This is a genomic window from Brucella gallinifaecis, assembly GCF_006476605.1.
GTDB classification, from domain to species: Bacteria; Pseudomonadota; Alphaproteobacteria; order Rhizobiales; family Rhizobiaceae; genus Brucella; species Brucella gallinifaecis.
In genome coordinates, this window is record NZ_ML636800.1 from 230,685 (window position 1) to 346,027 (window position 115,343).

The following is a 115,343-nucleotide window of genomic DNA, read 5'->3' on the forward strand; positions in this document are numbered from 1 at the left end:
TTGAGAGGGACAATCATTTTGATTTGAACTAACCGGAGGCGAAGCCTCCGGTAGCAAACAGATTGAAAGCCTCATAGAAACTGGTGCCCGTCCAGAAGGCACCGTTATTTGTATAAATTTAATCAGGCTTCAGGTGAATAACCAAATGTCACTGCCGGATTTTCCGCAGTTTCGACCCAAATGCTTTTTGCTTGGGTGTAAGCCATCAGCGCATCCTTGCCACTGGAACGACCATAGCCACTACGGCCAAAGCCGCCAAACGGAGACATGACAGAAATTGTCTTGTAACCGTTAATCCAGAAGGTGCCAGCCCGCACGTTAGCGGCAACCCGGTGTGCACGCGCAACATTTTCAGTCCAGACAGCACCTGCAAGGCCATAAGGATTATCATTGGCAAGCGCTACCGCTTCGGCTTCATCATCAAATGGCATAACCGCAACAACAGGGCCGAAGACTTCTTCCCTTGCAATGTTCATGGTCGGTTTGACCTGATCAAGAATTGTCGGCGCATAATAATAACCGCCAGTTTCCTCTAGAAATTCTGGCTTTTTTCCGCCTGCCGCCAACATCGCGCCATCTGCGATCCCTTCACGCACCATCTGATCAATTTTTGACCATTGCCGCGCATTGTTGATTGGGCCGATATGCGAGTTATCATCATAAGGATTTCCAACCACTATATGGTTCGCAGCATCGGCGTAGCGTTCAACAAACTCCTGGTGGATTGAACGATGCACCAGCAATCGTGAACCAGAAACGCAACTCTGTCCGGCTCCGCTAAAAATAGCCGATTGGGCACCAATGATCGCCCGATCAATATTGGCATCCGGAAACACAATGTTGCCTGACTTGCCACCAAGTTCCAATATACAAGGCACAACATTTCTGGCAGCGGTGGCAGCAATTGCTGACCCAGCCTGAGCCGATCCGACAAAGACCACAAGTCCGGTAAGCGGATGTGAAACCGCAGCTTGCCCCGCAGTCAGTCCCTGCCCCGCAATAACATTGACGAGGCCGCGTGGAGCGCCGCCCTGCTCGCACATCAACCCCAGGATCAACGTGGAAAGAGGCGTCAATTCTGATGGCTTGATAACCACGGCATTGCCTGCACAGATTGCCGGCGCAATCTGCCAGCCGCCTGTAAACAAAGGCGCATTCCATGGGGTAATCTGCGTCACGACACCAATTGGCTCATGACGGGTATAATTGAGGTGACTGCTCGGGACAGGAATGACATCGCCATAGAGTTTATCACACCAACCCGCATAATATTCAAACATCTCAGCCACACGAACGGCTTCGCCACGAATGTCACGAATAGGTCGCCCAGCCGAACGGCTCTCGATTTCGGCTATAAGAGGAGCATGTTCTCGGATGCGTCGGGCAATTTCATTCATCACGCGTCCGCGTGCGGAAGCTGTTAGCCCCATCCATTCCTTTTGGGCGCGTGAAGCACTATCCATCGCTGCATCGATAACGGACTGATCCGCATCATTGAAGGATGCAAATACTTTACCAGTTGCCGGATCCGTCAGCTTCTGTTCGGAACCGCCACCGATAAGAATTTCACCATTCACAAAGCTGCCTATTTCGCCTTTTGGAAAGAAGCTTTGGAATATTTCAGCAATACGTGCCGACTGTGCGTTTGTTTCAATTTTTTGCGTCATGATATGGCTCATTATTTAGATGAATCGGATTGAAAAGCGCCCATCCGGGTAAAGTCATCGCTATCATCGAGATGCGTTGAACCAGCCCAAAGCTTTGCAACAACAGATGTGAGCGGGTTTTCTGCACCCGTACGTTGCGCCATTTCCTGCGCCAGACGCACATCTTTGCGCATCAGTCCCATTGAAAAGCCGCTGTCAAAACGATCATTCATAATCCATGTCGGAAAATGAACTTCGCTGATCATGGATTTCCCGGATGCTGCATTCAAAACACGCAGCGCTGCCTCTGGGCTTATTCCCGCAGCCAGTGCCAGCTTCAGCCCCTCGCTGGTCGTAATCATATGCGCTGCAGCCAGAAGATTATTAACAAGCTTTGCAACATTACCGGCACCGCTCGGCCCCACATGCAATGCTTTTGCAGCCATGGCTTCAATCACAGGTTGAGCAAGCGCCAGATCTGTGTCACTTCCACCAATCATCATCGTCAGCTTGCCTGAAGCCGCCCCAGCGGGTCCGCCACTCACTGGCGCATCAAGAAATCCGTGCCCGAGTGCAGCAAGTTTCTGCGCCAATTCCCGACTAACATCCGGCTCGGACGTAGAGGTATCGATGATTACAACACGCCCGTGATCTCTGGCCAATTTATCCAGATGCGCATTCACGACAGTTTCAACATCGCGGGCTGTCGGCAGAGAGAAAACCAGAAAATCAGCTTTTTCAAAAAGGAGATCAAGGGTTTCGGCTGGAGTTACATTTACATTTTCAGCCAATGCTTTGCGTTCTGCCGACAAATCAAAACCAAGCGTAGAGAAGCCTTTCGCAGCAAGTGTCTGCGCCATGCCAAGTCCCATACTTCCAAGGCCAACAACGCCAATTATTGGCTTATCATGTTGCGACATTCCACATCTCCATTTTTCGTGTGCAGCCATAAAGCTCACCACATTTCGAATGAAGAAAAGCTCGCACCAAACCGGTCAAGCGCATAGCCATTTTAGAAACAACGCAGTGTCCCACACAGTGCAACGGTGTGTGGTATATCTACTTGAATGCTGCCATGTTATTGGCAAGAAAACCGCTTAGCCTTTCGACTGAAAGTGGCAATCTGCGGCGCGCGCGCACCATGAGATGAGCGCTTGCCTCAGCAAGTAACGGATCTGACAATTCTCTCACTGCAACTGCATGTCGCGCCAACTCAGTTGAGACAGCAAAACGTGGCAAAAATGATATGCCAAGGCCCGCGATCACAAAACGCCGCAAAACATCAATGGATGTCGTTTCGACCAGCGGAGCCATAGCAAAACCGCCATCCGCGGCAACACGCGTGACCAGTTGTGTAATCCCATGCCCGGGCCCCAACAAGGCATTTGGCAAGCCGGCACAATCAGCCAGCTCAGGCTTGTCTTTCTCAAGCAAAGGATGGTGTGGAGGCGTAATAACACAAAGCGATTGTTTCGAAATCGCCAGCGAACGAACGCGGGCATCCATCAATGGATTATAAGCAATTCCTATATCAGCATCGCCATTGGCTATGCCATCCAGCACGCTTTGTGTTCCGCCAAGCTGCAAGTCATATTGAATATCTGGATAAATCTTGACGAAAGAGCCAAGGCCATATTGCAAAACATCTGCAAGGAACCCTTCGCCGCACAGAATTCGTACACGTTTTTGCTGAACACTTTTTAGAAATCCAAGTTGCTCGGTCAACAGACTATGCTCTTCAAGCACACGCCTGCTGTGCTCAAGCACCAGATCACCTGCCTCAGTCAATGTCATGCCACGTGCATTTCGTTCAAACAGAGATAGACCTATATTGCGCTCTGTTTCGGCAATCTGTCGACTAACCACGGATGGTGCAACATTCACATGCTCGGCTGCAGCACGGATCGAACCAAACCGTACCACTGCCATAAACAAGCGTAATTCTTTAGCGTCCAGTGTGTCCATGACTCTTTGTTGCCGAGAAACCATCTTTAATCAAGACACGTTGCGAAATTTGCAACACCAAATCAAGCAGCAGCCAGTTCACTCTGCACAAGCTTGATCCAGAAATTCGCCCCAATCGGTAAAAGAGCATCATTGAAGTCGTAATAGGGTGAATGAAGCCCCGGATTTACGCCTTCACGCTTGCTGCCCAGCCAAAAATAACATCCTGGCTTTTCCTGTAGCATGAATGCAAAATCTTCAGCCGCCATGCTTGGGGCCACATCTAAAACCTTGAGGTCAAGGTCCGCAGATTTCGCAAGCTCACGAACTTTACGTGCGTTTTCGGCCGTGTTGATCGTCGATGGATATCTTTCTTCATAATCAACCCGCGCTGTACAACCGAACCCTTGCGCAATCGATGCAGATAAAACCTGCATACGATGGGCTATCATCTTGCCAATTTCAGGCAAGAACCAACGGGTTGTACCACGAATAACCATGGTTTCCGGTATAATATTCCACGCATCACCGCCATGCATTTGCGTGACCGAAACAACGGCAGATTCCAATGGTGATACATTGCGGCTTGCTATTGTCTGAAGTGCTGTAACCAGTTGTGATGCAGCGACAACTGGATCCGCTCCTTCATGGGGCATGGCCCCATGAGCGCCTTTACCCGTCAGCTCGATTTCAAATGTTCCAAAAGCCGCCATCATCGCATCATCACGTGCGACACATGTGCCTAATTCAAGCGCAGGCCAGTTATGCAGCCCATAGACCGCATCCATCGGAAAGTCTTTAAAAAGACCCTCTTTCACCATGTCGCGGCCGCCACCCTCGTTTTCCTCAGCTGGCTGGAAAATCAAGTTCACGGTCCCGTCAAAATCAAGCTTGCTGATCGCTTTCGCTGCGGCCAGAGCCATTGTCACATGCCCATCATGTCCGCAGGCATGCATTTTGCCCGGTGTCCTGGATAGATAAGCGACGCCCGTTTTTTCAGTGATAGGCAACGCATCCATATCTGCGCGAATACCGATAGAACGGCGTGATGTTCCACGGCTTAGATGACCGATCACGCCCGTTTTTGCATAACCAGTCGTAACATCATAACCCCATAAGCGAAGTTTCTCCGCTATGAATGTCGCAGTCCGATTTTCCTCAAAAGCGAGTTCTGGATGCCTATGCAGATCGTGCCGCCACGCTGTTGCTTCAGCTATATCGGCCTCATTAAGAAATATAGACATGTTGAACCCTTCCGGTAGATTTGGTGAGACTGATTATACCCAGTCTCACCAAAATATCTTATCCCGTGATACGCAGCGTAAGGTCGGCAATCACAACCGATCCAAGATAAGTGCCAATCATCACGCATATAGCTACAATAACAATTTTCCAACCCGAGCGGCGAGCAATCTCAAACTCATTTCGTGTGAGCGCCAAGCCGCCATAGGCAAGCGCTGGTGTTGCCAGTGCAAGGAAGTTCAACTCGCCTACTTTCGACAGAACAAATTCTGAAATCGGAACACCAGGAATTGTAATGACAATAGCGATAAACGAAACCCACGCGACACTTGGAAGATAAAACGGCATATAACGCGCCATAATCAAACCACCCAGAGATGCGCCATAAAGGACCGCCATTCCTGGCAAAGCCTGCACTGGCGTAACACCCGTTCCCACCCAATTGGATACCAGGCCGAGGAAGCAGGCGATTATGAGCAGCAGCGCATTTTCAACAATATCGATCTTGCGTTCATCTGTGCTTTCGACAGACAAAGTGAGATTATCGACTGTATTTTTCACTGATTTCGAAGTCATCTGCCTCTCCCCTTATTTCGCGTCACGATATAAATCAGGACGGCACTTTTTAAAAAGCCACTCAGTAAGCGGCAGCGCCACAAACAAACCTACATAAAGTCCGGTGGCATAAGTTAGAATATTGCTGGCTGCTGCGAGAGCGAGAATGAGGTCTTGCTGATCAGGTAAAACGCTGACCAAACCGCCAGTACAAGCGGCAAGCATACTACCGGAGCCAACACCACACGACATCGCCAAAGCGCGTACATCGAACACGCCAAGGCTATGCACCAGCGGCGGCATGATAGCGAATACGAAAGTCCCGATAAGCGTTCCTGTTGCATAAACGCCCATGACGCCGGCACCTTCAGGACTATCGAGACCATATTTATCAGCAATCAGTGCAAGATTAGGCTCACGATCAATCGAATAGGTAGCGCCAATTGTTTCACGTCCCATACGCAAAAGAAAAACAGCTATAGGGAAAGCGATTGCAATCGTTCCGAGATTACCGATCTCCTGCAAAATGAGAGCAGGACCGGCAGCAATGATATTGTCAATCTGCGGGCCGACAGTTGTGCCGAATTTGGCAATAAACGGCATAATTGCAATGGTAATCATCGTTCCCGAAAGCTTTACCGAATCTGACTTCAGCACTTTTCCTGCTGCCTTCAGGATATGCGGGTTCAGAATGATCCCCATGGCGAATGCATAAAGCATCGGCAGAAAAATAACAGAGCCAATACCTATGGGTATTTTACGAATTCCAATCAATTCTGAAATGCAGATGATAACCAGAACGAATGCATGCAACCAGATGTGATGCATTGCGAATACTTTATTCCCCTTCACGCGGGCCTCCTTGATTTTATTTTACCGCTATACATCAGTATGATCAGTTTAAAAATGAGGTCCAGCCTGATATCCGGGAACGGAGCGTTGCTTGCACAGCAACAGAAGGCACGACTGTGTATCAGTGAGTTAATAAACCTGCTTAATTGATCCTCTTTTTAAAAAGGACTATTCTTCGATTTCAGGGCTTTAATTACTATATTCCCCTTCGAATGATGGACCAAAAGGCACAATGTCATTATCAACGTCCAAAGGCTGGACTGTTCCATTAACACACAGCGTTTCCAGATTTATGCCGACGCGTTTTAAGCTACCGCTCCGAATTATTATATCGTACTCGCCAGTCGCTTCAACTAACGTCATTTTCCAGCTTCTGGGATTCCTACGACATGAAGGATATTTATTTTAACACTACATCTTAACGTGCTCTGGCATGACCTTTTTTCCTGTGGCTCCGTGCTAGTGAACTCGGACACAGGTGCTATCGATCATCACGATATCGCCATCATAGGCCTCAGAGAAGGCTGCTAGCACCGGTTCCAGATACCAGAATGCCACGAGGTTTGCGCGGTAACAAAGGGGCAATAATCTAACATTCGCGTTCTGTCAGTTCATCGCGACGACGCGACATCAAGTACCTTCAGTTCAGAGGTCATTTGAATCACTAATTCATTCAAATAAATAGACTATTTATGAGTGCATGACCTAAAATGCCTCTTTTGGCCTAACGCAGAATGGCAAGTTTCTATAGTTCAAAAAATCGTGTCATTCTCATTGAAAACTATTTGATCATGATGCCAAGAAATTCTTCTCATAAACCCAGCTAATTGCCGCGAAGATTATCAGGCAACCCAACAGCATCGGGCAGTCACATAAACGTGCAACTGCCCGATGCGCAAGGCATATAATCAGATAAGAAAAGAAACAGCATATATTCTTACTATTGTATTTTCTTAAGATAAGAAAATATAAATTCGTAATGAAAACCGCTATTTAACTGGGGCGATGAAGCTACATATAAAACACTGGCTTCCAATGTAAAAATAACTTCATCGCCGGCCCCCACAAAACATAATCTATTTAATCCAAATATAGAGACAAGCGGGTAGCGTCTCAATTTAATATGGTTTTTGTCTCAAAATTGAAGATTCACTGTCGATCAAACGAGACATACCTGAATATATCGGGGCAAATAAGTGCGCATGAGCGTAAGACGAAAAAACATCCTCTTCTGGAAAGCAAAGATCAATATCTGATCCTTTAACCTCACAGATTGGAAAATGTTTCCCGGATCGCTGACTGCACCAGAGGACACAATATATTCCATCATCATCGCGAAAAGGATGAAACAGTTAGTTATCGAAAAATTATGCGTTAAAAATAAATAATTAAAGTGCCTGAATATGGCAGAATAATCAGAATATTTACTTCAATAACAAAAGCGCCGGGACTGGAGCACCGACGCTTTGTTACATTATCTCTGTTTCACTTACGAGGCGATCAACTATCAGTCGCATCATCAGTGTTTACTTACCGAAAACTGCGCTCTGGATCTGTGAACGTGATACGCCAATATCGGCAAGAAGATGATCGTCCATTGCACCGAGTTCACGGATTGCGCGACGACGTGAAACATACTGCTGGAATTTCTGACGAATGTTCATTTCTATCTCCTCATTATGTGCCCTATAAATAATCGTTTGCACAAATTTCCACCACGGATATGATTGCAAATGAGGCATGCGTTTTCGCTGGAGCTCACTTCTTGAAAACGCCACAATCGCCTATGGTATAGTGAGTAAAGGCCGTATATTTTTTTGATTTTCAGAACATTTGCCTTTTGCAAAACCGGTCTTAATCGATTAATCCGCTCCTTGGAGGAATTTACTTCCAGCCTTTTTCGGACACCACTATGCTTTACGGTATTTTACTCGCGTTTGCGTCCTATGCTGCATTCGCTATCAGCGACGCCTGCGTCAAGTTTCTTGACGGTACATTGTCACCCTATGAAATTGCTTTTTATGGTGCCGTATTAGGATTACTTGCCATTCCTTTTATCAAGAAGCCCGAAGACCAGTGGCTTGATATGTTTCGAACCACAAATATAAAACTCTGGTTGCTTCGCACACTCACCGCTGCAATGGGTGTAATTGGGAGTGTTGTCGCCTTTACGCATCTTTCAATGGCTGAAGCTTTTGCATTGATCTTCCTGCTTCCTGCCTTCGTGACGATCCTGTCTGTTCTCTTTCTTAAAGAACAGGTCGGTTGGCGCCGCTGGTCGGCAGTCGTCATTGGTTTTATTGGTGTACTTGTTGTACTGCGCCCCGGCTTTCGTGAACTGTCAATCGGTCATCTCGGTGCACTTGCCGGCGGGCTTGGCGGCGCCTTCAGCATCGTAATTTTTCGTGCAATGGGTAAGAAAGAAAAGCGTATTTCACTTTATACTGCTGGCCTTATCGGGCCAATCATTATTTGTGGCACCCTGATGATCCCCGGCTATCAGACACCTTCTGTAATTCAATGGGGTTATCTTGCAGGCTATGGCCTGCTAGCAGCATTGGCAAATATTCTGCTCATGCTCGCCGCACAACGAGCACCGGCCAGCGCTATTGCATCCCCGCAATATAGCCAGATGCTCTGGGCAATTCTGTTTGGCTATTTCATTTTCCATGATCACATAGATCTGCCAATGCTGATTGGCATTGTTCTCATCACGATTTCCGGCCTCTTCACTTTTGTGCGCGAACGTCAGCGCGGTGTAACCGGACCGGTATCTGTTGTGACTTCAGATCCATCATCTGCTCTGGCCGAAGAAAAATAAGACCTTTCTTACGCATGTTTGATTTTTATACGACTATATTGAAGCTGAAACCGGTTTTCAATTTCAGGCCGGTACTATAAAGATCCCGGTGCATATCCCGCCCACACTTTTACCAATAATTATCTTGAAAGATTGAAAGCGCTTTGCGTGGGATCAGGCACGAAAACAGAATTGATCGAGGATGAGATAATGGCTGAGAAGCGAGCAATGTGGACCTATTACAAGGGAGAATGGCATGAGGGTGATGTGCGTATTCTGGGCGCAGCATCGCATGCGACCTGGCTTGGCTCTCTTGTGTTCGATGGTGCCCGTCTTTTTGAAGGTGTGACGCCTGATCTTGATCGTCATTCTGCACGTGCCAATGCTTCTGCCAGCGCTCTGGGACTTGCACCAATGCTCAGCGGAAGCGACATTGAGGCACTGGCTCGTGAGGGATTGAAAAAGTTTGCACCCGGCACAGATGTATATATTCGTCCAATGTATTGGGCGGAAGAAGGTGACAGCACTACAGTTGCCGCAACACCGGAATCGACGGATTTTGCACTTTGTCTTGAAGCAATCCCTATGGTTGAGCCAAAAGGGTTTACCGTCACGACCACTTCTTTCCGCCGTCCATATCTTGAAGTCATGCCGGTCAATGCAAAAGCTGCCTGCCTTTATCCAAACAGTAGCCGCATGTTACGCGAAGCCCAGGCCAAAGGCTTTCATAATGCACTGGTTACAGACGTTCTCGGCAATGTTGCAGAGACTGCAACATCGAATGTTTTTCTGGTCCGTGGGGGAGAAGTGTTTACCCCGGTTCCAAATGGTACATTTCTGAACGGGATTACACGTCAGAGGGTTATTGGACTTCTGCGCCAGGCTGGTGTCAGTGTTCATGAAACAACCCTGACAATTCAGGATTTCCGTGAAGCGGACGAAATCTTCTCAACGGGCAATATGAGTAAAGTTGTGCCGATTATTGGCTTTGATGAAAGAAAACTGGAATATGGCGCTGTTACCAAGCGTGCACGTTCACTTTACTGGGAATGGGCGCATAGCTGACCCGCGCTCTCACCCCCCTTCGATTAATCGTATAATGATTGCTGTCTAAATGCTTGAACATACCCCGCTGTTTATGACAGTAGCCATTATTGCAGCTTTTTTTGTCGGCCTGTCCAAAGGCGGGCTTCCATCTGTTGGTACTTTGTCGGTGCCACTTATGGCCCTGGTGATTTCACCCGTAACGGCAGCAGCTCTTCTGCTGCCGATCTATGTCATAAGCGACATGTTTGGCCTTTATCTCTATCGCCGTCACTTCTCAGCGCGAAATCTGACTATTCTTACCCCGACAGCGATTGTGGGTATAGGCTTGGGCTGGTTTTTCAGCTCTCACCTTTCAAGCACTTTTATCGGAATGATGGTGGGGCTGGTAGGATTGCTCTTCTGTTTCAATGTATGGTTTGGCAGCAAATATCGCAGCCAGGCACGCAAAGCTGATATTCCACGTGGAGCCTTCTGGGGTATTATTACAGGCCTGACCAGCTTTGTCTCTCATTCCGGTGCGCCACCGTTTCAGATGTATGTCCTGCCACAACATCTCGAAAAGCTGATCTTCGCAGGTACGTCGACTATTCTTTTTGCAATCGTCAATGCGGTTAAACTTATACCCTATTGGCAATTAGAGCAGTTTTCCAACCTCGACTGGTCGCTTGGTTTGTGGCTTTTGCCAGCCGCAATCATAGGTACATTTGTTGGTGCAAAGCTCACCCGCATCATGCCGGATGGGCCATTTTTCCTATTGGTACAACTCACACTTCTAGGTCTGTCAATCAAGCTGATTGCAGATTGGGTAATCCCGTTTTTGTGGCCTTAAATACATTCTGAAAATGGAGAACCTGCTATAATGAATAATAAAAATTGATGTTGCCATTCATCCTTCTGTTTTGACGACATCATAGTCAGCAAGTAGTCTGGGCCACAACATGGGAAACAGAAATCAAATCAATGGAGGATTTCATAGTGCTTCAGAAAAATCTGGATCAAAAAACGAATTTCTATATCGACGGCGCATGGCGCTCTCCGCTTGAAGCAAAGACAATTGAAGTTATTAATCCAGCCAATGAAAAGCCCTATGCGGTAATTTCTGCTGGCTCGGCTGCTGACATTGATCTGGCTGTTGCCGCAGCACGAAAAGCTTTCCCTTTATGGAGCGAAACGCCTGCTGAAGAACGCATTGGCTATTTGCGTCGCCTTGTTGAAATCTACGAGCGTCGTCTTGAAGAAATGGCACAAGCTATTTCCAGGGAAATGGGCGCACCTATCAAGCTGGCACGTGAATCTCAGGCCGCAGCTGGCTTGTCGCACACAAGGGCATTCATTGCTGCTTTCGAGAATTTTGAGTTTGAAGAAATTCTGTCTCCAAAGCATCCCGAGCAGGCAATCATCTATGAACCAATTGGTGTTTGTGGACTGATCACGCCCTGGAACTGGCCAATGAACCAGATCGCACTCAAGGTTATCCCGGCTCTTGCTGTGGGGTGCACAGTTGTGCTCAAGCCATCTGAAATTGCTCCTATGTCAGCAATGCTCTTTGCTGAATTTATCGATGAGGCCGGTTTTCCCAAGGGTGTATTCAATCTTGTTAATGGCGAAGGTCCGGTTGTAGGCGAAGCCATGTCGCAGCATCCGGACATCGATATGATGTCGTTTACCGGTTCAACCCGTGCTGGCACGGCTGTTTCTCGTGCTTCTGCGGCAACGGTTAAACGTGTTTCATTGGAACTGGGCGGTAAATCACCCAATATTGTGTTTGCGGACAGCGATCTGGAAAAAGCCATCGAACGCAGTGTAAATCATTGTTTCGAGAATACGGGCCAGTCCTGCAACTCCCCTACCCGTATGCTGGTTGAACGCTCCGTCTATGAACAGGCAGTCGAGTTTGCAAGAAAAGCTGCCCTAAATACGAAAGTCGATGATCCCGCGAAAGATGGTGAGCATATCGGCCCCCTTTCTTCCTCCATCCAGTTCGAGAAGGTGCAGGCGCTGATCCAGAAGGGTATTGATGAAGGTGCACGTCTGGTTGCTGGCGGAACTGGACGCCCTGACGGTCTTTCAGAAGGCGATTATGTCAAACCGACCATCTTTGCTGATGTGAATAATAGCATGACCATCGCACGTGAAGAGATATTCGGCCCTGTGCTGGCAATGATCCCTTTCGATACGGAAGAAGAAGCCATCACAATCGCCAATGACACACCATACGGGCTTGCGGCCTATATACAGACCGGCAACCCCGAACGCGCAAAGCGTGTTGCCCGCAAGCTACGCGCTGGCATGATCCAGATCAATGGTACACCACGGGCACCTGGAAGCCCGTTTGGTGGCTATAAGCAATCCGGTAATGGCCGTGAAGGGGGTAAATGGGGACTGGAAGATTTCATGGAAGTGAAACTCATCAGCGGCTGAATTTATCTCGACTACCAAAACGAAACAGCGCCGGTAAAACGGCGCTGTTTCATTATAATTCCATGCCCGCATATCTGTTTCTGAGCGAACAGAAAGATAATACGAGAAACAATTTCCTACCCAAAAATGATAATATGAAAGCAGTTTTCGGAGCGTTCAAACGCTGCTTTATGATATAATAGCTCTATGAATGATCTGTTTTCTCAATTTAAAACTCAGGAAAATATCGCGGATGGCGCGGTTCTTTTACGCGGATTTGCGCTCGCAACTGATGACGAGATGATAAATGCCATACACGCCATCGAGACTGAAGCCCCTTTTCGGAACATGAAAATACCGGGCGGTTTTGTCATGTCAGTCGCTATGACAAATTGTGGTAATTACGGCTGGGTGACAGACCATAATGGCTATCGCTATAGCGCTGTGGATCCAGAGACAGAAAAGCCATGGCCCGTAATGCCTCAAACATTTCGTGATCTTGCAGAACAAGCTGCAAAAGCCGCAGGCTATTGTGATTTTTCACCGGATGCGTGTCTGATCAATCGTTATGAACCCGGTGCAAAAATGTCTTTGCATCAAGATAAGGACGAGAAGGATTTCACCAATCCGATTGTGTCTGTCTCGCTTGGACTTTCCGCGACATTTCAATTTGGTGGATTAAAACGCAGTGACCCCGTGCGCAAATATGTGCTTCATCATGGTGATGTTATTGTCTGGGGCGGCCCATCCCGAATGTTTTATCATGGCGTTCTGCCATTGAAGGATGGAGACCATTTAAAACTCGGTCGAAAACGTTATAATCTCACCTTCCGAAAAGCCCGGTAATTTAAAAAAATCATGCAGACCGTCACATTAATATATTGTGTAGCCGGGTCTCTTCATTGGCACGAACAGGATATTTTTATCCATCAGAAACATAATTAAAACAGTGATTTAATATATTTTCTTAATAAAGAAATTCATATAGAGCAACACCCGGAATTCACTGATTGAAATCCGGGTATTTCTATCTTCATCAGTTCAGTGCTTTATCGCGTGTTTCCACATTGATAAAGAAGGCAATAACACCGGCTAATGCCAGAAGAGCAGCAAAAACAGCAACGGCCATATTGAAGCTCTGCGTTACCACAATTGCCAGGGCCGATGGAGCAAGCAAACCACCCAGTCGCGCCATTGCACCTGCCGCCCCCATGCCGCTTGCACGCAAGGCAGTCGGATAAAGCTCAGGCGTAAATGCATAAAGTGCGCCCCATGTGCCAAGCAAGGCAAAGCTCATAATGAGGATCGACGCACCAATGAGAGCAGAGCTTCCTGCAACCGTAAAGAGCGCACAGGCAGCCGCACTGATAAACAAAAAGCCGATGAGCGTTTTGCGGCGTCCCCATGCTTCAACACCATAGGCTGCGAGTGCATAGCCCGGTAATTGCGCCAGAGCGACAATAACCAGAAAACCATAACCGCGGACGAAGCCAAAACCGTCACTGGCAAGCTTGGCCGGTATCCAGGTGAAAATACCGTAATAGGATACCGAAACAAGGAACCATATTGCCAGAGTGGTCAGCGTACGTTGGCGCAGATTTGGTGAAAGAAGCTTTTCATGTGTCACCAGAAGCGGTGCTTCAAGGATAGCCTTTGGCGGCAATTCTGACTTGCCATTGCGGCGTAAAACGCGATTCATCACGCTTTTTGCTTCTTCTACCTGCCCGATTTTAAGCAAATGCATCGGAGATTCAGGAACCCAGAAACGCAACCAGATGCCAATAAGCGCTGGTGCCGCTGTGACGATGAAAATATAACGCCAGGCATCCTCCACACCTGCAAGGCTGGCAGCCCATGCAGCAAGCGCAATAATCACTGTGCCTACAGCCCAGAAACCTTCAAGCATGACCAGCCAGCGACCACGATTTTTAGACGGTAGAAACTCAGCCATCATTGCATAATCAACAGGCAAGGTGCCGCCTACTGCAATACCCGTTAAAAAACGAAGACCAAGCAGAATACCAAAGCTTGGCGAAAAGGCAGAAAGCAGACCAAATACGGCATCACAAGCAACCGTGATAAGAAGAATACGGCGGCGGCCATATTTATCAGCCAGCCTACCAAAGAGTGCAGCGCCAATAAGCATGCCGAAGAAAAACAATGTTCCTGTCTGTAAAGCTTGCGGCACAGTGAGATCAAATGTCATGGCAATTGATGCAGCAGTAAAACCCACGGCCAAAACCTGCATCGCATCCGCGGCCCAGACCAGGCCGAATACGCCAAGCAGATGACGCTGGAAGGGGCCAGCCCCAGCCTGATCAAGCGTTTGTTCGATAGTAATTTTCATGCCAGCCAGATCCCCTTTTGATCAGAATTTCTCAATGACGCTTTTGCTGCGCTTTGAAAGCATGGGTGTCAATATGAGGAGACTGGATCAGCGGATACTTTTGCTTAAGTTGAGCATAAGTATCCGACACTGTGGTTTTTGTGTCACTTTTACAGACTGTTTTCTCGCACAGAAAATGCATCTATGACCATTGGTATGAGGTAAAGGATATTGATATGAGTCGCACAGCACGCAGCTTCGGTATTGTTTGCGGTCACATGCCAACCGGTGAACAAAATGATATTACTGACGTTCCAGGGGTGCTTGTCGGGCATCATACATTACGTGACGGCAATATAAATACCGGCGTGACGGCCATCCTGCCCCATTCAGGCAATCTCTACCGGCAGAAGGTGCTCGGTGCCTGCGATGTCATCAATGGCTTTGGCAAAAGCATTGGTCTGATGCAAATTGAGGAGTTGGGAAATATCGAAACTCCAATCTTGCTCACCAACACATTTGGTGTTGGAACCTGTGCTAATGCACTTATTCGCGAAGCTGTGAAAGCTAACCCGGATATTGGACGCACAACCGCCACCGTTAATCCAGTTGTGCTGGAATGCAATGATGGTCCCTTCAATGATATTCAGGCCATGGCCATTACAGAAGAACATGCACAGCTGGCCCTGCAAAATGCTGGCAAGGGCTTCGAGCAAGGCAATGTTGGTGCCGGCACGGGCATGACATGTTTTGGCTTCAAAGGCGGCATAGGCAGCGCTTCACGACGTATCACACTTGATGGTACCGATTATCATTTGGGAATTCTGACGCTCACAAATTTTGGACGCACAAATGATCTTGTACTTCCAGATGGGCGCAGACCATCGCCAAGAATGCCCGCACAACCTGAAAGAGGTTCGGTCATCATCATATTGGCAACAGATGTTCCATTAGAGCATCGACAACTAAAGCGGATTTCAAAACGCTGTGGCGCGGGGCTGGCCCGTCTTGGTGCTTTCTGGGGCAATGGCAGTGGAGATATTGCCCTTGGCTTCTCCACGGCAATAGATTTCAACCATGATGAAACATCTGACCTCATCCCGATGAGAATCCTGAACGAAAACCGGATCGATATGCTTTTTCGTGCTGCGGCTGAAGCAACTCAGGAGGCAGTTCTCAACTCAATGTGCGCGGCTGAAACCTTCGTTGGTCGTGACGGAAACCGGCGCATTTCCCTGGCTGATTGGCTGGTTCAGTCTGAGTCTTGCCGAAACTCGCATTGATCCTGTTTTCTATGATGTCCCGGACCATCTCGCGATAAACATTATATGAGGAAATCCTTATATTTTAAATCAAAAAACATATTTATCTATTTGTAATATATAATTAATTTACATTAATGATACCTTTATTTCCTTTGACTTAGAAATATTCTGTTATCGAATTTTGTCAGTTTTGAGCAAATTATGAAGGGGGTTGTTAACCTTCATTTTTTATTACTAAGGCTCATTCGGGCGACATATCTATGGTTCAGGTATCATGCGTAATTTGAGAAACAATCTTCCCTACAACAACGGCAATCGTGCTGAATCTGCTCCAGAGCAGAAGCCACAGCAGCGCGACCCGTTAGGAGCGCATTCACCAGACTCTGACGGTGCATGGAAATCCTATTTTTCATTGGGAGAGAATGTGCGCTTTACACGTACGCCGGAGATTGATCTGGTTCGTCGTCGTGGTGAGGATTTGCCTGATATAAATACGCGCTCTAAGCCCGCTCTGGTAGAGACAGCTTCAGAAGAAATTGCAAAAGTTGCAGAAACACAGCCAATGGCTGTTGCAACGCTCCAGAAAACTGTCTCGCATAATATGGTCCGAACTCCCGTAGCGCCTATTGCTCCCGTTCTCAACACCAGTGCCGTCACCCGGCCTGAGGAATCTGTTCCGGTTCAGCCGACTTCATCGACCGAAGCTACGTCCGTTCCAGATGTTTCCACTGCGGTATCCACATTTGCATATTTGTCGGACTTTGCTTTTTGGGAAAGTTTTGATTTTGATTCAGCTCCGGTTCAGCCGGCTGTAGCTGTTACAGAAGTTGCAGAACCAAAACCTGCTGTGCCGAGTGTTGAATCGATTATTGCGCAATTCCGCACGGTTGAATGGGTCAAAAACAAGCAACAGGAAGTCGCCGTTACAGAACAGCCTGCTCCGATTGCTGAAGTTGCTCAGCCTGCTGAGGTTGCAGCTGTCCAGGAAGCTCTGGCAACTCCGGTTATGCAAGTGAAGACTGAAGCAGCTTCTGCCCCTGTTGACGCCGTTGAACCTCAGGCGCTTGTAGAAACTGTCCTTGATGCAGCTGCCGAAGCAACTGAAGATGAGATAACACTTACAGTTTCGAAAGCAGAAGAACATGCGGCGGAAGAAATTCCAGTGCCTGCCCCTGCACCAGTTGCAGAAACACCGAAGGTCGAGGCGTCTGTAAAAGCAGCCCCGTCAATTGCGCTTTATCAGCCGCAACCCCTCCCCCGCACAGAAACGGTTGCCATGCATGGCGATTATGTTTTCCCGCCATGCAATCTGCTGCAGGAGCCACCTTCGCTCGAAGGCAATGTGATTACACAGGAAATGCTTGAGCGCAGTGCTGGCCTGCTTGAAAGTGTGCTTGAAGATTTTGGTGTTCGTGGCGAGATTATTCATGTTCGTCCAGGGCCTGTCGTAACACTTTATGAATTTGAACCAGCACCCGGCGTGAAATCGTCACGTGTTATCGGACTTGCTGATGACATTGCCCGCTCCATGTCGGCATTGTCTGCGCGTGTTGCAGTGGTGCCGGGTCGTAATGTCATTGGCATTGAACTGCCAAATGCCAATCGCGAAACGGTCTATCTGCGCGAAATGATCGACTCCCGTACGTTTGAATCATCGACGTATCATCTGCCTCTTTGTCTTGGCAAAGGTATCGGCGGCGAGCCTATCATTGCAGAACTTGCAAAAATGCCGCATTTGCTCGTTGCAGGCACCACAGGTTCCGGTAAGTCAGTTGCAATCAATACCATGATCCTGTCGCTGCTCTATCGTTTCAAACCGGAAGAATGCCGCCTGATCATGGTCGATCCCAAGATGCTGGAACTTTCCATTTATGATGGTATTCCGCATTTGCTGACCCCTGTTGTGACCGATCCGAAAAAGGCCGTTGTTGCGCTCAAATGGGCTGTGCGTGAAATGGAAGACCGCTATCGCAAGATGGCACGTCTTGGCGTACGCAACATTGAGGGGTTCAATCAGCGTGCAGCATCAGCCAAGGGTAAGGGCGAAACCGTGATGTGCACGGTACAGTCCGGTTTTGACAAGGAAACCGGCGAGCCGACTTATGTTCAGGAAGAACTGGACCTGACACCAATGCCCTATATCGTCGTCATCATCGACGAAATGGCTGACTTGATGATGGTTGCCGGTAAGGACATCGAAGGTGCTGTCCAGCGTCTTGCACAGATGGCGCGAGCCGCAGGTATCCATCTTATAATGGCAACACAACGCCCTTCGGTTGACGTTATCACAGGTACGATCAAGGCCAACTTCCCGACCCGTATCTCGTTCCAGGTTACATCGAAAATCGACAGCCGTACTATTCTTGGTGAAATGGGTGCAGAACAGCTGCTTGGTCAGGGTGATATGCTGCATATGGCCGGTGGTGGCCGTATCGTGCGTGTCCATGGACCATTTGTATCGGATGATGAGGTTGAAAAGGTCGTCAACCATCTGAAGGAACAGGGACGCCCGGATTATCTGGCAACCGTCACTGAAGATGAAGAGGAAGAAGACAGTGCCGCTGATACAGCTGTATTCGATGCCTCTTCAATGGGATCTGAAGATGGCGATGATGTCTATGAACAGGCAGTGAAGGTTGTTATGCGCGATAAGAAGTGCTCAACCTCTTACATTCAGCGCCGCCTTGGCATCGGCTACAACCGTGCCGCTTCTCTTGTGGAGCGCATGGAACAGGAAGGTCTTGTAGGTGCCGCTAATCACGTTGGAAAGCGTGAAATCCTGACCGGAAATCGCGATTGATTATCATCCTGTAAATTTGAAAAAGCCGGAGCATATGAATGCCCCGGCTTTTTCATATGCATACACAAGGGCTTACGCAGAGTTGTATTTGACGCTTGCCAATTCCCTTAATAAGGTTAATAATTGGTTTATTCGCACATTCTTAACCACCGGACGGAGTAGCCTTTCAGGCGACTGCCGTACCCAAAACAGGGAGAATGATCGATGAAAAGCATTATTATTGGCCCAAGTGTAAAGCACACACCTGTAACGCCACAAATATTGCAAAATGCCAAAACGCAGATGCCGAATCCTTCGGAAGATAAAACACAAATCTGTAACGTTTTGCGTCTTTCCAAAGGCGGTTACTCGCATACCAGACGCAGAGTTCAAAAAAGTGCATAATTAAATATCATGCTATTCAGGCGCCGCATCCTGTCACAGGGATGTCGGTGCTGTTTCTTATTTATCAATCACATTCTTTTTCTGTTTCCGCCCTTTATAACAAGGCATATCTGAAGTATTCCAGACAGCAATCTCCCCCGGTTCTCAGGAATAATCATGGCAATGCCCGCTCAAACCAGTTCTACAGCACCAAAAAAGAAATCCGCTTTTTTCCTTGGTTTCATGGCTGTGCTGGGCGCATTGTTTTTCGCACTGTTTTTGAGCCTCGGCATCTGGCAGGTGGAGCGTTTGCAGTGGAAGCTCGACCTGATAGCTCGTATTGATGCACGCATTCATGCCCAACCAGTTGCTGCTCCCGGTAAAGACGACTGGGCCAATGTCAATCAGGCTGATGACGAGTATAAGCGGGTTACATTGACTGGCTATTATCTCAATGACAAGGAAGTGCTGGTCCGGGCACTGACCGAACGCGGATCAGGCTTTTGGGTGCTGACGCCTTTGCGTTCAGATGATGATACAATAACCTTCATCAATCGCGGCTTCATACCGGACACCAAACGTGACCCTTCTTCACGTGCACAAATGCACATTACGGGCCAAACAACGGTCACAGGTCTGCTGCGCATGCCGGAACCGGATGGCTTCTTCCTGCGGCCCAACGACCCTTCCCGCAATGAATGGAATTCACGCGATGTCAAAGCTTTTGCTGAAAAAGAAGGTTTGGGAACCGTAGCGCCATATTTTATTGATGCTGACGCAACATCCAATCCCGGCAATGTTCCCATTGGCGGCCTGACAGTCGTGACCTTCCGTAACAACCATCTATCCTATGCAATCACATGGTTTGCTCTTGCTGCCATGATTGCCGGTGCTGCCATTTTCGTCTGGCGGCATGAGCGTAAATCAAAAAACTAAAGCGCATTCCGAAAAATGCGAAGCGGTTTTCGGAATGCGCTGCCATATGGCAGATTTAGCTGTATCTATTTTGTCAGTGCTGCGCGTTGCCTTCACGTGCAAGCTCTGCTGTTGGATCTCCGGCAAGACGTTTGCGCGCCCTGTCATCCATCAACTCATACCACATAGCGTTCAATACAGCGAAAGCGGCTGCAAGCGGCAGACCAAGAAGCCACGAAAAATACCACATCTTGCTCTCCTTTTCAGATTTGGCCAGAATTTGGCCAGAGTTAGCCCGAGTTAGTTTGAGGCAGGCATAAAATGCCTGCCTTGTTTATTCAGTAGGCGTGATTGCTTTCGTCTTCGATATCACTCTTCTCAACCTTGCCCCACAGGACCTTGTAGACCCATGACGTATAGGCCAGGATAAGCGGCAGGAAGATCAGTGTAACCACCAGCATGATGAACAGTGTCATATGGCTTGATGATGCATCCCAAACCGTCAGACTCGAGCGTAAATCAATCGACGATGGCAGAATGAACGGGAACATTGAGACGCCAACCGACGAAATAATTCCGAAGATTGAAACCGCACCAAACAATATTGGCGCAATCTCTCTTTTCATCCGCAGCGTGAGAAGCACAAGCAATGGGCCCAGAATACCAAGTGCAGGCGCAATCAGCAGAACAGGATAGTTCATATAATTGTCGAACCATGCTGCATGATCCAGTTCCACGACCTTGCGCAGCGGATTTGACGGACCATTTGGCGCAATCGTGCTCGTGATCTTATAACCCGAAACCCACATCCAGCTGATAATACCAGCCAGAACATAGAGAACAGTGGTTAGGACAGCTGCCACGCTACCATAGGAACGCGCGCGTGCCTGAACATCACCAGTCGTTTTAAGTACCAGCCAGGCTGCCCCATGCATAACCAGCATGGCAACGGAAAGCAGTCCGCAAAGTAATGCAAACGGATTTAGCAGACCAAAGAATGTTCCATCATAGAATATCTGAAGATCGCCATTGAACCGGAACGGCACGCCCTGCAGGACATTGCCCACGGCCACACCAAAGATCAGCGATGGCACAAAGCCGCCAATGAACAGTGCCCAGTCCCAGCCCGTACGCCACGCATCACTATCGCGTTTTGAACGATATTTGAAACCGACCGGACGCAGGATAAGAGCGAATAATATGGCAAACATTGCCAGATAAAAGCCCGAGAAGGACACTGCGTAAAGGGGTGGCCATGCAGCAAAGATAGCGCCACCGCCAAGGATCAACCAGACCTGATTGCCCTCCCATACCGGCCCGATCGTATTGATGACAACCCTTCGTTCAATGTCGGTTTTGCAAACAAACGGCAGAAGCGTGCCAACGCCAAGGTCAAAACCATCCATTGCGGCAAAGCCGATCAGCAATACGCCGAGCAGCACCCACCAGATGACGCGTAGTGTTTGATAGTCCAACAAATCGCTGAGTATCATATTCTTTACTCCGCCGGTGCAATGCTGGCAGGTGCGAGCATTGCTTCCGGTTTGCTGTCTGGTTCAGGTCCAGCCTTGATTGCACGCAACATCAGGCCCATTTCGATAATAAACAGGACCGTATAAATTGCGACAAAACCGGCAATCGTCATCAGAACCGTCGAAGCGCCAAGATTGGAAACGGCAACAGCCGTTGGCAGAATTCCTTCAATAATCCATGGCTGGCGTCCAAATTCAGCGACAATCCACCCCATTTCTGCTGCAATCCACGGAAGCGGGATTGAGAAAACGGCTATTTTCAACAGAAACGGATAGTGGTCCAGCTTGCGACGAGCAGACAATACAAAGAAGGTTCCGGTAAGCAGGATCAGGAAGAAACCAATGCCAACCATGATGCGGAAGGACCAGAACAGTGGCAATACACCCGGCACCGTATCATTTGCAGCCTGTGTGATCTGCGCATCGGTTGCCTGCCGTGGATCATCAACATAGCGCTTGAGAAGAAGCGCATAGCCCATCCACTGGCTGTTATCGGCAAATGCGTCTTTCACATCCTGCGGCACAGCGCTGGTATCCTGAGCGGCACGAATTTTCTGCAAGGCATCGTAAGCAATCAGGCCCTTGCGGATATGGCCCTGCGCATTTTCAACCAATTGCTCAATGCCTTCAATCGGCGTTGTCAGCGAGCGCGTGCCAATCAATCCCATGACCCAGGGGATATGAACTGCATAATGGGTTTCGCGTGATTCCTGATCAGGAAAGCCAAATACGGTAAACGAAGCCGGAGCTGGCTCTGTTTCCCACATGGCTTCAATTGCCGCGATTTTCATCTTCTGATGTTCATTGGCGAGATAACCACTCTCATCGCCCAGAACAACAACAGAAAGAGATGCAGCAAGACCAAAAGAGGCGGCCACAGTCATTGAGCGCTTGGCGAGTTCTGTCGAACGGCCTTTGAGCACATACCAGGCTGAAACGCCGAGCACAAAAATCGAAGCCGTTACATAGCCCGCTGAAACCGTATGAACGAATTTTGCCTGCGCAACCGGGTTCATCAGAACGGCAAAGAAATCAGTAATTTCCATGCGCATGGTTTCAGGATTGAAAGCCGAGCCGACAGGATTTTGCATCCAGCCATTGGCGATCAATATCCATAGTGCAGAAAAATTCGAGCCGGCAGCGACCGCATAGGTGGCCATCAAATGCCCGACCTTGGACAGTCGATCCCAGCCAAAGAAAAACAGACCGACAAAGGTCGCCTCAAGGAAAAAGGCCATCAGACCTTCAATTGCAAGCGGCGCCCCGAAAATATCACCGACATAATGGCTGTAATAGCTCCAGTTCATGCCGAACTGAAACTCCATCACGATGCCCGTCGCGACACCCATAACAAAGTTGATACCAAACAGCGTACCCCAGAACTTGGTCATCTGCCGCCAGATAAGCCGTCCGGTCATAACATAGACTGTTTCCATGATGGCCAGCAGCACGGAAAGACCTAATGTCAAGGGTACGAAAAGGAAGTGATAAAGTGCCGTGATTGCAAATTGCAATCGCGACAGGGAGACAATATCGAATTCCATCTCTTTAGCCGGGGAACCGGCCCTCCTGATGTTATGAGCTGCTAGCGGCATATGCCGAAAACAGCCCCCTACTCATTCTTTACCTCAGGGAATTGAGGATTCTGCCAAAAGACGCTTCTTCTTTGGACATCATTTGAACAAAAGCGCCTTGATTCAAAACAATGGCTCGCTCACAAATGCGTGCTTCACGCTGAATATGTGTTGCAATCAGCAATGTACGGCCTTTGGCCTGTTCACTCAGGCATGTAAGCACATCTTCAGCCGTCACCTGATCAAGCCCTTCTGTCGGCTCATCAAGTAGCCACAGGGGTGCATCGGTCAAAAACAGACGCGCCAAAGCAAGCCGTCTGGCCTGACCGCCAGACAGGCCCAAACCGCCCTCGCCCAGAAGTGTATCCAAACCTTCTGGCTGAGATTTCATGAATTCGCCAAGTCCCGCAGCTTGTAATGCGGCATGAATATCCGCATCGTCCGCGTCCGGTTTTGCAATTTTAAGATTGTTGCGAAGACTGTCTTTGAACAGTTCAGTGCGTTGTGTCAGAAGCCGCGCAGGAAGAGCATAAACTTCACCACTCTGAGCATGAACCTCTCCCGCGAGAACATTAAACAGCGTCGATTTACCCGCACCACTTACGCCAACAACAGCAACATGCTCACCTTGTTTTATAGTGAGATCACCGACTGTCAATGCGGCTGCCAGTGCCCCTTCATGCCGGACAATAACGCCCTTAAGCTCGACAGCATTGCCTTTCGCCGGCAAAGGCAGGCTGTGGATCATATCCGAAGCTGCAAGTGCAGGATTAATGCGTCGCGCTGCCAGCACAGTGCGACCAAGTTCCATTGCTCCGCGCCTTAGGGCTGCAAAAGGCTCCATAGAACCAAGAATGATCAAAAGTCCCAATGCCGCAACTGGCGCATTAATAAGCTCTGCCTGCATAAGAAGACCCACACCAACAAGCCCTCCAGCCAGAAGAGCAGCATGAAGGATGCCGAGTTTTACTCCGGTTGACGCTTCGATCCGGTTCAAGATGCGGTCGCTTGTTGCAATATAGCTGTCCGCACGCATTATGCTGGTCTTTTGATTGACCAAGCGTCCTGCCATAATGAGTTCTGTCTGGCCTGCGACCAGATCAATGGTACGTGCACGTAAGGCTTCAGTCCCTTTGGCACGCTGACGCATTGGTTTTTCAGAATGTCTCGCAGCGCGCAGCGGCAGGCCAAGTCCAAAGCCAAGAAGGATCAGCGCGAATATCAATCCGAACGCCGGATGCATTAACCCCAGTGCAAAACCTGCAATGACAGCTGTTGCTAAGGCTGCACCAGCTGGCACGACTACGCGCAGATAAAGAGAGTCGAGCGCGTCAATGTCGGCAGTCAGCCGGAACAAAAGCCGTGCAGGCCGTTTCAATAATGCATTCGCCGCCGCAGGCCGCGCCCAGGCACGAAACAACTTTTCACGAAGAGCCGCCAGAATAGCCAATGTAGCTTCATGTGTTACCAACCGTTCCAGATAGCGGCTTCCCGTGCGTAGCAATGCAAAGAAGCGGATACCTGCCGCAGGCATAAATACATCAAAGATGATCGCAGTCGAAACACTCAAACCCGCAATTGCTGTTGCCGTAATGAACCAGCCAGAAAGTCCCAGCAGGGCAATACCTGCCAGCACAGTCATGGTTGCACAGATGATACCTGCGTAGAGAAGCTTGCCTTTGCTACGGAAGAAAAGGTGCAAAATGGGTCGTAGTGCCTGAAGACCATTCATTCAGCAGCCCTCTTTTGCCAGATTTCCGTTGCTACGCTCATCTTATCAAGGCGAATGATACGATCCATGCGGTTTGCAAGCATCTCATCATGCGTGGAGATTATCAGCGTTTTGCCCTTGGCAAGATTGATCAGGCTTGTGCCAATACGATTGGCTGTTTCATGATCAAGATGAGCTGTCGGTTCATCAGCGAGAATAATATCAGCACTCTGATCGACAGCAACACGTGCCAAAGCAAGTCTGAGGGCTTCACCACCGGAAAGTCCGGCTCCATTTTCACCAATAATGCCTGTTCCCGTAATACCGGCAACATGGTCAAGTGCCATCTGATCAATGATAGAATGCGTTTTATTTGCATCGATATCCCGGCCAAGCGTAATATTAAATCGGGCGCTTCCAGCAAAAATATGCGGTTTTTGCCCAACCCAGCGCATTCGTGAACGAAGCATTGCCGCTGTTTCAGCTTGCAGCACAACGTTACCAATACGGATTTCGCCAGACTGTGGTTGTGTAAGTCCCGCAATCAGGGCCAGCAAAGTGGACTTGCCATAGCCACTTGGCGCGAGAAGAGCAACATGCTCACCCGCTTCAATATCAAGGTTGAAATCTTTGAAAACATCCGGCCCATCTGCATAATGAAAGCTAATATCACGCAAGATGATTGAAGGTTCAGTCCCGGCCATTTTGTTGGACTGCAGTGCTCCCAGAACAGGCATCTCATGAATGGCCAGATTTTCCAGCGCATCTATTGCAGCCTCGCCTGAGGCCCGGTCATGCCAGACGGTAGAGAGGTCACGCAAAGGTTCGAAAAAAGCAGGCGCAAGCAAAAGGATAAATAGCCCTTCTGCGAGGGTGAGCTTGTGCCCCCATGCGCCATAATCAAGCGTTCCAAGAAGATGAAAGCCTATATATACCGCAACCATGGCAACGCCGATTGCTGCAAAAAGTTCCAGAACTGCTGATGAGAGAAATGCAATGCGCAAGACAATCATCGTCTTTTTACGCAAGGCTTCAGCATTATCCCGCAAGCGCGTTGCAGTCATATCCACGGCATGAAAGCTGCGAATAGTTGCCAGTCCGCGCAGCCGATCCAGCAGAAATCCATTCATGTCACCCAGGGCAACAAGTTGTTTTTCACTGGCTGCTTTTGCGCGCCAGCCAATCAAGGCCATGAAAATCGGTATTAAAGGCGCTGCTATCAACAAGGTCAGCGCAGCAATCCATGAGAACCACAGAACCACCAGCAAGATTGCCAATGGCACCAGCATGACGCGAATACGCACTGGTACAAAACGTGACAGATATGGAACCACCATCTCTGCCTGCTCTGCAAGAATGCTGGCGGCCTCACCCGAAGAAGATCGTGACGTATCAAGCGGTGAGCGTTGCGAGAGTGCTGTGACCGCTTTTTCACGCAGTTTTGCCAGTTCCGATCGTGCAGCATCGAAAGCCATAGTTGCGCCACGCGCATCAAGAATGCTGCGGATGCAGCCAAGAAGGAATAAGGCAATAGCTAGATAGTAGATTGTTGCATCAAAGCCGGTACTGGCAAGTAAACCGACACCATAAGCGATAATTGCAGCTTGCGGCAGCCATATGAGCGCGGCCATGGCCTGAAGCCGCGCAGCTTTTTTAAGGAGATGTGGAACAGGACGACGCCGCGAACGACGTTTATCGCCCGGCTTTTCGCTCTCCTGTTGCTCCACTTCTTCCGTATGGGCATGCGCGATTGTCACTCTCGCTTAGGCTCCTTTTTGGCCGCTGTTCTGCCGCGTCCCAGAGCGACAATCCTGTCGGTCGTTTCCAGAAAACGCGTAACCTTGGCACCAAGCGCCAGAAGGCTTGTTAATCGGTCTGTATCGAGCTTTTTAACGTCATCATACCAGTTGGTGAGCCGTTCAATGAGCGCATACATGTCCTTCATGCGCTCCTGCGCGAATTTGTCACCATCATCCTGTGGCTGCTCCATCAGCACTTCACGCAGTACTGAAAGGGTCGGGTCAATTTCCCGCTTTTTGCGCTCCTCGGCGAGCGTGCGCAGAATCACCCAAACATCACCGGGCGTGGTAAAAAAGTCGCGGCGGTCCCCGGGTATGTGCTTGAGCAAGACAAGGTTCCAGCCTTGCAGCTCGCGGATACCCATTGACACATTGGAGCGCGATACACCGAGCGCTTCAACAATATCGTCTGCGCATAGAGGTTCAGACGACAGATAAAGCAGCGCATAAATCTGACCAACCGTACGGTTGATACCCCAGCGGCTGCCCATCTCTCCAAAGTGGAGTACAAACGACTGAACAATTGGCGATAATTCCAAATCTTCTCTCCCGTAAATTCTGAAATTTCAGAAATTACTGAAATCCAGATAATTTAAATTGGCCGATCCTTCAATCCTCATGTCTGGATGCAAGGCGCATATGGACAATTGGCCGCAGCCCTCAGCACTCCTCCAAATGCCTCAGGCCAATGCTTCCAACCATCAATTCTGGTCGGAAGTAGAAGGAAGCTCTTTGCTATCCTGCGTTTGATCACGATGAATCACTGCACGACTTAACAACATGAGCGTTACCGGGGTTGTGACGACCACAAACACGGTAATTAATACTTCATGCAAAATTGGTCTGGATTGCAAGATGGAGAAAAACATGATGGATGCGATCAAGATTCCACCTGCACCGAACGAAGAACCGATAGTTGGTGCGTGAATGCGTTCATAAAAGCTTTTGAAACGCACAAGACCAATACATCCAACTAGCGTCAAAAATGCGCCGGCGATGAGAAAAAAAGCAATGACAATTGCCGCCCAGACGGGCAGATCGGCAGCTCCGATCATTCGATCACCTCCCCGCGCATCAGAAATTTAGCGAGCGCAACCGTAGCAACAAAGCCGAGTATTGAAATGATCAGTGCAGCTTCAAAATAGATTTCGCTACCGGTGCGCATGCCAAATGTCAGCAGCAACAAAAGCGCATTAAGATAAAGAGCATCCGTTGCCAGCACACGATCTTGCGCCCGTGGGCCAATCAGCAGGCGATAAACCACGCAGCCCATTGCAGCGACAAGCATCAACTGTGCTGCCAGAAGCGACCAGAAAAGAATAACTGCACTCATGCTGATTGCTCCTCTTTTAAGATGTCCCTCGCACCGAATATGCGAATAAGCGGCTGTTCATAGCGTTGTTTGATTGTCGTCCGCCACGCCTTGGCATCTTCGAGATCCAGAACATGAATTGTCAGTGCCTTTCGGGCAACATTATAATCCACCCATGCAGTTCCCGGCGTTGTTGTTATGATACAGGCAAGAATTGCCAATGCCGTACGGTTCTCAAGTTCCAGCGGAATGACTACAAAACCGGGATGACGCTGTTTTCGAGGTGACAATATAAGCTTCACAACAGCCACATTTGATGTGAGAATGTCGATACTCACCGCACCAAACAGCCATATCATTGTCGGAATTGAACGCAGATGATTTTTTTGCGGTTCCAGCGCCGTCATTGCATAGCAAGCGAGCAGCGAAATCGGAATCGACAAAAGCAGCTGTGCCCGTGTGAAGCCATTGAGCAAAAGCCAGAATATAATCAAAGCGACGAAGAGCAGTGGGAAAGGCAGAATTTTTCTCATTTTACCTCCACTGTTTCTGCGCCAACACGCGGCGCTTTCAACACACTATTGATATAATCCTGCGGCGAATGCAGCGAACGAGCAGTTGCATCCATATAGCGCATGGCCGGGCCAGCACCGATTGTCAGGGCCAGACACACACCCAGAAGACCGGCAATCGGCACCACTTCCCGCACCAGAACACGAGGAACATTGCCTTCCAGCGAAGCCCAGAATGTACGAATACCGGTACGTGTCATGGCAATGAGGGCAGAGAGTCCGGACAACAATATAAGCGCAATTAACACCCAGCTTGCCGGACTGACAGGCATTGCCAATGTTGGTGCCGGGCCATCACCATTAAACACCGCAGCAAGGATCAGAAATTTAGCGATAAAACCTGAAAACGGAGGGAGACCAATAAGCAAAATTACAACAATTGCAAAACAGGTGCCAAGAATAGCAAGGGTTGCGGGCAAAACAACGCCAACTTCCTCTTCCTCTTCTTCCTCCTCATCATCACCATAGGCTTCTATTGTAACAGCAAGAACGTTAGCCGCCGCATCCTGCCCGCGCTCAACCAGTTCTATCAGCAAGAAGAAGGCGGCAATCGTCAAGGTCGAACTGACCATATAAAACAGGGCAGCGCCGGTCATGGCCGTATTGCCGCTGCCAATGGCTGCAAGCAATGTGCCGGAAGAGACCAGAATGCTGTAGCTGGCAACGCGCCCCATGGCCTGTGATGCGACCACGCCAATCAGCCCGAAGGCCAGCGTCACCATCCCCCCGTAATAGAGCCAGTCATTACCGAACCCATAAGATTCACCCGCTCCTATACCAAACATGAGTGGCGACAAGCGTAGCAGGACATAAATGCCAACCTTGCTCATAATCGCAAAAATAGCAGCAATTGGCGCTGCTGCGGCCGTATAGGTAGGCACAAGCCAGAAGTTTAGCGGCCACATGCCCGCTTTAACAAGAAAGGCAACGGCAAGAATAGCAGCACCCGCTTCAAGCAGCATGCGATCTTCGGCAGCAACCTGAGAAATCTTTTGCGCAAGATCTGCCATGTTCAGAGTGCCTGTAACACCATAGATCAGACTGACACCAATCAGAAAAAGCGATGATGCAACAAGATTGACGGCAATGTAATGCATGCCCGCCTTGACCCGCGCCGGTCCTGAACCATGCAGTGCCAATCCATAGGATGCTGCCAGCATCACTTCAAAGAAAACGAACAGGTTAAACAAATCGCCAGTCAGAAATGCGCCGTTCAGCCCCATCAGCAAAAGCTGAAAGATTGTATGGAAATTCGGACTGGCTTTATACCAGTGCGCCAGTGCAAAGCTCAATGCTGCCAGTGCAAGCACGCTTGTGAGCACAAGCATCAATGCCGCAAGACGGTCCAGAACCAGCACGATACCAAAAGGCGCAGGCCAGTTACCAATCAGATAGACATCAGCCGCAGGGGCTATATCACTGGCAACACCAAGCAATGTGAAAGCGATGACAATCAGGCCAATAATGGAGATCGTGTTGATCGCCATCTTGAGCTTGCGTTTGCGCTCATCAAACAGCAGCAAAAACGCCGCCGTTACAAGCGGCAACAGAATTGGCGCAACAATGAGATGTGACTTCCAATCCAAAATCAATTCTCCTTGCCGTCGACGTGGTCGGTGCGCGTCATACCGCGCGATGCAAGCAGAACAACCAGGAAAAGAGCCGTCATTGCAAATCCGATAACAATAGCAGTCAGAACCAGTGCCTGCGGCACAGGGTCGGTATATTGCGCCGCCTGAACATTGATACCTGAATCAAGCACCGGTGGCGCATTGGTGCGCAGACGCCCCATCGAAAAGATGAACAGATTGACCGCATACGAAACAAGCGCAAGGCCAATCGCAACCTGAAACGTACGTGGACGCAAGATCAGCCACACACCGGACGACATCAAAACACCGATTGCCACAGCGAGAACGAGTTCCATCAGATGTCCTCCTTCGCAGCGGCAAGTTTTTCGACACGGTGTTTACGGATCGACTGATGCGCCAATGCGATCAACATGAGAACCGTTGCACCAACAACGAGTGCGAAAACGCCAATATCAAACAGAAGTGCGCTTGCGACAGGCATTTTTCCGACATGCGGTATATCCGCATACTGAAAATAGGTTGTCAGGAAAGGATAGCCGAAAAGCCAGGCGCCGGCACCGGTCGCAGCCGCAATCAGCAAGCCAAAACCAATCCAGCGAACAGGCAGAATACGCAAGTGATCCTCTACCCAGCGCGTACCAGCCGCGAGATATTGCAAAATGAATGCAATCGCCAGAGTTATACCTGCCGCAAAGCCGCCGCCCGGCAAATCATGACCGCGAAGGATCAAATGCACAGCAAGCACGATAATGACCGGGAACAGCCATTTCATGATGACAGATGGCACCGCCAGATAATCGGTCAGGGTCTCACCCTTTTCACGATCTTCCATCGCTTCATCGTAAGCATCCTGAATTTTCTGCTGCGCAGTTGAACCTGTGCTGTCAGGTGCCGGGCGGAAACGGCGTAACAATGCGTAAACAGTCAGGCCAACAATGCCGAGAACCGCAATTTCTCCGAATGTATCAAAGGCACGGAAATCAACAAGTGTGACGTTCACAACGTTTTTGCCGCCCCCTCCTGTGTAGGAATTCTGGAGGAAATAATCACCAATGCTTTCCGGAGATGGTCTCGTCATCATCGCGTAGGAAATGATGAAAACACCAACACCGCTGCCAATTGCCAGTATGAAATCGCGATAACGGCGGATTCTCGGGCCAAACTTTACAGGAACAGGATCGGGATCTTCAAAGCGTTTCGGCAGCCAGCGCAGACCAAGAAGCAGCAGAACTGTTGTTACAATTTCAACCAGCAACTGGGTCACGGCAAGATCAGGAGCAGAGAGCCAGACAAAGGTTATACAGGTAATAAGTCCGGCCCCTCCCAGCAATATCAAAGCTGCGAGACGGTGATATTTTGCCTGATACGCGGCTCCGATGGCGCAGGCGCCACCCAAAATCCACAGACCCGCAAAGATTGGATCAATTGGTTGCACACCGAGCATACCGGCCTGAATACCGTCCTCAAAAATTGGCCATGCAGCAGCGATAAACGCCAGGACAACCACAATACGAAGCTGCGGCTGAAGGCGTCTTGTACTGAGGAAACTCTCAGCCTTACGTGCCCAGTTCCATGAAACGGTAACAAGCACACGTTCAAAAATACGCTGCCCCTGCAAATGGCGGAACAATGGCGGACCATCTTCACTGGTTGCAAGATAATTTTTAAGTGCCCAGAAAACAATGATACCGCCAATCATGGCAACAATACTCATCACCAGCGGCAGGTTGAACCCATGCCAGACGGAGAGACTATATTGTGGTGTTGCATCGCCCAGAACAGAAGTTACCGCTGAATGCAAAAACGGACCAATGGCAATATTGGGTATGATACCGATCAACAGGCAGAGAAAAACCAGAAGTTCAATTGGTCGGCGCATCCAGTGTGGCGGTTCATGCGGTGTTTTTGGCAAATCATGGGGTGCAGGGCCAAAAAACGTCGAATAGATAAACCGCAACGAATAAGCGACTGTGAAAACACCAGCCACGGTCGCAATATAAGGTGTGAGCGTATCAAGGCTGGATGCCATATGGGTTTCGACGGCTTCGGCAAAGAACATTTCCTTTGAAAGAAAACCGTTGAGCAGTGGCACACCGGCCATCGACGCGCTTGCCACCATGGCAAGGGTCGCGGTGTAGGGCATCGCTCGCGCAAGCCCGCTCAGTTTGCGCATATCGCGCGTGCCGGTTTCATGGTCGATAATACCGGCCGCCATAAACAGCGATGCTTTAAAGATAGCATGATTGACCATGTGAAAAATGGCAGCAACAGCCGCAAGTGGACTGCCAAGACTTAAAAGCGCGGTAACAAGACCGAGATTGCTGATGGTGGAATAAGCAAGCAACCCCTTGAGATCCTGCTGGAACACGGCAAAAAAACTGCCGATCAGCAATGTTGTCAGACCTGCCAATCCGAGAAGCCAGAACCATTCTTCAGTTCCGGAGAAAACAGGCCATAAGCGCGCCAGCAAAAACACACCCGCCTTCACCATCGTTGCGGAGTGTAAATAGGCTGAAACCGGCGTAGGTGCTGCCATCGCGTTCGGCAACCAGAAATGAAACGGAAACTGTGCAGACTTAGTGAAAGCTGCCATCAGAATAAGAACAAGAGCCACCGTATAAAGCGGATGCGCACGAATAATGTTGCCTGATTCAAGAACTTTGTCGAGATCGTAACTGCCAACGATATGGCCAAGCAGCAACACACCAGCCAACAAACAGAAGCCGCCAATGCCGGTTACAGTCAGCGCCATACGTGCGCCATCACGCGCACTGGCATTATGATACCAGTAGCCGATCAGCAGGAAAGAGAAGATACTGGTCAGTTCCCAGAAAACCGCAAGCAACACGATATTGCCCGACAGAACCACACCAAGCATTGCCCCCATAAATGCCAAAAGAAAGGAGAAAAAGCGCGGAACCGGATCTTCAGGCGACATATAGTAGCGTGCATAGATCACAACCAGCAAACCAATGCCGGTAATCAGCATGGCAAAAAGCCACGCAAAACCATCCATGCGAAAAGTTACATTCAGACCATAATTCGGAAGCCAGTCGATCGATCCCCGAATAACCCCGCCATCCGAAACGATCGGATAAAGGCTTGCAGTAATTACAAAGGCAACAAGCGCAATCGCAGCCGTGAACCAGGCAGAGCCGCTTCTGTCAACTCCACGAAACAGACCTGTTACAGCGCTGCCAAGAAATGGAAGAAGGACCAGCAAAAAAAGCATCCTGCCGTCCATCGTCATGCGCCCAAGGCCTCCTGTCCGTAATCAAGGTTGATCCGAAGCAGGCACCGCTCATGAAAAACAGTAACAGAAACGCTCCGGTAAGGTGTCGAGAGGAATCATATGTTCCGATGTCTTTATTATGACCGGCTAGTCACTTTTATGGCAATAGCTTTCAATGGCTTATCGCGTTATTTTGAATCATTTTATTCTGGAAACAACCAGAAAAAACAGCATTCACGATAAGAGCTTAGGGTCAGGCCCCATTAATTTGATGAAAATGGCATCTGAAATGACAAGATATGCCCAAGTATTCAAAGCGAGAGACGTGAGGACCGGGGTGGTTCCCCCGGTTGAGCGGCTCGACGCAGCAGATCGCTCAAATCGCATACTTGGCATTTCGATGTCCGAAGGATGTGGTCCATCCGCCCGCCTACTTCGTCGAAAAGTCTTGAAAATGAACCACATTTCCTTCGCCTTTTCTTATCAAATCCGAACGGATGGCCTCACACCATTCCCGTCAAATTAATGAGTCCTGACCCTAGCAACCGTCCGCTTTCGTCAGACATATTGACGCGGAAATTTTGCAGACAAATGACAATGCTTCGATTTCTCGAATTAGTGATTCCTAACTTTCTATCAGCTTTTTCGACAGCTCTGCTGCCTGAATGCGTATATCGGGTACAGCCGTCACTTCCCAAAACAAGCCCTTTGTGACAGGGCCAATCGCAAATATCGGTCCGGACAGCTCTCCGCGACTATTCACGAGTTGCAAGTCAGCCGTTACATCAAGACCGAGATCCAAAGCATCCGGCTTTCCTAAACCTTGCTCCATCAGGCTGATCAAGGCGGCATTGCGTGTCGTTGAAAAACGCGAGCTGCCTCCACGACAATCGATAATCGACTGAACATCCAGTTCAGCAATATTCACCGCATGGCGCTCACGATAACGTACCGCAATATGTTCGCCTTTGTTTTTCACCGACAACAGATGTGCAGCTCTGACAGTTAACTGGCCTGATTGCCGTGCAGCCTCTATCCGTCTGGCAATTGCAGGAGCCATGCGGTGACGATGAACATCCCACCAGGGTCGCAAATGACGCAGAAAACTCTGACGTTGACTTAAAGGCAATCGATTCCAGATATTTTTACTATGCGGACGAAGCCCATCAATGACACTGCGCCAATCATTACCCTCGGCTTCACATTGCGAAATCAGCATGCGCACCGTACGAATTAGTGCGGTCAAGCCATCAGCGACTGGTAAAGCACTTGCTTCAATCGACAATGCGGCAGACGGGGCATGTGCAGCCGGAAGCAATCCCCGCCGTGATATTGCATGAATTTCTCCTTTATGCCCTCTATCGAGCAGTGAAACCACACTATCCACCATGGACAACCCAGTCCCAAAAATAGCAACTGAATGTTCCGGGGGAATATTAAAATAGCCGTTACTCGACCAGTATTCTCTCACCAAGCGACCCGATGTGGCTATTGCGGTCTCATTGCCGGTCGCAATAATAATTGCATCGGCTGAAAAATTTCTTCCATCACCAGTCTGAACGTTCGGCTGTTTATCAACAAAACTAATGTCCGTAACCTCAGCATTTTCTATAAGAACGCGCGGCTTGTCAGCTTCATGATATGGCTTGAGAAGACTGTTGAGATAGTGGTGGTAGAGGCAGCGGGGCGCAAAAGAATGAGCCTCCCATATCTCATTTGGTGCAGCCTCGGAACTGGTTTGAAGCCATTTCAAAAAATGGTCAGGCTCATCCGCATATGCACTCATATTGCTGGCACGGACATTAAGAAGATGATTGGGATTTTGCGTAGAGTAAGCAATCCCCGCTCCAATAATGCCTGAACGTTCAAAAATTCGTATCTGTATTTGACAAGACTGTTTGAGCAATTGCGCAGCCATCAATATGCCGCTCGCGCCACCACCAATGATAATAAATGATTTCAAATCTTAAACCCCATTTGCCTTATGCAGGTAACGAAACATAATCTCGCACCGGCTTTTTCTGGCTCTCTTTATTTGCTATAAATTTTGTCAGATTTTATAATAAGATAAAAGTCGAAAGCGTTTTTTTCCTGACTAAGCGCTTCAATCAGCTTGAAAAAAGAAACCACTGAAATCAATAGACGTCACCTCTGTTGACAGTGTGTTTCAGAAACATGGGCTGGCTTCTCCTTTGAAAATCACAATATTTTGCAACAGAGTTTTCACCATGCTGCATTAGGCTCGCAGCGTAGAATCGCCGTAACAACAGGAAATGCACGATGAGCAATAGCTATATTGACGCCCTCAAAAAACGCCGCACGCAATATGCACTTGGTAAAAACCTCCCAATATCCAAGGATGCCGTTGCAGAACTGATCCGCGAAGCAGTCAAAAACTCCCCATCTTCCTTTAACTCGCAGAGTTCACGCGCTGTTATCCTGTTTGGTGCTGAAAGTGACAAGCTTTGGAACATTGCAAAAGAAGAACTTCGCAAAATCGTTCCTGCTGATGCATTTGCTCAGACGGAAGCCAAGCTGGACAGCTTTGCGGCAGGTGCAGGTACTGTTCTGTTCTATGAAGATCAGGACGTTGTGAAAGGTCTTCAGGAACAGTTTGCACTTTATGCAGATAACTTCCCTGTCTGGTCGGAACAAGCTGGCGGCATGGCCCAGCTTTCGGTCTGGTCAGCACTTGCCAATGAAAATATCGGTGCCAGCCTTCAGCACTACAATCCATTGATCGATGCTGAAGTTGCCAAGACCTGGGGCGTGCCATCGTCCTGGAAGCTGCGCGCCCAGATGCCCTTCGGATCGAATGAACAGCCATTTGGTGACAAAGAGTTCATGGACGACGCTCAGCGTTTTAAAGTCTTTGGATAATCCATTGCAAATCAATATGAAAAGCGGCCAGGATTTCTGGCCGCTTTTTTATTTGTAGCTAAATCTCTCTCACTATTGTGCCCCCTGCAAAATCAGAATCTATTATGATTGCGCTCATGAGAGTCGGCGTCCAGAAAAACGCACTCGAAACGCAATAAATATCGATGATCACAGGCTTGCAAAACCTGTGATCTCCAGAGGGAAGAAGCATGAAGATTACCGCTACAACACGCCTGACATGTTTAACTATTCCTGCTGCACTCGCATTGGCCCTGTGTCTTTCGGCATCACCTAAAGCCGTGGAAGCTGCAACACCGGCTGACACACTGGTGATCGCGATGAGCATTGATGACATTATTTCGCTCGATCCGGCAGAGATTTTTGAAATCACCACATCGGAAATGCTGACCAGCACTTATGAGCGACTGGTCACGACCGATATAAAAGACCCAACAAAGATTATCCCGCAAATCGCCGAAAGCTGGACATTTTCAGACGATGGCAAATCGATCACATTCAAAATCCGTGACGGTTTGAAATTTGCATCGGGCAATCCGATTACAGCCCAGGATGCCGCCTATTCCATTCAGCGTGCGATCAAGCTCGATAAAAGCCCTGCATTCATTCTGAGCCAGTTTGGAATTACACCCGATAATGTCGAGCAAAATGCTGTAGCCCTTGACGATAAAACATTTGTTTTCACGACCGGCAAGCCGTTTGCACCAAGCTTTGTCATGAACTGCCTGACATCCAGTGTTGCATCTATCGTTGACAGCAAGCTGGTCAAGGAACACGAGCAGAAAACGGAAAAAACCGATACCTATCCATATGAAACTGACTTTGGCTATGAATGGCTGAAAAACAATTATGCAGGGTCCGGCCCGTTCGCACTCAAGCAATGGCGTGCCAATGAAGTGTTGTTGCTTGAACGCAATGATAATTATTCCGACCCCAAGCCTGCGATGAAGCGTGTGATTTATCGTCATGTGAAGGAAGGCATGTCGCAACGGCTTTTGCTTGAAGCGGGCGACATTGATATCGCACGCAATCTGGAACCCGGTGACATTGAACAACTGGCAAAAGACAGCAAATTCAGCGTTATCAATGCTCCCAAGGGGCGTGTCTATTATCTGTCGATGAACCAGAATGTGCCAGAACTGGCAAAGCCGGAAGTGCGTCAGGCGCTGAAATATCTCATTGATTATGACACGATTGAAAACACCCTGATCAAGGGAATTGGCCGTAAACACCAGTCATTCCTGCCCGTTGGCATGTTTGGTGCCACAGATGACAAGCCATTCGACTACAATGTTGAAAAAGCCAAGGAACTGCTTGAAAAAGCAGGATTAAAGGACGGTATCAGTGTCACACTCGACGTCCGCAACAATCAGCCTTATGTCGGTATTGCTGAAAGCATTCAGCAGACAATGGCCAAGGCTGGTGTCAACATTGAAATTTTACAGGGCGACGGCAAATTGACAACCACGAAAGTGCGTGCACGCAAGCATCAGCTTGCTCTGGGCATCTGGGGTCCGGACTATTGGGATCCGCACACAAATGCCGTTACTTTCACCAATAATCCAAACAATGGTGATGAAGTTAATCTGCGCACAACCGCCTGGCAGGCTTCTTGGGATATCCCCGAGCTGACCGCCGAGACTATGGCAGCGGCCGAAGAGCGCGACACCATCAAGCGCGAGGCCATGTATAAGGATATTCAGAAGAAGTTTCAGGAGACAAGCCCGATTGCTGTTATCTTTCAGCAAATCGAAACAGCTGTAACCGGTGCCAATGTGCACAACTTCGACATGGTGGCAGATGCAAACTACATTGCCACAGTAACAAAGGACTAAAAATAATGGCCGGGTAATTTACAACCCGGCCATTTTCATTTCTCAAAACTGAACGAAGGTAGTTGCTCTAGTGCCGCCTTCAAGGCTTCAGACCAGCTTTCTGAGACTGTTTGATAATAGGGATCACTCGCTTCAAAACGCTTGTGTTCCCCCAGTTCAAAACTGTCTGCCGCATAGACCTGCATGTCGAGCGGCAAGCCAACAGACAGGTTTGCTTTCAGCGTTGAATCAAATGATACCAGCAGCAATTTCACGGCATCCTCAAAGCTCATATCCGGTTGATAAGCACGCACCAGAATTGGTTTTCCATATTTGTTTTCACCAATCTGGAAGAAGGGCGTATCTTCAGAACTTTCGATAAAATTTCCTTCCGGATAAATATAGAATAAGCGCGGCTGACCGCCTTTGATCTGCCCGCCAAGCACAAATGAAGCTCCAAAAGCATCGGCATTCTGGCCACCGGTTGCAGAGCTGCTTATTACTTCCTTGACTGTATCGCCAATCAGACGTGCGGCCTGAAACATCGAAGGGGCTTCAAATAAGGATGGATGACGGTCTTCCGGCGCTTTCATCCGCTCTTCAAGCAAGCTTGCAACCGCTTGCGTTGTCGCAAGATTGCCTGCCGACAAAAGGACCATCACCCGCTCACCGGGCTTTGTCCATGTCCGCATTTTTGAGAACTTGGAAATATTATCGAGGCCAGCATTCGTCCGTGTATCCGACATGAATACAAGGCCGCGATCAATTTTCATTCCAACGCAATAGGTCATCAATAGTTTCCGGCAGGCAAATCTTAAGTTGAAATAATCACTGCCCTACATTGATGTGGACCGCAAGACTTTCCACCGCTCCTCCAAGCCTTACACCGGATATCGGTGCTGCATCGCGATAATCCAAACCCGTCGCAAGTCGAACATAGCGATCATTGGGACAGACATTGTTGGCCGCATCAAACCCCACCCAGCCCAGACCATCGATATGCGCTTCGACCCAGGCGTGACTTGCGGTTTGCTCGTCTGTGTCTTCCATAAGCAGATAGCCAGAAACATAACGCGCCGGGATTTTCAATAACCGCGCCGCAGACAGAAAGATATGGCTATGATCCTGACAAACACCCTTTCCTGCCTCCAGTGCGCTTTCAGCATTGGTAGCAACACTGGTCGTACCGGGCATATATTCCACCGCCATATGAACCCTGTTCATCAGATCATGCAGCAATGCCAGCCGTTCTTGACCCGTGCCCAGATCATGTGTGAGTTCACGAATACGTTCTCCCGGCTGTGTCAATCGCGTTTCGCGCTCAAAAAGCCATAATGGAGCATATCCATAGACTGGCCCGAGAACACCAACACGATCTTCCACATCGACACGACCACTCGCAGTTATGATAATTTCGGTGATATTGCGGGCATGTTGAACAAGATCGGTTTTATTGCCAAAACCGTCAATATAGGAGACCTCCGGTTCTCCGCCTTCAATCTTCAATTCCCAATGTTTAACGAGTTGGCCGGGAAGAGTCGGTGGCCGCAGACGCAGACGCTGCACGGCATAAGGAACCGGGTTTCCATAACTATAATGGGAAACGTGCCGAATATTGAGCAACAAGCAATCACCTCAATAGAAATTATAGGTTTCCGCGATCTCGTTGCCGAGCCGGTTGTTACGCGCAATGAACTCCGTCAGAAATTCATGCAGACCAATATCAAAAATAGCGCTGATATCCTGATTTTGCAGTGTCGCATAAATCTGTCTGGCCGTTTCATGACAGATATCGCTATCGCCATAATCCTTGGCAAGAAAGCTCAAATGCCCATTGATGCTCTGGTAGCAATGGTGGAGCGAGCGCGGCATACGTCCATTCAGAATGAGATAATCTGCAACATGCGCCGGACGATAATCCCCATCATAGACCCACCGATAGGATCGATGTGCTGACACAGACCGCAGGATAGACTCCCATTGATAATTGTCGAGGGTCGTACCAACATAGGACACCGCAGGTAATAACACGTAATATTTCACATCAAGAATACGGGCCGTATTATCGGCACGTTCAATAAATGTGCCAAGGCCTGCAAAATCAAAAATCTCATTGCGCAGCATCGTTCCATGAAACGCGCCGCGAATAAGAGCCGTTTCCCGCTTGATCTGGTCAAGCAGCGGAGGCAAGTCAGCCTCTTTCAACGGTTTGTATAATGATTTTTTCAAAACCATCCACGCTTCGTTGATACTTTCCCATGCCTCGCGCGTCAGCGCGGTTCGCACCATACGCCCGTTGGAGCGTGCTGTTTCCATACACGCCATAACACTGGATGGATTATCCATATCGCGCAGCAGAAAATCAGCAACATTTGCTGCCTTATAAGCCTGATATTTCGCTGAGAATGACTGACTTGCGCCAGCCGATACCACGACCGAAGACCATTCTTCCGGTGCATCAGATGTTTTTGTAAGCGCCATACGCAGTCCCGCATCAACCAGACGTGCCATGTTTTCAGCACGCTCGATATAGCGAAACATCCAGTAAAGCCCGTTTGCCGTACGGCCAAGAAGCATAAATTTATTCCCCTTTGCACGCTCTGATCTTTACGCCAGCTGATGCGTGATATTTTACCTTAATCGTCGAGTACCCAGGTATCTTTCGTGCCGCCGCCCTGACTGGAATTTACAACCAGTGAGCCTTCTTTCAAAGCCACGCGCGTCAATCCGCCCGGTGTGATCCGAATACGATCAGAGACCAGAACAAATGGCCTGAGATCGACATGACGTGGCGCAAGACCGCTTTCTGTGAAAATCGGAGTTGTGGAAAGTGCAAGCGTTGGCTGCGCAATATAGTTGCGCGGGCGCGCTTTCAACTTTTCAGCAAAGACATCACGCTCGGCTTTGGTTGCTGCCGGCCCAACCAGCATTCCATAACCACCCGATCCATGGACTTCCTTGACAACAAGATCGCCCAGATTATCAAGTACATAAGCAAGACTGTCAGGTTCCGAACAACGCCATGTCGGTACATTTTCAAGAATCGCTTTACGCCCGGTATAGAACTCAACAATCTCGGGCATGTAGGAGTATATCGCCTTATCGTCAGCTATACCTGTTCCCGGTGCATTGGCGATCGTAATATTACCGGCACGATAGACATCCATAATACCCGGAACGCCTAGGGTTGAATCGGGTCTGAATGTCAGCGGATCAAGAAAATCATCATCAACCCGGCGATAAAGCACATCAATCCTGCGATAGCCCTTGGTTGTGCGCATGGCAACACGACCATCAACAACACGAAGATCACTGCCTTCCACCAATTCGACGCCCATCTGATCGGCAAGGAAAGCATGTTCAAAATAGGCAGAATTATAAATACCCGGCGTCAGGACAGCGACAGTCGGCACGCCTTGCGTTCCGGGCGGCGCAACACTTGAAAGAGACTGACGCAATAATTGCGGATAATTTTCAACGGGCCGAACCTTGACGTTCTGAAACAGCTCTGGAAAAAGCTGCATCATGGTTTCACGGTTTTCCAGCATATAGGAAACACCGGACGGCGTACGGGCATTGTCTTCAAGTACATAAAACTGATTTTCAGCCGTGCGCACAATATCAACACCAATAATATGCGTATACACATTACCCGGTGGGCGGAAACCGATCATCTCCGGCAGAAACGCCTCATTATTGGTGATCAGCTCTTTTGGAATGCGCCCTGCCCGCACAATTTCCTGACGATGATAAATATCATCGAGAAAAGCATTCAGCGCCATAACCCGTTGCTCGATGCCCTGCGAAAGCTTCCGCCATTCCTGACCAGATATAATACGCGGGATAATATCAAACGGAATAAGCCGCTCAGCCGCATCTTCATCGCCATAGACTGCAAATGTGATGCCGGTTTTGCGAAAAACGCTCTCGGCATCCTGCGTTTTTTGCAGAAGCTTATGCTGATCCTGCTCGTCGATCCACTGCTTGAGAAATTCATATGGCGGACGAACACCCCCGCCCTTATTAAGCATTTCATCAAATGGCGTCACTGAATTCCCCTTGTTTTTGAGCAATAGTCCGCCTCAAATCAGAGAAATGCAAGTATGCTGATCATGCAAAAGTGCAAAGCAGGGTTGCGCAATTTCGTCGCGACACCATAAAGATTGATTGCGATAATTCGCGCACTTTAGCTGGGCCCACACTTTAGCTGGGCCCCCATACTTTAGGTAGGCCTATGTGCCTTGACCACCGCAGGATCGGTTTCAATACGGCCAGCGCCAATAAGATCAAGGCAATACGGCACCGCAGGAAAAATCGCTTGCAAGGTCATGGCAATGGATACCGGCTTGCCCGGAAGGTTGAGAATAAAGGTCTTTCCGCGACTGCCTGCCGTCTGACGGGAAAGAATGGCAGTGGGAGTCTGCTCAAGACTTGCGCGGCGCATTTGCTCGCCAAAGCCCGGCAATTCCTTGTGAAGAACTGCCTTCATCGCTTCCGGCGTTTCGTCACGTGCACTGGGTCCGGTTCCTCCTGTCGTCAATATAAGATCGCATCCGATGTTATCTGAAAGATCAATCAGCGTATCGCGTACAGGCTCGATACCATCCGGTATCACGCGATAAATAGTTTCATAAGGTGTTATAATCGCAGATTTAAGCCAGTCTTGAATAGCCGGGCCACTCAAATCCTTATACTCACCGTGACTTGCGCGATCTGAAATTGTAACAATGCCAATTTTCACAATAATATCCCTTCCATTGTAAATTTCTCTTCGCTTATATTCATCCTGATCCTAAAGCCAATCGCGGAAAAATTTTCGAGACAAATCCTTGAGATATTTAAATAAATAACTGATTTTATTATCAATACCCGAATTAACTATAAACATAATATTCTGTTTGTTAAACTTTTCGTAAACTTTGGATTCAGCTTTGCACAATAGTCTTTAGCCAGCAATTTGCTTGAGGTGAGCATTGCGCGAGTTTTGGTTGATGGCGTTTTCGAGCTTATATTTAAAGCTCTGATACGCCTGGTTTTGTGTACGGGCATCATGCGTTTTACGATTGTGTCAGCGATTACCCTCGTCTGTACTGCTCTTGCGGGATGTACGTCGAGTACGGGCATAGATAATCTGATGCCGCAACCATCCGCTGACCTTACCGGTTCAGTGGCAAGACCGGTAGAACCGGCTATGAGCGCCGCAAGAACCTTACAATCCTTACCGTCTGAACCGCAGCAAGAAATTCTTGCATGGGCTGGACCAGTGCCGGATGCAGGTCCATTCAAAGCGACACCGCCTGCTCCAGTGGCTCAGAGTTCTGAACAAAGAACTGTCACGCCCGTTTCATTGCCAAAACCCGAAATCAAAGCATATCCACCTGTACGTTTGGCACCCGAACAGCGTCATCGCATTTACAGCCAGCGTTTTCGGGATGCGAAACCAATCAATTTTGGCAAAACCTCTCCACGCCGCCACGCCGTACACGGGGTCGATGTCTCTCGCTGGCAGGGTAATATTGATTGGGCAACTCTGCGCAAAAACGGTGCGAATTTTGCTTATATTAAAGCAACAGACGGCGGCGACCATCTTGATCCAATGTTTCGTAAAAACTGGCGTGATGCAAAAGCTGCCGGTATGAAACGTGGTGCATATCACTTCTTTTACTGGTGCCGCGTAGCAAGCCAGCAAGCCAACTGGTTTATTCGTAATGTCCCGAAGGATCCTGATGCATTACCACCCGTGATCGATGTTGAATGGAACGGGGATTCCTCATGCAAACGCCGTCCGTCTCCGGCACAGGTCCGTGAAAAAATGCAGGTATTCATGGATGCGCTTGAACGCCATTACGGCAAGCGTCCTATCATCTATACCGCACCCGATTTTTATGACGACAATCTCAAAGGTGCGTTCACTGATTATCCGTTCTGGTTGCGTGCAGTCGCACAGCACCCTTCCAAAGTCTATCCCGGGCGCCGCTGGCTATTCTGGCAATATTCAGGATCAGGCCTGTCCCAAGGTGTTGATGGCAAGATTGACCTGAATGTTTTTCATGGAAATGAAGATCAATGGCACAAATTTATACAACGTTATGCCAGTTCGTCTTAATAAAAAAGCTCATCCCTTCAGTGGGATGAGCTTCGTTAGAGCGCGTTTCGATCTGGTTGAACCAGATCGGATCATGCTTTAAAATCAAGATTTTCCGATCTTTTCGAGATCATAGGGCGTGGACTGATACATTTCATTGATCCAGTTGCCGAAAAGCAAATGGGCATGTCCACGCCAGCAATTCTGTGGCTTGCGGCTGGCATCATCATTCGGAAAGTAATTTGCAGGAACTGCTGTATCCGGTAAAAGCTGAATATCCCGAAAATATTCATCAGCCAGTGACGTCGTATCATATTCAACATGGTTGAACATGTGCAAAGAACGATGCTTCGGATCCTCCAGCAAACAGAGGCCACTCTCCGGGCTATCGACAAGAACCTTCAAGCCGCTATCCAGCGGGATATCCTCTTTTCGCACTTCCGTCCAGCGAGATACAGGAATGGCGAAATCATCCGAAAACCCACGCAAATAGGGTGACGATGGTGCAAGATTCTGCTGACTGAACACACCAAATGCCTTGCTCGGCAAGTCATGCTTGTCCATTCCATGAAAATGATGCACGGCAGCCTGGGCAGCCCAGCAAATATTCAGTGTGCGATGAACATGGGTTTGGGTCCAGTCAAAAACCCGCTGCATTTCATCCCAGTAAGTCACTTCCTCAAACGGCATACGCTCAACAGGCGCTCCGGTGATGACAAATCCATCGAAGCGTTCATGACGCACATCTTCCCATGGCCGATAAAAAGACAGCATATGATCAACTGGTGTGTGACGTGCGACGTGATTGGTAATACGAACAAGCGTCAACTCCAGTTGCAACGGGGTCGCGCCAAGCAGCCGTGCAATCTGCGTCTCCGTTGTCACCTTGTTTGGCATCAGGTTAAGAAGACCAATTTTCAGCGGCCTGATATCCTGACGAATAGCATCTGCCTCACGCATGACCATAACGCCCTCCGCTTCGAGAACGCTGGTTGCCGGAAGATCATCAGGAATTTTTATAGGCATATACGTCAGTCCTTCACTTTATCGAGGCAGACGCATATGGCTTCATCCGTATATTTGCCGGTTGGGCCACATCCTTCCTTTGAGGAAGTACCACCTTGCCCGGAAAGGCAGGTTGGCGTTGGGCGTCGCCCCAACTCTTAATGTGCCACCACTTCTAATCAAACAAATGCATGCTGGCAATAGCTATTAAGCAACAGCGAAATTGCTTTCATGGAAATTTATTTCAAACATCTGTTATTCGCAGGGCATATATCCTCATCCAACAAACGAGAAAAGATGTGTTTCTCTTCAATATAATAACAGATAAATCCAGAGGTTTTGGAGCATTGATCTGTTTCAAACAGATCGAAACGCGTGCTAATAGAAAAATACAGGCTTAACAATTTGTTTATAAATATTTAAATTGTGTTAATATATATAAAAAGAGGAGGAATAAATGAGCAATATATTTTTCTGGATAGCGCTGATAATTTTACCAATACTGGCCGGAACAGCTTTTGCTTATATACGCCACATGAATCATCGCGACGATTTTTAGGAGCAGGATCGATTAAAAATCTGAACAAAAGATCATCAAATTCAACTTTAAATATAAAGCGTTAGCACCTCAAACTGACTTATTCAGTTCCAAATGGGTGATAATGAGCTGAATCACGCAATAATTTTACATAGCATGATCCTAATTATTAAGAATTGACTTCATTTTGCTATTGGGTGCGTTACGATTAATTTGGTCGCATTAATTTACAAAATGCAACCATTTTTCGAATTGCGTGACACGTAATCACGCCAAACTCAGGTGTATATCTCCCATGAGCGGACCGGATACCCCCCATATCCTCGTCGTAGGTGCAGGCTTTGGCGGCCTGCAATTAATTCATGATCTAAAAGGTGCAAAGCTCCGCATCACACTTATTGATCAGCGTAATTATCACCTCTTCCAGCCATTATTATATCAGGTCGCCACAACGATTCTTGCCACCTCGGAAATCGCATGGCCAATCCGTCATCTTTTCAAGGACCGTAAAGAAGTCACAACCTTGCTTGGCACCGTAGTCAATGTCGATGCGGCCTCAAAAAAAGTCACACTCGAAGACGGCAGCGAAATTAACTATGACATGCTTGTATTGGCTACAGGTGCCCGTCATGCTTATTTTGGCAATGACCGCTGGGAAAAAGTAGCTCCCGGTCTAAAGGCACTGGAAGACGCCACGACTATTCGCCGCCGTCTGCTTCTCGCATTTGAACGGGCGGAACGTGAAACCGATGCTGCAAAACGGCAAGCATTGCTGACTTTTTCGGTGGTGGGCGGAGGACCAACCGGCGTTGAACTCGCAGGCATTATTGCAGAATTGGCCAAGGATACGATGTGGCCGGAGTTTCGTAATATTGATACACGTCAGGCACGTATTTTGCTGTTGGAAGCTGGTCCGCGCATTTTGACTGCCTTCCCTGAGGGGCTTTCTGACTACGCACAGAAAGCATTGCAGAAAATAGGTGTGGAGGTGCACCTTGGCGTTCCAGTCAAGGAAATCACGGAAGATGGTGTAACGCTTGGCGATGAGTTTATTCCATGCAAAACTACAATCTGGGCCGCAGGTGTTGCAGCCTCCCCTGCCGCGGCATGGCTTGGGGCGGAAAGCGATCGTGCAGGACGAGCCCGTGTTTTGCCGGACCTGAGCATAGCCGGGAATGAAAATGTTTTTGTTATAGGAGACACTGCCTGGGTCGAAGGACCAGACGGCAAACCTGTTCCGGGTATTGCACCAGCTGCAAAGCAACAGGGCGCTTATGTAGCAAAGGTCATTCGCAATCGTGTTTCAGGCGTGGCAGCTCCTGCCCCATTCCGCTATCGCCATCAGGGAAATCTGGCCACAATCGGTCGCGGCGCCGCGGTTGTGGATATGGGCCGCTTCAAGCTCAAAGGTTCCATCGCGTGGTGGGTATGGGGTATCGCTCATATATTCTTCCTGATTGGAACACGCAGTCGGGCCGCTGTCGCATGGAGCTGGCTCTGGACTTTCATATCAGGGCAGCACAGTGCGCGTCTGATAACACAGGGCAAAGAGACAGAAGATAAGAAATAAACAAAACGGCCCGCTTCAAGCGGGCCGTTTTCATTGCCTGAAATTTAAAATTATTCAGCTGGCTGCAAAAAGCCTTCCTCGGCCGGTTCCGGCTCAAGCTCCATCGGCGTACCATTCATCGCTGCATTCAAACGATCAACATCCAGCTCATTTTCCCAACGTGCAACCACGATTGTTGCAACGGCATTGCCAACAAGATTAGTCAAGGCACGACATTCCGACATGAAACGATCAATGCCAAGAATGAGCGCCATACCAGCAACCGGCACGGCAGGAACAACAGACAAGGTGGCTGCGAGCGTGATGAAACCAGCGCCAGTAATGCCTGCCGCACCTTTGGAGCTTAGCATTGCTACAAGCAAAAGCAGTATCTGATCACTCAGGGACAGCGGTATATCAGTAGCTTGCGCAATAAACAGTGCAGCAAGCGTCATATAGATATTGGTCCCGTCAAGATTGAAGGAATAGCCGGTAGGTATAACAAGCCCCACAACAGAACGTTTGCAACCGGCCTTCTCCATCTTATCCATGAGGCTTGGCAACGCAGCTTCCGATGATGATGTGCCAAGGACAAGTAAAAGCTCTTCCTTGATATAGCGGATGAGCGCAATAATAGAAAAGCCATTATATCGGGCAACGGCACCAAGAACGATGACAACAAACAGAATTGCAGTAATGTAAAATGTTGCAATCAGCATTGCCAGATTGGCAATCGAACCAATGCCGTATTTGCCAATAGTAAATGCCATCGCCCCGAAAGCACCAATTGGCGCAGCCTTCATCAGGATCGATACCAGCTTGAAAACAGGCGTAGTCAACATCTGAAGGAATTCAGTGACCGGCTTGCCTTTTTCGCCAATCGTTGCGAGCGATATGCCAAAGAGAACCGAGAAGAACAGGACCTGAAGAATATCACCGGATGCGAAAGCGCCAACAATCGTTGTCGGGATAATGCCAGACAAGAAGCCGGATATCGTCTGCTCATGCGCTTTTTCTGCATAATTGGCGACCGCCTGAGGATCCAGCGAAGCAGGATCAATATGCATACCCGCACCCGGCTGCACAAGATTGGCAATGATCAGACCAATAATGAGTGCAAGCGTGGAGAATGTAAGAAAATAGATCATGGCTTTACCAGCCACACGACCAACTTTCTTCATGTCTGTCATGCCGGCAATGCCAGTCGCAACTGTGAGAAAAATGACAGGCGCAATGATCATCTTTACCAGCTTGATAAATGCATCGCCCAGTGGTTTGAGCTGCGTGCCAAACTCAGGATAAAAATGACCAAGCAGAATGCCTGCTGCGATTGCAAACACAACCTGCACATAAAGCTGCTTATATAATGGAATCGGGCGCTGCGGTTCAACCACAGCACCATTAGGCACAGCAATCATGATGTCCTCCATGCGGCTCTGTTTGGACACTATCCAAACCTCCCGAGCCGTATTACGTCTTCTCTCCAGCGGCTTTCACCACCATTCGAGCCACAGAATGCAAAACCCGTGCCAACTGAAGAACATGGTCGTAACATTATGATTATTAACGATTTTTCTAGACATAAAATATCTGACTGTTGGTTTTGTGCGAAAAACCACACATTTAACTTTTCTATTTGTGCAATTTAATGCACACTACTCTTATGTCTCGCATGCACAAAACTTCAGATGAAATCATCGCTACGCCACCCGCACATCATTGGACATGGTGGATTTTTACCGCGGTCTGCGCTCTCTTATTTGCATTCCTGTTCTGGATAGTCGGTGAAACAGCCCGGGACCGTGCAATTGTAGCGCTGAGCGAGCAGACAAGAATTGATTCAAATCTGAATGCAGCGCTGTTACGTGCGGTTCTCGAAAAACAACGTGCTCTTCCTCTGGTGCTTGCAAGCGACGAAGAGCTTCCAAATGCGCTTGACACAAGAGATACGAAAGCTGTTGATCATCTTAATCGCAAATTTGAGTTCCTGGCGAAAGGCACGCAGGCATCTGTTATCTACCTGATTGGCCTTGATGGCGCAGCGATTGCTGCGAGCAACTGGCGCGAACCGGACAGTTTTGTAGGCAATGATTATACATTCCGCCCCTATTTCAAAGAAGCCCTTGCAAACGGAAGTGCCGAATATTTTGCCCTGGGCAATGTCAGTCGACGTCCCGGCCTTTATATATCGCGGCGTGTGGAAGGACAAAACGGCCCGCTCGGTGTTGTTGTCGTAAAGCTGTCTTTTGATCAGCTTGAAAGCGACTGGCGTGAAACAGGGCGCCCGACTTTTGTCACCGATGATCGGGGTATTGTACTTATCACAAACCCGCCCTCATGGCGCTTTATGACGATTGATGAATTTCCAACCGAACGCATTGAATCTATTCGTCAAAGCCTACAATTCGGCAATGCGCCTCTGAAACCGCTTCCTTTGTCAATCAACAAAATAGCTGGCGGAGATGATGTTTCTCTCGTTAAAGCGCTTCTGCCTGGAACAGCAAAAACAACTGATTTTCTGACAATTCATTCACAGGTCGAAACAACACCCTGGCAATTATACAGCATGGCTCCCATGCGCCCGCAAGTGGAATCTGCTGTGCGTGAGGCACGGTTAATCACCTTTATTATATTTATAGCAATTGCTGCTCTCGCCGGCTTTTTGCTCAATCGCAGACAACGCGTTATTGCCCGCATCGAAGACGCTCACAGAAGACAGGTTGAGCTTGAACACAGGGTTGCCGAGCGCACACGCGATCTCATTTGCGCCCGTGACCGCCTTGAAGCTGAAATCAACGATCACCATAAAACAGAAACAATGCTGCAAGGCGTGCAACAGGATCTCGTCCATGCCAACCGCCTGGCCATTATGGGGCAAGTTGCAGCAGGTGTAGCGCATGAAATCAATCAGCCGGTCGCGACAATCCGCGCATATGCTGACAATACCCGCACATTCATTGACAGAAAACAGCTCCAAGCAGCAACGCAAAACCTGTCTGAAATAGCAGCCCTGACTGAACGTATCGGAACCATTACAGGCGACTTGCGTGCCTTCGCACGAAAAGGTCACAAACCGTCAGAACCGGTGTCGTTAGCACGGGTTATATCCGGTGCAATGGTTCTGTTGCGCACTCGCTTTTCAGGCAATATGGATCAGATCAAACTTCAATTACCTGACCCGGATATACGGATTGCAGGCGATTCAATACGCCTTGAACAAATATTGATAAACCTGTTCCAGAACGCGCTTGAAGCAGTTGCAAGCAAAGGAATTAAAGGAAAAATTGATGTGCGTACAAAATCGCTTTCCAGGAGCGTCGTTCTCATGGTCTGCGATAATGGTGTGGGTATCCCGCAGCAGATTTTGCAAAATCTGTTTACGCCATTCAATACATCGAAAGAAAAAGGGCTGGGGCTGGGGCTGGTTATCGTCAAGGAAATCCTTACCGATTATGGCGGTACAATCTCCGTAAGAAGCAATGATAATGGCACAATATTCCGCATAAAATTCAAGAAGGCATGATGAATATTCCGGTTATACTTGTTGATGATGACGAAGCATTGCGGCGTGCTACCCGGCAGACGCTGGAACTGGCAGGATATGCAGTAACTGACTTTGGAAGTGCCAGCGAAGCACTGAGCTTGATTACATCATCATTTGACGGCGTGGTCATAACTGATGTTCGTATGCCGCAGATTGACGGGCTGCAATTATTTGCCCGTATTCGCCAGATCGACGCCGACCTCCCTGTCATCCTCATCACCGGACATGGTGACATCGCAATGGCGGTACAGGCTATTCAGGATGGCGCTTATGACTTTATTTCAAAACCGTTTGCCACCGAGCAGCTCATTCACAGTGTGCGAAGGGCAGGTGAACGACGAAAGCTTATTCTTGAAAATCGCAGGCTGCGCGAACTGGCCAGTGATGCACAAAATGCAATGCCACTGATCGGCCAGACTGCTGCAATTGAAAACCTCCGCCGCACAATCTGTGATATTGCCGACACAGATGTTGATGTCCTGATTGCCGGAGAAACCGGAAGCGGAAAAGAAGTTGTTGCGCAATTGCTCCACGATTGGGGTCGGCGGCGTAAAGGCAATTTCGTGGCTCTCAATTGTGGTGCCCTGCCTGAAACGGTGATCGAAAGCGAACTTTTCGGCCATGAGGCCGGTGCCTTTACGGGTGCCCAGAAAAAGCGCATCGGGCGCATCGAACACGCAAGCGGCGGCACGCTTTTTCTGGATGAAATCGAAAGCATGCCTGTGGCAACACAGGTAAAACTGCTGCGTGTTCTGGAAATGCGCGAAATTACTCCACTTGGCACGAATGAAGTTCGCCCGATCGATCTTCGAGTGGTGGCAGCAGCCAAAACCGATCTTGGCAACCCGGAACAACGCGGGGACTTCCGTGAAGATCTTTATTATCGATTGAATGTCGTCACGCTGGCCATCCCGCCATTGCGCGAAAGACGGGAAGATATTCCCCTGCTCTTTTCACATTTTCTGACACAGGCTGCACGGCGCTTCAATCGGGAGATTCCCGTATTGGATACAGCAACGCATCGCTATCTGATGGAACATAACTGGCCGGGCAATGTGCGCGAACTCATGCATTTTGCAGAGCGTTTTTCCTTAAGTGTAACAATTCCTGACCGCGCCCCCGTTTCACAGGATCATCAGGGAACATTGCCACAGCGTCTTGAGAAGTTTGAGGCGTCGCTAATTCGCGAAGCACTTGCCGCACATAATGGCAATGTCCAGAATACATTGGAAGCACTCGGCATTCCACGCAAGACTTTCTACGATAAAATGCAACGCCACGGCATCAATCGCGCAGACTACAAAACAGCCTATACCGGAGAAGCAATCAAGTGACCGGTCGCGCTATGCTGCATCACCTCCATCTGTATACCGTAAATTTCCTTCAGCTTTTCTGGAACCATAATCCCTTTCGGAGTTGATTGAGCGATCAATCGACCGCCGTGAAGTGCAAATACGGAATCGCAAAACCGGGCTGCCATATTCACATCATGCAAAACAACGAAAACGCTGAGATTTTTCTCGTGTGAAAGCTTCTGCACAAGAGACAGAACTTCAATCTGGTGCGCTATGTCCAGAGCAGAAGTCGGCTCATCAAGCAACAGGCATTCTGCATCCTGTGCGACAAGCATCGCCAGCCAGACACGCTGGCGCTCGCCGCCAGAAAGCGTGTCCACCATGCGGTTGGCAAAAGGTGCAATTCCAGTCATCTCAATTGCTTCATCCACCTTCTGACGATCAATTGCCCCAAAACGTCCAAGTGCGCCATGCCAGGGGTATCGGCCAAGCGCCACCAGCTCTTTCACCAGCATTCCAGAAGCTTGAGCAGTATATTGTGGCAAATAGGCAAGTTTTCGTGCAAACTCCCTGTCACCCCATTCATTCAGCGGCCTGCCACCAAAACGCACTGTTCCGCTTGTCGCGGGGTGTTGCCGCGCTAGAATTTTAAGAAGCGTAGACTTGCCCGATCCATTATGCCCGATTAGCGCGGTCAAGCTTGCCGAAGGTATAGACATGGTCAGCGGGTGCAACAATGTGCGGCCCGGAACTTTAAAGCTGACATCTTCAAGCTCAAACAATGCGGCAGTCATAAATCTGTTCCGTTCATGATTGGTTTGCTGGTTGATAGCAAAACATGATCAAGATATACATGTTATAATTTCTGTGCTCGACATTTGTCGTGATCAAGTCTTAAAATTATCGATCTGGCTGTTTTATCGCATCAATCTGTCTGAAAACCCTGTTCGTGGAAAAATACTTTGGGCTTCCATCCGAATATGACAAGTCGCATTGAAGACGTCAGCTTGCTGGATGATCTTCATTACCGTGTCTGGAACAGCGCGATTGCAGATGTCTGGTCGGTAGATTGCGGACCCGGCGCATGCGGTGAATATGTTTCACAAGCACCGCGTCTGTTTCTGGTCCTTGAAAGCTGCGGTGCGCTTGCCATTCGGCCCGAGCAAAACTCCCGTTCTCTCATTCAGACAACGGGCTACCCGCGGATTTGTTATATTCCCGCAGGCATGACCATATGGAGCCATGTGACTATTCCGGGAAAGCTCAGGCATCTGGATCTACATCTCGATACACGTGCGCTTCAGACTCATTTTGGCAATACGCTGGACATGCACGCATTAAATTGCCCCCGGCTGATGTTCTCAAACACCAGGATTGAACAAATTGGTCATCTCCTTGCCGAGGAATGCCAGTCTGACGCGCCATTGCACGACCTTTATGGCGAAGGACTGATCAATGCGCTGGTCAGTGAATTGTTTAAAATCCATCCCGAACCAACAACGCGCATCAGCAAACTCTCCCCCTGGCAGTTGCGCCGCGTGACTGATTTTATTGAAGACAATTATAATCGTATTATCCGACTTCAGGAACTGGCCTCTATTTCAGGGCTTTCTGCATCCTATTTCTGTAGCGCTTTCAAGGCATCTACCGGCTTGTCACCACATGCCTGGCAAATGCAAAGACGTGTGGAACATGCCCAGACATTACTGTTGCAGCCACGAGCTTCACTGCCCAATATAGCAAATATTACAGGATTTTCAGATCAGGCGCATTTTACACGTGTATTCAAGAAGTTAACTGGTATTACGCCAGCAGCATGGTTACGAATGCAACCTTAGCTTCAAGAACCTGTTTCTTCATTTATATTATCAAAATATCGTTCAATTCGGCGAAATATCGATCAAGCCTCCCGATATATCATGATGTAAACACTCATATTAATTCACGCGCTGGAAACAGTGCGTAATGAATGCGTCTGGAATAGTCCTGAGGGGAAAATTCCACAAAATATGCAAGGCGCATCCGCTTTATATGAGGGGCTTCAGCAGCATGACCAAATCGACTCAACGAAAAATAATCATGACCCTGGCAAGCGGGACTGCGCTGGCATTGATACCGGTAGCATTCATGTCAGCCAAGGCGCAGGATAATACATCAATCCACCTTAATACGCTGGTTGTGAATACGGGAAATAATATCCCGACAGACGGAACAGCGCCTGTCGACGGCTTTGTTCCTCAAACCACTACCACAGGCTCCAAAGCCAGCGTAGAAATCGATAAGATTCCCCAATCTGTTTCCGTGGTAGGTCGTGATCAGATTTATGCTATCGGTGCCCAGAAGCTCGATGAAGCCTTACGCTACACTCCCGGAGTTCTTGGCCAGCCGTTCGGCGTGGATAATGATACCGACTGGCTTTATATCCGTGGTTTTGAGGCCACCCAATATGGCACTTATCTCAACGGATTGCAGAATTTCAGCTATGGTTTCGGTGGCTTCCTGATTGACAGTTTTGACATCGAACGTATTGACGTTCTTCTCGGCGCGGCATCCGCTCTTTATGGCGGCTCCAACCCGGGAGGCATTGTCAATTACATCAGCAAGCGTCCGAATGGTGAACGCATCCGCTATATTGAGGCCGGAATCAACAGCTATGGTAATGGCTATGTCGGCTTCGACATTGGAGACAAAGCCACAGAGACAATCAATTACCGCATTAACGGCAAAATACAGGGTGGCGACAATTACACCGATTACGCAAAAGAATTTCGCGGTGTTATTTCACCGAGCTTGGAATATAAACCGGATGAGGCAACCCGCCTTACAATTCTGGCCAATTACACCCATCTTGATCTGACACATGATGGTGGCGGTTTCCTGCCCTATTACGGGACAGTCGTTCCAACAGAGTTTGGCAAAATTGCGCGTAAAACCAATCTCACAGAGCCTGATATTGACGATTATAAACGTGAACAGGTTCAGATCGGTTATGAATTTGAACACCAGTTCGACAATGACTGGAAAATTCGCCAGAACCTACGTTATGGAATGGCACATGTAAAAGAGCATAGTCTTTATGCCTATGGTTATGATGCGTTCCTGCCACAGCCCGCACCGGGTAATCCATATGTTTCACGTATCAATTTCAAGCATGATACAACTGTCAACACATTTCAGGCCGACAATCTGCTTGAAGGTGCTGTAACGACAGGTGCGCTTACACATAATCTGTTGTTTGGTGCTGAATACCGATATTTCCGTATCGATCAGATGCAGCAGTCAGGAACAGGGACAACCTTAAATCCCTTCGATCCGGTCTATGGGGCACCTCAGGAGCCTATGCGCGAGCCCTATATCGATCAGAAACTCAACCGTCACCAGCTTGGCATCTATGCACAGGATCGCGTCGAGTTTGGCGATGGCTGGATTGTAACGATGAATGGTCGCTATGATTATGTATGGACTGAAGCAACAGGTTTGCCAGCCTATGAATATAATACTGGCCGCCTTTCCGGGCGTGCTGGTATTGGCTATGCTTTTGAAAATGGCATTACGCCATATTTAAGCGTTGCAACATTCTTCAATCCGATCATCGAAACTCTGGCTGACCAAAGCTATGCAAAGCCAGAAAGCGGGACGCAATATGAAGTCGGGGTAAAATACCGTCCCGAATTTTTTGATGGCCTTATCACAGCCTCATTGTTTGATCTCACCAAAGAAAACGCTCTCTCTGGAAGCAGCTTTGCCCGTGAACAGCTTGGTAAAGTAAACTCACGTGGTTTTGAGCTGCAAGCTCAGGCCAATATCAATGAAGACTGGAAAATAACGGCTTCGGTTACAGCTTACGATCTTAAAATCAAAGAGAACGACAGCAATCCAACGCTCATTGGCAACCGTCCCTACCTTCTGCCGGAACAACAAGTTTCAGCTTTTGTCGAATACACTGTGCCTGAAGGAGCCTTGAAAGGTATCACTCTGGGCGGTGGTATTCGCTATCTTGGCTCTTCTTATGCTGATGAAGAGAATACGCTAAAGGTTCCTGCCGTCACACTGGCTGATCTTAAACTGGGCTATGAAAAGGATAATTGGGGCGTTGATCTCAACGTTACAAATCTGTTCGACAAAAACTATGTTGCAGGTTGTCAGGGTATTTATGTCTGTGGTTACGGTGAAGGCCGCAAAGCTCTTCTGCGCGTTCACACCAAGTGGTGATGAATAAAGAATATAGTCTCTAAAAAACGGCGCCCTGATAAAGTATCAGGGCGCCGTTTATATTATAATTCATAATAAGATAAGGCAATTTTCTGAAATTATAATTTATATGATTTTCAGGACACTTTATAACACAGCTGCCTGATCATGCTGCCTGAACACTATGCAAGCGATTATAGCGCCCATTCTTCAATGCAAGCAGCTCTTTGTGACTGCCCTGCTCAACAATTTTACCGCCCTCAACAACCAGAATACGATCAGAATTAACAATCGTTGCCAGCCGGTGCGCAATCACCAATGTCGTGCGCCCGGCTGAGAGCTCGGTCAGTGACTGCTGAATGGCCCGCTCAGTTTCTGTATCCAGAGCCGAAGTTGCCTCGTCAAGGATCAGAATAGGTGGATTTTTAAGGAAAATACGTGCAATTGCCAAACGTTGCTTCTGTCCTCCGGACAGTTTCACACCGCGCTCGCCAATAATGGTATCATAGCCATCGGGAAGATTTTCGATAACATCATCAAGTCGCGCGCGTTTTGCAGCCTGAATGATTTCTTGCTCGCTTGCTCCAAGCCGGCCATAAGCAATATTTTCGCGAATGGTACCTGCAAACAGGAATACATCCTGGCTTACAATTCCGATATTTGAGCGCAATGACTTTAGTGTCATATTGCGGATATCGATGCCGTCTACGTAAATACTACCTTCAGTCGCATCGTAAAAACGTGGCAGCATCGAACAGATTGTCGTTTTTCCAGCACCGGAAGAACCCACAAAAGCAACCGTTTCACCAGCCTTGATAGATAAATTGAGATTACTGAGAATAGGCTGGGCATTGCTATAGCCAAAGCCCACATTGCGATATTCAATATCGCCTTTCAGACGCTTGACCGGCAATGCATTCGCACGATCTGCAATATCCGGGCGCGTATCGAGAAACTCCACATAGCGCTGAAATCCTGCAATTCCCTTTGGATAGGTCTCAATTACAGAATTAATCTTGTCGATCGGGCGAAAGAAAACATTAACAAGCAACAGGAAGCCCACAAAACCACCGGCAGTCAATTCATCGCGCACAACGAACCATGCACCGGCCAGCATAACAACGACCTGCACAAAGCGCATCGACAAATAAGATAGCGACATGGAAGCAGCCATGATTTTATAGGCTGCAAGCTTTGTCTTTTGATAGTTTTCGTTGCTTTCAGCAAATAGCTTGCGCTCATAATCTTCATTGGTGAAGGCCTGAACAACACGAATTCCACCGACATTCTCTTCAATGCGGGCATTGAAATCGCCGACACGCCGGTAAAGTGCGTGCCAGTTTGAAGTCATGCGACCTCCATAACGCATTGTTACATAAGCCGAGAGCGGCACGATCATGGCTGTGATCAGCGCCAGAGGAATATGAACCCACATCATCAATGCAAAAGCACCAATCAATGTCATGATAGCTATGAAAACATCTTCAGGACCATGATGTGCGACTTCACCGATCTCTTCGAGATCTTTGGTTAATCGCGCCACCAGATGTCCTGTTTTCTGATTATCAAAGAAACCGAATGATAGTTTTTGCAGATGATCAAATGCCTTGCGCCGCATCTCGGTTTCAATTCTGATACCAAGCATATGCCCCCAATAGGTCACAACAACCTGAAGAAGAGCATTGAGGATATAAATTGCCAACAGACCGATTGCAGCAAGACTGATAATGCCGAGCTGACCTGTCGGCAGCAAACGATCAATAAAAATCGTTACTGCGACAGGAAATGCCAATTCGAGAAGACCTGCAGCCACAGCACTTGAAAAGTCTAACATAAACAAGCCACGATGCGGCCTATAATAGCCAGCAAAGCGCTTTAACAATTCAACCATGGCGCGGCTCCTTCACCTACAATTTATAGGGTGCCTAGCGCATTATGTTTGCGAGCGAAAGCTTGGAATGGCCGGTTCACTCAGCATTGTGATCAACCTGCCATAAAACCCACGGCATCCTTGTGCCAATAACCTGCAACCAGTGTTTCTTCACGGCTCTTGCCAAGTTTCTGGCGCCAATGCTGACGGATGATTTTTGCCTGATCCGCCTCACCTGCAAACCAGCCGAAACTGTCTGGTCCTTCCGGCCATTCTGCTTCACATAGTATCTTTGTCAGCTTTTCAGCAGCGCGCTTCTGGTCTGCATCAATAATCCACTCAATGGAAATGCCATGGGGATGCGCCAGTTCCTGAACATCCTGCTCACTATCGACAGCGATAACCACACGCCCCGTTACCTCGTCCGAAAACTCTTCGAGCATTCGTCCAATAGCCGGAAGACCCGTGGCATCAGCCCCCATCAGATAGCGACTGGCACGACGTAAAGGGCGCCCGACCGGTCCCATCAATCCAACCAGATCCCCTGCCTTGGCACTCTTTGCCCAAGCACAAGCAAGTCCTTCAACCTCATGAAGATAGAAGTCAATCTCAAGCCAGTTGGCATCAATATCAAGATTGCGGATCGTATATGCACGCGAAGCAGGCTTGCGCAAGTCATCCGGCCAGAATGGCAAGCCATTCGGCCCCATAACCGGCCATACCGGCTGCGGCGTTTCAGCGGTCGGTAACAGCAACCGGATATGCATGGCACCAAAAAGAGAAAACCGCTTGAGATCCTGACCTGAAAGTCGCAGCCGGAGCATTCGTGGCGTAATTAAATGCGAGGAAACAACCTGCATCAAACGAAATTGTGGCAGAACTTGCTCGCCTGCCCTATCCCCCTGCCAGACAATTTCGGGTGCTTCTTCCTTTGTGTAAAGTTTGATTGCAACAGCAGCAAGATCTTTAAGACGATGTAAACCAGTGTCATCATCAGCGTGAAGCGCAACACGATAGCCATCTGTTTTACTATCGATTTCAATACGCCCAAAGGAATAATCAAATATATGGCTATCGTCGTTCTTATCATACTGAGCGTGATATGAATTCAGGCGATCCACTATATTCGGCAGATAATTATTACCATTTTGCAGGCGGATATTTGCATAGCTCAGCAGGTTGCAAATGTTTTCAGCAGACGATTGCGACACGGACTTTCTCACCCAATTCAGTACACCACCGGAAAATCTGGAACAGTTTTCGGGAGGCATTAAAACAAAAAATCAGAGCGGCGATCTGTCTCCACCAGATCGAAATCCGCTCTAAAAGATGAATGCATGAGAGCTGAAAAGCTCTCATGCATGAATTCAATATCAACCGCCAATACGACCCGTTATGGCAATTTTAAAGGTCCGGCCTTTGCCCTGATCCAGATCCGAGGTTGGAGACCAACCGGTCTGGGCATCGGAATAAGACTTGTTGAAGATATTATCGATGCCAAAATCAAGCTTCAGATGATCATTCATCTTCACATTGGCAAAAACATTGACAAGATCATAGCGCGGGTAAGTATAGACATTTTTGCCGCTTGGGCGAACGACCTTACCAAAGCTTTGATACTCAACACCATAGATCAGCTTCTCGTCGAAAGCTTTCAGACCCAGCGTTGCGCTGACATTATCAAGCGGCGTATTGCTCAGACTTTGTCCCTCATAGATACCATCCTTCATCTCCGCATTTGTAAATGAAGCAGCAAGATTCACATAACCCCACCAGTTGTCATAGGTGCCTTCAAGTTCGACGCCACGCAGACGTGCCGTGCCAACATTTTCCGAAGTCGTATAAGAGCCTTTGGATACAGTGTTGATGTAATTCTTAACATCCGTATGGAAGAAATTAAGCTTGGCACGAAGCTGATCTCCGGCATCAAAAATTCCATCCTGTCGCAAGTTGATACCCGCTTCAAAGGAAGTGGCAACTTCTGGTTCCAACAACAGGTTTGGCTCATATCCTGAACCATGGGAGCCATTTTGACGGAACATATCCTGCATATGCGGCACGCGATAGCCTTGCGAATAAAGTCCATAGAACTGTATGCCGTCCCATGGCGTTACGCCAATGCTCAGACGCGGGGAAAAACGATGGCCATCAGAACTGACATCCTGCGCTGACGCTGTTTTATCGCCTTTAAGCGTTCCATCAAGACGATAACCATCATAACGAACGGCACCAATCAATTCGAGCCACTTCTGATAATCACCCTGCCATTGAAGAACACCACCATAAGCCTGCTGGTCGCCATTGCCGAAATTATCAGCATCAGATTCACCGCGCATTTTGTAATAATCCACACCATAAGTAACGGTATGAGTCATGGCGTCTGTTTCAAACTTCGAGCTGTTATAGGCACGGAAACCCGCCGTTGAGACATTATAGAAACGGGTTTTTCCTATATCGGCCGGTTTCCAGATTTGGTACTGGTCATTATCCGTGCTGCTATAATACGCATTCATAGACAAATCCCATAAAGGGTTATCCTCAGGCCTGTAGGTATAATTTCCAGTATAGTTGTTTATTATTGTAGAAGCATCATAAGTTGAAAGAGTTGCAGACGTAGAGCCACTGCTTCCCGTCATGATGTCATTATATTTCTGACGTGAATATCCGAACTTCAGTTCATGGCCTTCAGCCGGGCGGATTGTTACTTTGCCAAGCCCACTGACTACGCGCTCACCGGTCCAGCGAACGACATCACCATCACCATTCTTATAAGGATCGCTATCACGATAATTCAGGTTGCCGATAATATCGAAATTCTCATGAAAACGATAAGCGCCAACCGTACTGGTCATCCAGCCCTTACCATTGGTTTCATAACGAAGCTTTTCACTCAGCGCCCAGGTTTCATTATCACGCAGAAAATCGCCCGCATCTTTGGTTTCAAAGGCAACCAGGCCACCAATGCCACCCGAACCATAAGCATTGGAAACAGGACCACGTATAACAGTGACCTGCTTTAGCATTTCTGGTTCAATATAAAACGAGCCGGAGCCATGACCAACGCGCCAATAATCCTGACGTGCACCGTCCAGAGTAACAGCAACACGGCCATATTCCTGAAGCCCACGGATATTGATCGAAGTCGCAGGATCATCCCCATTCAGGGATGCATGAACGCCGGGCGTTGAACGAAACAGATCAGCTGCAGTTGTCGCTTGAATGCGATCAATATCCCGCTGCGTCACAACACTTGTCGATGCCATGGCATCAATGGCCGCTGCATTTTGAATGGTCGGCGAAATCGTAATTGTGTCCAGCTGAAGAACTTGCTCTTTACGCTTTTTCTCAGCGTCATCCTGTTTTGCTGTCTCGTTCTGGACAGGTGCGGGTTGCACTGCATTTTGCGCCAAACCCGGAACAACAGCCCAGAAACTGCCCCCAGCCACTCCGGCTACAATCGCTGTATCCAACAAATAACGAACACGCCTTGAATTCAATATCACTGCAACCCCCAACTAGCTTGCATCACACGTCATTAAGATGACAAAAAAACTCATATTAATTGGAGGCTATATTAATCATGATCATAAGAGTCAACTTAAATTATTATCGCGTGAAAAAATCCGCAATGAAGCCAAAATAGGTGAAAATGCAAAAGGCTCGCCGATTAAAAACGGACGGGAAAAGTCGGCTGGCCAAGGTTTAGCACAGGGCCGGCGCATGTATTTTTTTACACAAATAGAAATAAATTTCTTAATACATGTTTGGCGCGGATCATCATCATATCAGAGATAAGATTTTGCTAATCATTATTAAATTCTCATACAGTAATTTCAGTATTTTATGAAATATAGATGTGAATATTAAGGGGTTGCTTTTTTAATACAGGCCGTTATTGTCGCGCCACTTGGAGGAGTTAAGAACCGTCCCAGCGCGTTTACCGCTGCGGGGCGGTTTCTTATTTTAAAGATTATAAATTTACATCAGCCATTACAGATATCTGTCCGGGCTTCTGGCCATAATCCAGCTTCTGTCACGCCATGAAAATCAAGAGACGCACTCAATCAGAATGCAGATTCTTGATGCTTTGCTCCTGCGCCAGAAGCGACCATGCTGCAATGAACATTGCTGCAATCATTGGCCCCACTACAAATCCATTAATCCCAACAAGCGAAATCCCGCCAATCGTAGAAATCAGAACAACAAAATCCGGCATACGCGTTCCTTTACCCACCAATGGAGGACGCAAAAGATTATCGATAAGCCCAATAACCAAAACACCGACGAAAATCAGTATAAGCGCCTGTAGCCACATGCCGTTTACGAGAAACCAGACCGCAACCGGAGCCCAGACAAGCGAAGCACCAACAACTGGCAGCAATGAGAAAATTGTCATCATGACACCCCATAACAGGGCTGCCTCGATACCAAGCAACCAGAATGTCACGCCACCAATCGTACCCTGAACAAGCGCGATAATGGCATTTCCTTTAACTGTTGCCCGAATAACGGCTGCAAACTTATCAACAAACTGATTTTTATAATCTTCGCTGAGCGGTATTGCCTGCCTGATTTTCTCTTCCAGCACCTCTCCGTCGCGAAATAGAAAGAACAACAGATATATCATGATGCCGAAACTGATGATGAACTGAAGCGTGTTCTGCCCAAGACTGACCAGGCGGCTTGCGAAAATCTGGCTGCCTTGCAAAATCCCACCAGTAATACGCACTCGCCACTCTGCAAAAGTACCAAGTTCGAAACGGACCATCCATTCTTCCAGCGTAGGGGGCAATGCAGCAAGAATACGGGTGATATAGGTGTTCATATCGAACTCACGCGTGCTCAGTCTCTGATAAACGGAATTACCTTCCTGAACCAGCAAAGCAAATATGAGCAGAGTTGGCAGGATGACAAGACACAGGCACATCAGCACCGAAAGAAATGCTGCGATGTTTCGTCTGCCATGCAGGGCACGGACAAGCCATTGCTGCACCGGATAGAAAATGAGCGCAAGAATGATGCCCCAAAGCACCGCAGAGTAATAAGGAATCAACAACCAGGCGAAAGCCACAGTTACCAGTGCTAAGAGGATGTAAAAACTTGCGCGCTGGACAGACATAATAACTCATGCGTTGTTGTGGTGATTGAAGTTGCCCTAATTCACCTTAAATTTCAATAGCTCACACCAATTCATTCATCAAGCTGGACTCGATCTTATCGAGCCTGTTTATAGATGAAATATAAATTAGTAATATCGCATAAGTACAATTGTATACTAAAAAATAAATATTGTTGACAATCCGGGGTGTCTATCGTTCAATCTTTCCATGCTGCTCCCCATCAAACGAGGGAGCGGTACGAAACAAGGGGAATAATAATGTTCAATAGACGCGTAGTTATGAAGACTGCGGTGCTTGGTGCCGTGTCACTTTTTGCCATAATGTCTTCTGGTGCCATCTCCCAGGCCGCAGATAAAGAACTCAAGATTGGTTTTGTTGGCGTTACCAGTGGTCCAGCCGCTTCCTGGGGGACATCCAATGTCCGCTCCATGCAGGTTCGTGCTGACTGGTTAAATGAACTTGGTGGCGTCAAGATCGGTGATGACAATTACAAGATCAAGATCGTCACCTTCGATGACCAGAAAGATCCAAAACGTGCGATCGCCGGCATGGAAAAAATGGCACAGGAAGGTGTCCATTATGTTGTCGGGCCAAATGTCGATGACGGCGCTGCGGCTGTGCGCCCGGTCGCCGAATCCAAGGGGATTATCTACTTCCCTTATTCATTTCCAAAAGAGCTTTATACGCCGCCTGCATCTAACGCTATTCTTGGTATGATAGCCAATTACCAGTCTGGTCCGGCAATTTATAAATATCTTAAAGAAAACAAGGGTGTAAAAAGCGTTGCATTTGTTGCAGCCAATGAATCTGACCCTTTAAGCCAGCGTGATAGCGGCATTGAAGCAGCAAAAGCCCTTGGTCTCGAGGTTGTTTCTACCAGCGATGCCTATCAGAATGATACACGTGACTTTACCCCGGTTCTCACTCCGATTGTCATGCAAAAGCCCGACCTTCTGGTGCTTTCCGGCGTGGCTCCGGGCAATGCCCCATTATTGATCCGCGCAGCACGTGAATTAGGCTATGAGGGCTTTATTTCCACGGAAACAGCTCAGGACGCCAAAGTGCTTGAAGAAGGCGCCGGTGACCTTGCAAATGGTTTTATTTCAGTGGGCGGCGCATCAACCCCTGAAATTGCCTCCGATACGATGAAAGAATTTGTCGACCGTTATACCAAAGCCTATGGCGAATATAATGATGAGTCGAACACAAAGGTCTATGCGCTTGAATATATTATCGAAACACTGAAAGCCAATCCTGCTGCAATCGATAATGTTGAAGAATTCAAGAAGACAATCGACACATTCTCCGCACCCAACCCTTACGTCAAAGGTGATGATTCCAAGCTGAATTATGTTGGAACGACATCATTCACTCAAAAACGTCAATTGGGTATTCCAATGGTTGTCACCGAATATAAAGACGGCAAGTTTGAAACCTTGTTTGTTGGACAAGTCGACTGACTTAAGCAAAATAGTCTGAAGCGGGTTAAAATCCCCCGCTTCAGCCTCCCAAACGTCACAAATCGCCACGGAGACAAAGGCAAACGCCATTCTCCGCAGGAGGGAGTTTGCCTTTATGGAACAAGTCATAGCCAATGGGCTGTATCTTGGAGCACAATATGCATTGATCGCCCTGGGCCTTACCCTGATCTTTGCGCTTATGAATGTTCTTAACTTCGCGCATGGACAGATGTATGTATTGGGCGGGTTCGTCACATACACTATCTATGGACAACTTGGGCTGCCCTTTGTGGTGGCATTGATCGCTTCCGCCGCTACATTGATGATTGTCGGCGCGTTAATCGAAAAATTCCTGTTTCGGCCTGTCATCAAACGAAGCGTACGCGATGAAAGTACGATGCTGCTTGCAGCAGCAATTGCATTCTTTCTGGATGCGGTGATCCTGCTGCTATTTGGCGAAAAGCAACGCGGCGTACCAAAAATCATCAACGGCGTTTTTGTTTCCGACTGGTTGATCATTCCTTATGATCGCATTCTGATCGGCGTGCTTGCTGTTATCTTCATCGTATCATTTGTGCTTTTCATGCAATTCACGAAACCCGGTCGCGCGATGCGCGCGCTCGCCCAGGATCGCGTTGCGGCGCAATTGATGGGCGTGAATGTCGACCGCTATTCAATGATCGGCTTCGCATTGGGGGCGATGCTTGCAGGTCTGGTCGGCGGTTTGCTGGTTGCCATTACCGGGGTCAATTCCGGCATTGGTGGAGCAATTTCCATCAAAGCTTTCATGATGGTGATGATTGGTGGTGCAGGTGTTGTCAGCGGCGCAATTGCCGGTGGCTTCATTCTGGGAATGCTGGAATCGGTCGGTCTGACCGTTCTTCGTCCCTACGGAGATATCACCTATCTCGTGATCTTTGCCGGATTGATGGTTTTCCTCAGTCTTCGTCCAAATGGTCTTATGGGTAAACCTTGGGGTTGATGGGGGCGATCATGACAAAAACTCTGAAACTCATTGGCGTCGCTGCCTTCCTCGCACTGGTCTTCATAGGAATACCATTGCTGATCACCATAACGGGGCGCAATGATCTATATTACACCCTGACTTCTGTCGCACTTCTTTCCATTATCAGTGCCGGCGTCTGGATCACCTTTTACATTGGCCGCATCAATATCGGTCAGGGTGCCTATGCGCTGATGGGCGGCTATGTATCTGCCATCCTCATGGTAAAATATGGCTTCTCATTCTGGCTGACACTGCCATTGGCCGGTCTGTTCTGTGCTTTCGCCAGCATCCTGATCGGATTGCCGATTCTACGCCTGCGCGGTGTCTATTTTGCAATGGTCACTTTGGTTCTGACAGAAGTTGCACGTCTGCTTGCCATGGCACTGCCAATCACCAATGGTGCAAAAGGCATGGTCAATATTCCACTGCCAGGTGGTATTTCAATCTTTGGAATTACCATTTTGCCCGATTTTGCAACATTGCAAAATCCACGGGCGGCTTTCTACTTCGTATCGATTAGCTTGATGGTGCTGTGTTTTGCAGCTCTTTACAGGCTCATTCATTCACGCATCGGGGGTTTATGCCAGTCATTGCAACAAAATGAGGAACTTGCTTCTTCCATCGGCGTCAACATCACCTCCTTGCGTGTGCTGGCCTATGCGATTTCCTCCTTCCTCGGCGGACTAGGCGGGGCGATGTTTGTGGCGATTTCACAATCCATCTATCCTTCAAGTTTTACAGTCACAGACTCCGTCAACTTTATGCTCAACTGCTTCCTTGGTGGGCTTGGTTATGTCTTTGGCCCAATCATTGGAACTTTTGTCCTTTATTTTGGTTGGGACTTCCTTTTCCAAACCGGAAAATTCCAGCTTCTCATTTTCTCCAGCCTGTTGATCATCCTGATGCTGTTCCTGCCAAACGGTCTGCTCAGCCTTAGACTGACCGGTAAAAAAGGAGCAAAATCATGAATCCACTTCTTGAGGTCAAAGGCGTTACCAAACGCTTCGGCGGACTGGTGGCAGTCAATGATGTATCTTTTTCTGTAAAAGAAAGAGAAATTCTGTCCGTTATTGGTCCCAATGGCGCGGGTAAATCCACATTATTTAAACTCATTGCTTCCTTTCTTACTCCGACAACCGGCGAAGTGTTCTTCAACGGCAGCCGCATATCCGGTCTTGCTCCTCATATCGTTGCACGCAAGGGCGTGGTCCGTACCTTTCAGGAAACAACCATTTTTAAAGGCATGACAGTGCGCGAAAATATTATCGTTGCACATCACCTGCGAGCAAAAGCGAGCTTTATCGGTTGTTATATTGGTACAAGCCTCGCCCGGCAGGACCGGCAGGAGTTTGAACGTTCAGCAGACGAGATTATTGATTTCCTCGGGTTAAATGCCCAGCGCAACGAAATTGCACACAACCTTCCGCATGGGCATCTGCGAGCTCTTGGCATTGCTATTGGGCTTGCAACGCAACCCAAGGTCCTTCTGCTTGATGAACCTTTTGCCGGCATGAATCATGACGAAACCGTCAAGGCCGTGGAAATGGTGCGTGCGGTACGCGATCGCGGCATTACGGTATTGCTGGTGGAACACGACATGCCTGCGGTGATGAATATCTCTGACCGGATTGTCGTTATTAATTTCGGCCAGAAAATTGCCGAAGGCACTCCAAAGGAGATTCAAGAGAACGAAAAAGTCATCGAAGCCTATCTCGGCGCAGAAGACGAAACGATTGGATACTGACCATGACAGAGCTTCTTAACGTTAAAGATGTCGAACTCTATTATGATCATGTCTATGCATTGAAAGGTGTATCGCTAAGCGTCAATCAGGGTGAAACAGTTGCATTAATTGGTGCAAATGGCGCCGGAAAATCGTCTATTCTCAGAGCGATTACAGGGCTTAACAAATTACGCAAAGGCGAAATCTATTTTGAAAACAAGCGTCTGGATGGAACCCGTTCTGACCGGATTGTCGAAATGGGGATTGCCATGGTTCCTGAAGGACGGCGCGTATTTCCCTATATGACTGTGCGTGACAATCTTTTGATGGGTGCTTTCACACGTTCTGCAAAGGCAGAAATAGACAGCACACTCGATATGGTGCTGGGTCGTTTCCCCCGTTTGAAAGAACGTTATTCGCAGGCCGCAGGCACCATGAGCGGCGGCGAGCAACAGATGCTGGTCATAGGACGCGCATTAATGGCCAAACCCAAATTGCTGTTGCTTGACGAGCCTTCACTGGGTGTCGCACCAAAACTTGTTCAGGATATTGCACGCTCCATCGTTGCCATCAATCGTGATGAAAAGGTCAGCGTGCTTCTAGTTGAGCAAAATTCCCGCATGGCACTGCGCATTTCTCAACGCGCCTATGCACTCACGACCGGCAAAATTGTTCTATCAGGCAATTCCGAAGAACTCCTATCTGATGAACGTATCAAAAAGCTCTATCTCGGTGGTGAAATCTGATTTCTGGGCGCATAACGCGCCCAGAACAATCCATAATTATAAAAAACATTCTAGGGTCCGAGGAAATGGACATACTTGTCATTAACCCCAATACAACTGCATCCATGACGCGCAAAATAGGCAAAGCTGCACAAAGCGTAGCTTTGAATGATACCAATATTATTGCTGTCAATCCCAATGACGGCCCACCAAGTATCGAAGGATATTTCGATGAGGTTTTTGCTATCCCTAGCATGATCGGAGAAATGCAGAGACATTCACACGCTGATGCATGTGTTATTGCCTGCTTCGATGATACGGGTCTTGATGCGGCACGCTGCGCAAGCACAATGCCAGTTATCGGAATTGGCGAAGCAGCCTTTCACATGGCAAGTTTGATTGCGGGAAAATTCAGCGTTGTGACTACCCTTTCCCGTTCAGTTCCGGCAATTGAGCATAATCTCACACGTTACGGCCTTGCAACACGCTGCGCGAAAGTCAGGGCCAGCGATGTGGCCGTTCTTGATCTTGAAACTCCTGGCTCCGATGCACGACTTCGCATTTCAGAAGAAATCACCCGTGCGATACATGAGGATCGAGCGGAAGCTATCGTTCTGGGCTGCGCCGGCATGGCCGATCTTGCAGCTTCATTATCGCAAGAACATGGACTTCCCGTAATCGACGGCGTCACGTCTGCAGTCAAACTTTGTGAAAGCCTTGTCACCCTTGGCCTTAAAACCTCCAAACGAGGCGGTTATCAGACACCGCGCAATAAAGAGTTTCAAGGCATATTTGCGCCATTTTCGCCTGGAATTTGAAGCTTGGCAGGCAATATTGTTGACAGTCGAGACCAGTGCTTCGATATGTAAATGAGATTTAACTTAAACACATGCGGCCTCTCTCTATATCCGCATCGTCTGTATCTGGACAAATATGAGCTATCTGGACGCACAAACAACTGACAACATTGAAAATGGTAACAGTAACGGGTCTGCACGTTGGCAACCCGTCTATGAGGGGCTGCGCGATGCAGTCGTCAGTCATCAGTTACTTCCAGGCACGAAATTGCCAGAGGATGAGCTGGCATCGATCTATTCTGTCAGCCGGGCGTTTGTGCGATCGGCATTACAGGCGCTTGCCCACGACCGTCTGGTTCGTCTTGAGCCGAACCGTGGTGCATTTGTTGCAGAACCTTCCCCACAGGAAGCCCGTGAAGTTTTTGAAGCGCGGACATTGATAGAACCGGAAGTCGCAGGACTTGCGGCGAAAGTAGCAACCACTGATAACGTGAAAATGCTGCGCAAGCACCTCGATGAGGAACATGCAGCCCTGCATGCAGGCCGCGACAGTGACGCAATTCGTCTGTCAGCACAGTTTCATCTGGAACTTGCGGCCATTGCCGGCCACTCTATTCTGGCTGGTTTTATGACCGATCTGTTGCCACGGTCGTCACTCATTATCGCGCTTTATTGGCAACGCCGTGAAACAACATGTGAAAGCCATGCCCATATGGCACTTGTAGATGCTATTGAAAAAGGCAAAAGCAAGGAAGCATCTACTCTTATGAAAAAGCACATTCTTGATCTGCTCGCAGGCCTCAATCTCAATCGCAGCAAAAAAGAACAAAAACGCCTTTCAGATGTACTCAGTAAGATGTGATTAAAGGCTGACTTGCGTCAGCCTTTTCCCGTCACGGAATACCAGATTGGTTCCACAATTTTCATCATCAAAATGACAATAAGCGAACCAAGGAAAAATCCGAAAATACCATCAGCAAATGCCGTCACTGCCCAGTTAACTGTAGCGGCAAGACTTGCGGCTACCTGCATGGAAAAATCTGTAGCAGTCTGGGAAATCCATGCAAATGGCTGGTGGATGCCAAATTCATGCAAGCCGTGAATAAAGATATTACCGCCAACCCATAACATGGCCGCAGTACCAATAATAGTAAGCAATAACAATAGCTTCGGAACGAAACGCACAGTCCAGCGCCCAATAGAGCGGATAATAGATAGCCGTCCCTTACGCGCCATGACGACACCGATATCATCCAGCTTCACGATCATCGCAACAACACCATAGACCAGCACTGTAATCATGAGACCTACCGCAGCCAATGTCGCGATTTCCATCCAGATGGATGTGGTTTCGATCATGGAAAGCGCAAGCGTCATGATTTCTGCCGATAAAATAAGATCTGTCTTTATTGCGCCCGCCACACGCTTTTCTTCAAGTGCCGTCGCATCTTTACCCAGTTCTGCTTCATCTTCTTCATGCCCCTGCCCCGGAAAAATCTTGTGCCAGACCTTTTCCGCCCCCTCAAAACATAGATAGGCTCCCCCAATCATAAGCAATGCGGTGATGGCGACAGGTAAAAAATAGTTCAGCAGCAACAAAGCCGGAATAAGCAGCGCCTTGTTTTTAAGGCTCCCCATCGCAATTTTACCAATCATTGGCAATTCACGTGCAGCAGCAATGCCTACAACATATTTGGGAGTGACTGCGGCATCATCGATCAGCACACCAATGGTCTTGCTTCCGGCTTTCATGGCGTTGGCCGATATATCATCCACTGATGCGGCAGCAATCTTGGCAATGGCAGCCACGTCATCAAGAAGTGCCAAAAGACCACTCACGTAATTCTCTCCATTATCTATGATTATCGCTGAACCACAGCAGCTATACGAGGCTTTGATCAAATTCTCAGAGGCAGGACCCTAAAACACATCCTGAAAAATGTGAAACAGTTTTCGAGAAACACTATCACCCGAAACAACCCAATTTTTTTGGAAATAGCTGTCAACTCAGGATCGAAGTGCTGATGCCGCACTCATACGCAGTGTCATCAATGCCGGAACCAGTGAAACTATCGCCGCCACTGTAATAAAACCTACAGCAAGCCAGATATCACTCATCGCAAATTCCACCGGCATTCTGACCGCAGTTGTTGCCGTAAGCCATGACGTTATAACATTTGCAACCGCATAGCCAATTGCAAGGCCCAGAACAATTCCAAGCACTAGAAGGAAAAACAATTCACCCCAGACAATTGCCATAATAGAGCCTATCGGCGCACCAAGTGCCCGCAATGCCCCGATCTGACGCTTACGCGCACCAATATGCATGACAGCAACCAGCAGCAAGGCAAAAACCACAATCACCTGTGTGCCTATGGCTATGCCAAGTAAAAGACTGCGGGCATCTCCAAGCGTCGAATAAAGTCGCGTAAGAACCTCTGCCGGGAAGATCGCCAATGTGCGATCAGAGCGATATTCCTGTCGCAACCTGTACGCATCAGCAATGGTCCTGGGTTTCACCAAAATAGCTGGCACGCCGGGGCTATTCGCCTCAAATAGCTCATCAAGCGGTGCATCGGCATCAATCTCGTGATCATGATCATGCGGCTTCTCATTACTCAGCACACCAAGACCATTACCGGGTTTTTCTGCATGTTCGTTGTGGTCATGTTCATCATGGGCTTCCATACCATGCAACTGCCAAACCGCACGGATTGGAACAAGAATAGCCCGATCCCATGCAGTGCCCGTCGGAGCCATTTTACCCGCAACATGATAGCTGATTTGCGTGTGTGCATGGCCGCCGGTTTCGACAGTTCCATGCATTGGATTGACTTTGGCGCCTACAGGCAGATCAACCGCTGAACCGATAACCGCCTCGCCCAGACGGGAAAACAGCACGCCTTCAGCAAGCTCCGGTGAAAGAGATGAAACAAGCTGGGTCGTCGTACCAACAATCGGAAAACCCATTGCGCTGTCGCCAAAGCCGATAGGAGCTGCATAAGCCACCCGGCTGTCTTTGCTGAGCGTTTCAAGCATCGCGCCAGACATTAGCGGCAAAGGTGACGGTTGCAAAAATACAGAAGAGAGCGTGAGCTGCGTGTCACTACCAGCAGCACCAATAACAAGATCGAATTTATCGGATGCACGGGCCGTTCCCAGCCTTACAGCGCGTTCCTGCAAGGTAACGACCGAGCTTAAAGCAACGGAAAGCGCCAGCAAAATGATAATGGCAACGGCACCGCTCCAGAAGCGGCGCAGATCAGCGAGAATGAATGCGATCATGACAATTCCGTTTCCGCGCTATCGCTTGCAATTCTGCCACCTTCAAGACGAATACGGCGCTGCATATGTTCCATCAGCTGCGGATCATGCGTGACAATAACCAATGTTGCTTTCTCTTCGCTCGCCAGCCGCACAAGAAGTTCCGCAACATCGCTGCCTGTTTTCTGATCAAGACTGGCGGTTGGCTCATCGGCCACAATCACACCGGGTTTTGACAGAAGCGCCCGTGCAATAGCCACACGTTGCATCTCGCCACGCGACAAGGTCTCAATATGCTGGGAGCTACGCGCAATGCCGACTGTTTCAAGCAATTGCAGTGCCCGTTCGCGATCATCTGCACTTACCCTGCCACTCAGCTTAAGCGGTAACAGCACATTATTCAGTGCCGAAAGGCCGGGAAACAGATGAAAATCCTGCATCACAAGCCCGATATTGCGGGCACGAAAGGCATCACGCTTGAATGAACCCAAGCTGCTTAGTTCGGTTTCACCCCAGATGACTTTTCCGGCTGTCACGGGTTCAAGGCCTGTTATCGCATTGACCAATGTGCTTTTGCCTGAACCGGATGCGCCTGTGATTGCAAGGTGAGCACCAGCAGGCAGGCTGAATTTTTCAATTGCAAGAACAGGAAGCTCCAGCCCGCAAAAGCGCATTTCCAGATTGGTAATATCGAGTGACAGGCCCGACGGCTTGGCAAGCATTATCATCAGACCGTTTTAAAAGAAGCGTCACGCAGACGAAGCTGGCTGACAAAGCCGGTTTCCGGATCCGTCCAGGAACCATATTCAAGCGTGCCCCGCGTCAGAATGGGCGCATTGAACTGCACAAAAGTTTGTTTGGAAGCAAGATAAACGACCATAATATTATCAGGCCAGTCAGAATCCGAGGAGCAAAAGGGGCATATAGACATCGGAATCTCGGTCAGAACGAAGAAATTGGCTTCGGCTTTGAGCGGCGGCGCCATAAATCCGCTGATCGACACTTCCTTGCCGGATGCATTTTTGACCTGATCGGAAAATTCGAGGCCCAACACGCCAAAACTCTTATAGAGATTATCAAATCCCAGCTGTTCTGCGGCCTGTACCCTGTTTGCAATGCACATCAAAGGCGCGGTTGCCAATGCACCAAGCATGAATTGCCTGCGATTGAAATGCGATCCTGTGCGCATCGTTCTCTCCTGAAAAAGATGGGCAGGCGATAAACACGCCTGCCCTTTTAGAAAGTGGACTATTCTGACTTTGCCTTGCCAAGTGCAAAAGTGTCAGCCAGCACACGGTAAACATCGCTCTGTTCCATGTAACCGCGAAGACCTTCTGAACCCGGTCCCGTTGCCTGCAAGACAACATCATCGACAGCATGCACGCCAGTATCGTCTTCCTTGGGGATATTGCCCTGTACGAACACTGCTCCCGGTACGTCCTTGTAGGCTTCGTTGGCTACATATTCGCCCTTTTCATTTTTAATGGCAGGTACGAAAGCGCCATCCATCTTTGGACGGAAGGTTTCATAATGATCCGGGCCATTATTAGCAGCAAGGAACAGACGACGCGATACGTCGATACGATCCGGGTAACCGTCGCCATTGCTGTCTTCGTAGTTCGGGAATCCGGCAGCATCATAGGTGCCGACCTTTTCGCGCATTTCAGTGCCCGGCTTGTCATCATCAACCGTACCAATGATTGCAACACCATGGGTATGATCGCCTGTAACGATGATCAATGTATCCGGGTTTTTCTCGGCAAATTCCCGTGCAACGCCAACAGCCTTGTCAAACTCGATCGTTTCAACCAGTGCGCGATCCCAATCAAGCGGATGGCTCATCTTGTCAACGGATGCACCTTCAACCATCAGGAAGAAACCTTCAGGATTCTTGGAAAGCTTATCGAGTGCAGTCTTGGTCATTTCGACGAGACCCGGCTGATTGGGGAATTTCCCGACAGTGCCCTTCTTGAGGAATTCACGGTCAAGCGTTACATCCATGTTGCCTGTATGGAAAAGGCCGAGCAATTTGTCCTGATTGGACTGGCCCGATGCAGCCAACTCGTCCTTGCTTGTAGCCAGCGCATAACCGGCATCCTTGAACAGCTGGATATAATCCTTGTCGTCCTTGCGCTTGGAGCCGGGAACATCCTTGGCAAGGAAGTAAGCAGAACCACCGCCAAGAATAACATCCGGCTTCACATCATACATCATACCGACAATATCAGCCTTGTCGGAACGCTTACGCGTATGTGCAACCAATGCCGCTGGTGTTGCATCCTGAATCTCGGAGGTCGAAACAATACCGATCGACTTACCTGTTTGGCGACGCATTGCTTCTGCAATGGTTTCAACCTTTGGATCATCCTGGCTGTCAGGCGTGCGGTCAGCATAAACGCCAAGCGCATTCACGCGAGACTTGTGACCGGTCATATAAGCCGACATGGTGTTGGCACTGTCTGTCGCAATAGAATGAGTTGAGGACGTGCCAATGAAAGCAACTGGCGGAATATCGTCCATAGCCAGACGGCCATTGGCTTTGCCTTCACTCATGCCCTTTGACATGATACGTGCACCGGTGCGGTGAGCAACCGAGAGACCATCAGCAATCAGGAATATGATATTCTTGGCTTTGGCTTCATTGCCGGTCGAATAAACATCCCAGTTAACTGATTTTGTTTCATCACCAGCAGAAACCTCAACCTTATAGTCGCCAGGCTTGCCAATCTTGAGATCGCGCAAAATCAGGGCCGAACCAAGAACCTTGTCGTCAGCGCCTTTTTCTTCAGCCGTAAAGTCAGCCTTGCTGCCAAAAACAGCCTCATAGTCCTGACCATTGACGGTAATTTTCACGTCTTCCGGTTTAACGACCTTATCAAACTCGACCTTGAAATCGAATGGTGAGTTGACAAGAATTGTCGCCCGATCAATCGGATAGACGGTTGCGGCACCGGCCGCAGTCGTCAACATGGTAGCCGATGTGAGAGCAAGAAGCAGTTTGCGCATATCAGAAATCCCCACTGTGTAATGCGTGTGGGGCTGAAATAGGAAAGACTGATGACACTGGTATAACAGTTCTTCAATTAAATGGTGAATTCACCTCATTGGTCATTATTACGAGAGCACTGCTTCTGAAGAAAACCAGCCAGCCCATAAAATGCCTTCTAGAATTATGATTTCCTAAATGTAAAAATAATAGAAATTAATTCTAGTATACGATCAAGAACAGCAGTTTCAAACGCTTCATTAGAAGAAAATTCCTATATTGTAGAGAAAATAAAATATTTTTACAGGTGGTCTCCCAATGAAGTTCGCAAAAATTCTCGCTACAGCTGGCCTTATTCAGGCTGCAATTCTTGGCACCGCTCTTGCTGGTGACAATCTCGACGCCATCAAATCGGCTGGTGTTTTAAAAATTGGCACTGAAGGCACTTATGCACCTTTCACCTACCATGATAAGGACAATAAGCTCGTTGGCTTTGATGTCGAAATAGGCGAAGCCGTGGCGGACAAGCTCGGCGTCAAGCCTGAGTTTATTGAAGGCAAGTGGGATGGTCTTATCGCGGGTCTTGATGCAAAGCGTTATGACGCTGTCATCAATCAGGTTGGCATCACCGAAGAACGGCAGAAGAAGTTCAACTTCTCCAATCCTTATATTGTCTCCAAAGTCGTGCTCATCGTAAATGATAAAAACGATACGATCAAAGATTTCCCCGATCTGAAAGACAAAAAATCGGCTCAGTCACTCACCAGTAATTATGGCCGTCTTGCCAAAGAAGCTGGTGCAGAACTGGTTGCGACCGACGGTTTTGATCAATCGATCCAGCTTGTTCTGACGGGGCGTGCAGATGCGACGCTGAATGATAGCCTCTCCTTCCTTGATTTCAAGAAACAACAACCGGATGCACCGGTAAAGGTCGTTGCTGAAAAAGAAAATGCCGATGCTTCGGGCATTATTGTGCGCAAAGGCGACGACGATCTGGTCGCTGCAATCAACAAAGCCCTTGATGAAATCAAGGCAGACGGTACTTACGCTAAAATTTCACAGAAATATTTCGGCCAGGATGTTTCAAAATAAGTCTTGATTGATTGAAACAAAGGAAGCCGGAACCAGTTTCCGGCTTCCTTTGTTTATCCGCATATTTTCGTCTAATGTGCTTCCAAATGCTGCATAAACAGGAAGTGCTATAGAATATTCAGTATTCTCAATTAAGGAACCCGATACGTGCCCGATTGGCTTCAACTTATGGCGGATTCTCTGCCCACTCTGCTTTGGGCCGGACTCAAATTTACCATCCCTCTGACGATTTTGTCCTTCATTTTCGGCCTGTCACTCGGACTGCTTACAGCACTGGTTCGTCTGTTTGCACCGGTTTGGCTGTCTTTCGTTGCCCGATTTTATGTCTGGATTTTTCGCGGCACGCCGATGCTGGTTCAGCTCTTTGTCATTTTCTATGGACTTCCAAGCGCTGGCATATATCTCGATGCCTTCACGGCTGCCATTATCGGATTTTCACTCAATGTCGGCGCTTATAGTTCTGAAGTTATCCGTGCCGTCATTTCCTCCGTTCCAAAAGGTCAGTGGGAAGCAGCATATTCCATTGGCATGAGCTGGCGACAGGCATTGATACGCACAATTCTGCCACAGGCTGCACGAACTGCGGTGCCTCCGCTGTCAAATACCTTTATCTCGCTGGTAAAAGATACCTCGCTTGCCGCTGCAATCACCGTGCCCGAACTTTTTCAGTCAGCACAACGTATTGTCGCAACCACCTATGAACCGCTCGTGCTTTATATCGAAGCAGCGCTGATCTATCTGGCACTGAGCACTGTTCTTTCCAATCTGCAGGGAAGACTTGAAAAGCGCTTCAGACGTTATGGCGGTACGTTGGAGACAAATTCATGATTGAGCTGAAAAATATTGTAAAAAGCTTTGATAATGTGGTCATTCTAGACAATATCAACGTAACAATTGCTGAAGGAACAGTGACAGCACTTGTTGGCCCATCAGGGGGCGGCAAGAGCACCTTGCTGCGTTGCATCAATCTGCTTGAAATTCCAACGTCTGGCACATTAACTCTGGGCGGCCAAACCATCACGATCAGCCCTGACTACAAACCCAGTTGGCAATCGATCCAGTCTATTCGTCGTCAAACAGGTATGGTGTTCCAGAATTTTCAACTTTTCCCGCACCAGACCGCGATCCAGAATGTTATGGAAGGTTTGATCACGGTTCTTAAATGGCCAAAGGATAAAGCACGGGATCGCGCAATGGAGCTGCTTACAAAAGTGGGCATGGCACATAAAGCCGATGCCTGGCCTGCAACACTGTCAGGTGGCCAGCAACAGCGTATTGCGATTGCACGTGCACTTGCACCCTCACCACGTGTTCTCTTGTGTGATGAGCCGACATCCGCCCTTGATCCTGAACTGGCGTCAGAAGTTGTCGATGTACTGAGCAAACTTGCCAATGAAGGCACAACAATGGTTATTGCTACGCATGACCTGCGTCTTGCTTCAAAGATTGCGCAAAATGTTGTGTTTCTGGAATCAGGGAATATTGTCGAAACTGGTAGCGCACATGATGTTTTCGTAAAGCCACAGCGGGATCGCACGAAGCAATTTGTGGCAACGATCAATGCAGCACATAGCTACGATATCTAGGGGCAGGACGCTAGGTGTTTAGTTCCGGCATTTGCAACAGCAAAAGCCCTTATTCATGATGATTATATCAGATTCATATGTAGTTTTATCAAATTTCCGATAACTGGCCCCTGCCTGCCTCTTGGTAAATATCCAAAGCGCTGCTACATTAAGGGCAACGTAAAAATTGAAGCGCCTTGATTGCGTCCATTCAGGATCGCACGGCGCCATAAGGATAAGAACCTTGAAGAACCCCGAGGAGCGCCCCGCAGGAATGGCGCAACAAGGGGCGTCCGGCGGACTAGCGGGCAATATAAAGACCCGGAATCCGTCCGAAAACGGCAAGCGCAAGCCGCAAAATAATGCCGTTTCAGAAGTCGGCAAGGCAGCACAAGCCTCCGATTCAGGGCGCTCAGAGACTGAAAGCAAAGGCTCGCAAAGCCAAAGGAAACGTGCGCGCAGACGTCATCGTGGGAAAATGTCCCGCGGTGGAGAAACACCTGCGCAAAAAAATGTTTCTGCAGAAGCTCCTGCAAACGAAAAACCTTCAGATGGCAAGCCTGCGGGCAAGCTTTCGAATCGTCGTCGTCGTGCCCGTAAGAAAAAACAGGCGCGTCAGCAAAGTGGTGCACCTCTTCACAACGACAATACGACAAAAACACAAAACGCACCTGCACGCTCTGACAATGCTCACGCACATCAGGCCAAGCGCAGTCACACAGGAGTGCAGCAGCCGCGCAATAATGCATATGAACCACCGCTTTATGCAGCGCTTGACCTTGGAACCAATAATTGCCGCTTGCTGATTGCATCCCCAACGCGCCCTGGTCAGTTTCGTGTTGTGGATGCGTTTTCTCGTATCGTTCGGCTTGGTGAAGGACTCAGCGCAACCGGACGATTGAGCGATCAGGCCATGCAACGTGCAATTGATGCGCTCAAAATCTGCCATGACAAGCTTGCCGCACGCAAGATCAGGCGTGCTCGTCTCATTGCCACCGAAGCCTGCCGCGCGGCAGAAAATGGTGAAGAATTTCTCGCACGTGTTCGCGAAGAAACCGGGCTGGAGCTTGAAATCGTTGATCGCCAGACTGAAGCACGGCTTGCTGTTTCAGGTTGTGGAACGCTTGTCACACGTGAGACGGATGCTGTCGTTCTGTTTGATATTGGTGGCGGTTCGTCCGAAATTGCTTTGATCGACGTATCCCAGCGCCGTTCCCCGCGACTGGCTGAACATATCACAGCCTGGACATCTCTGCCCGTTGGTGTTGTCACGCTTGCCGAACATTTTGGAGGGCGCAATGTCACCCAGCAAAGTTTTGATGCCATGGTTGATCATGTCACACAATTGCTTTCCGGTTTTTCGGAACGCAATAGTTTGGGCAAGCTGACCATTGGCTCTCGTTTTCACCTGCTGGGCACATCTGGCACTGTAACAACTCTTGCTGGTATCCATCTTGGTCTTGAACGCTATGACCGTCGAAGGGTAGATGGTATGTGGATGCAGTCCCATGATGTTACACAGATGACCAACCGTCTGTTGTCCTGGGACTTTGAAGCACGGGTTGCCAATCCTTGTATTGGCGCCGACCGCGCCGATCTGGTACTTGCAGGTTGCGCTATTCTTGATGCCATACGCAATGTGTGGCCGAGTGAAAAACTTCTTGTAGCCGATCGTGGATTACGCGAAGGCATATTGACCGAACTCATGTCGCGTGACGGTGCATGGCGCCACAACCGCGCACCAGCCGTCAAAAATGGCGGCAAAACCGACGTAAGAAGCAGGCACTAAAATGAGCAAAGCAGGCGGCAACAAAAGCGGTACGAAAACCGGCGGGCGTGGTGGTGCGGGCACCAGCAATCTTCGTGTACGGGTGAAGAAAAAAGCCGGAACGATCAAGGAATCGTCGCGTCGTTGGCTGGAACGCCATCTGAACGATCCTTATGTGCACAAATCAAGGCAAGACGGCTATCGTTCTCGCGCTGCCTATAAGCTGATTGAAATCAATGATCGTTACAACCTTCTCAAAAAGGGGCAACGCATCATAGATCTTGGGGCGGCTCCAGGCGGCTGGTCGCAGATTGCGGCCAAGATTGTTGGCTCAACGGACGAAGCACCACAGGTCGTCGGTATTGATTATCTGCATGTGGATCCGCTTCCGGGTGTCATTCTACTCGAAATGGACTTTCTCGATGATGCTGCCCCTGAAAAGCTGATGGAAGCACTGGGGGAAAAACCCGATCTGGTTATTTCGGATATGGCGGCGCCAACGACTGGTCATCGCCGTACCGATCACCTTCGCACTGTGCATTTGTGTGAAGTTGCCGCCGATTTTGCAATATCTGTTCTCAAGCCGGGTGGTCACTTTCTGACAAAAACATTTCAGGGCGGCACTGAAAACGATCTTCTGGCGATGCTCAAACAAAAATTCAAATCTGTGCATCATATCAAGCCACCCGCATCGCGTGCTGAATCTGTCGAACTTTACCTGCTCGCTCGCGACTTCAAAGGCTGACAATCGTAGCAGTGAACTCTTTCATTTGTCGTTAGACATGCTGGCTTCTTCCAAGGCTGCAACCTCGTTGTGTTTGCGCTTGAACTTGTGTGCGCTCGAAAGTTCATGCCCCGCATCCGGTGCCAGTCTTGCAAACCAGAAAAAGGCCGTTGCGGATACAAGCGCCACAATAAAGAACCCCACGTGAAAATCGATCAACTGAAGTGGTGCAGCGCGAAAAGCTGTACTCAGTTCAAGAACTCCACCAGCCAGTGAAACGCCAAGCGCAATTGAAACCTGTTGCGCCACTGCGGTTATAGGTGTCGCCTGACTTGTTCTGGTATCTGGAATTTCGGCAAAAGCCAGTGCATTCACACCAGTGAAGAACAGAGAGCGAAAAAAGCCTCCGATCAACAAAAAACCGATAATGACACCATAGGGTGTATCGGGGAAAAACAGACCGTTGGCCGCAATGAAGCCCGCTGAAATCAATGATCCATACATCAGCGTACGGCGAAAACCGAACAGATTATACACCTGCTTCGCACCGAACTTCATGCTTATAGCGCCAATCGCGGAAACGAAAGTCATCATGCCCGACTGGAAGGGCGTCATGCCAAAACCAAGCTGAAACATTAAAGGCAAAAGAAACGGAATTGCTCCAATACCCAGCCGGAACACACTGCCACCAACAACAGCAGAGCGGAAAACCTGATTGTTGAAAAGTTTCAGATTAAGCAAAGGGTCAACCGTGCGGCGCGCGTGAACAATATAAAATATTGCGCAGACAAGTCCGAGCGCCAGAACCGCAGCGCCAATCATTGGTGGCAATGCAGGCAGACTAACCACCGACAAGCCAAACACGACACCTGACATGGCAACACCAGACAGGATAAATCCCGGCCAATCCAGCGGCTTGATAATACGTTCACCCGTATCTGGAAGAAAGCGCGTTGCAAACCAGATACCCAAAAGACCGATTGGCATATTGATCAGAAATATCCAGTGCCACGTGAAAAAAGTCGTAATGAAGCCACCAACCGGAGGCCCAACCAGCGGCCCGACCATTGCCGGTATGGTAAGCCACGCCATTGCTGAAACCAGTTCATTTCGTGGTGTCGCGCGGATCAATACCAACCGCCCGACCGGAGTCATCATTGCGCCGCCCATTCCCTGCAAAAAACGCGAAACGACAAATGCTGCAAGAGAATTCGAAGCAGCACAGGCAACGGAACCAACGACAAAAACCGCAATTGCTGCGCGAAAAACATTCTTTGCCCCGAATCGATCTGCCATCCAACCGCTAACTGGAATGAAAACCGCGAGCGAGACGAGATATGCGGTCAATGCGAGTTTCAAGGCGATCGGGCTGGTGCCAATATCAGCAGCAATAGCTGGGAGCGAAGTCGAAATAACATTCGAATCCATCTGTTCCATGAAAAGAGCAATGGCCAATACGAGAGGAACGATGCGATTCACAATAAAAATCCGAATAAAAGCAGCGACTTATACTCTATTTTCAGCTCGTTTACAGCCTGCATTCGGTGGAATACGCCTTGCCGATTAGTCAGGCTTTATGCATCACAAAGCGGTGGATTGCACAAATTGCAAGTTATTTTATCGAGCACCTATCATCTCACGCATTGTTTCAACCATTCACAATTACGTAATACAGGGTTGCGAAAGCTGTAACAGGCTGTTACATTCCGTTATAGTTCTCGTGCTTTAGAATCCGATGTGGAGGCATCGTGGTTCAAGGAGGTAGAAAATGAATGATATTACTAGATCGGCGCTCATATATGGAATGATGATCATTTCATTGAACACTGCGCTGGCTATCGGCCTTCTTGGGCTGGACTTCCTGCGCTAAACGCTAAATCCACCGTAATAAATATGCCCTCCAGGCAAATATGCAAAAGAGTGCTCTTCATTTTTAAGAGCACTCTTTTAGTATAAACAGGCAAATTATCTTTTTAATTGCCTCGTTGTTTAGTCCCAAAGTATGCTGGATTTGAAGATCCTATCATTAACATGGCATCCACGTTTAGAAACTTCAAATCCGTAAACCACACTCGATATCCTTATCCCAAAACCGGTTCCTCGTTTAAAAATTATATTCTAAACAATTCGCGCCTGTGTTTTGGGTTCGAAGAACACCGCCTTGTCGAGATTGAATGCAAGACAAGATCGCTGCCCCGCCGCAATAGGTGCGTCCGCACGCAAACGCGCAACCACCTGTTTGCCGCCAATGCGTGTCACAGCAAATGTATCTGAACCAGCAGGCTCGACAACATCAATCAGACAATCAGCCTCAGCAATAAATCGGGCATTACGGTCAGCGCCATCAAGATCAGTCAGTGCTTCCGGGCGAATACCAAAAATGACATTCTGGCCTAGATGATCACCAAGGCTTTCTGGCGCTTTTTTAAGAGGGATTTTCAAGGGATCCCCTTCGCCCTGCTCCAACATTATTGCAAAATCTGAACCATCCTTTTCAACACTTGCATTCAGCAAATTCATAGCTGGAGATCCCATAAAATCTGCCACAAACATATTGGCGGGATTGTTGTAGATTTCCGCAGGAGTTCCAAACTGCTGAAGGACACCATCCTTTAAAACAGCAATTTTTGTTGCAAGCGTCATCGCCTCGATCTGATCATGAGTCACATAAACGATTGTCGTCTTCATGCGATGATGCAGCCGCTTGATCTCGGTACGCATATCCACACGTAGTTTGGCATCGAGGTTAGACAGCGGTTCATCAAACAAGAACACTTGCGGATTGCGCACAAGTGCACGCCCCATAGCCACACGCTGGCGCTGACCACCTGAAAGCTGGCTTGGTTTGCGATCAAGAAGATGACCGATCTGCAAAATATCAGCCACTTCCTGAATTGCCTTGTCACGCTCTGGCTTTGGCACTTTACGAATTTCCATCCCGAAAGCGATATTCCCCGCAACTGTCATGTTTGGATAAAGCGCATAGGACTGGAACACCATCGCGATATCACGCTGTGATGGATGCAGGCCGGAAATAGAGTGCCCATTGATCGAAATATCGCCAGATGTAATCGGCTCAAGACCAGCAATTGTGTTAAGCAAAGTCGATTTACCGCATCCCGACGGGCCAACCAGAACCAGAAAGCCGCCCTCTTCGATTTCGATATTGATATCCTTCAAGACCGCAACATTGCCGTAGGATTTATAGAGATCAGTAATTTTCAGAAATGACATTTAAGATTTATCCCTTAACGGCACCGGACATCAGACCACGCACGAAATAACGCCCGGAAACGATGTAAACGATCAGCGTTGGCAGGGCAGCTAGAATGGCGGCTGCGAAATGAACGTTATATTCCTTGACGCCTGTGGATGAGGAAACGAGATTATTCAACGCAACTGTCATCGGAGTTGAATGTACACCAGAAAAAGAAGCACCGAAAAGAAAGTCGTTCCAGATATTGGTAAACTGCCAGATGACTGAAACAACGATAATCGGACCGGATGACGGCAGAAGAATGCGCCAGAAAATCTGGAAAAAACTCGCACCATCAATTTGTGCTGCACGAACCAGCTCGGTAGGAAACGCCTCATAATAATTGCGGAAATAAAGCGTCGTAAAACCGATGCCATAAACCACATGGACGAGGATCAGCCCCCAGATCGTGCCGGCAATGCCCAGCATACCCAGCACACGCGCCATCGGGATCAGCACAATCTGAAACGGGATAAAACACGATAACAGCAACAGCCCGAAGAAAATATTTGAACCGCGAAAGCGCCATTTTGTCAGAACATAACCGTTCAATGCGCCAACAATCGTTGAAATGACAACCGCTGGCACGACCATAAGGATCGAGTTGATAAAAAATGGCTTAAGACCCGTTGGCTGTACACCAATCTGAGCCGTCGACCATGCTGACAGCCATGGCTCAATTGTCCATTGCTGTGGCAAACCTAGCATTCCACCCTGACGGATTTCTTCGAGTGGCTTGAACGAATTGACCAGCATTACATAAAGCGGCAACAGGTAATAAATCGCAAAAAGCAACAGCGCAGAATAGATCAAAGCGCGTGTGAGCTTGCCACTGCTGATCGCATTTTCCTGGAGTTGGACACTCATGAGCGCGATCCTCCACGAATTTCGGAATAGAGATATGGAATGATGATCGAGAAGATCATCACCAGCATGATAATTGCCGATGAAGCGCCAATGCCCATCTGGTTTCGTGTAAATGTATAGGAATACATGAAGGTCGCGGGCAATTCTGTTGCCTGTCCCGGCCCTCCCCCGGTCAGGGCAATCACAAGGTCATAGGCTTTGATCGCAAGATGGGCGAGGACCACAAAAGCCGACAGAAATACCGGACGCATCAAGGGGATGATAATGCGTCGATAAATTGTGCCTGTTGAAGCGCCGTCAATCTGCGCTGCCTTGATAATTTCATTATCGACACCACGCAAACCCGCCAGGAACATCGCCATGACGAAACCCGACGACTGCCAGACCGCTGCAATCACAAGGCAATAGATCGCCATCGTGTTGCTCTTGATCCAATTGAAAGTAAAGCCTTCCCACCCCCAGACCCGAATTGTATGTTCAAGACCGATGCCCGGATCAAGAAACCATTTCCAGGCCGTGCCCGTCACGATGAATGATAGCGCCATCGGATAGAGATAGATCGGCCGCAGAAAGCCTTCGCCACGGATTTTCTGATCGAGCAGAATAGCCAGAAACAGGCCGATCACAGAACAGATGACAATATAAAGAGAAGCAAAAATCGCAAGATTGGTAACGGCACGCCACCAATGCGGCAATGCCCACAATTTTTCATAATTCGTAAGACCAACAAAGCCATAAGACGGCAGCATTCGGCTATTGGTGACAGAAAGAATGCCTGTGTAAATGATGAACCCATATACAAAAACGAGGACAATAAGAAAGCTCGGTGCCATTACCAGCTTAGGCACCAGTTCCTGTAGCCGTCTGTTACGCTGCATATTCGCGCCACCCATTTCTACGCTGCACACCCGGCACCGTTCAATCGCGGCGCTCTTGATGCGGGCTATTGTTCCAACGGCATTATTGTCTGCCGCTCACTGCAATAAATTTATTCAGGCAAAAAATTAGCCTGTAGTTCAATGAATTGTCATGCTTGAAAGGAAAGCGCCCGGAAATGCCGGGCGCTCACTTTTGCTTATTTCGCGCCTTCAACAGCAGAAACCAGTTCCTTAACAGCATCCTCTGAGGAAAGCTGGCCGTTAAACTGACGGGTCACGACGTCATAAATCGCGTTCTTGACAGAGGCCGGATTTGCATAGCCATGCCCCATCGAGCCGAGCATTGTGCCCTTTTCTGCCGCTTCCTTGACGTCAGCAATAGCTTTCTTGCCACAAGCATCAAAATCAGTATCAGGCACATCGGTGCGTGCAGGCGCCGAGCCTTTGACCACATTAAAGGCCGACTGGAATGCCGGGCTTTCAATAGCCGAAGCCATTTCAAGCTGCGCAGGAACCTTGTCATCAGCAACCTTGAACATGGCGAACATATCGGAATTAAAGGTCACAGATCCTTGCGTTTCCGGGTAGCGCACGCAGACAAAGTCTTCGCCTGGTTTCTTGCCAGCCTTGACGAACTCACCTTTCGCCCAATCCCCCATGAACTGAACGCCAGCCTTGTCTTCAATCACCATGGCCGAAGCCAGATTCCAGTCACGACCGGAAAAATTGTCATCCACATAAGAACGCAACTTGGTCATACGATCAAACGCCTGCTTCATCGTATCACTGCCCAAAGCTTCCGGGTCGAGGTCAATAAAAGCCTTTTTGTAAAAGTCTGGACCAAAAGAAAGTACGACAGCGTCGAAAATCGTTGCATCCTGCCAGGGCTGGCCACCGTGCGCGATAGGGATGATGCCCTGTTCCTTGAACTTGTCCAGAAGGGCTACGAGTTCATCCCAGTTGGCAGGCTCTTTACCACCAGCCTTGTCGAGAGCTGCCTTGTTGATCCACATCCAGTTCGTGGAATGAATGTTCACAGGCGCAGCAATCCAATGGCCGTCATATTTGGCAAATTCCTGCAAAGGTGCTGGAATAACCTTGTCCCAGCCTTCCTTGTTGGCAACCTCATCCAGATTACCAAGTGCGCCCTGTTCCGACCAGTCGCGAATATCAAAACCCAGCATCTGCACAGCCGTTGGCGCATTACCTGCTGTCACGCGTGCACGCAATACGGTCATCGCTTCGGTTCCACCGCCGCCCGCAACCGGCATATCCGTCCAGCTGATACCCTTGGCCTCAAGATCCTTCTTCAGAACATCAAGAGCCGCAGCTTCGCCGCCAGCTGTCCACCAATGCAGGACTTCAACATTCTGCTTGTCCTGTGCACTGACGCTCACAGGTGCCATTGCTGCAAGCATTGCACAGCCAGCCGTACTCATTACTGCCATTCTGAAAAGTTTATGCATGTGTCTACCTCCCGTAGAACTCTACAAAACAAAATTTCATCGGACATTCTGCGTGCCTCAGACCCGCATATCCAAAAGAGCTTCCAATCTGCTTTGAGACCTCCATCCCATTTATTAATCGCAGCTCCTCCTGCGATTGACAACGTTGTCTTTTTAGAGCGAACTAACCCCTCAAAACAAGATGTATGCTTAACATAGGCTTAGATACGGGACATGAGTCAATATAATTTACACAAAATAGCGCCAAATAATGCGTCAACTATCGGCTTAAAAGGAAAAATCCCTCTAAATAATGAAGTAAAAATAGTGTGTTAGCCTATTAAAAACATTTCTGGCAGTAAGCTTTAATCCTATACTCAATATGCGCTAAAAAATACGCCAAACTGTCTTTTTCCAAGCATAAATTTCCCGTGAACGGGCTGGACAAGGCCGTTTAAAATGCATATTTTCCGGCTGTTCGCACAATGGTGTGCGGACTTGTTCTCGGGGCGGGGTGAAACTCCCCACCGGCGGTATGAAGAGCAATCTTCGAGCCCGCGAGCGCTTGAAATTCAAGCCTTCTGCAAGGCATGTTTCAAGGTCAGCAGATCCGGTGAGATGCCGGAGCCGACGGTTAAAGTCCGGATGAAAGAGAGCGAATGAGCGTTAAACCTCGTGTTTTGCGAAGGTTTTCGTTTTTTTGTGCGCCCTGATTCTAGTTTCGTGAGGAACCTATGAACCAGAGCTATCCGAACAAGACATCTTTTAAAATCGCTTTCATTCAGGCGCGCTGGCATGCCGATATTGTTGATGAAGCACGCAAGAGCTTCATTGCTGAACTGGCAGCTAAAACTGGTACCAATGTTGAAGTTGAAGTCTTCGACGTACCAGGAGCATATGAAATTCCGCTTCACGCCAAAACACTCGCCAAGACCGGTCGCTATGCGGCAATTGTTGGCGCTGCATTCGTGATTGATGGTGGTATTTATCGTCATGATTTCGTGGCTACTGCCGTTATCAATGGCATGATGCAAGTACAGCTTGAGACCGAAGTTCCGGTTCTCAGTGTATCTCTGACACCGCATCACTATCACGACAGCAAAGAACACCATGAGTTTTTCTTCAACCATTTCAAGGTGAAGGGCGTAGAGGCTGCACATGCAGCGCTGCAAATCATCAGCGAACGCGCTCGCATTGCAGCACTGGTTTAATCATGTTCATAGCCGGCCTTGCATCAACAGGGCCGGTTATTCGCTGATAATACGCTCAGGATGCGAATAGACATCAAAATCCTCCCCCCGAACAAGTGCCACAAGCGTCAGATTGGCTTCATCGGCCGTACGGATCGCTAACGCTGTCGGTGCCGAAATTGCAGCCAATAATGGCACGCCAAGAATAATGGCCTTCTGCACCATCTCGACGGAAACGCGGCTGGTAATCGCCACCAGACCCTGCCCTGCCGGCCTGCCCGCATGCGCCATTGCTCCGATGAGCTTATCCAGAGCATTGTGACGCCCAACATCCTCACGAACGGCTAAAAGCCCCTCGCCCGGAAGATAGAAGCCTGCACCATGCACGGCTCTCGTTTCTGCATTTAATGTCTGAGAGACGCTCAAAGCGTTCATAGCAGCAATAATCGATAGAGACTTAAAACGTAAATGGCTGCCAGACAGCATTGGTACTGGCCGCAAAGCCTGATCAATGGAATCAATACCACACAAGCCACAGCCAACAGGACCGGCCATAAATCTGCGTCGCGTGACAAGCGTCTCGCCCGGCTGCTCAGTCAATCGCATTTGAACATCAATGCCTTTCTCAAAGACCTCAATGTTCAAATCTTCGATTTCAGAAATATTGGATATGATACTTTCAGTAAGACTGAATCCGACTGCAAAATCCTCCAGATCGGCAGGTGTTGCCATCATGACGGCGTGGGTTGTGCCATTATAGCTCATGGCAACAGGCACTTCTTCCGGCACCTCGCGAGAACTTCCATAAAAGCCTGTCTCGCGTCGCACGAGACGCGGCAGATTCTGGCTGATCTTTGGTATCCTCATATCATTTGGCCTCTGGTCATAAAGACTTTCAACCTGTCTTACCATTTATTGTCAGCTACTCAATGACTTTGAAGCGGCAGATAAAGCTGTCATTGCGCCCTTGCAGCAAGGTTCGCGAACAAGCTATACAAGCAAGTCTCAAAACGTCGCAAATGACGATGAAGCTGTGTTCCGACTGATACTCTTTTAGGTGCAAAATAATGGATATTCGCCAGATCGACGATAACTACTCAGTCACCGGACAAATCTCGCCGGATGATGTGCGTGATATTGCGGCTGAAGGCTTTCAGACAATTATCTGCAATCGTCCAGATGGCGAAGAAGGGCCAAACCAGCCGGTTTTTGCAGAAGTTGCAAAAGTGGCCGAAAAAGTGGGCATCAAAGCCTATTACATCCCGGTTGTCGGTGGACAGCTCACCCAGGAGAATGTCGACGAAATGGCTTCTGCACTTGCCGAAGCCGAAGGTCCAATTCTGGGTTATTGTCGCTCTGGCACACGCTCTACGAATATTTACGGTATCGTCCAGAGCCAAAAGCGCGGATAAAGAATGAGCGCAAACTATATGGACGGTGTTGCCTCAAAGGCATTCTAACAGTCTTTGCAAACATGGTGATCATCGTCCAGTCGTGCGCGGGCCAAAAAAGCGGGGGTTTGTAAACCGGGTGCGGCGAACATTATGTAGCGAATATTGGCGATAATAGCTCATCGCCGTACGAACCGCCGTTGCGATAACACCGCCGGCAACCATCACCCAACCAATGATCTGCGGCCAGTTAAAGCTTTCGATACCGGCGCTTAAAGCCACAATAACAACACCGGCCCAAAGAACTGCAGCTGTACGACGCCAGAAAACCGGATTTGTTTCATCAAATACTGCCTTCCATAGCGAAAGCACAAGACAGGCGAAGAAAACGGCTGCCGCCAAACCAATGTTCAGCAACTCGACCGGAAGCCACTGTTGCGTATTCAGCATAGTTTCCACCATCTTATTCCTTCCGCGCATCTGGCATTGACTTGACTTGTCTTTGCATCTCAGGCCTGTTTTTTGCATCTCAGGATTGCGCGGTCTTGTTTCAATTATGACCATTGAGCTTTCGTTTTGTGGTAGAAACATGGAAATAATGCCGGGATACAGTCACATATTATTGCGTTCACGCGAAATATCGTGTTGAAATCATTCATCAATCCACGCCAAGCATAATGCTTTAGCATAGCAAAGCCTTTGATAGATCAGCATTTTTTGAATTTATGAATAGTCGACAACAATGACAGAGAACACGTTAAAGTCGCAAACTATAACGGCATTGTAACAATTTGATATTGCAGAATTTCTATAATTAACTGTGACGACTGCCCAAACGCCGCCCTATACGTGAAAGCAGAATGACCGGCAGAATTCCAACAACCACAATTGCCAGTGCTGCCACCGACGCCTCTTCATAGGTTCCGCGTGCAGCCTCACCATAAAGATGTGTGGCAAAGGTTTCTATATTAAGTGGACGCAATAAAAGCGTTGCCGGTAGTTCTTTGACACAATCGACAAAAACCAGCAGACCTGCGGCAATAATCGCTGTTTTTGAAAGCGGCAAATGGACCTCATGGAAAGTAGCCGTGACGCCACGACCAAGTGTACGGGAAGCGTGGTCAAGCGATTGGGGAATGCGCTCAAGACCGGCATCAATACCGCCAGCAGAGATTGCCATAAAGCGTGCAACATAAGCGTAAACAATAGCCCCGCCTGTGCTGATCAGCAATAATCCGGTAGAGAGACCGAAAAACGTGCTGAAAACCTGATCGAAAAAACGGTCTACCGCACCGGATACAATCATGATGCCGATGGCAATCACTGTTCCGGGCGCTGCATAGCCCATAGTAGAAAAACGGTAAAACCACCGCGAAGCCGTGCCAGGAAACAACCGCATTGCATAGGCCACCATCATACCAAACAGCAAAACCAGCACGGTTGCCACCGTTGCCAGCATGACAGTGTTGAAAGCTTCAGCAGCCAGACGGGGCGAGATACCCGCAAAACCTATACGTTTGGCCGCTTCGATAACAAGATATGTGGCAGGCAGGATGAAACCGATAATGATGGGAACCATACAGACAATAAACAACCACAGGCCTTTGATACCCCTGACTTTCAGTGGCTCGAAACCGCGTGAATGGCGAATATTGGAAGAAAAACGCTGTTTACGCCTCGCCCAGCGTTCGATTGAAACGATCGCCACAACCAGCAGCAAAAGCGCCAGAGCGAGCTGGGCTGCGCCGGGCAAATCAAAGCGCGTTACCCAGGTCGTATAAATTGAAACTGTTAGGGTCCGTACGCCCAGAAATTCAGCGGCGCCGACATCGTTGAGCGCTTCCATCAAGGCAAGGCTGACACCAACGGCCACGGCTGGGCGTGCCAGCGGCAGTGCAACGCGCCAGAATATTCCTCTGCGGCTAACGCCCAAAGTGCGTGCCGCCTCGATCAGGCTTGCGGACTGCGTCAGAAACATGGCCCGCGTTGAAATATAAACATAGGGATAAAGCACGAAACCAAGCAGAATTATGCAGCCCGTCATCGATCGAATATCGGGTAACCGAAACTGCCGCGGTGTTTCAAACCCCAGCACAAAGCGGATCGCAGTTTGTATCGGCCCAATCGGATGCAGAATATCAAGATAAGCATAGGCGATGATATAGGTTGGCACCGCCAGAGGCAGCAACAGCGCCCATTCCAATATAGCTCGTCCGCGAAAGTCATATGCTGTGACCAACCATGCGCTAAAGGTGCCAACCAATGCAGTGATAAGTCCAACGCCTGCCAATAATATGATTGTATCGATAAAGGCCGTAGCGAAAATCGTCGAGAAAATATGGCTCCACAGTCCTGATGAGCCACGAAATGCTTCGATAACAAGCGCCAGCACTGGCAAACATACCAAGAGCGCAATCAAACCGGAAAGCCACAGCCAGCCGCGCCCCGAACGGGTGCGATTAAGCATGGATAACGATGTTGCGTGCACAGGTTCCGCCACCTTGGTCGACCCTTATATTACAACGCCGGCGCAATGATTTTGCACCGGCGTCGTTTTATAGATATAAGCCGATTTTAATTATCAAAACCGACTTTGTCGACCAGTTCACTGGCCTGTTTGCGATGCTTGACGATTTCCGAAAGCGGCACGGTATCAATCTTCAGCTCACCGAAAGATTCAACAATTGGATCAACCGGGGCACCGGGCTTGACCGGATATTCGAAATTCGCTTTTGCATAAAGCTGCTGGGCTTCGTCTGAAACAAGATATTCAAGAAGCTTGACGGCTTCATCCTTGTTCGGAGCGTTTTTGGCAACGGCTGCACCGCTGATATTTACCTGCGTGCCACCATTGGCAAAGGTTGGAAGAATAACCTTAATTCCCTCACCCCATGTCTTCTGTTCGTCGCCGCTCTTGCCCGAGCGCATCAGACCAACATAATAAGAGTTGGCAACGGCAATATCGCAGATACCACCAACGATATCCTTGGCACCATCACGATCACCACCGGCTGCCTTGCGTGCCAGATTGGCTTTCAGGCCAGTGAGCCACTCTTCCGTCTTTTCAGCACCATGATGCGCAATGTAATCAGCGATCAGAGCCGTATTATATGGATGCTGACCGGCACGGATACAGATCTTGCCCTTCCACTTCGGATCGGCCAGTTCTTCATAAGTGATCTCGTCAAGTTCTAGATCCTTGTCTGCATAGACAACACGTGCACGCATCGACAAACCGAACCAGTTGTCATTTGCATCGCGGAGCTGAGCAGGAATGGCAGACTTGAGAGCAGCAGAATCGACAGGTTGAGTAAGACCCTTATCAACAAAATCAACCAGATTGCCTGCATCAACAGTCATCAGAATGTCGGCGGGAGATTTTTCACCTTCGGAAGCAACACGTTCAGCGAGGCCATCCTTAAGGAAAACAGTATTAACGGTCGTTCCCGTCTTTTCCTTATAGGCATCAAGCAAAGGCTGAATCAGGCCTGGCTCGCGCGTCGTGTAAATATTGACCTCATTTGCATTTGCAGCACCTGAGAGAAACGTCGCAGCCATGAGTACAAGTCCAGCACGTGCGATCTTGGGCATATTACCTCCGAAAATATGGTTCATTGGGAACTATATGTTATGCAATCGAACTATATGAACTCGATTTTGCCGGGTCAATTAAACCGGGAAATAAATATGAGCTTATTACTCATTATTTTGAAAAAGCAGTACCTTTTCCCAGTTTATCCGAACGAAAACCGAAGTTGCACCTTCCATTACGTGATGGTCAGTGCGTACACGCAAAGACTGTCCGCTCCCATCAAGACGGATCAGCAACTCTTCGGTCTCACCAAAATAGGTCCGTGTTTCAATCTGTCCGCTTAAAGCGCCCTCAGTGTCATCGATGAGGACTTCAATGTCACGCGGTCGGACATAAACAAGGACTTCGCGGTGAGAGGCAAAGTCATTTGCCACATCAAAGCAACCCAGCGGACTTTCAATTGTTCTGCCACAAACCTTGCCGGTAAATGCGTTGAAATCACAGAAAAAATCAGCCGCATAACGGCTGTTCGGTCGGTTATGCAGGTCACGGGGCGAGCCTTGCTGGACAATTTCGCCCGATCGCATCAAGACAACGCGATCTCCTGTAGATAATGCTTCTTCGGCTTCATGTGTCACGATAATGACCGGCGTACCAAGAGCGCGCAGAAGCGACAGGGTTTCACTGCGTACACGCGCACGTAAACCGCGATCGAGATTAGAAAATGGCTCATCCATCAACAAAAGATCAGGTTTTGGAGCCAAAGCCCTGATGAGCGCCACGCGCTGCTGCTCGCCACCCGAAAGCATATGGGGATAACGGTCTGCCATCGAAGCAAGGCCTACAAGGTTCAGTAGTTCATTGACGCGGCTGATTGCCTGCTCTTTATAAATTTTACGCAAGCCAAACAGCACATTTTCACGCACGCTCAAATGTGGAAATAATGCGTAATCCTGAAAAACTACACCAATATTGCGTTTTTCCGGCTCAACGAAAATCGATGGTCCAACCAGTCTTCGCTCACCCATGCTAAGCAGGCCCTCATCTGGTGCATCAATGCCTGCAATGATCCGCAACAAGGAAGTCTTTCCGCACCCTGAATGCCCAACCAGACTGATAATTTCACCTGGCTGTACATCAAGCGATATATTATTGAGCGCACGCACTGTTCCAAACTGCCGGCTTATGCCTGAAAGCATCAGCGCCGGAGCCGTCTCATTATCGAACATGATGTTCTGCTGGGTCTTTGCATCCATAGATGAGGCCGAAAGTCCTGTTATCATGAAATGCATATAAATGACTTGGACTGCTTTGCCAATAAAACACGACTAAACATGTCAGGCATTGAGTAAAAAGTTCCTGTTCCTATGATAATTATCGCCACTATCCAGTTGAAAAATCTGAAAAATAGCGCAATGTTTTCAAATAGTAATTTGATATTTCCATTGCAGGAGTCTGAGCATGGGGCCAATCACCGATAAGGTGGAAACCAGCAATCATTTGCCACGGGAAACGAAAGTCGCCATTATCGGCGGCGGTGTGATTGGCGTATCGACAGCTCTTTTTCTGGCCGAAAGCGGCATTCCTGTTGCCCTGTTTGAAAAAGGTGAAATTGCGGGCGAGCAATCAAGCCGAAACTGGGGCTGGTGCCGCCGCACGGGGCGTGACAGTCGCGAACTGCCGCTGATTGTTGAAAGCATGCGCCTGTGGGAAGGAATGAATGAGCGTGTAGAACGCGAGACCGGCTTTCGCGTTACCGGAATCGCTTATACAGCTGAAAAAGAAGAAGAAATTAACCGCTATGCAGAGTGGATTAAAATTGCCAGCGAGCATGGCATTGAAACACAAATCTTAAATGCTCAACAAGCAGCAGAACTTGTGCCCGGAATAACACGACCACTCAAAGGCGGAATGATAACACCCCTTGATGGCCGTGCGGAGCCACAAAAAGCAGTACCTGCTTTCGCAGCCAAAGCACAGGAACTGGGCGCAGATATTATGCAAAATTGCGCGGTGCGGGAGATTGAGACTACCAATGGCCGCGTCTCGGCAGTTCTGACAGAAAAAGGTCGCGTGGCATGCGAAGCAATTGTCGTTGCTGGCGGCGCCTGGTCGCGTCTGATCATATCATCATTTGATGCTCATCTGCCGCAATTGAAAGTACGTTCATCTGTTTTTCGCACAGCACCTGTCGAAGGCAATGTAGAACCCGCAGTCGCATTTTCAGACTTTGCGTTGCGCAAGCGACTGGACGGCGGCTATACAGTTGCGAGCCTTGGCGGCTCCATCGCCGACATTGTACCCGACAGTTTCCGTTTCTTTCGCGATTTCATTCCCTCGCTTGCAACCGAATGGAAATCTCTGCGCTTTCGTTTTGGCGAACGCTTTTTCGAAGAAGCTTTCCAGTGGAAACTGCGTCCTGCGGATCAGGTTTCAGTGTTTGAAAAAATCCGCACCCTTGATCCGGCCCCACACCGGGCAGCAAATGCGGCGATACTTGCTAAACTAAAAGCGGCCATTCCATCCTTTAAATCTGCAACCATCGCTCAGGAATGGGCTGGCCTGATTGATACCATGCCGGATGTAATTCCGGTTATTTCACCCTTGCCAGGCATTGATGGACTGATCATAGCCACAGGTTTTTCGGGCCATGGCTTTGGGATCGGCCCCGGCGCAGGGCGTTTGATCGCGGATATGGTCAGCGGTAAAACGCCGATCGTTGATCCAGCGCCGTTCCATATCTCACGCTTCTCTGATGGTTCAAAAATCCGCATCGAGAACTGGGGCTGAAAACAGAGAAAGCTTATCAGGATGCAATTGGTGAATAAATAGATATAGGATTCCCATTACTTAAGCATAAAAGGAATACTCTAATCGATCGGTAATTCTCTGCGTGACCAGTCTTTTTTAGGGATCAGATCACCAATTGCATATTGGAACGATGAAACGGTCAAATCCTGCGGGTTAATTTTACAATCAAAATCCAGATTGTACCAATTTGCATGACTTCGGAAGGCTCCTCCAAACATTTTCAAACTGGATTCCGTCAAATTGCCTCCCTTTCGTGCCATCATATCAGGAGTAATATCTGGTCGTTTATGCCGTATTTGCTCCAAAGCCTCTATCCCACAAATCTGGATAACCCGATCTGTTGGCGAAAGCTTTCCCAAAGCCTGTTTAACATTTGGATTTGAAAGGGCGTCTTTTGAATAAATTTTCTCGGCCTTCACCATCTTTGTTTCTGCCTTCACCGGATGAACCAGACTGGTGGGAGAGTTCTTTGCACTCAGCACTGGCTCGCGGGTCACTGCTTCATCCTGATGAGATCCGATTGCACTTTCCGCTGGCTCAGATATGTCGGAATCTTCTTGTTCCGAGGGTTTTACAGGATTAATTTTAGCGTTTTCTTTTTCAGCATCTGCTGCAGTTTCAAACGCTTTTTGCTTTGCTTCAACTTGGGCAGCGCCATCCGTTTTCTGCTCAGGCCTGGCCTGAAACGGAGGAACCAGTTCGACTTTTATATCCTCTGGCTGGATAGAATGCATTGATACAGGGAACGTAATCAGCAGCAAGGCAAGAACTGCAGCATGCAAACCAACTGAGACCAGGCAGCCCAATATGGCATCTTTCTCAACCACCGATAATCATCTCTTCATTGCGTTACAATCTGGCCGTTATAATCAGCGATTACCTCAAATAAAAACCATTGCTCAAGCCAGAACATATTTTTCCTTTCAAGCTCCAGAAAAGAAAATTTCTCCTTGCCAAGCACCATCGCTTAGATAGATCATGGTTAATTATATGCTGTCGTATTTCGTGAGGTGAAGTTCAATACGGCAGCTACATGCAGATACATAATGACTTGCAATGACTTATTTAACCGCATTTGCGGAATGATGCATTAACATTTCCGTAAGTGCCTGAAGCTGAACCATATTAGAAGAGAGGAAACAGAAATGTCCAGTTTGCTGCCTCCACTTCATGACGGCCATGCACCAATTTATTTGCATCATGCATTTCAGGACGCAATCGATGCCTATGAAGACTGGAAATTTGAAACGGCTGAACCAGTCGTCGCAATCAATGGTAAAGTGACACGCATTAGCGTTGTTTTCCGGCGATTATGGAGCTGTACTGATATCGTTCCACGCCACACGCTTGAGGCATTGAAAGACATTGTCCCATCAAATCTCGTCCATAAAGACCGGTGGAAAGACAAGGCTACATTTGCCGAAGCTGCCCATCTGATGCGGACAGCGCTTGAATGGCGTAAGGCACGTCGTCTGCCACTCGTCTGCTAAACTTGCCAATCATGCAAAACGGGCAGGTTTCATCTTGCCCGTTTTCAATCAACCATCTGAATTTCAGAGCTTACGAAAACGCACACGCGCACTGCGCTCAATGGCAGCAACTGTCAGCTCATCCAATGCCCAGCGATCACGCAGCATCTGCAAAAATTCAAGCTCTTCCTGTTCGACATGAAGGTCAGCAGCCGCCACTTCAACAGCCAGTGCATAGGCCGTATCATAGAGCTTCTCTGGCATGGCCTTATGTGCAAGATCAAGAATTCGCTCCAGACCGTCCTCATCCGCAAGCAATGCATAACAATCACTTGCAAGCTTTGGCAAGCGAGCGGCATCAAATCCCTGAAAAACCGGCAAACGTGAAACCACATTGCTGATTGATGCAAGTTCCGCATCAGTCATGGTTGTATCGGCTGCCGAAGTTGTCACCATGATGTAAACGAGAGCGTCATGCGGTGAAATCTTGCTCATCAAATGCTCCTGCATCCGGTAACTGGAATCATAAATCAAGGTCAATCACTCAGAAACCTATGAAGCTTGTTGCAGTTGTGCAAGGAAATTCGGCAGCAATTAGCTTGGCAAAGATTGACGTTCGCGTCATGGCACGCCATAGAGCAGTGGCACTTTGTGCGTTTAAATTATCATCAATTAAAAAGCTCTTCACAGGACATCAGGATAACATCATGACTTCGCACCGCCTTCCCGAAATTACGCTGACCCCGGAACTGACCGCGGCGGCTGCGGAAGCGAAATCGTGGCCTTTTGAAGAGGCAAGAAAAATACTCAAGCGCTATGCCAAAACCGGCATGCCTGACACCGTAATCTTCGAGACCGGCTATGGACCCTCTGGATTACCACATATCGGCACCTTTGGCGAAGTTGCACGCACCTCGATGGTTCGCCATGCTTTCCGTATTCTGACGGAAGACAAAGTCAAAACACGGCTCATCTGCTTCTCCGATGATCTCGATGGTATGCGCAAAATCCCGGATAATGTGCCAGATAAAGAAGCCCTTGAGCCTTATTTGCAATTGCCGCTTTCTGCAGTGCCAAACCCGTTTGGCGGTGATTACAAGAGCTTTGCCCAGCATAATAATGCCATGCTTTGCCGTTTCCTCGATACTTTTGGTTTCGATTATGAATTTGCAAGTGCAACTGAGTATTACAAATCCGGCAAGTTCGATGCTGTCCTGTTAAAGGCAGTCGAGCGCTACGATGACATCATGAAAGTGATGCTTCCAACACTTGGTGAGGAGCGTCAGGCGACTTATAGTCCGTTCCTGCCAATTTCGCCAAAGTCGGGCCGCGTTCTTTACGTACCGATGAAAAGCGTGGACGCCAAGGCTGGAACCATCACCTTTGACGATGAGGACGGTGTTGAAACGACGCTGCCTGTCACTGGTGGCAATGTAAAACTTCAGTGGAAACCTGATTTTGGTATGCGCTGGGCAGCGCTGGGCGTTGATTTTGAAATGTTCGGCAAGGACCACCAAACCAATGCCGGTATTTATGACCGCATCTGCGAAATTCTTGGTGGTCGGGCACCGGAGCATTTCGTCTATGAGCTGTTCCTTGATCAACTCGGTCAAAAAATTTCGAAATCAAAGGGCAATGGTATCGCGATTGACGAATGGCTGGCCTATGCGCCGACCGAAAGCCTTGCACTATACAACTTCCAGAAGCCAAAGACTGCGAAGAAGCTTTATTTCGACGTGATCCCGAAGGCCGTAGACGAGTATTTCACCTATCTCTCTGCCTATAACCGTCAGGAGTGGAAAGACCGCCTGAACAACCCGGTCTGGCACATCCATTACGGCAACCCGCCAAAGGTTGAACTGCCGGTTACATTCGCACTGATGCTCAATCTGGTGAGCGCATCCAATGCTGAAAACCCAAGCGTTCTCTGGGGCTTCATCTCGCGCCATGTGCCGGGAGTAACGCCAGAAAACAACCCGGAACTCGACGCGCTCGTTGGTTATGCCATCCGTTACTTTAACGATTTCGTGAAGCCCACCAAGCAATTCCGTACACCTGACGATGTCGAACGCGCAGCGCTTGAAGGCCTTGATGCGAAGCTTGCAACTCTGCCAGCCGATACAGACGGTACAGCAATTCAGAATGCCATTCTGGACGTTGCCCGTGCAATCGAGCGCTATCAGGATCATAACAAAAAAAGCCCGGAAGGTGGCCCCGGCGTATCAGTATCTTTCTTCCAGATGCTCTATGAAGTGCTGATCGGTCAGGAACGCGGCCCACGCTTTGGATCTTTCGTTGCTCTTTATGGGATCAATGAAACCCGTGCACTTATCCAAAAAGCACTTGCTGGTACGCTATCGTAAATATCTGATAGTTATCAAAAGCCCCACCCGGTTGTTCGGGTGAGGCGTTTTTTATTGGTTTTGCGGCGCTGGAGGAAACTCACCGTCAAGCTGCTGTGGCCTGACAGCTTGCCCCGGTATTTCAGGCATTATTGTATCGGGCATTACTGTACTATTATTCAAACCAGGTAACACTGCATCCGGCTTATCACCATAAATACCTGATTTCGCAATCTGCGCCTTTTCGGCAGCTTCCTCATAAGGGCTTCCGGCAACAGCCTTTGCCCAGCCATTGGACACAAGCCACAAAGCGGGATCTTCAGTGCCAACACTGCATTGCGTTGTAATTGCCGCCCTACTGTCATTTTTGGGCAAACGGCACATGATTGCACGCGCACGCAGCCATTGACGGAAAGCGGTGCGGGCATGCATGCCACAAGGCCAGCTTTCACCATCCTCAGCCTGACAGGTTTCCTCTACCGGAATGACCTCAATGCCTTGCAAATCAACGAAACGCCCCTGACTTTCAAGTTTGCCGGCAGCAATTGCAACCGGGCGCTGTAGAAGCTGCAACGGCTGGTCTTCATCAACCACCACAGCAGGCGCCGGTGGTTCTGGCGGTTTCGGTGTTGTTGCCAGTCCAAGGTCACTCAGAGGTGGCCGGGCAGGTTCACGCTCAAACTCACCTTGTGCACTTTGATTGAAACTGTTCTGTTCAGTTGTCTTCAATGCATCTTCCGGTACAGACTCCGAAGGCACTATATCAGCATCAGCTCTGGTTTCCGGCTCATTATAATCAAATTGTTCGACAATAATCTTGTTGCCCGATCCCGCCTCCGGTTTCACTTGATTATCGCGGCTCTCAACAATCCTGACCGGGCGATCAAGCGCCCCATAAAACGGTGCGACAAAAACCATGACCAGAATAACAGCGGTCAAACCAGCCAGGCTTCCAAAAACAATATGGGCATGATTTTTCCGGGGCAATCTGATCATCACTGGCTTGCCCACAGAATACGGGCAACCCATTCGACATCCTTCATTTCATAGGACAGATTTGGAAACTCAGGATTAAACGAATGAAGCTCAATTGTGCGCGGGGTCTGTCGATGAAGAATTTTAGCCATCACTTCGCCGCCTTTGGTGCGGACAACCACACGATCGCCACGACGAACCGGTGCATTAGGCGCCACAACAAGTGTATCGCCATCACGATAAAGCGGCAACATAGAGTCGCCTGAAACTTCCAGCGCATAGACATTATCGGTAGGTGCTGCTGGAAACTGCACGACATCCCAGCCATGACCTGCGGGAAAACCGGAATCGTCGAAATAGCCACCCCCGCCTGCTTCCGCCATGCCAAGCAGCGGTATTGCACTCGGCTCCTGCAAATAGTCGCCATAAGAGGGGAAAGAAGTCTCTCCACGAACAAGTCGGGTAAATTCGTCAAAACTCGCGCCGGTCGCTTCCATGACTTTGGCAAGGGATTCAGTAGATGGCCAGCGCGCACGCCCATCGGGGGCATAACGTTTGGATTTGTTGAAAGTCGTTGGATCAAGCCCTGCACGGCGTGCAAGGCCGGATACGCTCAAAGAGTTGCGTTCTGCCAGAGCATCAATAGCAGCCCATACACTATCATGAGAAAACATAGTTCAACCTGCGAAAGAGGATTATAAGCCTAGCCACCAGCCTTTTATGATAGTAATTCTAGCGAATAACCTGATTTTACGCAAGATGCACAATATTACAGGGAAAATTTTCTTATTCACCAATAAAAACACGCGGCTCTTCAGTGCCGCGTGTTTTTTCACTCAACCCACAAATCAGGCCGCTTTTCTGGTCTCATTTTTGTATGGATTGAAACGCTGATAGAAGCTTTCGCCATTCTCCGCCATATCGACAAGCAGCTTCGGCGCCTTGAACTGCTGGCCATATTTGCGCTGCAACTCTTTCGCAAGTTTGACGAATTTCTTCGCGCCCATTCCATCAATATAAGAAAGCGTGCCGCCGGTATAAGGTGCAAAACCAAAGGCCAGAATGGAGCCAACATCGGCCTCACGCGGATCAGTGACAATGCCTTCTTCCATCACACGCGCAGCTTCCAGAGCAATTGTCACAAGGAAACGCTCTTTCAGTTCCTTCACGTCGATCTTGTCAGGGTTCTGCTGCGGATAAAGGTCTTTCAAACCGGCCCAGAGATGTTTCTTGGCAGGCTTGGCCGGATAGTCATAAAAGCCCTTGCCGTTCTTGCGGCCCTTGCGATCAAACTCATCAACAAGCTTATCCACCAGTTCCACATGGCGCGGATCGACAGCCTTTTCACCAAGATCGGCAAGGGTTGCCTTGAGGATTTTTTGCGAAAGGTCAATTGCCGTTTCATCGTTGAGAGCAAGCGGCCCAACCGGCATACCGGCCATACGGGCGGCATTTTCAATCATTGCAGCCGGAACACCTTCAACCAGCATGTTGTAGGCTTCCGACATATAACGCAGCACGCAACGATTGACATAGAAACCGCGCGTATCATTGACAACAATCGGCGTCTTCTTGATCGCACGAACATAATCAAGAGCCACGGCCAAAGCCTTGTCGGATGTCTTCTTGCCCAGGATCACTTCCACCAACATCATCTTGTCGACCGGCGAGAAGAAGTGAATACCGATGAAGTTCTTCGGACGCTTGGAGACTTTAGCAAGGCCGGTAATTGGCAAGGTCGAGGTGTTGGACGCAAAAACGGCAGAAGTTTTCAAAACCTCCTCAGCCTTTTCGGTCGCGATGCGTTTAACTTCACGATCTTCGAACACAGCCTCGATCACCAGATCAGCTCCTTCGAGCAAGGCATAATCCGGCGTGGCCGTGATAAGCGACAAGAGCTTTTCCCTGTCGGCTTCTGTGGCGCGGCCTTTCTGCATTTCCTTGGTGATCAGATCAGCCGTATGCGCCTTGCCCTTGTCCGCAGATTCCTGATCGCGATCGATCAGCACCACCGGAATGCCAGCCTTGGCCGTCACATAGGCAATACCTGCGCCCATGAAGCCAGCACCGATAACGCCAATTTTCTTGAATCTGGTCGGCTTTTCATCGGCTGGACGACGTGCACCCTTGTTCAACTCCTGTAACGACACGAAGAGCGAACGGATCATCATGCCCGCTTCGGTCGTCTGGAGAATTTCGGTAAAGTAACGCTGCTCAATCTTGAGACCAGTATCGAAAGGCACCAGCAGGCCTTCATAGACCGACTTCAGAATAGCGAGGGCTGCCGGATAATTTCCCGATGTTTCGCGGCGTAAAATGGCGGTTGCCGCAGGCCAGAGATTGGCACCGGCAGCCGAATAGATTGCACCGCCGGGCAACTTGAAGCCTTTTTCATCCCATGGCTGAACTGGCTTGAGACCACCCTTGATCAACTTTTTTGCTGTTTCGACGAGCTTCCTGGCAGGTGCTACTTCGGTAACAAGGCCCATCGCCTTGGCACGCTGTGCCGTCAGGCTGGAGCCTGTGGTCATCATCTGCAAAGCATCCTGCTGGTTGGCAAGGCGCGGAACGCGCTGCGTGCCGCCAGCGCCCGGAAACAGGCCGACTTTCACTTCCGGCAAGCCCATCTTCACGCCCGGCGCGTCGGACGCCACTCGGGCATGGCAAGCGAGCGACATTTCAAATGCCCCACCCATGCAGGTGCCATTAATGGCCGAAACCCAAGGCTTGCCCGAGGTTTCAAGCTTGCGGAACAAGCCGCCCATTCGACCGACATTATCAAACAGTGACTGAACAGCAGCTTGGCTGTCCTTTGCCTTTTGCTTCTGAAATTCCTTGAACATGCTTTCGAGCATGGTCAGGTCTGCACCGCCGGAGAAGGTTTCTTTGCCGGACGTGATGACCACGCCCTTGACCTTTTCGTCGGCGGTCGTCGCGTCGATGATGGCATTCAATTCCTGCATCACATCAACGGTGAAAACATTCATCGACTTTTCAGGCATATCCCAGGTGACGAGAGCAATGCCATCAGCGTCAGTTTCAACTTTAAAATTTACATAAGACATTTATAAAACCTCCCCTCACACGCGCTCGATAATGGTGGCCGTACCCATGCCAGCACCGATACACAAAGTGACCAGCGCCACGTTAAGGTCGCGGCGTTCCAATTCATCCAGCACAGTGCCAAGGATCATCGCACCTGTTGCACCCAGCGGGTGTCCAAGGGCAATCGCACCGCCATTGACGTTGATCTTATCCTGCGGAATATCAAAAGCTTGGCAGTAACGCAGAACCACAGCGGCGAAGGCTTCGTTCAACTCGAACAAATCAATATCCGAGATTTTCATCTTGGCCTTTTTGAGCAGCTTTTGCGTCACATCAACGGGGCCAGTCAGCATAAGCGCAGGTTCAGAGCCAATATTCGCAAAAGCACGGATACGTGCACGAGGTTTCATGTCGAATGCTTTGCCAGCCTTCTTCGAGCCAATGAGGACACCGGCGGCGCCATCAACAATGCCCGACGAATTACCGGCATGGTGCACGTGATTGATGGTTTCCACTTCCGGGTGCGCCTGAATGCCAACAGCATTGAAGCCCCCCATTTCACCGGGCATCACGAAGGAAGGATTGAGCTGAGCAAGCGCCTGCATATCTGTGCCCGGACGCATGTGCTCGTCATGATCGAGAATGGTAAGGCCATTCTGATCCTTGATCGGAATAACCGATTTTTTGAAATAGCCCTTTTCCCACGATTTCGCAGCCCGCTTCTGACTTTCCACCGCATAGGCATCAACATCATCGCGGGAAAAACCGTATTTCGTAGCGATCAGATCGGCGGAAACACCCTGCGGCATGAAAAAGCCCGGAAAGCCAACCGATGGATCCATATACCAGGCACCGCCTGACATACCCATACCAACCCGCGACATGCTCTCAACACCACCGGCAATGACGAGATCATCGGCACCGAAGGCAATTTTCGCCGCAGCCAGATTGACGGCATCAAGGCCGGATGCGCAAAAGCGCGAAATCTGGATACCTGGTGCCTTGAAGTCATAGCCCGCTTCAAAAGCAGAAGAGCGTGGAATGACAGCGCCTGCCTCACCAACAGGGTCCACACAACCGAAAATAATGTCGTCGACCTTCGCCGTATCGATGCCGTTACGATCGCGCAAGGATTCCAGAACCTTCGCGCCCAGACGAACGGCAGGCACTTCATGCAGGCTACCGTCTTTCTTGCCACGTCCGCGCGGTGTGCGAACGTGATCGTAAATATAAGCCTCAGCCATTTTTTCTCCTTCCCGCCAATGCCATACGACATTGGCGCCATCTCTAAACTAGAATGCGTCTGCGTTGAGCGCCATCATGCTATCTGCACCCGACTGGATGCGTGCAAGATGCGCTACAGTTTCCGGCATGATCCGCTCGAAATAGTAGCGTGCGGTGATAAGCTTTGCTTCAAGATAGTCCTTGCTGCCTTCGCCAGCCGCCAGCTTTTCTTCCGCAACTTTTGCCATTCTTGCCCACATAAACCCAAGCGCCACCAGGCCAAAGAGATGCATGTAATCATTCGATGCAGCCCCCGCATTGTCTGGCTTTGCCATTGCGTTCTGCATCAGCCACATGGTTGCGGCCTGAAGATCATTGACGCCCTTCTTCAGATGCTTGGTGAAGAATGAGAGCTTTTCATTTTCGCGATTTGTTTCGCAGAACTCGCCCACTTCCTTGAAAAAAGCAGTGATCGCGCGTCCACCGTTAAGTGCCAGTTTACGACCAACCAGATCAAGCGCCTGAATGCCGTTGGCCCCCTCATAGATCATGGCAATTCGCGCATCGCGCACATATTGGCTCATACCATGTTCTTCGATATAGCCATGACCACCAAATACCTGCTGCGCCATGACTGCATGTTCAAAACCCTTGTCGGTCAAAACGCCTTTCAGCACTGGCGTCAACAAACCTACGAGGTCGTCAGCCGCCTGACGTTCCGCTTCATCGCTGGAACGATGAGCAATGTCAGAGTTAAGTGCCGTCCAGAGAATAAGAGCACGTCCGGCTTCGTTGAAAGCGCGGATATTCATGAGGTTGCGGCGTATATCGGGATGCACAATGATCGGATCGGCCTTTTTATCCGGTGCAATCGCGCCCGAAAGCGCACGACCCTGAATACGCTCACGCGCATAGATCGCAGCGTTCTGATAAGCGGTCTCGGCAATCGACAACCCCTGAAGCGCCACCCCCAGACGGGCTTCATTCATCATGGTGAACATGGCACGCAGACCTTTATGCGCCTCACCGATCAGGTAGCCTGTTGCTTCGTCATAATTCATGACACAGGTGGAATTGCCGTGGATGCCCATTTTCTCTTCCAGAGAACCACAGGACACAGCATTGCGCTTTCCCGGATTACCGTTTTCATCGAGAATAAATTTAGGCACGATAAACAGCGATATGCCCTTAACACCCTCGGGTGCGCCATCGATGCGAGCCAACACCAGATGAATGATATTTTCCGACATATCATGCTCGCCAGCCGAGATGAAAATCTTCTGGCCTGAAATCTTGTAGGAGCCATCGCCCTGCGGCGCTGCACTGGTACGCAACAGCCCCAGATCCGTACCGCAATGCGGCTCGGTCAGGTTCATGGTGCCAGTCCAGACACCTTCCACCATCTTTGGCAGATAGGTGTCTTTCTGCTCATCACTGCCATGCGCAAGGATCGCGGCAATCGCACCCTGCGTCAGGCCCGGATACATGGTAAGCGCCATATTGGCTGATGACATATATTCGCCAACAGCCGTATGCAGCAGATAGGGAAGCCCTTGCCCACCATATTGCTCAGGAACGGCAAGCCCAAGCCAGCCGCCTTCGCGATATTGATCATAAGCTTCTTTAAAACCCTTTGGCGTCGTTACCGAACCATCGGATGCACGAACGCATCCTTGCCTGTCGCCAGATTGATTGACCGGAAACAATGTGCCTTCGGCAAGCTTCGCACCTTCAGACAGGATCGCTTCAACAACATCCGGGGATGCATCAGCAAAACCTGGCAAATTATTGTAACGCTGATAATTCAGAACGTCATTGAGAATGAAATTTGTATCCTCAACGGGTGCGCGATAGCTCGGCATCGAAATCCTCCAATCAATTACCTGCTTTGTTCAGCATGACGCAGAACATCTCTCCAACATGTATCTCAGATATGTCTGTCATATGAATTTCTCACACGCACACTTCATACCTTGCGCAATAATAATGGGGCGCGAAACGCAAAAACCAACCATCATTACCGCTCCTGAAACCTTCACCGCCCAGTCCTTATCGATGAAATTCCAATCTTCATGGAAAGCTAACGTATTTTGACGTTTCCGTAAACGTCAAAATTTATTTTTTATGAACCTATCCTTTTGCTCTATATGTTGCCAAAAAGCCTTAATTCCTTCAAATAAGTTATTTATCAAATATTCAGCGTCGGAAACGGAATAGTAAGTGCTACGTATTAAATTTACTTTTCTTTGCCTTTTGTTGGCAATCATCTCCCCAGCAAATGCCCTGGAAGCCAATCCTCCGGCTTTAAAGCCTTCGCCGCAACAGGCTGCAGCTGCTCAACTCACTTCTGAGTTTCTTGAGCAATTTCATTATAAACCAGTAGCTCTTGACGATGCTTTATCCGCGAAGGTTCTCGACCGCTTTATCGATATCCTCGACCCGGACAGACTTATTTTCCTGCAAAACGACATCGATAACTTCAAAACACACAGTGCTGACATTGATGATGCTATCCAGAAGCAGGATCTCACTATTCCGTTTGAAATTTACAATATTTATGGCCAGCGTATTGATGATCGCATTTCTTACGCGCGGCAACTGCTTAAGGGAAATTTCGACTTCGACAAGCAGGAAGATTACATTATCCTTCGCAATAAAGAACCTTGGCCGCAATCTGAAACAGAACGCAATGATTTATGGCGCAAACGCGTCAAGAATGATTGGCTGAGGTTGAAACTTGCAGGCAAAGATGATGCTTCAATTCGCGATACACTGATAAAGCGATACGACACTGCTCTTTCACGCGCCAATAAATCCAAGGCTGATGATGTTTTCCAGCTCTTTATGGCAGCCTATACGACCTCTGTAGATCCTCACACAGATTATTTGGGCCCCACTGCAGCCGAAGAATTTAACATATCTATGAAGCTTTCACTGGTTGGTATCGGCGCGGTGCTCCAGGAACGCGACGATTATACCACGATCCGCCAGCTGACTGCCGGTGGGCCGGCGCAACTTTCAGGCAAACTTGCAGTTGGTGATCGCATTGTCGGTGTTGGACAGAATAAAGACGGCCCCATAAAAGAAGTCGTTGGAATGCGCCTCGATGAAGTTGTCAAATTGATACGCGGTGACAAGGGCTCCATTGTGCGTTTGGAAATCCTGCCGGCAGACGCAAGCCCCGACGCCAAGCATCAGATCATCAGTCTGGTTCGTGATAAAATCAGTCTGGACAAACAAGCTGCGCAGAAGAAAATCATCTCCGTCAAGGATGGAGATAAAAACCATAAAATTGGCATCATTACCCTGCCTGCATTTTATGAGGATATCCAGGCGCGGCGCAAGGGCGTGAAAAACTATCGAAGCGCCAGCCGCGATGTAGCCAAAATTCTTGACGAACTTAATCGGGAGAAGGTTGACGGCGTGCTGGTCGATCTTCGCAATAATGGTGGTGGATCATTAAGCGAAGCGATTGATCTGACTGGCTTATTTATTGGAAAAGGTCCGGTCGTTCAACAGCGCAATGCAAATGGTGAAATCAGGGTCGAGAGCGATGATTTTTCCAAACCTGTCTGGAGCGGCCCGCTTGGCGTTTTGATTAATCGTGGATCGGCGTCTGCATCGGAAATTTTTGCCGCCGCCATACAGGACTATGATCGCGGTGTCATCATTGGTGAACCAAGCTTCGGCAAGGGCACAGTGCAGACGGTCGTCAATCTTGATGAGGTCGCGCAAAGCGATCATCAAAAGCTTGGTGAGCTGAAGCTGACCATTGCGCAATTTTTCAGGGTAAATGGTGGCACGACCCAATTGCGGGGCGTGACGCCTGATATCAGCCTGCCCGGCCTCTATAATCTTTCTACAGTGGGCGAAGCGAGTTTTGATAACGCCCTACCCTGGAGTGAAATTCCGGCTACGAATTATCGGTCCTTTAACAAGGCAAAAACCCTGCTCCCTAAACTGCAGCAATTGCATGACAAGCGCGTCGAGAACGATGTTGAGTTCAACCGGTTTTTGGATAATATCTCTACTTTGAAATCACAGCGTGATAAAAAAACGCTCTCTCTTAACGAAAAAGAACGTCGCGCTGAAATAGAAAAAGAAGCCAACCGCCGCAAGATGCAAGGGCAAGTTGATAACGACAATGAAAGTCCTCGCGATGATGGTCTACAGTCGAATGAACGCAGCCTCAGTGCAGATATTGCTCTCGAAAAAGCACGCAAAAATGAAAAAGACATCTTGCAAAATGAGGCAGCGGCCATTGTGTCCGACCTTGCAGATTTAAATACAAAATCAGCGCAAGCATCATCAAAATAATGGCTTGAATATATCTCCCCGAAATAGGGACCGGTTTTCAGGCTTCGTATTAAAATAAATATTTAGCACGTTTCTATCTGATCCAATCAGATAGAAACGTGCTCTAATTACTGCTTCTGGTTCCGTTGTAGCTACCATTTTTGCACAATAGCGTTACCATTCACAGCCAAGCAACAAATCGCAATGCTTTATAAGGAATTGTAAGGTAAACAGGGTATCTATTTTGCCCAACCATGCAGATTGCGCAAAGCATGATGTTTGTTGGAAGCCGTCACTTTTTCGGTGCCTTGCCCGGTTACTGGTCGATCAGATGAAGCATGAGACAATCCACGTAAACGGTACATTTGTTGCACCTGATGGTTTGCCTAAGCCACGAATATACTGGGCCTGGGCAACATTAATGGTGGGGCTTACACTCGCCGTCATAGATGGCACGATAGCAAATATTGCCCTTCCCACCATCGCAGCGGATTTTTCCGCAGGCCCTGCTGCATCCATCTGGGTCGTCAATGGCTATCAGCTTGCCGTCGTCATCACACTCTTGCCCTTCGCAGCCCTGGGCGAAATTTATGGCTATCGGCGCGTCTATCTTTTTGGAGTGGCACTTTTCACTCTTGCTTCATTCGCCTGCATTTTTGCCCGCTCAATCGAAACATTGACTATTGCCCGCGTCATACAGGGTTTTGGTGCGTCTGGTCTTATGAGCGTCAACACTGCACTTTTACGTTTCACAGTCCCGCAAGCCAGGTTTGGCACAGCGTTAGGATTAAACTCCCTTTTTGTGGCGGTTTCGTCTTCCATCGGGCCTACTCTTGCAGGTTTAATTCTACATTCACTAAGCTGGCCATGGCTTTTCGTGATCAATATACCGCTTGGAACTTTGGCTGTTGTCATGGGACTTAAGAGCCTGCCAGACAACGAGTGTTCATCACGCCAATTCGACTATCTAAGTGCAATTCTCAGCGCACTTACTTTGGGATTGCTTGTCACAGCAATCGATAGTGCTGGCAGCAATATTGACAAAATATGGCTGATTATACAGGTTGCAGGCTGCATCTTGGCCGCTACATGGCTTGTTCGTCGTTCGTTGCGCACCAGCAACCCATTGCTGCCTCTGGATTTGCTGCGCATTCCGGCTTTCAGCCTTTCGCTTTGCACATCAATCATGTCATTTCTGGCACAAATGATGACTTTCATCTCATTGCCTTTCCTGTTCCAGAGCGTTTATAATTTCAAACCTGTCGCAGTCGGGCTTCTAATGATGCCATGGCCCATTGCAGTGGCATTCATTGCACCGCTATCTGGAAAATTGTCAGATAAGTATTCGCCCGCAACACTTGGTTTTATTGGACTGGTCATATTCGCTACAGGCCTGATGCTGATTGGCTTTCTGCCGCAAAACCCAAGCGTGCAGGATATTTGCTGGCGCATGGCCGTCTGCGGTATCGGCTTTGGTCTTTTTCAGGCTCCCAATAATCGCATGATAATAACCTCAGCTCCGCGCGCTCGTAGCGGCGCGGCAAGTGGCATGCTCGGCACAGCTCGCTTATTGGGTCAGTCACTGGGCGCAGCCTTCGTTGCTTTCCTACTGGCGCAATGGGGAGTGGCAAATATACCCCATATCATAGTGTCTGCCTCTGCCTTTGCCATACTGGCATCTTTTATCAGTATCACGCGACGCAATCGTTAGAATCAGGATATGGATAAGCCTGTGAATCTTTTTAAAAATCTTTGTCGAAAGGTGAAATTCCCTGTTGCAATCCCCAAATCATTAGTCCATATAGCGCGTGCCTGATGGAAATGACTTCACACAATGAATGATTTTCTTTTGAAAAACTGATACGAGCGGGTGTAGCTCAGGGGTAGAGCACAACCTTGCCAAGGTTGGGGTCGAGGGTTCGAATCCCTTCGCCCGCTCCAGTTTTCAAATCAGATGCACATCAAAATCCCGGCTTTGTCCGGGATTTTTGCTTTTTAAATATTTCATCCCCATTTCAAAAATGTCGGAAGATTAAAGTCTCCACCCATAAAGTCTGCACCATTTTTAAGGCCTCGGCATCGCCGCACCACTTTCATGCAAAGATCCGTGAAGGGGCTGACAATAACCCACCCAAATATAGCCTGCACATTCTTTGTCACTGAAACTTCATGAACCTGTCGTGCGACTGTCAAGTTGAACGAGCATAGGCATCCTCGCCTCAGTAAGGGAGCGCGAAGTAATGCCTCAATCAATTGAACTCACCAACATAGGAAAATCCTTTGGCGGCAATGACGTCCTCAAAGGTATTGATCTTTCCATTCGTCCCGGCGAGTTCATTTCTCTCGTCGGTATGTCCGGGTGCGGTAAATCCACTTTATTGCGTATCATCGCAGGGCTTGAATCCTCCGATACCGGCACAGTCGCTATTGGTAAACAGGATGTCACCGACATTGACCCAAGCGATCGTAATCTTGCGATGGTTTTCCAGTCATATGCCCTTTATCCACACATGAATGTTCGCCAGAATATTGCAACACCACTCAGGATGCGAAAACTGAGCCTTTCAGCCCGTTTGCCTTTGCTGGGTCGCTTGTTTTCATCAGCCAAAACGCTTGCAGAGATCGATACAGCTGTCATTGGCGCAGCCGAAACTTTACAGATTGATCATCTGCTCGAGCGCAAGCCTGCCCAGCTTTCAGGTGGACAGCGCCAACGGGTTGCGCTCGCACGTGCATTGGTACGTTCACCGGCAGCTTTTCTGATGGATGAACCGCTTTCCAATCTGGATGCGAAGCTTCGCGCTCATATGCGCGATGAGCTGGCGCGGCTGCATCGCCGGCTTGGTGCGACCTTTATCTATGTCACCCATGACCAGATTGAAGCCATGACCATGTCTGACCGGATCGCCTTGATGTCGGAAGGGCGGATTGAACAACTCGGAACACCTGATGAACTTTACAGCCGCCCGGAAACGCTGACGGTCGCACGTTTCATCGGCACACCCTCAATCAACCTCCTGCCTGTTGAAATAGACGCCAAGGGCAATGTCACATTTATTGGCAAACCGCTGGGTATCACAGTCGCACCGGGCCAAAGCGGACCATCAACACTGGGTCTGAGAGCCGAAGACTTGCATGTGGCCTCCCAGGGATTAACAGCACGCATCTTGCGAAGTGAAACGCACGGCGCTGACCGTTTTGTGACATGTCGATTGTTTAACGATAATAATATTGAAATCATACTTCGCCAACGTGCGGGTGAAGACCTTGGTGCTGATGCCGATGGGCTGTTGCATATCGGGTTTGCACCTGAACGCATTCATCTTTTTGACAAAAATGGTTTGCGTATCGAACGCACGCATGAGCGGGTGGCGGCATGACGACTGCTGATATTACAAGCGGAGATGCAACGCTCATCCGGCCACGCCAATCAAGTGCAGCAAGGCGACTTGTCATCCGCGGGCTGATATTTGCAGCACCGTCAGTGCTGCTGCTTCTTGCAACCTACATCATTCCGATGATTGTTCTTGCCGGTTTTTCAGTCACCGATTACCAGCTTGGCTCACTCTCGACCCGCTTTATAGGGCTGGAGAATTTCATCAATGCTTTCAGTGACCCTGTGTTTATGCGCGCACTGAAAAACACTGTGATCTATGCGCTTATCGTTATTCCGTTCGGGGTATTTCTGGCGCTTGGTATTGCCTTGCTGGTCTATAGCCGCAAACGCAGCCGGTCTTTCTGGGAAGTTGCCTATTTTCTTCCCGTTACCGCCACACTGGTTGCCATGGCAACTGTATGGCAGTTCCTGCTGCATCCCTCCATCGGACCAGTCAATGCCGTTATCAAATGGTTCGGTTTTGAACCTGTTGCATTTTTGTCCAATCCTGCCCTTCTGATACCGACAATGGCTATGATTGGCATATGGCAGGTGCTGGGTTTCAATATGGTGCTGTTTCTCGCAGGTTTAACGGCCATATCCAAGGATCTGCATGAAGCCGCCCGCCTTGATGGCGCAAAAAATCCGATTGATCGTTTCTTTACCGTGACATGGCCAATGCTTGGGCCAACCACCATGTTCGTGGTCGTCACGACCTCAATTTCAGCTTTCAAGGTCTTTGAAACCGTAGCCGTACTGACCAAAGGACGGTTTGGCTCTGAAACATTGCTTTTCGATCTGTATCTGGAAGGCTTTGAATATTCAAACACCGGCTATGCGGCAGCCCTCACACTGATTTTCCTTGCGATTGTTCTGGTGCTTTCTATTGGCCAGACACTCCATCTCGACAAGAAAGTGCACTACTGATGGTTGCGCTTCGCAGATATATCCCACATCTGGTACTGGCTCTTGGCGCATGTGTGATGCTGCTGCCGTTCTACTGGATGGTGTTGACGTCAATCCGCTCCCCTGCTGAAGTTTTCAACGTATCGCTCTGGCCCATTCCAGAGAAGTTCGATGCCGTGGAAAATTACACCCGTGCAGCGGCTCAGGTGCCTATGCTTCGCTTCATGCTCAACGGGGCAATTGTCTGCTTCGGCATCCTGTTTGTGCAGGTTCTGACGGCTGTACCCGCGGCCTATGCACTCGCGAAACTGCGTTTTCCAGGCCGGAAAATCATGCTCGCTCTGGTTATTGCTGCTCTTTGTGTGCCCATTCAGGCATTGGCTTTGCCGCTCTTTGTCGGTCTCGCCAAGGCGCAAATGCTCAACACCTATTTTGCAATGATGGCCCCGTTCTTTCTATCCGTTTTCGCAATCTTCCTGTTTCACCAGTCGTTCCGCAGCTATCCCGATGAAATCATCGAAGCAGCCCGCATGGACGGTTTTTCTGAAATGGAAATCTGCTGGGGTATCGTTTTACGCGGCTCATTGCCCTCGCTTGCAGCTTTTTCTGTCTTTTCACTGGTTGCCCACTGGAATGATCTTTACTGGCCAATGGTGGTCGTTTCCGACACCAATCTCGCACCGCCGCCACTTGGTATGTTGTTCTTTGCCGATATTGAATCGGGCGCCAATTATGGTGCGCTTATGGCAGGCGCCACCATTATCACCGCACCAATGGTTGTCTGCTTCCTCCTTGCACGCAGGCACTTCATTGCTGGCATCACCATGACCGGGGTGAAGTGATCCCGGTCTAGCTCTCTCCACCACCCTCCTCCCAACAGTCCTCTGGAGACTATGATGACTATCAGCCGACGCATTGTTTTAAACGGGATATTTCTGGGCCTCGCAGCCGTCTCACTCGTTACGCCTGGTGTAGCCAGTGCTGCTGATGTAACGCTTAACGTGCTTTACAATCTGCCCGGATTCACGAAATTCCATCAGCCGCTCGCCGATGAATTCATGAAAAACAATCCTGATATAAAGATCAACTTCCTTGCGCCTGCGGTGGGCTATAATGAAGGCCAGCAACAGGTTTTGCGGGCAGCCGTCACCGGCAATCTGCCGGATGTTTATTTCTCCGGTTACAACCTGACCGGTGAACTGGTGAATACGCTTGCTCCGCGTAACCAGATTACTGATCTTGCCCCATTCATCGAAGCAGAAGGCGGCCAGGCTTTCCTCGACAAGAACTACAGCCCGAAAATGGCGGCTCTTGGTCAGGTTGACGGCAAGCAATATGGTCTTCCGGTCAATGCATCTTCGCCAATTATTTATATCAATGCCGATCTGGTGAAGAAGGCTGGTGGCGATCCTGAAAACATGCCGAAAACCTTTGCCGGTCTTATAGATTTGGCAAAGAAAATCCATGCGCTTGATCCAAAAATTGCCGGCATGGGCTATGACATCAACGGTTGGCCGGATGACTGGTTGTGGCAGTCTCTGGTTTTCCAGCAGGGTGGAAAACTGGTTGATGAAGAGACCAAAAAAGTCGCTTTTGACAATGAAATCGGTCTTAACGCGCTCAAACTGACGCGCCAATTTGTTACTGAAGGCGGTCAGAACCTGCTCGACTGGGATCAGTCGCGTCAGCAGTTTGGTGCCGGATTGACCGGTTTCATCTTCTCCACACCAGCCCATGTTCAAACCATTGAGGGACTGGTCGGTGATCGCTTTAAACTCGTGACCTCCACTTTCCCGCTTGATAATGCAGAAAATGGTGGCGTTCCAACGGGCGGCAATTCGG

At 48.9% G+C, this 115,343-nt stretch carries 94 protein-coding genes, 1 tRNA gene, 2 pseudogenes and 2 riboswitches (1 of these 99 only partly in view); of the genes and pseudogenes, 42 read left to right on the forward strand and 55 right to left on the reverse strand.

Annotation, left to right across the window (positions count from 1 at the left end; translation table 11 throughout):
• Positions 1 to 122 precede the first annotated feature (122 nt).
• From FHY56_RS01035 to FHY56_RS01070, 7 genes are all read right to left on the reverse strand, one after another.
• Complete coding sequence (locus FHY56_RS01035; protein WP_140903321.1) at positions 123 to 1,667, reverse strand: aldehyde dehydrogenase family protein; 1,545 nt, start codon at positions 1,665 to 1,667, stop codon at positions 123 to 125.
• An 11-nt stretch (positions 1,668 to 1,678) separates the two neighbouring features.
• Complete coding sequence (locus FHY56_RS01040) at positions 1,679 to 2,566, reverse strand: NAD(P)-dependent oxidoreductase (protein ID WP_140903322.1); 888 nt, start codon at positions 2,564 to 2,566, stop codon at positions 1,679 to 1,681.
• Positions 2,567 to 2,705: 139 nt separating this feature from the next.
• On the reverse strand, positions 2,706 to 3,611 hold the full coding sequence (locus FHY56_RS01045) for a LysR family transcriptional regulator (RefSeq protein WP_140903323.1): 906 nt from the start codon (positions 3,609 to 3,611) through the stop codon (positions 2,706 to 2,708).
• A gap of 62 nt (positions 3,612 to 3,673) precedes the next feature.
• The gene (locus FHY56_RS01050; protein ID WP_140903324.1) at positions 3,674 to 4,834 is read right to left on the reverse strand and encodes a M20 aminoacylase family protein; all 1,161 of its coding nucleotides are present in this window, start codon (positions 4,832 to 4,834) and stop codon (positions 3,674 to 3,676) included.
• 58 nt (positions 4,835 to 4,892) lie between these two features.
• Positions 4,893 to 5,408: a hypothetical protein gene (locus tag FHY56_RS01055; RefSeq protein WP_140903325.1), complete on the reverse strand. Its 516-nt coding sequence runs from the start codon at positions 5,406 to 5,408 to the stop codon at positions 4,893 to 4,895.
• Positions 5,409 to 5,420: 12 nt separating this feature from the next.
• Complete coding sequence (locus FHY56_RS01060) at positions 5,421 to 6,215, reverse strand: DUF3100 domain-containing protein (RefSeq protein ID WP_140903537.1); 795 nt, start codon at positions 6,213 to 6,215, stop codon at positions 5,421 to 5,423.
• Between the two features lie 1,550 nt (positions 6,216 to 7,765).
• Complete coding sequence (locus tag FHY56_RS01070) at positions 7,766 to 7,903, reverse strand: DUF1127 domain-containing protein (protein ID WP_007879385.1); 138 nt, start codon at positions 7,901 to 7,903, stop codon at positions 7,766 to 7,768.
• A 248-nt stretch (positions 7,904 to 8,151) separates the two neighbouring features.
• Here FHY56_RS01070 and FHY56_RS01075 point away from each other — a divergent pair, with 248 nt between their 5' ends.
• The 5 genes from FHY56_RS01075 (at position 8,152) to alkB (ending at position 13,332) form a co-directional block, all read left to right on the forward strand.
• On the forward strand, positions 8,152 to 9,060 hold the full coding sequence (locus FHY56_RS01075; protein WP_140903326.1) for a DMT family transporter: 909 nt from the start codon (positions 8,152 to 8,154) through the stop codon (positions 9,058 to 9,060).
• A 189-nt stretch (positions 9,061 to 9,249) separates the two neighbouring features.
• Entirely contained in the window at positions 9,250 to 10,104 is an 855-nt protein-coding gene (locus FHY56_RS01080) for a branched-chain amino acid aminotransferase (protein ID WP_140903327.1), read from the forward strand.
• A gap of 49 nt (positions 10,105 to 10,153) precedes the next feature.
• On the forward strand, positions 10,154 to 10,915 hold the full coding sequence (locus FHY56_RS01085) for a sulfite exporter TauE/SafE family protein (RefSeq protein ID WP_140903328.1): 762 nt from the start codon (positions 10,154 to 10,156) through the stop codon (positions 10,913 to 10,915).
• Between the two features lie 146 nt (positions 10,916 to 11,061).
• Complete coding sequence (locus FHY56_RS01090; protein ID WP_140903329.1) at positions 11,062 to 12,507, forward strand: aldehyde dehydrogenase family protein; 1,446 nt, start codon at positions 11,062 to 11,064, stop codon at positions 12,505 to 12,507.
• A 186-nt stretch (positions 12,508 to 12,693) separates the two neighbouring features.
• Complete coding sequence (gene alkB, locus FHY56_RS01095; protein WP_140903330.1) at positions 12,694 to 13,332, forward strand: DNA oxidative demethylase AlkB; 639 nt, start codon at positions 12,694 to 12,696, stop codon at positions 13,330 to 13,332.
• 190 nt (positions 13,333 to 13,522) lie between these two features.
• On the opposite strand, the gene FHY56_RS01100 is transcribed toward alkB, so the two are convergent.
• Positions 13,523 to 14,833 (reverse strand): MFS transporter, encoded by a 1,311-nt coding sequence (locus tag FHY56_RS01100; protein ID WP_140903331.1) that lies wholly within the window; start codon positions 14,831 to 14,833, stop codon positions 13,523 to 13,525.
• A 215-nt stretch (positions 14,834 to 15,048) separates the two neighbouring features.
• On the opposite strand from FHY56_RS01100, the gene FHY56_RS01105 reads away from it, so the two are divergent.
• From FHY56_RS01105 to FHY56_RS01120, 5 genes and pseudogenes are all read left to right on the forward strand, one after another.
• The gene (locus FHY56_RS01105) at positions 15,049 to 16,095 is read left to right on the forward strand and encodes a DmpA family aminopeptidase (protein ID WP_140903332.1); all 1,047 of its coding nucleotides are present in this window, start codon (positions 15,049 to 15,051) and stop codon (positions 16,093 to 16,095) included.
• A 256-nt stretch (positions 16,096 to 16,351) separates the two neighbouring features.
• Positions 16,352 to 16,715: pseudogene (locus FHY56_RS18330) on the forward strand (DNA translocase FtsK); the annotation flags it as partial.
• 452 nt (positions 16,716 to 17,167) lie between these two features.
• A pseudogene (locus tag FHY56_RS01110) lies at positions 17,168 to 18,877 on the forward strand (DNA translocase FtsK); the annotation flags it as partial.
• Between the two features lie 204 nt (positions 18,878 to 19,081).
• Positions 19,082 to 19,261, forward strand: coding sequence for a hypothetical protein (locus tag FHY56_RS01115; RefSeq protein ID WP_140903334.1), 180 nt, complete (start codon positions 19,082 to 19,084; stop codon positions 19,259 to 19,261).
• A 156-nt stretch (positions 19,262 to 19,417) separates the two neighbouring features.
• The gene (locus tag FHY56_RS01120) at positions 19,418 to 20,176 is read left to right on the forward strand and encodes an SURF1 family protein (protein WP_140903335.1); all 759 of its coding nucleotides are present in this window, start codon (positions 19,418 to 19,420) and stop codon (positions 20,174 to 20,176) included.
• 73 nt (positions 20,177 to 20,249) lie between these two features.
• Here the strand turns inward: FHY56_RS01120 and cydX are convergent, their stop codons facing one another.
• From cydX to FHY56_RS01185, 13 genes are all read right to left on the reverse strand, one after another.
• A complete protein-coding gene (cydX, locus tag FHY56_RS01125) occupies positions 20,250 to 20,405 on the reverse strand; it encodes a cytochrome bd-I oxidase subunit CydX (RefSeq protein WP_140903336.1) in 156 nt (51 codons plus the stop codon).
• A gap of 88 nt (positions 20,406 to 20,493) precedes the next feature.
• Positions 20,494 to 21,648: a cytochrome d ubiquinol oxidase subunit II gene (cydB, locus tag FHY56_RS01130; protein ID WP_140903337.1), complete on the reverse strand. Its 1,155-nt coding sequence runs from the start codon at positions 21,646 to 21,648 to the stop codon at positions 20,494 to 20,496.
• Between the two features lie 5 nt (positions 21,649 to 21,653).
• The gene (locus tag FHY56_RS01135) at positions 21,654 to 23,282 is read right to left on the reverse strand and encodes a cytochrome ubiquinol oxidase subunit I (protein WP_328595366.1); all 1,629 of its coding nucleotides are present in this window, start codon (positions 23,280 to 23,282) and stop codon (positions 21,654 to 21,656) included.
• A 28-nt stretch (positions 23,283 to 23,310) separates the two neighbouring features.
• The gene (gene cydC, locus FHY56_RS01140; protein ID WP_140903339.1) at positions 23,311 to 24,993 is read right to left on the reverse strand and encodes a thiol reductant ABC exporter subunit CydC; all 1,683 of its coding nucleotides are present in this window, start codon (positions 24,991 to 24,993) and stop codon (positions 23,311 to 23,313) included.
• The gene (gene cydD / locus FHY56_RS01145; RefSeq protein ID WP_140903340.1) at positions 24,990 to 26,729 is read right to left on the reverse strand and encodes a thiol reductant ABC exporter subunit CydD; all 1,740 of its coding nucleotides are present in this window, start codon (positions 26,727 to 26,729) and stop codon (positions 24,990 to 24,992) included. Before cydD ends, cydC begins: the two co-directional genes overlap by 4 nt.
• Complete coding sequence (locus tag FHY56_RS01150) at positions 26,726 to 27,310, reverse strand: GbsR/MarR family transcriptional regulator (protein WP_193556742.1); 585 nt, start codon at positions 27,308 to 27,310, stop codon at positions 26,726 to 26,728. Before FHY56_RS01150 ends, cydD begins: the two co-directional genes overlap by 4 nt.
• A gap of 162 nt (positions 27,311 to 27,472) precedes the next feature.
• Positions 27,473 to 27,826, reverse strand: coding sequence for a monovalent cation/H(+) antiporter subunit G (gene mnhG / locus FHY56_RS01155; RefSeq protein ID WP_140903341.1), 354 nt, complete (start codon positions 27,824 to 27,826; stop codon positions 27,473 to 27,475).
• Complete coding sequence (locus tag FHY56_RS01160; protein WP_140903342.1) at positions 27,823 to 28,104, reverse strand: K+/H+ antiporter subunit F; 282 nt, start codon at positions 28,102 to 28,104, stop codon at positions 27,823 to 27,825. The genes mnhG and FHY56_RS01160 overlap by 4 nt, the downstream gene beginning before the upstream one ends.
• Complete coding sequence (locus tag FHY56_RS01165; protein ID WP_140903343.1) at positions 28,101 to 28,616, reverse strand: Na+/H+ antiporter subunit E; 516 nt, start codon at positions 28,614 to 28,616, stop codon at positions 28,101 to 28,103. Before FHY56_RS01165 ends, FHY56_RS01160 begins: the two co-directional genes overlap by 4 nt.
• On the reverse strand, positions 28,613 to 30,241 hold the full coding sequence (locus tag FHY56_RS01170) for a monovalent cation/H+ antiporter subunit D (protein WP_140903344.1): 1,629 nt from the start codon (positions 30,239 to 30,241) through the stop codon (positions 28,613 to 28,615). The genes FHY56_RS01165 and FHY56_RS01170 overlap by 4 nt, the downstream gene beginning before the upstream one ends.
• A 2-nt stretch (positions 30,242 to 30,243) precedes the next feature.
• On the reverse strand, positions 30,244 to 30,582 hold the full coding sequence (locus FHY56_RS01175) for a Na+/H+ antiporter subunit C (protein ID WP_140903345.1): 339 nt from the start codon (positions 30,580 to 30,582) through the stop codon (positions 30,244 to 30,246).
• Complete coding sequence (locus FHY56_RS01180; protein WP_140903346.1) at positions 30,582 to 33,497, reverse strand: monovalent cation/H+ antiporter subunit A; 2,916 nt, start codon at positions 33,495 to 33,497, stop codon at positions 30,582 to 30,584. The genes FHY56_RS01175 and FHY56_RS01180 overlap by 1 nt, the downstream gene beginning before the upstream one ends.
• 607 nt (positions 33,498 to 34,104) lie before the next feature.
• Entirely contained in the window at positions 34,105 to 35,442 is a 1,338-nt protein-coding gene (locus FHY56_RS01185; RefSeq protein WP_140903347.1) for an FAD/NAD(P)-binding protein, read from the reverse strand.
• A gap of 317 nt (positions 35,443 to 35,759) precedes the next feature.
• Between FHY56_RS01185 and FHY56_RS01190 the strand changes: the two genes are divergently transcribed.
• Together FHY56_RS01190 and FHY56_RS01195 are read left to right on the forward strand one after the other, a co-directional pair.
• A complete protein-coding gene (locus FHY56_RS01190) occupies positions 35,760 to 36,359 on the forward strand; it encodes a nitroreductase family protein (protein ID WP_140903348.1) in 600 nt (199 codons plus the stop codon).
• Between the two features lie 209 nt (positions 36,360 to 36,568).
• On the forward strand, positions 36,569 to 38,212 hold the full coding sequence (locus FHY56_RS01195; protein WP_140903349.1) for an ABC transporter substrate-binding protein: 1,644 nt from the start codon (positions 36,569 to 36,571) through the stop codon (positions 38,210 to 38,212).
• 35 nt (positions 38,213 to 38,247) lie between these two features.
• Here FHY56_RS01195 and FHY56_RS01200 read toward each other — a convergent pair whose 3' ends face one another.
• The 5 genes from FHY56_RS01200 to mog all read right to left on the reverse strand — a co-directional run bounded on the left by FHY56_RS01200 (position 38,248) and on the right by mog (position 42,932).
• The gene (locus FHY56_RS01200) at positions 38,248 to 38,982 is read right to left on the reverse strand and encodes a proteasome-type protease (RefSeq protein WP_140903350.1); all 735 of its coding nucleotides are present in this window, start codon (positions 38,980 to 38,982) and stop codon (positions 38,248 to 38,250) included.
• A 37-nt stretch (positions 38,983 to 39,019) separates the two neighbouring features.
• Entirely contained in the window at positions 39,020 to 39,817 is a 798-nt protein-coding gene (locus FHY56_RS01205) for a transglutaminase family protein (RefSeq protein WP_140903351.1), read from the reverse strand.
• A gap of 9 nt (positions 39,818 to 39,826) precedes the next feature.
• Positions 39,827 to 40,768 carry an alpha-E domain-containing protein gene (locus FHY56_RS01210; RefSeq protein WP_140903352.1) on the reverse strand — a complete coding sequence of 314 codons (942 nt, stop codon included), beginning with the start codon at positions 40,766 to 40,768 and terminating at the stop codon, positions 39,827 to 39,829.
• Between the two features lie 59 nt (positions 40,769 to 40,827).
• Positions 40,828 to 42,240 carry a circularly permuted type 2 ATP-grasp protein gene (locus tag FHY56_RS01215; RefSeq protein ID WP_140903353.1) on the reverse strand — a complete coding sequence of 471 codons (1,413 nt, stop codon included), beginning with the start codon at positions 42,238 to 42,240 and terminating at the stop codon, positions 40,828 to 40,830.
• A 173-nt stretch (positions 42,241 to 42,413) separates the two neighbouring features.
• On the reverse strand, positions 42,414 to 42,932 hold the full coding sequence (gene mog, locus FHY56_RS01220) for a molybdopterin adenylyltransferase (RefSeq protein ID WP_140903354.1): 519 nt from the start codon (positions 42,930 to 42,932) through the stop codon (positions 42,414 to 42,416).
• A gap of 309 nt (positions 42,933 to 43,241) precedes the next feature.
• Between mog and FHY56_RS01225 the strand changes: the two genes are divergently transcribed.
• Positions 43,242 to 44,297 (forward strand): glycoside hydrolase family 25 protein, encoded by a 1,056-nt coding sequence (locus FHY56_RS01225; protein ID WP_140903355.1) that lies wholly within the window; start codon positions 43,242 to 43,244, stop codon positions 44,295 to 44,297.
• An 84-nt stretch (positions 44,298 to 44,381) separates the two neighbouring features.
• Here the strand turns inward: FHY56_RS01225 and FHY56_RS01230 are convergent, their stop codons facing one another.
• Positions 44,382 to 45,302, reverse strand: a complete 921-nt coding sequence (locus tag FHY56_RS01230) for a homoserine O-succinyltransferase (protein ID WP_140903356.1) — start codon at positions 45,300 to 45,302, stop codon at positions 44,382 to 44,384.
• 40 nt (positions 45,303 to 45,342) lie between these two features.
• Positions 45,343 to 45,451: riboswitch (SAM-I-IV-variant riboswitch) on the reverse strand.
• Between the two features lie 663 nt (positions 45,452 to 46,114).
• Here FHY56_RS01230 and FHY56_RS01235 point away from each other — a divergent pair.
• Positions 46,115 to 47,389, forward strand: coding sequence for an NAD(P)/FAD-dependent oxidoreductase (locus tag FHY56_RS01235; protein ID WP_140903357.1), 1,275 nt, complete (start codon positions 46,115 to 46,117; stop codon positions 47,387 to 47,389).
• A 50-nt stretch (positions 47,390 to 47,439) separates the two neighbouring features.
• Here FHY56_RS01235 and FHY56_RS01240 read toward each other — a convergent pair whose 3' ends face one another.
• The gene (locus tag FHY56_RS01240; protein ID WP_168927569.1) at positions 47,440 to 48,786 is read right to left on the reverse strand and encodes a dicarboxylate/amino acid:cation symporter; all 1,347 of its coding nucleotides are present in this window, start codon (positions 48,784 to 48,786) and stop codon (positions 47,440 to 47,442) included.
• A 230-nt stretch (positions 48,787 to 49,016) separates the two neighbouring features.
• On the opposite strand from FHY56_RS01240, the gene FHY56_RS01245 reads away from it, so the two are divergent.
• On the forward strand, positions 49,017 to 50,891 hold the full coding sequence (locus FHY56_RS01245) for a sensor histidine kinase (protein WP_376890023.1): 1,875 nt from the start codon (positions 49,017 to 49,019) through the stop codon (positions 50,889 to 50,891).
• A complete protein-coding gene (locus tag FHY56_RS01250) occupies positions 50,888 to 52,246 on the forward strand; it encodes a sigma-54-dependent transcriptional regulator (protein WP_193556743.1) in 1,359 nt (452 codons plus the stop codon). The genes FHY56_RS01245 and FHY56_RS01250 overlap by 4 nt, the downstream gene beginning before the upstream one ends.
• Here FHY56_RS01250 and FHY56_RS01255 read toward each other — a convergent pair.
• Positions 52,222 to 53,001 (reverse strand): ATP-binding cassette domain-containing protein, encoded by a 780-nt coding sequence (locus FHY56_RS01255; protein ID WP_140903359.1) that lies wholly within the window; start codon positions 52,999 to 53,001, stop codon positions 52,222 to 52,224. The genes FHY56_RS01250 and FHY56_RS01255 overlap by 25 nt on opposite strands.
• Before the next feature lie 186 nt (positions 53,002 to 53,187).
• Here FHY56_RS01255 and FHY56_RS01260 point away from each other — a divergent pair, with 186 nt between their 5' ends.
• Together FHY56_RS01260 and FHY56_RS01265 are read left to right on the forward strand one after the other, a co-directional pair.
• Positions 53,188 to 54,045: a helix-turn-helix transcriptional regulator gene (locus FHY56_RS01260; protein WP_235889393.1), complete on the forward strand. Its 858-nt coding sequence runs from the start codon at positions 53,188 to 53,190 to the stop codon at positions 54,043 to 54,045.
• 211 nt (positions 54,046 to 54,256) lie between these two features.
• Positions 54,257 to 56,419, forward strand: coding sequence for a TonB-dependent siderophore receptor (locus tag FHY56_RS01265; protein ID WP_140903361.1), 2,163 nt, complete (start codon positions 54,257 to 54,259; stop codon positions 56,417 to 56,419).
• 145 nt (positions 56,420 to 56,564) lie between these two features.
• Here FHY56_RS01265 and FHY56_RS01270 read toward each other — a convergent pair whose 3' ends face one another.
• The 4 genes from FHY56_RS01270 to FHY56_RS01285 form a co-directional block, all read right to left on the reverse strand.
• Positions 56,565 to 58,289, reverse strand: coding sequence for an ABC transporter ATP-binding protein (locus FHY56_RS01270; RefSeq protein WP_140903362.1), 1,725 nt, complete (start codon positions 58,287 to 58,289; stop codon positions 56,565 to 56,567).
• Between the two features lie 92 nt (positions 58,290 to 58,381).
• Entirely contained in the window at positions 58,382 to 59,479 is a 1,098-nt protein-coding gene (locus FHY56_RS01275) for a siderophore-interacting protein (protein ID WP_158447722.1), read from the reverse strand.
• 162 nt (positions 59,480 to 59,641) lie between these two features.
• Positions 59,642 to 61,738, reverse strand: coding sequence for a TonB-dependent hemoglobin/transferrin/lactoferrin family receptor (locus tag FHY56_RS01280; protein WP_235889395.1), 2,097 nt, complete (start codon positions 61,736 to 61,738; stop codon positions 59,642 to 59,644).
• Positions 61,739 to 62,328: 590 nt separating this feature from the next.
• On the reverse strand, positions 62,329 to 63,387 hold the full coding sequence (locus FHY56_RS01285) for an AI-2E family transporter (RefSeq protein WP_140903365.1): 1,059 nt from the start codon (positions 63,385 to 63,387) through the stop codon (positions 62,329 to 62,331).
• 258 nt (positions 63,388 to 63,645) lie between these two features.
• Between FHY56_RS01285 and FHY56_RS01290 the strand changes: the two genes are divergently transcribed.
• The 7 genes from FHY56_RS01290 to FHY56_RS01320 all read left to right on the forward strand — a co-directional run bounded on the left by FHY56_RS01290 (position 63,646) and on the right by FHY56_RS01320 (position 69,961).
• Entirely contained in the window at positions 63,646 to 64,848 is a 1,203-nt protein-coding gene (locus tag FHY56_RS01290) for an ABC transporter substrate-binding protein (protein ID WP_140903366.1), read from the forward strand.
• 115 nt (positions 64,849 to 64,963) lie between these two features.
• Complete coding sequence (locus FHY56_RS01295) at positions 64,964 to 65,830, forward strand: branched-chain amino acid ABC transporter permease (protein WP_140903367.1); 867 nt, start codon at positions 64,964 to 64,966, stop codon at positions 65,828 to 65,830.
• 11 nt (positions 65,831 to 65,841) lie between these two features.
• A complete protein-coding gene (locus FHY56_RS01300; protein ID WP_140903368.1) occupies positions 65,842 to 66,822 on the forward strand; it encodes a branched-chain amino acid ABC transporter permease in 981 nt (326 codons plus the stop codon).
• Entirely contained in the window at positions 66,819 to 67,598 is a 780-nt protein-coding gene (locus FHY56_RS01305; RefSeq protein ID WP_140903369.1) for an ABC transporter ATP-binding protein, read from the forward strand. The genes FHY56_RS01300 and FHY56_RS01305 overlap by 4 nt, the downstream gene beginning before the upstream one ends.
• A gap of 2 nt (positions 67,599 to 67,600) precedes the next feature.
• Positions 67,601 to 68,323, forward strand: coding sequence for an ABC transporter ATP-binding protein (locus FHY56_RS01310; RefSeq protein ID WP_140903370.1), 723 nt, complete (start codon positions 67,601 to 67,603; stop codon positions 68,321 to 68,323).
• A 65-nt stretch (positions 68,324 to 68,388) separates the two neighbouring features.
• Positions 68,389 to 69,120 carry an aspartate/glutamate racemase family protein gene (locus tag FHY56_RS01315; RefSeq protein ID WP_140903371.1) on the forward strand — a complete coding sequence of 244 codons (732 nt, stop codon included), beginning with the start codon at positions 68,389 to 68,391 and terminating at the stop codon, positions 69,118 to 69,120.
• A 115-nt stretch (positions 69,121 to 69,235) separates the two neighbouring features.
• Positions 69,236 to 69,961, forward strand: coding sequence for a GntR family transcriptional regulator (locus tag FHY56_RS01320; RefSeq protein ID WP_140903372.1), 726 nt, complete (start codon positions 69,236 to 69,238; stop codon positions 69,959 to 69,961).
• A gap of 17 nt (positions 69,962 to 69,978) precedes the next feature.
• Here the strand turns inward: FHY56_RS01320 and FHY56_RS01325 are convergent, their stop codons facing one another.
• From FHY56_RS01325 to FHY56_RS01345, 5 genes are all read right to left on the reverse strand, one after another.
• The gene (locus FHY56_RS01325; protein WP_140903373.1) at positions 69,979 to 70,938 is read right to left on the reverse strand and encodes a DUF808 domain-containing protein; all 960 of its coding nucleotides are present in this window, start codon (positions 70,936 to 70,938) and stop codon (positions 69,979 to 69,981) included.
• A 168-nt stretch (positions 70,939 to 71,106) separates the two neighbouring features.
• Positions 71,107 to 72,384 (reverse strand): ABC transporter permease, encoded by a 1,278-nt coding sequence (locus FHY56_RS01330; protein ID WP_140903374.1) that lies wholly within the window; start codon positions 72,382 to 72,384, stop codon positions 71,107 to 71,109.
• Positions 72,381 to 73,091 (reverse strand): ABC transporter ATP-binding protein, encoded by a 711-nt coding sequence (locus tag FHY56_RS01335; RefSeq protein WP_140903375.1) that lies wholly within the window; start codon positions 73,089 to 73,091, stop codon positions 72,381 to 72,383. Before FHY56_RS01335 ends, FHY56_RS01330 begins: the two co-directional genes overlap by 4 nt.
• Positions 73,091 to 73,552: a hypothetical protein gene (locus FHY56_RS01340; RefSeq protein WP_140903376.1), complete on the reverse strand. Its 462-nt coding sequence runs from the start codon at positions 73,550 to 73,552 to the stop codon at positions 73,091 to 73,093. Before FHY56_RS01340 ends, FHY56_RS01335 begins: the two co-directional genes overlap by 1 nt.
• Positions 73,553 to 73,611: 59 nt before the next feature.
• Positions 73,612 to 75,369: an alkaline phosphatase gene (locus tag FHY56_RS01345; RefSeq protein WP_140903377.1), complete on the reverse strand. Its 1,758-nt coding sequence runs from the start codon at positions 75,367 to 75,369 to the stop codon at positions 73,612 to 73,614.
• A gap of 298 nt (positions 75,370 to 75,667) precedes the next feature.
• Between FHY56_RS01345 and FHY56_RS01350 the strand changes: the two genes are divergently transcribed.
• The 5 genes from FHY56_RS01350 (at position 75,668) to FHY56_RS01370 (ending at position 80,519) form a co-directional block, all read left to right on the forward strand.
• Entirely contained in the window at positions 75,668 to 76,441 is a 774-nt protein-coding gene (locus FHY56_RS01350) for an amino acid ABC transporter substrate-binding protein (protein WP_140903378.1), read from the forward strand.
• 147 nt (positions 76,442 to 76,588) lie between these two features.
• The gene (locus FHY56_RS01355; RefSeq protein WP_140903379.1) at positions 76,589 to 77,269 is read left to right on the forward strand and encodes an amino acid ABC transporter permease; all 681 of its coding nucleotides are present in this window, start codon (positions 76,589 to 76,591) and stop codon (positions 77,267 to 77,269) included.
• Positions 77,266 to 78,027: an amino acid ABC transporter ATP-binding protein gene (locus tag FHY56_RS01360; RefSeq protein WP_140903380.1), complete on the forward strand. Its 762-nt coding sequence runs from the start codon at positions 77,266 to 77,268 to the stop codon at positions 78,025 to 78,027. Before FHY56_RS01355 ends, FHY56_RS01360 begins: the two co-directional genes overlap by 4 nt.
• Positions 78,028 to 78,250: 223 nt before the next feature.
• Positions 78,251 to 79,795 carry a Ppx/GppA phosphatase family protein gene (locus tag FHY56_RS01365; protein WP_235889396.1) on the forward strand — a complete coding sequence of 515 codons (1,545 nt, stop codon included), beginning with the start codon at positions 78,251 to 78,253 and terminating at the stop codon, positions 79,793 to 79,795.
• Position 79,796: 1 nt separating this feature from the next.
• A complete protein-coding gene (locus tag FHY56_RS01370; protein WP_140903381.1) occupies positions 79,797 to 80,519 on the forward strand; it encodes an RlmE family RNA methyltransferase in 723 nt (240 codons plus the stop codon).
• A 21-nt stretch (positions 80,520 to 80,540) separates the two neighbouring features.
• On the opposite strand, the gene FHY56_RS01375 is transcribed toward FHY56_RS01370, so the two are convergent.
• The 5 genes from FHY56_RS01375 to FHY56_RS01400 form a co-directional block, all read right to left on the reverse strand.
• A complete protein-coding gene (locus tag FHY56_RS01375) occupies positions 80,541 to 81,977 on the reverse strand; it encodes an MFS transporter (protein ID WP_235889397.1) in 1,437 nt (478 codons plus the stop codon).
• Between the two features lie 639 nt (positions 81,978 to 82,616).
• Positions 82,617 to 83,732, reverse strand: a complete 1,116-nt coding sequence (locus tag FHY56_RS01385) for an ABC transporter ATP-binding protein (RefSeq protein WP_140903382.1) — start codon at positions 83,730 to 83,732, stop codon at positions 82,617 to 82,619.
• Between the two features lie 7 nt (positions 83,733 to 83,739).
• Positions 83,740 to 84,621 carry a carbohydrate ABC transporter permease gene (locus tag FHY56_RS01390; protein ID WP_140903383.1) on the reverse strand — a complete coding sequence of 294 codons (882 nt, stop codon included), beginning with the start codon at positions 84,619 to 84,621 and terminating at the stop codon, positions 83,740 to 83,742.
• Positions 84,618 to 85,499: a carbohydrate ABC transporter permease gene (locus FHY56_RS01395; RefSeq protein WP_140903384.1), complete on the reverse strand. Its 882-nt coding sequence runs from the start codon at positions 85,497 to 85,499 to the stop codon at positions 84,618 to 84,620. The genes FHY56_RS01390 and FHY56_RS01395 overlap by 4 nt, the downstream gene beginning before the upstream one ends.
• 197 nt (positions 85,500 to 85,696) lie before the next feature.
• Positions 85,697 to 86,965, reverse strand: coding sequence for an ABC transporter substrate-binding protein (locus FHY56_RS01400; RefSeq protein ID WP_140903385.1), 1,269 nt, complete (start codon positions 86,963 to 86,965; stop codon positions 85,697 to 85,699).
• 475 nt (positions 86,966 to 87,440) lie between these two features.
• A riboswitch (FMN riboswitch) is annotated at positions 87,441 to 87,605 on the forward strand.
• A 73-nt stretch (positions 87,606 to 87,678) separates the two neighbouring features.
• Here FHY56_RS01400 and FHY56_RS01405 point away from each other — a divergent pair.
• Positions 87,679 to 88,155 carry a 6,7-dimethyl-8-ribityllumazine synthase gene (locus FHY56_RS01405; RefSeq protein WP_140903386.1) on the forward strand — a complete coding sequence of 159 codons (477 nt, stop codon included), beginning with the start codon at positions 87,679 to 87,681 and terminating at the stop codon, positions 88,153 to 88,155.
• Positions 88,156 to 88,191: 36 nt separating this feature from the next.
• Here the strand turns inward: FHY56_RS01405 and fdhD are convergent, their stop codons facing one another.
• On the reverse strand, positions 88,192 to 89,001 hold the full coding sequence (fdhD, locus tag FHY56_RS01410; RefSeq protein ID WP_140903387.1) for a formate dehydrogenase accessory sulfurtransferase FdhD: 810 nt from the start codon (positions 88,999 to 89,001) through the stop codon (positions 88,192 to 88,194).
• 200 nt (positions 89,002 to 89,201) lie between these two features.
• Between fdhD and FHY56_RS01415 the strand changes: the two genes are divergently transcribed.
• A complete protein-coding gene (locus tag FHY56_RS01415; RefSeq protein ID WP_140903388.1) occupies positions 89,202 to 89,546 on the forward strand; it encodes a protein tyrosine phosphatase family protein in 345 nt (114 codons plus the stop codon).
• 69 nt (positions 89,547 to 89,615) lie between these two features.
• Here FHY56_RS01415 and FHY56_RS01420 read toward each other — a convergent pair whose 3' ends face one another.
• The 4 genes from FHY56_RS01420 to FHY56_RS01435 all read right to left on the reverse strand — a co-directional run bounded on the left by FHY56_RS01420 (position 89,616) and on the right by FHY56_RS01435 (position 94,313).
• Positions 89,616 to 90,005, reverse strand: a complete 390-nt coding sequence (locus FHY56_RS01420; protein WP_376890034.1) for a hypothetical protein — start codon at positions 90,003 to 90,005, stop codon at positions 89,616 to 89,618.
• 334 nt (positions 90,006 to 90,339) lie between these two features.
• Entirely contained in the window at positions 90,340 to 91,992 is a 1,653-nt protein-coding gene (locus FHY56_RS01425; protein WP_140903543.1) for an ABC transporter permease, read from the reverse strand.
• Between the two features lie 107 nt (positions 91,993 to 92,099).
• Entirely contained in the window at positions 92,100 to 93,116 is a 1,017-nt protein-coding gene (locus FHY56_RS01430) for a Fe(3+) ABC transporter substrate-binding protein (RefSeq protein ID WP_140903390.1), read from the reverse strand.
• A 105-nt stretch (positions 93,117 to 93,221) separates the two neighbouring features.
• Positions 93,222 to 94,313, reverse strand: a complete 1,092-nt coding sequence (locus FHY56_RS01435; RefSeq protein WP_140903391.1) for an ABC transporter ATP-binding protein — start codon at positions 94,311 to 94,313, stop codon at positions 93,222 to 93,224.
• A gap of 205 nt (positions 94,314 to 94,518) precedes the next feature.
• Here FHY56_RS01435 and FHY56_RS01440 point away from each other — a divergent pair, with 205 nt between their 5' ends.
• Complete coding sequence (locus FHY56_RS01440) at positions 94,519 to 95,847, forward strand: NAD(P)/FAD-dependent oxidoreductase (RefSeq protein WP_140903392.1); 1,329 nt, start codon at positions 94,519 to 94,521, stop codon at positions 95,845 to 95,847.
• 80 nt (positions 95,848 to 95,927) lie between these two features.
• Here the strand turns inward: FHY56_RS01440 and FHY56_RS01445 are convergent, their stop codons facing one another.
• Positions 95,928 to 96,695, reverse strand: a complete 768-nt coding sequence (locus tag FHY56_RS01445; RefSeq protein ID WP_140903393.1) for a DUF930 domain-containing protein — start codon at positions 96,693 to 96,695, stop codon at positions 95,928 to 95,930.
• A gap of 318 nt (positions 96,696 to 97,013) precedes the next feature.
• Between FHY56_RS01445 and FHY56_RS01450 the strand changes: the two genes are divergently transcribed.
• Positions 97,014 to 97,358 (forward strand): BRA0787 family protein, encoded by a 345-nt coding sequence (locus FHY56_RS01450; protein WP_140903394.1) that lies wholly within the window; start codon positions 97,014 to 97,016, stop codon positions 97,356 to 97,358.
• A 63-nt stretch (positions 97,359 to 97,421) separates the two neighbouring features.
• Here FHY56_RS01450 and FHY56_RS01455 read toward each other — a convergent pair whose 3' ends face one another.
• Positions 97,422 to 97,832 carry a tellurite resistance TerB family protein gene (locus FHY56_RS01455; protein ID WP_140903395.1) on the reverse strand — a complete coding sequence of 137 codons (411 nt, stop codon included), beginning with the start codon at positions 97,830 to 97,832 and terminating at the stop codon, positions 97,422 to 97,424.
• 212 nt (positions 97,833 to 98,044) lie between these two features.
• Between FHY56_RS01455 and FHY56_RS01460 the strand changes: the two genes are divergently transcribed.
• A complete protein-coding gene (locus FHY56_RS01460; protein ID WP_140903396.1) occupies positions 98,045 to 99,700 on the forward strand; it encodes a lysine--tRNA ligase in 1,656 nt (551 codons plus the stop codon).
• 51 nt (positions 99,701 to 99,751) lie between these two features.
• On the opposite strand, the gene FHY56_RS01465 is transcribed toward FHY56_RS01460, so the two are convergent.
• The 5 genes from FHY56_RS01465 to FHY56_RS01485 all read right to left on the reverse strand — a co-directional run bounded on the left by FHY56_RS01465 (position 99,752) and on the right by FHY56_RS01485 (position 106,785).
• The gene (locus tag FHY56_RS01465; RefSeq protein ID WP_193556745.1) at positions 99,752 to 100,675 is read right to left on the reverse strand and encodes a thermonuclease family protein; all 924 of its coding nucleotides are present in this window, start codon (positions 100,673 to 100,675) and stop codon (positions 99,752 to 99,754) included.
• Entirely contained in the window at positions 100,675 to 101,328 is a 654-nt protein-coding gene (locus FHY56_RS01470; protein WP_140903397.1) for a S24 family peptidase, read from the reverse strand. The genes FHY56_RS01465 and FHY56_RS01470 overlap by 1 nt, the downstream gene beginning before the upstream one ends.
• A gap of 174 nt (positions 101,329 to 101,502) precedes the next feature.
• The gene (locus FHY56_RS01475) at positions 101,503 to 103,719 is read right to left on the reverse strand and encodes a 3-hydroxyacyl-CoA dehydrogenase NAD-binding domain-containing protein (RefSeq protein ID WP_140903398.1); all 2,217 of its coding nucleotides are present in this window, start codon (positions 103,717 to 103,719) and stop codon (positions 101,503 to 101,505) included.
• 15 nt (positions 103,720 to 103,734) lie between these two features.
• Complete coding sequence (locus FHY56_RS01480; RefSeq protein ID WP_140903399.1) at positions 103,735 to 104,943, reverse strand: acetyl-CoA C-acetyltransferase; 1,209 nt, start codon at positions 104,941 to 104,943, stop codon at positions 103,735 to 103,737.
• Between the two features lie 48 nt (positions 104,944 to 104,991).
• Positions 104,992 to 106,785 (reverse strand): acyl-CoA dehydrogenase C-terminal domain-containing protein, encoded by a 1,794-nt coding sequence (locus FHY56_RS01485; protein WP_140903400.1) that lies wholly within the window; start codon positions 106,783 to 106,785, stop codon positions 104,992 to 104,994.
• Positions 106,786 to 107,143: 358 nt separating this feature from the next.
• Between FHY56_RS01485 and FHY56_RS01490 the strand changes: the two genes are divergently transcribed.
• The 7 genes from FHY56_RS01490 to FHY56_RS01520 form a co-directional block, all read left to right on the forward strand.
• Complete coding sequence (locus tag FHY56_RS01490; protein WP_140903401.1) at positions 107,144 to 109,240, forward strand: carboxy terminal-processing peptidase; 2,097 nt, start codon at positions 107,144 to 107,146, stop codon at positions 109,238 to 109,240.
• Positions 109,241 to 109,550: 310 nt separating this feature from the next.
• Entirely contained in the window at positions 109,551 to 110,930 is a 1,380-nt protein-coding gene (locus tag FHY56_RS01495; protein WP_140903402.1) for an MFS transporter, read from the forward strand.
• A gap of 155 nt (positions 110,931 to 111,085) precedes the next feature.
• Positions 111,086 to 111,160: transfer RNA gene (locus FHY56_RS01500), tRNA-Gly, on the forward strand.
• Positions 111,161 to 111,459: 299 nt separating this feature from the next.
• Entirely contained in the window at positions 111,460 to 112,599 is a 1,140-nt protein-coding gene (locus FHY56_RS01505; RefSeq protein ID WP_140903403.1) for an ABC transporter ATP-binding protein, read from the forward strand.
• Positions 112,596 to 113,522: a carbohydrate ABC transporter permease gene (locus FHY56_RS01510; protein WP_140903404.1), complete on the forward strand. Its 927-nt coding sequence runs from the start codon at positions 112,596 to 112,598 to the stop codon at positions 113,520 to 113,522. The genes FHY56_RS01505 and FHY56_RS01510 overlap by 4 nt, the downstream gene beginning before the upstream one ends.
• On the forward strand, positions 113,522 to 114,343 hold the full coding sequence (locus FHY56_RS01515; RefSeq protein WP_140903405.1) for a carbohydrate ABC transporter permease: 822 nt from the start codon (positions 113,522 to 113,524) through the stop codon (positions 114,341 to 114,343). The genes FHY56_RS01510 and FHY56_RS01515 overlap by 1 nt, the downstream gene beginning before the upstream one ends.
• A 54-nt stretch (positions 114,344 to 114,397) precedes the next feature.
• Positions 114,398 to 115,343 carry the 5' portion of an ABC transporter substrate-binding protein gene (locus tag FHY56_RS01520; protein WP_140903544.1) on the forward strand. Its footprint extends 353 nt past the window's final position, so 946 of the gene's 1,299 nt are visible here — the first part of the coding sequence; the start codon lies at positions 114,398 to 114,400; its stop codon lies beyond the right edge, outside the window.

Coding starts and splice junctions, on each gene's coding strand:
- FHY56_RS01260 (WP_235889393.1), top strand. CDS start 53,188: ATGACAAGTCGCATTGAAGACGTCAGCTTGCTGGATGATCTTCATTAC.
- FHY56_RS01295 (WP_140903367.1), top strand. CDS start 64,964: ATGGAACAAGTCATAGCCAATGGGCTGTATCTTGGAGCACAATATGCA.
- FHY56_RS01440 (WP_140903392.1), top strand. CDS start 94,519: ATGGGGCCAATCACCGATAAGGTGGAAACCAGCAATCATTTGCCACGG.
- FHY56_RS01400 (WP_140903385.1), bottom strand. CDS start 86,965: ATGCATAAACTTTTCAGAATGGCAGTAATGAGTACGGCTGGCTGTGCA.
- FHY56_RS01190 (WP_140903348.1), top strand. CDS start 35,760: ATGAGCAATAGCTATATTGACGCCCTCAAAAAACGCCGCACGCAATAT.
- FHY56_RS01255 (WP_140903359.1), bottom strand. CDS start 53,001: ATGACTGCCGCATTGTTTGAGCTTGAAGATGTCAGCTTTAAAGTTCCG.
- FHY56_RS01420 (WP_376890034.1), bottom strand. CDS start 90,005: ATGCGCGGAAGGAATAAGATGGTGGAAACTATGCTGAATACGCAACAG.
- FHY56_RS01265 (WP_140903361.1), top strand. CDS start 54,257: ATGACCAAATCGACTCAACGAAAAATAATCATGACCCTGGCAAGCGGG.
- FHY56_RS01495 (WP_140903402.1), top strand. CDS start 109,551: ATGAAGCATGAGACAATCCACGTAAACGGTACATTTGTTGCACCTGAT.
- FHY56_RS01055 (WP_140903325.1), bottom strand. CDS start 5,408: ATGACTTCGAAATCAGTGAAAAATACAGTCGATAATCTCACTTTGTCT.
- FHY56_RS01415 (WP_140903388.1), top strand. CDS start 89,202: ATGGATATTCGCCAGATCGACGATAACTACTCAGTCACCGGACAAATC.
- FHY56_RS01350 (WP_140903378.1), top strand. CDS start 75,668: ATGAAGTTCGCAAAAATTCTCGCTACAGCTGGCCTTATTCAGGCTGCA.
- FHY56_RS01135 (WP_328595366.1), bottom strand. CDS start 23,282: ATGCCGCTAGCAGCTCATAACATCAGGAGGGCCGGTTCCCCGGCTAAA.
- FHY56_RS01075 (WP_140903326.1), top strand. CDS start 8,152: ATGCTTTACGGTATTTTACTCGCGTTTGCGTCCTATGCTGCATTCGCT.
- FHY56_RS01060 (WP_140903537.1), bottom strand. CDS start 6,215: ATGCATCACATCTGGTTGCATGCATTCGTTCTGGTTATCATCTGCATT.
- FHY56_RS01510 (WP_140903404.1), top strand. CDS start 112,596: ATGACGACTGCTGATATTACAAGCGGAGATGCAACGCTCATCCGGCCA.
- mnhG (WP_140903341.1), bottom strand. CDS start 27,826: ATGATCGGAGCTGCCGATCTGCCCGTCTGGGCGGCAATTGTCATTGCT.
- FHY56_RS01370 (WP_140903381.1), top strand. CDS start 79,797: ATGAGCAAAGCAGGCGGCAACAAAAGCGGTACGAAAACCGGCGGGCGT.
- FHY56_RS01080 (WP_140903327.1), top strand. CDS start 9,250: ATGGCTGAGAAGCGAGCAATGTGGACCTATTACAAGGGAGAATGGCAT.
- FHY56_RS01310 (WP_140903370.1), top strand. CDS start 67,601: ATGACAGAGCTTCTTAACGTTAAAGATGTCGAACTCTATTATGATCAT.
- FHY56_RS01485 (WP_140903400.1), bottom strand. CDS start 106,785: ATGCCGAGCTATCGCGCACCCGTTGAGGATACAAATTTCATTCTCAAT.
- FHY56_RS01315 (WP_140903371.1), top strand. CDS start 68,389: ATGGACATACTTGTCATTAACCCCAATACAACTGCATCCATGACGCGC.
- FHY56_RS01305 (WP_140903369.1), top strand. CDS start 66,819: ATGAATCCACTTCTTGAGGTCAAAGGCGTTACCAAACGCTTCGGCGGA.
- FHY56_RS01100 (WP_140903331.1), bottom strand. CDS start 14,833: ATGAAAATTACTATCGAACAAACGCTTGATCAGGCTGGGGCTGGCCCC.
- FHY56_RS01245 (WP_376890023.1), top strand. CDS start 49,017: ATGCACACTACTCTTATGTCTCGCATGCACAAAACTTCAGATGAAATC.
- FHY56_RS01460 (WP_140903396.1), top strand. CDS start 98,045: ATGACTTCGCACCGCCTTCCCGAAATTACGCTGACCCCGGAACTGACC.
- FHY56_RS01195 (WP_140903349.1), top strand. CDS start 36,569: ATGAAGATTACCGCTACAACACGCCTGACATGTTTAACTATTCCTGCT.
- FHY56_RS01360 (WP_140903380.1), top strand. CDS start 77,266: ATGATTGAGCTGAAAAATATTGTAAAAAGCTTTGATAATGTGGTCATT.
- FHY56_RS01160 (WP_140903342.1), bottom strand. CDS start 28,104: ATGAGTGCAGTTATTCTTTTCTGGTCGCTTCTGGCAGCACAGTTGATG.
- FHY56_RS01210 (WP_140903352.1), bottom strand. CDS start 40,768: ATGCTTCTTGGCCGTACGGCAAACGGGCTTTACTGGATGTTTCGCTAT.
- FHY56_RS01045 (WP_140903323.1), bottom strand. CDS start 3,611: ATGGACACACTGGACGCTAAAGAATTACGCTTGTTTATGGCAGTGGTA.
- FHY56_RS01120 (WP_140903335.1), top strand. CDS start 19,418: ATGGCAATGCCCGCTCAAACCAGTTCTACAGCACCAAAAAAGAAATCC.
- FHY56_RS01475 (WP_140903398.1), bottom strand. CDS start 103,719: ATGTCTTATGTAAATTTTAAAGTTGAAACTGACGCTGATGGCATTGCT.
- FHY56_RS01225 (WP_140903355.1), top strand. CDS start 43,242: ATGCGTTTTACGATTGTGTCAGCGATTACCCTCGTCTGTACTGCTCTT.
- FHY56_RS01320 (WP_140903372.1), top strand. CDS start 69,236: ATGAGCTATCTGGACGCACAAACAACTGACAACATTGAAAATGGTAAC.
- FHY56_RS01395 (WP_140903384.1), bottom strand. CDS start 85,499: ATGCAGCGTAACAGACGGCTACAGGAACTGGTGCCTAAGCTGGTAATG.
- FHY56_RS01290 (WP_140903366.1), top strand. CDS start 63,646: ATGTTCAATAGACGCGTAGTTATGAAGACTGCGGTGCTTGGTGCCGTG.
- alkB (WP_140903330.1), top strand. CDS start 12,694: ATGAATGATCTGTTTTCTCAATTTAAAACTCAGGAAAATATCGCGGAT.
- FHY56_RS01455 (WP_140903395.1), bottom strand. CDS start 97,832: ATGAGCAAGATTTCACCGCATGACGCTCTCGTTTACATCATGGTGACA.
- FHY56_RS01035 (WP_140903321.1), bottom strand. CDS start 1,667: ATGACGCAAAAAATTGAAACAAACGCACAGTCGGCACGTATTGCTGAA.
- FHY56_RS01105 (WP_140903332.1), top strand. CDS start 15,049: ATGAGTCGCACAGCACGCAGCTTCGGTATTGTTTGCGGTCACATGCCA.
- FHY56_RS01040 (WP_140903322.1), bottom strand. CDS start 2,566: ATGTCGCAACATGATAAGCCAATAATTGGCGTTGTTGGCCTTGGAAGT.
- FHY56_RS01230 (WP_140903356.1), bottom strand. CDS start 45,302: ATGCCTATAAAAATTCCTGATGATCTTCCGGCAACCAGCGTTCTCGAA.
- FHY56_RS01200 (WP_140903350.1), bottom strand. CDS start 38,982: ATGACCTATTGCGTTGGAATGAAAATTGATCGCGGCCTTGTATTCATG.
- FHY56_RS01115 (WP_140903334.1), top strand. CDS start 19,082: ATGAAAAGCATTATTATTGGCCCAAGTGTAAAGCACACACCTGTAACG.
- FHY56_RS01050 (WP_140903324.1), bottom strand. CDS start 4,834: ATGTCTATATTTCTTAATGAGGCCGATATAGCTGAAGCAACAGCGTGG.
- FHY56_RS01345 (WP_140903377.1), bottom strand. CDS start 75,369: ATGCGCAAACTGCTTCTTGCTCTCACATCGGCTACCATGTTGACGACT.
- FHY56_RS01165 (WP_140903343.1), bottom strand. CDS start 28,616: ATGAGAAAAATTCTGCCTTTCCCACTGCTCTTCGTCGCTTTGATTATA.
- FHY56_RS01385 (WP_140903382.1), bottom strand. CDS start 83,732: ATGTCATTTCTGAAAATTACTGATCTCTATAAATCCTACGGCAATGTT.
- FHY56_RS01180 (WP_140903346.1), bottom strand. CDS start 33,497: ATGACGATGGACGGCAGGATGCTTTTTTTGCTGGTCCTTCTTCCATTT.
- FHY56_RS01330 (WP_140903374.1), bottom strand. CDS start 72,384: ATGATCGCATTCATTCTCGCTGATCTGCGCCGCTTCTGGAGCGGTGCC.
- FHY56_RS01450 (WP_140903394.1), top strand. CDS start 97,014: ATGTCCAGTTTGCTGCCTCCACTTCATGACGGCCATGCACCAATTTAT.
- FHY56_RS01470 (WP_140903397.1), bottom strand. CDS start 101,328: ATGTTTTCTCATGATAGTGTATGGGCTGCTATTGATGCTCTGGCAGAA.
- FHY56_RS01300 (WP_140903368.1), top strand. CDS start 65,842: ATGACAAAAACTCTGAAACTCATTGGCGTCGCTGCCTTCCTCGCACTG.
- FHY56_RS01285 (WP_140903365.1), bottom strand. CDS start 63,387: ATGTCTGTCCAGCGCGCAAGTTTTTACATCCTCTTAGCACTGGTAACT.
- FHY56_RS01480 (WP_140903399.1), bottom strand. CDS start 104,943: ATGGCTGAGGCTTATATTTACGATCACGTTCGCACACCGCGCGGACGT.
- FHY56_RS01465 (WP_193556745.1), bottom strand. CDS start 100,675: ATGATCAGATTGCCCCGGAAAAATCATGCCCATATTGTTTTTGGAAGC.
- cydC (WP_140903339.1), bottom strand. CDS start 24,993: ATGAATGGTCTTCAGGCACTACGACCCATTTTGCACCTTTTCTTCCGT.
- FHY56_RS01405 (WP_140903386.1), top strand. CDS start 87,679: ATGAACCAGAGCTATCCGAACAAGACATCTTTTAAAATCGCTTTCATT.
- FHY56_RS01250 (WP_193556743.1), top strand. CDS start 50,888: ATGATGAATATTCCGGTTATACTTGTTGATGATGACGAAGCATTGCGG.
- FHY56_RS01425 (WP_140903543.1), bottom strand. CDS start 91,992: ATGCTTAATCGCACCCGTTCGGGGCGCGGCTGGCTGTGGCTTTCCGGT.
- FHY56_RS01340 (WP_140903376.1), bottom strand. CDS start 73,552: ATGCGCACAGGATCGCATTTCAATCGCAGGCAATTCATGCTTGGTGCA.
- cydB (WP_140903337.1), bottom strand. CDS start 21,648: ATGATACTCAGCGATTTGTTGGACTATCAAACACTACGCGTCATCTGG.
- FHY56_RS01435 (WP_140903391.1), bottom strand. CDS start 94,313: ATGGATGCAAAGACCCAGCAGAACATCATGTTCGATAATGAGACGGCT.
- FHY56_RS01235 (WP_140903357.1), top strand. CDS start 46,115: ATGAGCGGACCGGATACCCCCCATATCCTCGTCGTAGGTGCAGGCTTT.
- FHY56_RS01335 (WP_140903375.1), bottom strand. CDS start 73,091: ATGATAATGCTTGCCAAGCCGTCGGGCCTGTCACTCGATATTACCAAT.
- FHY56_RS01270 (WP_140903362.1), bottom strand. CDS start 58,289: ATGGTTGAATTGTTAAAGCGCTTTGCTGGCTATTATAGGCCGCATCGT.
- FHY56_RS01175 (WP_140903345.1), bottom strand. CDS start 30,582: ATGGAACTCGTTCTCGCTGTGGCAATCGGTGTTTTGATGTCGTCCGGT.
- FHY56_RS01430 (WP_140903390.1), bottom strand. CDS start 93,116: ATGCCCAAGATCGCACGTGCTGGACTTGTACTCATGGCTGCGACGTTT.
- FHY56_RS01505 (WP_140903403.1), top strand. CDS start 111,460: ATGCCTCAATCAATTGAACTCACCAACATAGGAAAATCCTTTGGCGGC.
- FHY56_RS01240 (WP_168927569.1), bottom strand. CDS start 48,786: ATGATTGCTGTGCCTAATGGTGCTGTGGTTGAACCGCAGCGCCCGATT.
- FHY56_RS01070 (WP_007879385.1), bottom strand. CDS start 7,903: ATGAACATTCGTCAGAAATTCCAGCAGTATGTTTCACGTCGTCGCGCA.
- FHY56_RS01515 (WP_140903405.1), top strand. CDS start 113,522: ATGGTTGCGCTTCGCAGATATATCCCACATCTGGTACTGGCTCTTGGC.
- FHY56_RS01390 (WP_140903383.1), bottom strand. CDS start 84,621: ATGAGTGTCCAACTCCAGGAAAATGCGATCAGCAGTGGCAAGCTCACA.
- FHY56_RS01085 (WP_140903328.1), top strand. CDS start 10,154: ATGCTTGAACATACCCCGCTGTTTATGACAGTAGCCATTATTGCAGCT.
- fdhD (WP_140903387.1), bottom strand. CDS start 89,001: ATGAGGATACCAAAGATCAGCCAGAATCTGCCGCGTCTCGTGCGACGC.
- cydX (WP_140903336.1), bottom strand. CDS start 20,405: ATGTGGTATTTTTCGTGGCTTCTTGGTCTGCCGCTTGCAGCCGCTTTC.